The organism is Arcticibacter pallidicorallinus (genome assembly GCF_003002875.1).
GTDB classification, from domain to species: Bacteria; Bacteroidota; Bacteroidia; order Sphingobacteriales; family Sphingobacteriaceae; genus Arcticibacter; species Arcticibacter pallidicorallinus.
In genome coordinates, this window is sequence record NZ_PVTH01000001.1 from 634,385 (window position 1) to 737,506 (window position 103,122).

At 45.5% G+C, this 103,122-nt stretch carries 55 protein-coding genes and 2 tRNA genes (1 of these 57 running past the window's edge); 39 read left to right on the forward strand and 18 right to left on the reverse strand.

Annotated elements, in window-relative coordinates:
* A protein-coding gene (locus B0I27_RS02605; RefSeq protein ID WP_106291071.1) for a bile acid:sodium symporter family protein crosses the window boundary here: on the forward strand, positions 1 to 750 show its 3' portion. The gene continues 378 nt to the left of window position 1, outside the view; only the last 750 of its 1,128 coding nucleotides appear in the window; its start codon lies off the left edge, out of view; its stop codon occupies positions 748 to 750.
* 52 nt (positions 751 to 802) lie between these two features.
* Here the strand turns inward: B0I27_RS02605 and B0I27_RS17765 are convergent, their stop codons facing one another.
* Positions 803 to 937, reverse strand: a complete 135-nt coding sequence (locus B0I27_RS17765; RefSeq protein WP_281260330.1) for a hypothetical protein — start codon at positions 935 to 937, stop codon at positions 803 to 805.
* Positions 938 to 1,015: 78 nt separating this feature from the next.
* On the opposite strand from B0I27_RS17765, the gene B0I27_RS02610 reads away from it, so the two are divergent.
* The 6 genes from B0I27_RS02610 to B0I27_RS02635 all read left to right on the forward strand — a co-directional run bounded on the left by B0I27_RS02610 (position 1,016) and on the right by B0I27_RS02635 (position 16,536).
* The gene (locus tag B0I27_RS02610) at positions 1,016 to 5,344 is read left to right on the forward strand and encodes a PAS domain S-box protein (RefSeq protein WP_106291251.1); all 4,329 of its coding nucleotides are present in this window, start codon (positions 1,016 to 1,018) and stop codon (positions 5,342 to 5,344) included.
* Positions 5,345 to 5,413: 69 nt separating this feature from the next.
* Entirely contained in the window at positions 5,414 to 6,748 is a 1,335-nt protein-coding gene (locus tag B0I27_RS02615) for a glycoside hydrolase family 88/105 protein (protein ID WP_106291073.1), read from the forward strand.
* A gap of 39 nt (positions 6,749 to 6,787) precedes the next feature.
* On the forward strand, positions 6,788 to 7,342 hold the full coding sequence (locus B0I27_RS02620) for a DNA-3-methyladenine glycosylase I (protein ID WP_106291075.1): 555 nt from the start codon (positions 6,788 to 6,790) through the stop codon (positions 7,340 to 7,342).
* A gap of 127 nt (positions 7,343 to 7,469) precedes the next feature.
* Positions 7,470 to 11,543, forward strand: a complete 4,074-nt coding sequence (locus B0I27_RS02625; protein ID WP_106291077.1) for a hybrid sensor histidine kinase/response regulator transcription factor — start codon at positions 7,470 to 7,472, stop codon at positions 11,541 to 11,543.
* Positions 11,544 to 11,701: 158 nt separating this feature from the next.
* The gene (locus B0I27_RS02630) at positions 11,702 to 14,842 is read left to right on the forward strand and encodes a SusC/RagA family TonB-linked outer membrane protein (RefSeq protein WP_106291079.1); all 3,141 of its coding nucleotides are present in this window, start codon (positions 11,702 to 11,704) and stop codon (positions 14,840 to 14,842) included.
* Positions 14,843 to 14,850: 8 nt separating this feature from the next.
* A complete protein-coding gene (locus tag B0I27_RS02635) occupies positions 14,851 to 16,536 on the forward strand; it encodes a RagB/SusD family nutrient uptake outer membrane protein (protein ID WP_106291081.1) in 1,686 nt (561 codons plus the stop codon).
* Positions 16,537 to 16,582: 46 nt separating this feature from the next.
* Here B0I27_RS02635 and B0I27_RS02640 read toward each other — a convergent pair whose 3' ends face one another.
* Positions 16,583 to 17,692 (reverse strand): MBL fold metallo-hydrolase, encoded by a 1,110-nt coding sequence (locus B0I27_RS02640; RefSeq protein ID WP_245925409.1) that lies wholly within the window; start codon positions 17,690 to 17,692, stop codon positions 16,583 to 16,585.
* 216 nt (positions 17,693 to 17,908) lie between these two features.
* Between B0I27_RS02640 and B0I27_RS02645 the strand changes: the two genes are divergently transcribed.
* On the forward strand, positions 17,909 to 18,340 hold the full coding sequence (locus B0I27_RS02645) for a DUF1810 domain-containing protein (protein WP_106291083.1): 432 nt from the start codon (positions 17,909 to 17,911) through the stop codon (positions 18,338 to 18,340).
* Positions 18,341 to 18,437: 97 nt separating this feature from the next.
* Here B0I27_RS02645 and B0I27_RS02650 read toward each other — a convergent pair.
* Together B0I27_RS02650 and B0I27_RS02655 are read right to left on the reverse strand one after the other, a co-directional pair.
* Positions 18,438 to 18,521 (reverse strand) — tRNA-Leu (locus B0I27_RS02650).
* Positions 18,522 to 18,537: 16 nt separating this feature from the next.
* Positions 18,538 to 18,621, reverse strand: a tRNA-Leu gene (locus tag B0I27_RS02655).
* A 298-nt stretch (positions 18,622 to 18,919) separates the two neighbouring features.
* On the opposite strand from B0I27_RS02655, the gene B0I27_RS02660 reads away from it, so the two are divergent.
* The 8 genes from B0I27_RS02660 to B0I27_RS02695 all read left to right on the forward strand — a co-directional run bounded on the left by B0I27_RS02660 (position 18,920) and on the right by B0I27_RS02695 (position 35,447).
* Positions 18,920 to 20,026, forward strand: coding sequence for a fatty acid desaturase family protein (locus B0I27_RS02660; RefSeq protein WP_106291085.1), 1,107 nt, complete (start codon positions 18,920 to 18,922; stop codon positions 20,024 to 20,026).
* Positions 20,027 to 20,201: 175 nt separating this feature from the next.
* Positions 20,202 to 22,964: an alpha-d-galacturonidase gene (locus tag B0I27_RS02665; protein WP_106291087.1), complete on the forward strand. Its 2,763-nt coding sequence runs from the start codon at positions 20,202 to 20,204 to the stop codon at positions 22,962 to 22,964.
* Between the two features lie 83 nt (positions 22,965 to 23,047).
* Positions 23,048 to 24,568, forward strand: coding sequence for an MGH1-like glycoside hydrolase domain-containing protein (locus B0I27_RS02670; protein ID WP_245925410.1), 1,521 nt, complete (start codon positions 23,048 to 23,050; stop codon positions 24,566 to 24,568).
* Between the two features lies 1 nt (position 24,569).
* Complete coding sequence (locus B0I27_RS02675) at positions 24,570 to 26,138, forward strand: glycoside hydrolase family 28 protein (protein ID WP_106291089.1); 1,569 nt, start codon at positions 24,570 to 24,572, stop codon at positions 26,136 to 26,138.
* 11 nt (positions 26,139 to 26,149) lie between these two features.
* Complete coding sequence (locus B0I27_RS02680; protein WP_106291258.1) at positions 26,150 to 28,957, forward strand: glycoside hydrolase family 95 protein; 2,808 nt, start codon at positions 26,150 to 26,152, stop codon at positions 28,955 to 28,957.
* 2 nt (positions 28,958 to 28,959) lie between these two features.
* Entirely contained in the window at positions 28,960 to 32,466 is a 3,507-nt protein-coding gene (locus B0I27_RS02685; protein ID WP_106291091.1) for a malectin domain-containing carbohydrate-binding protein, read from the forward strand.
* 472 nt (positions 32,467 to 32,938) lie between these two features.
* A complete protein-coding gene (locus B0I27_RS02690; RefSeq protein WP_106291093.1) occupies positions 32,939 to 34,498 on the forward strand; it encodes a sodium:solute symporter family protein in 1,560 nt (519 codons plus the stop codon).
* A 16-nt stretch (positions 34,499 to 34,514) separates the two neighbouring features.
* Positions 34,515 to 35,447 (forward strand): dihydrodipicolinate synthase family protein, encoded by a 933-nt coding sequence (locus tag B0I27_RS02695; RefSeq protein ID WP_106291095.1) that lies wholly within the window; start codon positions 34,515 to 34,517, stop codon positions 35,445 to 35,447.
* Positions 35,448 to 35,516: 69 nt separating this feature from the next.
* Here B0I27_RS02695 and B0I27_RS02700 read toward each other — a convergent pair whose 3' ends face one another.
* Positions 35,517 to 36,392: an AraC family transcriptional regulator gene (locus B0I27_RS02700; RefSeq protein ID WP_106291097.1), complete on the reverse strand. Its 876-nt coding sequence runs from the start codon at positions 36,390 to 36,392 to the stop codon at positions 35,517 to 35,519.
* 254 nt (positions 36,393 to 36,646) lie between these two features.
* On the opposite strand from B0I27_RS02700, the gene B0I27_RS02705 reads away from it, so the two are divergent.
* The 23 genes from B0I27_RS02705 to B0I27_RS02815 all read left to right on the forward strand — a co-directional run bounded on the left by B0I27_RS02705 (position 36,647) and on the right by B0I27_RS02815 (position 82,979).
* Positions 36,647 to 38,275, forward strand: a complete 1,629-nt coding sequence (locus tag B0I27_RS02705; protein ID WP_106291099.1) for a fucose isomerase — start codon at positions 36,647 to 36,649, stop codon at positions 38,273 to 38,275.
* Between the two features lie 5 nt (positions 38,276 to 38,280).
* Entirely contained in the window at positions 38,281 to 38,949 is a 669-nt protein-coding gene (locus B0I27_RS02710; RefSeq protein ID WP_181276656.1) for a DUF3826 domain-containing protein, read from the forward strand.
* 291 nt (positions 38,950 to 39,240) lie between these two features.
* The gene (locus B0I27_RS02715) at positions 39,241 to 42,513 is read left to right on the forward strand and encodes a SusC/RagA family TonB-linked outer membrane protein (protein WP_106291103.1); all 3,273 of its coding nucleotides are present in this window, start codon (positions 39,241 to 39,243) and stop codon (positions 42,511 to 42,513) included.
* A gap of 36 nt (positions 42,514 to 42,549) precedes the next feature.
* Positions 42,550 to 44,580 carry a RagB/SusD family nutrient uptake outer membrane protein gene (locus B0I27_RS02720; RefSeq protein WP_106291105.1) on the forward strand — a complete coding sequence of 677 codons (2,031 nt, stop codon included), beginning with the start codon at positions 42,550 to 42,552 and terminating at the stop codon, positions 44,578 to 44,580.
* Positions 44,581 to 44,957: 377 nt separating this feature from the next.
* Positions 44,958 to 48,089 (forward strand): DUF6298 domain-containing protein, encoded by a 3,132-nt coding sequence (locus B0I27_RS02725; protein ID WP_106291107.1) that lies wholly within the window; start codon positions 44,958 to 44,960, stop codon positions 48,087 to 48,089.
* A 22-nt stretch (positions 48,090 to 48,111) separates the two neighbouring features.
* Positions 48,112 to 49,509, forward strand: a complete 1,398-nt coding sequence (locus B0I27_RS02730) for a glycoside hydrolase family 140 protein (protein WP_106291109.1) — start codon at positions 48,112 to 48,114, stop codon at positions 49,507 to 49,509.
* 2 nt (positions 49,510 to 49,511) lie between these two features.
* The gene (locus B0I27_RS02735) at positions 49,512 to 50,438 is read left to right on the forward strand and encodes a glycoside hydrolase family 43 protein (protein ID WP_106291111.1); all 927 of its coding nucleotides are present in this window, start codon (positions 49,512 to 49,514) and stop codon (positions 50,436 to 50,438) included.
* A 14-nt stretch (positions 50,439 to 50,452) separates the two neighbouring features.
* A complete protein-coding gene (locus B0I27_RS02740) occupies positions 50,453 to 52,312 on the forward strand; it encodes an exo-alpha-sialidase (protein WP_245925411.1) in 1,860 nt (619 codons plus the stop codon).
* Positions 52,309 to 53,733, forward strand: a complete 1,425-nt coding sequence (locus B0I27_RS02745; RefSeq protein WP_106291113.1) for a sialate O-acetylesterase — start codon at positions 52,309 to 52,311, stop codon at positions 53,731 to 53,733. The genes B0I27_RS02740 and B0I27_RS02745 overlap by 4 nt, the downstream gene beginning before the upstream one ends.
* A 5-nt stretch (positions 53,734 to 53,738) precedes the next feature.
* A complete protein-coding gene (locus tag B0I27_RS02750; RefSeq protein WP_106291115.1) occupies positions 53,739 to 56,519 on the forward strand; it encodes a glycoside hydrolase family 2 protein in 2,781 nt (926 codons plus the stop codon).
* A gap of 1 nt (position 56,520) precedes the next feature.
* Positions 56,521 to 59,292 carry an alpha-L-rhamnosidase gene (locus B0I27_RS02755; RefSeq protein WP_245925412.1) on the forward strand — a complete coding sequence of 924 codons (2,772 nt, stop codon included), beginning with the start codon at positions 56,521 to 56,523 and terminating at the stop codon, positions 59,290 to 59,292.
* Between the two features lie 2 nt (positions 59,293 to 59,294).
* Entirely contained in the window at positions 59,295 to 60,437 is a 1,143-nt protein-coding gene (locus B0I27_RS02760) for a sialidase family protein (RefSeq protein WP_106291119.1), read from the forward strand.
* 6 nt (positions 60,438 to 60,443) lie between these two features.
* Entirely contained in the window at positions 60,444 to 61,838 is a 1,395-nt protein-coding gene (locus B0I27_RS02765; protein ID WP_106291121.1) for an alpha/beta hydrolase, read from the forward strand.
* 22 nt (positions 61,839 to 61,860) lie between these two features.
* Positions 61,861 to 62,790, forward strand: a complete 930-nt coding sequence (locus B0I27_RS02770) for a sugar phosphate isomerase/epimerase family protein (RefSeq protein ID WP_106291123.1) — start codon at positions 61,861 to 61,863, stop codon at positions 62,788 to 62,790.
* 113 nt (positions 62,791 to 62,903) lie between these two features.
* Positions 62,904 to 65,675, forward strand: coding sequence for a family 78 glycoside hydrolase catalytic domain (locus B0I27_RS02775; RefSeq protein WP_106291125.1), 2,772 nt, complete (start codon positions 62,904 to 62,906; stop codon positions 65,673 to 65,675).
* A gap of 14 nt (positions 65,676 to 65,689) precedes the next feature.
* Entirely contained in the window at positions 65,690 to 66,805 is a 1,116-nt protein-coding gene (locus tag B0I27_RS02780) for a glycoside hydrolase family protein (protein WP_106291127.1), read from the forward strand.
* Between the two features lie 86 nt (positions 66,806 to 66,891).
* The gene (locus B0I27_RS02785) at positions 66,892 to 69,072 is read left to right on the forward strand and encodes an alpha-L-rhamnosidase-related protein (protein WP_106291129.1); all 2,181 of its coding nucleotides are present in this window, start codon (positions 66,892 to 66,894) and stop codon (positions 69,070 to 69,072) included.
* A 1-nt stretch (position 69,073) separates the two neighbouring features.
* The gene (locus B0I27_RS02790; protein WP_245925413.1) at positions 69,074 to 72,373 is read left to right on the forward strand and encodes a glycoside hydrolase family 2 TIM barrel-domain containing protein; all 3,300 of its coding nucleotides are present in this window, start codon (positions 69,074 to 69,076) and stop codon (positions 72,371 to 72,373) included.
* 13 nt (positions 72,374 to 72,386) lie between these two features.
* Complete coding sequence (locus B0I27_RS02795; protein ID WP_106291131.1) at positions 72,387 to 75,818, forward strand: glycosyl hydrolase; 3,432 nt, start codon at positions 72,387 to 72,389, stop codon at positions 75,816 to 75,818.
* Positions 75,819 to 75,829: 11 nt separating this feature from the next.
* Positions 75,830 to 77,866 (forward strand): aceric acid hydrolase, encoded by a 2,037-nt coding sequence (locus tag B0I27_RS02800; RefSeq protein WP_106291133.1) that lies wholly within the window; start codon positions 75,830 to 75,832, stop codon positions 77,864 to 77,866.
* Between the two features lie 7 nt (positions 77,867 to 77,873).
* On the forward strand, positions 77,874 to 79,295 hold the full coding sequence (locus B0I27_RS02805) for a sialate O-acetylesterase (RefSeq protein ID WP_106291135.1): 1,422 nt from the start codon (positions 77,874 to 77,876) through the stop codon (positions 79,293 to 79,295).
* A 2-nt stretch (positions 79,296 to 79,297) separates the two neighbouring features.
* The gene (locus tag B0I27_RS02810) at positions 79,298 to 81,616 is read left to right on the forward strand and encodes a DUF5703 domain-containing protein (RefSeq protein WP_106291137.1); all 2,319 of its coding nucleotides are present in this window, start codon (positions 79,298 to 79,300) and stop codon (positions 81,614 to 81,616) included.
* Positions 81,617 to 81,854: 238 nt separating this feature from the next.
* Positions 81,855 to 82,979, forward strand: a complete 1,125-nt coding sequence (locus B0I27_RS02815) for an acyltransferase family protein (RefSeq protein WP_181276657.1) — start codon at positions 81,855 to 81,857, stop codon at positions 82,977 to 82,979.
* A gap of 3 nt (positions 82,980 to 82,982) precedes the next feature.
* On the opposite strand, the gene B0I27_RS02820 is transcribed toward B0I27_RS02815, so the two are convergent.
* From B0I27_RS02820 to B0I27_RS02880, 13 genes are all read right to left on the reverse strand, one after another.
* Positions 82,983 to 83,465: an ankyrin repeat domain-containing protein gene (locus B0I27_RS02820; RefSeq protein WP_106291141.1), complete on the reverse strand. Its 483-nt coding sequence runs from the start codon at positions 83,463 to 83,465 to the stop codon at positions 82,983 to 82,985.
* A 68-nt stretch (positions 83,466 to 83,533) separates the two neighbouring features.
* Entirely contained in the window at positions 83,534 to 85,132 is a 1,599-nt protein-coding gene (locus tag B0I27_RS02825) for a catalase (protein WP_106291143.1), read from the reverse strand.
* Positions 85,133 to 85,198: 66 nt separating this feature from the next.
* Positions 85,199 to 86,914 carry a hypothetical protein gene (locus tag B0I27_RS02830; protein ID WP_219904965.1) on the reverse strand — a complete coding sequence of 572 codons (1,716 nt, stop codon included), beginning with the start codon at positions 86,912 to 86,914 and terminating at the stop codon, positions 85,199 to 85,201.
* Positions 86,907 to 88,172, reverse strand: coding sequence for an MFS transporter (locus B0I27_RS02835; RefSeq protein ID WP_106291145.1), 1,266 nt, complete (start codon positions 88,170 to 88,172; stop codon positions 86,907 to 86,909). Before B0I27_RS02835 ends, B0I27_RS02830 begins: the two co-directional genes overlap by 8 nt.
* Positions 88,162 to 89,220: a glycoside hydrolase family 130 protein gene (locus B0I27_RS02840; RefSeq protein WP_106291147.1), complete on the reverse strand. Its 1,059-nt coding sequence runs from the start codon at positions 89,218 to 89,220 to the stop codon at positions 88,162 to 88,164. The genes B0I27_RS02835 and B0I27_RS02840 overlap by 11 nt, the downstream gene beginning before the upstream one ends.
* A gap of 30 nt (positions 89,221 to 89,250) precedes the next feature.
* The gene (locus tag B0I27_RS02845) at positions 89,251 to 90,738 is read right to left on the reverse strand and encodes a RagB/SusD family nutrient uptake outer membrane protein (protein WP_106291266.1); all 1,488 of its coding nucleotides are present in this window, start codon (positions 90,736 to 90,738) and stop codon (positions 89,251 to 89,253) included.
* 10 nt (positions 90,739 to 90,748) lie between these two features.
* Complete coding sequence (locus B0I27_RS02850) at positions 90,749 to 93,829, reverse strand: SusC/RagA family TonB-linked outer membrane protein (RefSeq protein WP_106291149.1); 3,081 nt, start codon at positions 93,827 to 93,829, stop codon at positions 90,749 to 90,751.
* 96 nt (positions 93,830 to 93,925) lie between these two features.
* The gene (locus B0I27_RS02855) at positions 93,926 to 98,023 is read right to left on the reverse strand and encodes a two-component regulator propeller domain-containing protein (RefSeq protein WP_106291151.1); all 4,098 of its coding nucleotides are present in this window, start codon (positions 98,021 to 98,023) and stop codon (positions 93,926 to 93,928) included.
* Between the two features lie 100 nt (positions 98,024 to 98,123).
* Positions 98,124 to 99,503 carry an aspartate kinase gene (locus B0I27_RS02860; RefSeq protein ID WP_106291153.1) on the reverse strand — a complete coding sequence of 460 codons (1,380 nt, stop codon included), beginning with the start codon at positions 99,501 to 99,503 and terminating at the stop codon, positions 98,124 to 98,126.
* Positions 99,504 to 99,668: 165 nt separating this feature from the next.
* Positions 99,669 to 99,809, reverse strand: a complete 141-nt coding sequence (locus B0I27_RS17885) for a PLDc N-terminal domain-containing protein (protein ID WP_425428104.1) — start codon at positions 99,807 to 99,809, stop codon at positions 99,669 to 99,671.
* Positions 99,810 to 99,986: 177 nt separating this feature from the next.
* On the reverse strand, positions 99,987 to 100,448 hold the full coding sequence (locus tag B0I27_RS02870) for a hypothetical protein (protein WP_106291157.1): 462 nt from the start codon (positions 100,446 to 100,448) through the stop codon (positions 99,987 to 99,989).
* Between the two features lie 149 nt (positions 100,449 to 100,597).
* Entirely contained in the window at positions 100,598 to 101,581 is a 984-nt protein-coding gene (locus B0I27_RS02875; RefSeq protein ID WP_219904966.1) for an SMP-30/gluconolactonase/LRE family protein, read from the reverse strand.
* 27 nt (positions 101,582 to 101,608) lie between these two features.
* Positions 101,609 to 102,760 carry a Gfo/Idh/MocA family protein gene (locus B0I27_RS02880; RefSeq protein ID WP_106291159.1) on the reverse strand — a complete coding sequence of 384 codons (1,152 nt, stop codon included), beginning with the start codon at positions 102,758 to 102,760 and terminating at the stop codon, positions 101,609 to 101,611.
* Positions 102,761 to 103,122 lie beyond the last annotated feature (362 nt).

Consider the following 103,122-nt stretch of genomic DNA (forward strand, 5'->3'; position numbering starts at 1 on the left):
TTTATTATTATGCCCTTGTTGGGCTTCTGTTTAGCCAATGTGGGAATGAATTTCTTTGGTTTCAGTCCTGAAATTGCTGCTGGAATTATCCTGATTGGTTGCTCGCCCAATGGGATGGCGTCTAATGTAATATCTTATCTGGCTAAAGCAAACCTGGCATTATCAATCACGATTACTGCTATTTCCACCATGTTGGCACCTCTGGTAACACCCTTGTTAATGAAGTTATTAGCGGGTCAGTTTGTGGAGATCAACGTGCTGCACATGATGTGGGATATTCTCAAAATGGTGATCATACCTATAGGTGCGGGATTACTCTTCAATAAACTTTTCAGTGGGAAAATGAAATGGTTCGATGCTGCTATGCCGTTCCTTTCTATGTTCGGGATTATCGGTATCATCGTGATCATCACAGCAGCCGGAAGAGACAGCTTGTTAAACGTGGGCCTTATTCTCGTCGTGCTTGTACTTATACATAATGTATGTGGTTACTTGCTCGGATACTGGTCTGGCAGGTTGTTCAGAATGAATGAGCGCGATTGCCGTACGATTGCTATAGAAGTCGGCATGCAGAATGGTGGACTGGCTTCAGGGCTGGCAAAGGGGATGGGCAAGATCGCGACCGTAGGCCTGGCTCCGGTGATCTTTTCATCGTTCATGAATATTACGGGATCGCTGCTTGCCTCATATTGGCACCGAAAGCCTGTCAAAGACGAGGAAACAGAAAATGTATCCGACATATTGGTGTGATGGTTATCCTCTGATTATTCACTTGTGGCCTGCGGGTGCACCCTCTACGTGGTCAGCAGCACCACCTGCATATCTCCCGGCTGTATCGGGACGCCTGCAGGCCGCCCGGACTTAAAAGGGGTTGACCGGGGACGACCTTGCCTTCAGCCATACAGCTTGCCCGTGCGGTAGAAGAAGACTGATCCATGTATTTAATTCCAATGGTAGTTGTAAATTCATGATATTCGTATATACAACGATTTATCCATTGAAAAAAGTACAAGACATGAAGGAGGAAAAGGACCGGGTTGATGCGCTTCGTAACTATGAAATACTTGATTCTGTAAGTGAGGAGGAGTTTGATCGGATAACTGAATTGGCATCGATTATCTGCGAGGTGCCAATCTCACTCATCTCGCTGGTAGACGACAAACGGCAGTGGTTCAAATCAAAGGTTGGTCTTTCTATTAGCGAATCGGATATTAAAATCGCTTTCTGCGATCATGCGATCCGCGAGCACGACCTCCTTGAAGTAAGTGACGCTTCCAAAGATGTCAGGTTCCAGGATAATCCCTTCGTAACGGGAGAAACCCAGATTCGTTTTTACGCAGGTCAACCGCTTATCGATCCCCGTGGATTTGCACTTGGAACGCTATGTGTCCTGGATAACAAACCCCGGACATTGACCGAAAGTCAGAAGCGTGCCCTGCACTTGCTGGCTACGGAGGTGATGACTTTAATTGTTGAGCGGCGGCAAAAAGCAGAACTAAGAAATTTTGAAAGCTTGTTCCGGCTATCCAATGATCTTATATGTGTGGCAGGAATAAATGGTTTTTTTAAAAAGGTAAATCCAGCCTTTGAGAATGTGCTTGGTTGGGATAAAGAAGCTTTGCTTAATACATCTTTCTTTGATCTTGTTCATCCTGATGATCTTGACATCACCCGTGAACAAATAGATCGCCTGGCAGCTGGTCTGAGCACCATAAATTTCAATCATCGTTTCAGGAATAAGCACGGCGAGTATAAAACGTTACAATGGGTGGCAACACCCGAGCCCTTGACCGGCAACCTTTTTGCCATTGCCCGCGATGTCTCCGAAGAAAAGGACAAAGAGCGTGTATTGATTCTCAGCGAAGAACGAGCCCGGGTCTTTTTCGAAAACTCACAGGGCTTTATGTGCACCCATGACCTGAATGGCAAGTTCCTATCAGTTAACAGCGCCGGTGCAGCCATTCTGGGATATACACGCGAGGAAATGTTAACGATGAGCCTGTTTGATATCATCCCGGCCCCCCGCCATAATAATCTGCGGGAATATTTGTCGAGAGTCGTTATGGAGGGCCAGGATCAAGGACAAATGGTGACATACCGAAAGACAGGAGATTATCGTATCTGGATGTATAACAACATACTTGAGCGGGATTCAGCGGGCCAGGTATATGTCATCGGCAATGCAGTGGATATCACAGAACGGCATCTTCTGGAGCAGGATCTTATGGAAACAAAAGAGATCCTGGAACGTACCAACCGCGTTGCCCGCGTTGGGGGCTGGGAAATGGATGTTGTGAATAAAACGATTTCATGGACCGCTATAACAAGAGAAATTCATGGTGCAGAGGCCTCTTACGAGCCTGTCCTCGAATCAGCGATACGTTTTTACAAGGAAGGCGAAAGCAGAGATACAATAATTTCTGCGGTGACCAAAGCAATAGATCATGGAGAGCCCTGGGATCTGGAGTTGCAGATTGTAAATCAGAAAGGGACTGAAATTTGGGTTCGCTCGCTGGGATATTCTGAGATTGAGGACGGTGTATGTAAGCGTATCTTCGGCACATTTCAGGACATAGATAAAACTAAAAGAGCGGAGCTTGAACTTTTTAGTTCGCAAAAGCTGCTGAATGACGTTTTGCAATCCGCGTCTGAAATCAGTATCATAGCTTTAAATGTTAACGGAGAGATTACGGTCTTTAACAAAGGTGCCGAGAAGATGCTTGGCTATACTGCAGAAGAGATGCTTGGTAAGCAACCCATGCTTATTCATTCTGAGCAAGAGCTAGGCAAGCGAAGCGAAGAACTAAGTCAAGATCTTGGCTATCCCGTTACGGGCTTTCGGTCAATTGTAGGGATGGCGGAAACCGAGGGCCTTGAACAACGTGAATGGACGTATTACTGCAAGGACGGCGGGGCGAGAACGGTCATGCTTGTGGTCACACCGATCAGGGACATAAACGAGCAAATTGAAGGCTTTTTATGTATCGGGACTGACGTCACGGAAAGACGTTTGATTGAACTCGCGTTGATAACCGAAAAAGCAAGGCTTACCTCTTTTGTTGAACATGCTCCGGCGGCAGTTGCCATGTTGGACAAAGATATGCGCTATATCGCAGTAAGTAACCGCTGGTTAGAGGATTACCAAATGAATGGCAGAAAAATAATAGGCTTATCTCATGATGATGTTTTTCCGGGTTTAGATGAGGTAAGACGTCAAAGGCATCAGAGAGTGCTTAATGGAGCCATCGAACGGAAGGAAGAAGATGTTTATTACGTGGCAGGGGACCTGGAGCCGCAGTACATTACCTGGGAAATGCGCCCGTGGTACCAATACGACGGCAAAATTGGTGGCATGATGATGTTCACGCAAAATATTACCTCCATCATATCGCAGCGCAATGAGCTGGAGATTGCTAAGCGTCATGCCGAGCAGGCAAGTGTAGCAAAGTCAGAATTCCTGGCCAATATGAGTCACGAGATACGTACGCCGCTTAACGGCGTGATCGGATTCACTGACCTCGTACTTAAGACCACGCTAAACGAAACTCAGCGGCAGTATCTCAGCATTGTAAATCAATCGGCAAATGCTTTGCTCTCTATTATTAACGACATTCTTGATTTTTCGAAGATTGAGGCCGGGAAGCTGGAACTCGAGATCGAGAGATGCGACCTGTATCAACTGAGCGGTGAGGCCACTGATATTATAAGCTACCAGGTACAGGCTAAGGGACTGGAAATGTTGTTGAATATTTCGCCCGATCTGCCCCGCTTTATCTACGCTGACTCGGTGCGACTTAAGCAGGTGCTGATCAACCTTCTCGGTAACGCATCCAAGTTTACTGATAAGGGTGAAATTGAACTTAAGATTGAATCTCTGGCATTGCATGAGAACCATACGACCATCCGCTTCTCTGTGAGGGATACAGGTATCGGCATTAAGCCTGAAAAACAGGCTAAAATATTTGAAGCCTTTTCGCAGGAAGATGGATCGACTACAAAAAAGTACGGAGGCACAGGCCTGGGTCTTACTATAACCAACAGACTGCTGGACATGATGGGCAGTACGCTTCATCTGGACAGCACCCCTGGCATAGGAAGCTGTTTCTATTTTGACATAACTTTTGATTCTGAACAGGGTGAAGCAATCCTTTGGAACAATCTGGAGAAAATCAAAAGCGCGCTAATCGTGGATGATAATGAGAATAACCGGATTATTCTGTCGCAAACCTTAAGGTTGAAGAATGTCAGGGCAACCGAAGCGAAGAACGGGTTTGAGGCTTTACAGCTCCTGGCGGATGGTGGCATGTATGACGTCATTCTGATGGATTACCAAATGCCATATATGGACGGTCTGGAAACCATAAAGAAGATACGCGAAAGCTTTTCATCATCAGCTCATGAATTGCCTATCATCTTGTTACATAGTTCTTCCGATGATGGTATGATGATTAAGGCTTGCGAAGAGCTCCAGGTAAGTCAGAGGGTAGTCAAGCCTATCAAGATGCAGGAAATTTATCATGCTCTTTCACGCTTGCATCAAGAGAACGTTGATCTGCCGTCCGAGGAGCGTTCCGATTCCGAAATTACGAGGGGGCACCTGACAGTCCTGATCGCCGAAGATAACGCAGTAAATATGCTGCTGGCTCGTACCATAGTCAACAACATAGCACCCGGGTTCAATCTGTTGGAGGCGTCGAACGGTCGGCAAGCGCTGGAAATATGCAAGTTCCAGCGACCGGACCTGATTCTTATGGACGTTCAAATGCCCGAGATGAACGGTTATGAAGCCACTAAAGCCATCCGGGCGTTGGATCATAACCCCGGGATCCCCATTATTGCTCTTACAGCAGGCAACGTTAAGGGTGAGCGGGAAAAATGTCTGGCTGCCGGGATGGACGACTTTCTGGTTAAACCCATTGTGGAAGCAGATATTTCTGCCGCTTTGTCCAAATGGCTGGAACTGGGCGATCAACGGCCGGCGTTGGAAGATCCGCTGCACTATCACACGACATTACGGCATTTTGATATCAGCGTGTTAAAAAATTATGTAGGTGAAGACGAATCTCTTATCGGGGAGGTGTTGCAGCTGGTGGAAAGCGAATTGCTATCTTCTGTAAAGGTGATCAAACAAGGCGTCGCCGAAGGTAATCTTGAAGACCTGAATAGTGCAGGACATAAGTTGTACGGAACCGCGGCATCTTCGGGCATGTACCAGCTCTCAATTCTCGCCCATGAGCTTGAGCGGTTCATGGAAATGGATGAAAAGAGGTTAATAGAACTTACAGAGTCCATCGCAAAAGAAGTTAGCCAGATCCTGGAACTGATAGCGAAAGGCTTCAGGTGAGTATAACTTTTCTGTTGCGGATTTTATTGCTTGAAAGGATTGTCTAAAAAATCGTTATTTTGCCCGGATATGAAACAGTATTTATATATTCTTCTCAGTGCATCTATCTTGTCGTCTTGCTCGGGAGCTTTGAAGGGCGTTAAAAGCAAGTCTTCCTATTCTCAGAAAATGGTTGAGAACCGGGCGATGAAAACCTTTAATACAAACCGAAATGAGCAGCAACTGGCCAAGGCGCATTGGGACTATGTGCCGGGCTTAGTGGCGTATAGTATCTTAAAAGCCTGGGAGCAATACCCTGAGAAAGAAGAGTATTACAATATCGTTAAGACGTATGCCGATCATTGCCTGAAAGGTCTGGATACTGTTCATGTCAAAGAAAGTAATATCGATGATCTGGCTGCAGGGAAAATCCTTTTCGCCTTGGCTAAAGAGGAAGAAAGAAAAGGAAATACAGCAGATGCAAAACGCTATAAAGACTGCGCAACTTTTTTAAGAAATAAGCTGAAGTTTCAGCACAGTCGTATCGGGAATTCCCTGCCGGGAGCCGGCGGATTCTTTCATAAAGGAATTTACCCGAATCAAATGTGGTTAGACGGTTTATATATGGGTCCCGCACTTTACGCCGGATGGCAGGATGCGTATGGTAAAGAAGAAGGAGATGATGCGAACCTCAAATCCTGGGATGATATAGCTCATCAATTTAAAACGATTCATCGTTTTACCTATGATCAGGACAAACAGCTTAATTATCATGCCTGGAGTGCAGATCCTTCTGATGAAAACTCGTTTTGGGCTAGTAAGACCGGACCCTTCAAAGGTTGCTCTCCAGAATTCTGGGGAAGAGGAATGGGATGGTATTTCGCGGCGCTGGTCGATGTTCTTGAGGTGATGCCTAAGGATCATGCTGATTATAAAAACCTGAGCAATATCGTTAATCAGGTGGCTGCGGGACTTGCGAAATATCAGGATAAAAGCGGTTCCTGGTATCAGTTGCTGCAATACGATGCTTCAAAGAAGGCCGACGGCAAGGGCGATGAAGTAGCTGGTGACATCTATAATAAATGTGATAACGCAAACTATCTGGAATCATCTGCGTCCGCCATGTTTACCTATGCTTATTTCAAAGGAATCCGCCTCGGAGTTTTAGATGGAAGTACCTATCTTCCTGTCGCTGATAAAGCGTACAACGGGCTGCTTAGCAACTTTATTCGTGAGGGAGAAAATGGAGAGATCAATATCCTGCAATCATGCGCTTCCGCTGGTTTGGGTCCGTTGAAAGATATCTCGAGAACAGGAACGGCTAATTATTATCTCTGCGGTAAAGACGTTACCGTTACCCAGAATGAAGGCAAAGCGATAGGGCCGTTTATCTTGGCTAGTTTAGAGTTCGAGAGAAGAAAGTAGTTATTAGAATGATCGGTTTGCTGTTATAAAAAAGCTATCATGTCTTACTGCAATGCCATAAGATCTATGCCTGAAGACAGGCAGGCTATTCATAAAGCCTATCATGATCTTCAATACGGATTTCCCATCCATAATGATGATGAACTGTTTTGCAGGCTCATTCTTGAAATTAATCAAGCGGGACTTAGCTGGGAGACTATACTGAAAAAACAGGAGTCTTTTAGAAAAGCTTACGACAACTTCAACATTAGCAAGGTCGCCGCCTATACAGAAGCAGACAGAGGACGCTTGCTTTCTGATCCTGGAATTATTCGAAACCGGCTGAAGGTCAATGCTGCAATTGAAAATGCAAAGTCTGTCCTGATTCTGCAACGAGAACATGGTTCATTTCAGAACTGGTTGCTAGGTCATCATCCTAAATCCAAAGAGGAATGGGTAAAGCTTTTTAAAAAGACTTTTAAGTTCACAGGAGGAGAGATCGTAAACGAGTTTTTACTCAGTATCGGTATTCTAAAGGGTGCGCATTCCGAAGACTGTCCGGTCTACAAGGATGTGCTCCGGACGAATCCGCCCTGGTTCAACCAACCCGTATAAACTTCTTCTTCACAGTTGCAACAGAATAAAAAACGAGTACGATATACCCCAAAATTTCAGCTATGTTTGTTTTTCCCTACCTGTCAATAGACAGGTAGGGAAAATACATACTGCCAATTAGGAAACCATGAAGGCTTGGGGATTTACGGTTGTTTTTATATTTATTTTTTATCAAATAAAGGCCCAGGCGCCTTTTTCACACCTTAGCATAGAAAAGGGGCTGTCTAACAACTCCGTCAACGCTGTTTACAAGGATCGCTATGGATTTATGTGGTTCGGTACAGATGATGGCCTCAACCGCTACGATGGGTTTTCCTTTAATGTTTTCAAGAGTAATATTAAAGATCCGGAAAGCTTGATCCATAACCGGATAGCTGATCTTGCCGGAGACAACGAAGGCGCGTTATGGATTGGTACGAGCAGAGGCCTCTCTGTATTTGATCATTACACATCCAGATTCTCCACACCTGTGTTTTCTTATGAGGGCAAGAGCTACAGGGCTACTGACCCGGTCTATACCGTTAAGGCAGACGATAAGGGCAGTGTCTTTGTCGGCGTTCAGCGCAAGGGCTTGTTAGTTCGTAGAGCTGGTCAGCCACTGAAACAGATCAGCTTCCACGACCGAGAAGGAAAAGCCCTTGAATACAACGTTTATGCCATCGCCTTCAGGCCTGACCAAGCCTGGATGGTTACGAACATGGGATTATGTGTTTACACTATCTCCACTGACCGGATGCGGCTTGTAAGCCGATCTGTACGCAGGGCAAACCGCATGATCGCAAAGGACAATACATTGTGGATTGCTACCGATAATGGACTGCTTAAGTATGATGTCCATTCCAAAGATCGCGACCATATTATCCGCGAGCAGGCGGATTTGTCTGCTCCGAGAGTGATGGACCTTCGGTTTCAGGGCGAACAGCTTTGGATAGCAACTGACGGAGCCGGTGTTGGGGTTCTCAATACTAAGACCGGCGGACTGAGGAAAATAGTTAGTGCTCCAGACGGAAGTGCGCTAAGCAGTAATGCCGTCACGTCCATATATAGTGATGACGAAGACCGCATCTGGTTAGGTACACTCAGGGGAGGAGTCAACCTGTTAGATCAAAAGAAAAACAAGTTTAAGAAGGTTTCCCATCTTCCTAATAGTCCAAATAGCCTGATAAGTGATTTCGTGCTTTCTTTTTGCGAAGATAAGAACGGTAGTGTGTGGGTGGGAACAGACGGAGCCGGTATCTCGGTGTGGAACAGGAAGACGAATACCTTTCACAATCATACGCATAGCGAGAATCAGCCATCCTCTATCAGCAATGATAATATTACCAGTATCGTTCGGGATGACGATGACGTCATTTGGGTGGCCACTTTCGGTGGAGGGATCAATAGGTATGACAGAAAGAGCGGCTCTTTCACCCGGTTTGCGTGTATCAATAACGGACAGGAAGACAGGAACGTCTGGAAGTTATTTAAGGATTCAAAGAATAATATCTGGGCCGGAACATCTTTCGGCAGCGATGCTACATACAAGTTAAATCGAAAGACACAGAGCTTCCAGCCCATTGACTCCAGGTTTAAATATGTGACCAGCTTCGGCGAGGATCATGAGGGAAACGTCTGGCTCGGAACGGAGTATGGTCAGCTTGTTAAAATTGACGAAAAGTCAGGGAAACACCGCATCTATAATCTTAAAAATCAGATTAGATCGATAGTTTGCGGTAAGGATGGGAATCTATGGGTCGGGGTGCAATATACCGGTTTGGTTAAGTTTGATTATAGGAAAAGCGGAACATTCTCCGTCATGACAGAGGGGGAGGGGCTTTGCAATAACAGTGTTCTCAATATTCAGGAGGATGCATCCGGTAACTTGTGGATGAGCACCTTCAACGGGCTTTCCAAGTGGGACCAGAAGAATAAACGATTCATTAATTTTTACGAAGAAGACGGCTTACAGAGCAATCAGTTTTCCTTCAATGCATCTTTGAAGCTCCAGTCAGGCGAAATCTTGTTTGGAGGCATCAAGGGGTTTAATATTTTTTCTCCAAGTGAAGTACGCCGCGAATCCAACCCTTCAAAGGTGCTTATCGCGGGAATCCGCATCAACAATATTCCTATTCAGCAAGATCAAAGCTTTGAAAAGCAAGCCAGTATATACTCGATATCAGAGCTGGTGTTGCCCTATGATAAAGCTGTGCTTTCCATTGATTACACTACTCCGGAGTATTCGGGAACGGACCGGATCTTATACAAGTACATTCTAGAAGGTTGGGATAATATCTGGAATTATTCAGGAAAAGCCCGCACAGCCAATTATTCTCAGCTATGGGAAGGTAATTACCTGTTGAGAATTCAGTCGACCAATGAAGACGGCTTATGGACCGGTGGTGAAACGGTTTTGAGTATTAAAGTTTTGCCTCCCTGGTATAGGTCTTGGTGGGCATACACGCTATACGTTCTCGCTGTTTTCAGCTTGATCTATTTTTATATCAGCTACCATTTACGGCAGTCACAGCTACGTTATGAGATTCAGTCGGCTAACCTCAATACCCAAAAGGAACGGGAGCTGAACGAGAAGAAAATCTCCTTTTTTACCCATATCGCTCACGAATTCAGAACACCGCTGACCTTAATTATGAATCCGGTTAAGGAGCTTCTAAGTTCGGAAGGAAAGAGGGTGAATATGGATGATATGGCGGGAGTCTTCCGCAACGCCAAGCGGCTATTGAGGTTGGTAGACCAGCTTTTGCTCTTCGGGAAAGCGGAGGGCGAAGACGATAAACTTACAATATCCAGCTTCAATATTCATGACCTTTGTTATGAGGTGTTCCTCTGTTTTAATAGCCAGGCAAGCTCCAAAAAGATCCATTATTCTTTCCATTGTGATAGCCGGGATCTTGAAATCTATGGCGACAGGCAGAAAGTGGAGATAGCTGTTTTTAATCTGGTATCCAACGCTTTTAAATACACTCCCCAAGGCGGTAGTATATCTCTTTCTCTTACTGACCAAGCCGGTGACGTGCTGATCGAAGTGAGTGACACGGGGAAAGGGATATCGGAGGACGTCGGCGATCAGATCTTCGAGCGCTTTTATCAGGTTACAAATCCCGAAAAGGGATACAAGAACGGCTTTGGTATAGGCCTTTATCTGGTCAAAACATTTATTTCTACGCATAAGGGTTCTGTAAACTATGTCAGCGAAATAGCAAAGGGTTCTACTTTCAGCATTACATTGTTGAAGGGTTTGTCACACTTTGACAACCTGGATCTCAGTTCAATACAGGAAAGTCAATCGGAAACGAATGCGGTACTTGATGAAACTGCCGTCGACGACCAAACGTCAGACCGCCCGGATGCAGTGGAATTGACAGATATTGAGCTTCAGGTATCTGATCGTTTATCGCTTCTTATCGTCGATGACAATGCGGAGATTCGCAATTATATCAGGAAGACCTTTATTCAATCGTACAACGTCCTGGAAGCCAGCGACGGCCTTGAAGGCTTGCGCATGGCCGAACGCTATTCGCCTGACATCATAATCAGCGATATTTCCATGCCTCAAATGACGGGGATTGAGCTTTGCCAGAAGATCAAGGAAAGCGCTGCGCTTAATCATATCCCAGTAATCCTTCTTACCTCTGCTACTTCGGATGAAGTGAAGTTAAAAGGGATAGAGACAGGTGCTGCCGATTATATTACTAAACCGTTCGAGCGCGAAATGCTCGTGGCAAGAGTCGTTAATCTGTTGAAAAGTCGTAATAATCTTCAGCAGTACTTCTACAATCATATCACGCTTCAATCAGATAACCTTAAGATATCTCCTGAATACCGGGAGTTCCTTAACAGGTGCATATCGGTTATTGAGGCACATTTGCAGGATCCCTCGTTCACTGCGAGGAGCTTTGCTGAGGAATTGGGTATGAGTCATTCCAACCTATACAAGCGGGTGAAGTCAGTTTCAGGCAAGTCGGTGAGCGAATTTATACGCTACGTGCGTCTTCGGAAAGCTGCGGAGCTGATGATCAACTCTGATTGCAATGTAAGTCAGGCTTCTTTCGAGGCTGGATTTAATGATATCAAATATTTCAGGGAGCAGTTTACGAAGCTTTTCGGTATGAAACCCTCTGAGTACATAAAAAAGTATAGAAAGTCTTTTCACGAATCTTACAAGCTGAACAGGATGTCGATAGAAATTCAAGAATCATAGCTCTATTACTGATTTTCCCTGCTTTATTACGAATTTACCCCTCCTGAATAGGGGCTTACCGTGATTAACTTTGGTTAGTTGAAACTAATCTACCCCACAGGTTATGCATCTGCGGGCATTACTATCTATCGGAATAAACATTTTATAAGCCAATTAATATGAAACGACAACTACCTGACGTCCTCTTTCTTTATGGAAAAAGGGGAAAGATCTTATTTTCTTTAATTTTCCTATTGTTAACAGGCGGACTGTTTGCAAGGGAGGCTAAAAACTCCATAGCCTTAATGGAGCAGGGAATCCCTGTGAGTGGTAAAGTAACCGATGAGCAGGGTGCTCCTTTGCCTGGAGTCAGCGTATTGGTTAAAGGTACCACCACCGGCGCTTCCACGAACGCCGACGGAGTTTACAAGCTCAATGTACCCTCAGGATCCAGCGTCTTAACGTTCAGCTTTATTGGCTATGTAATGCGGGAAGTGAGGGTGAACAACCAGACCGTCATCAACCTGAGCCTGCAACCTGAATCTAAATCGCTGAATGAAGTGGTTGTGGTGGGGTATGGTACCCAGACCCGGGCAACGCTTACCGGCTCCGTCTCAGAGGTAAAAGGTGCCGAACTGGTCAAGAGTCCTCAACCCAATCTTTCCAACTCCCTGGCGGGAAGATTCTCAGGGGTAATAGCTACTAACCGTGGTGGCGAGCCCGGATACGATAATTCGGAAATCCGTATCAGAGGGATATCCACAACCGGAAACAAGGATGTGCTGGTCGTTGTGGATGGCGTACCCGGTCAGCTAGGTGGATTCGAGCGGCTAGACCCTAACGACATAGAGAGCGTTACAGTCCTGAAGGACGCTTCTGCAGCGGTCTACGGAAGCAGAGCTGCTAATGGCGTCATCCTGGTAACGACAAAGAGAGGAACGACCGGAAAACCCTCCATCTCTTACAGCTTCAACCAGGGATTTTCATCACCAACCCGCCTGCCTGAAATGGCTGACGCTGCTAGCTATGCTTCTATCGTAAATGAGATTAACTATTACAACAATCCTGCGGGGGGCATGAATCAGTTTTACACGAACGAGCAAATTGCGAAATTTAAGGATGGTTCCGATCCTGTCAACTACCCCAACACCGATTGGATCGAGACCACATTGAGAGGATCAGCGCCTCAAAGTCAGCATAACCTTTCCGTTAATGGTGGAACGGAATTTACAAAATACTTCATCTCTCTCGGAACTCTTGATCAGGATGGTATCTACAAAGATGGCGCTACCAAATACAAGCAGTATAATTTGCGCTCCAATATCGAAGCCAATATTACGAAAGACTTCAAAATAGGGCTTTCGCTCGCGGGAAGGCAGGAGAACAGGCAGTTTCCTGTCGCTGGGGCAGGAGATATCTTCAGATCTGTTTATCGCGCCTATCCAACAGTGGTCGCTACCTACCCCAACGGTTATCCTTCTACGGGTATTGAGAACAACAATCCTGTAATGATGGTAACGGATGCGGGTGGCCTGACGAAAAACCCGAGGTTATACTTCAATGGTATCTTAAGAGCGAGTTACGCACTCCCTTTTGTCAGCGGACTTTCTATAGACGGCTTCTATGCTCTTGATAAGGGACAGTTTTCTCAAAGGAATTTCGTAACACCCTATCTGGTTTACGCCTATAATACTAACACTGATGCCTATACCTCCAGAACGGTCGGAGAGCCGAAAGCTTCATTGAATCAGATGCAGGAGAATACATCACTCATGACCGCGAACCTGAAGCTCAATTACCAAAAGACATTTGGTGGTCATAGTATCAATAGCTTTGTTGCTTACGAGCAAAGTGAGCAGACTGTAGAACATTTTGAAGCCGGAAGAAGAAACTTTCCCACCACGCTGACGCCTGAGCTATCACAAGGAGGAACGGATCCAACCGATCGTACCAATTCAGGATTTAGCTGGAGAGAAAGCCGTGTCAGCTTCATCGGTAGGGCAAATTATAACTACCAGCAAAAATACCTGGCGGAAGTTCAGCTGCGTGTAGACGGTTCCTCCATCTTCCCGGAGGACAACAGATTTGGTTACTTTCCCGGTGTATCCGCAGGTTGGAGGATATCAGAAGAGAGTTGGTTTAAAGACGGTATAAGGTTCGTCAATGATCTGAAATTAAGAGCTTCTTACGGTCAGTTAGGTGGCGACAGAGTGGCGAGAAATCAGTTTGCCAACAATTACTCTTTCAATAATCAATATACCTTGGGAAGCGGGGTTTACCCGGGACTGGATCTGGTTAAACTGGCTAACCCTGCAATAACCTGGGAAAAATCCATCAAGACCGACCTGGGCTTAAACGCCACCCTGTTCAGGGATATAAGCCTCGAATTTATCTACTTCAACGAAAAAAGAACAGATATTCTGCTTTCCAGAAATGCCTCTGTTCCCGGCGTAACCGGTATTGTGAATCCATTCCCCTCTGATTCGTCAGAACCTCTGGTTCCTTCGGAGAATATCGGACGTGTCGACAACAAAGGGCTGGAAGCAACTCTGGGATATAACCACCGTGGCGACTTTAGCTACGGGATTTCTGGAAATATTACTTATGCTAAAAGCAACGTGAAGTTTAAAGATGAGTCGCCGGCTGTGCTTGATCACCAACGCGAAACAGGTCGACCGCTTAGTACGTATCTCCTTTATGAATCAATTGGTATCTTCAGAACGCAGGAAGAGTTAAACGCCTATCCTCATGTGCCCGGTACACAAATTGGCGACCTGAAATACCTGGATTTCAACAATGATGGAAAGATCACAGCCGACGATCAGATACGAACAGATTTCGGTAATATCCCTCAGATCACTTACGGTATAAATTTGAACGCAGCGTATAAAAACTTCGATCTGTCGGCGGTTTTCTCCGGACAATCACGGGTCAGGCAGTATGTCCTCACCGAGGCCGGAACTGTCGGGAACTTTTATCAGACCTGGGCTGACAACCGCTGGAGTCCTTCTAACCTGGAGGGAAGCTACCCCCGCGTTCCCGAAAGAGCATCTACGGCAATCAGTGGCGGCCTCTACCGCAACGACTTTTGGCTCTTTAACACGGCCTTCTTCAGGCTGAAAAATATTGAGTTGGGTTATAGTCTGCCTAAAGAAACGCTGGACAAGATAAAGATGCAGGGAATCCGCATCTATGCGAGCGCTTTCAACGTGTTTACGGTTACCAAAGTGAAAGATTTTGATCCCGAAGGCAGCCATGAGGGTGGCCAGTTCTACCCTCAGCAAAGAATTATCAACCTGGGCGTTAATGTTAAGTTTTAATCACTACTATGAAATCATCTAAAGGAATAATTTCCTCCCTGTATATATCCTTGCTGGCCATATCGCTGGCCTCCTGCAAGAAGGACTTTTTAGATGTCACACCAACGGATCGTGTGACCGACGCCGCTATTATCGGTGACTCTACGTTATTTGAATCGTTCGTTATTAACAGGTATCTGGGAACACGAATGACAGATAAAGAAGCGGAAGGAACGCTGCCTGGATTCGGACGTGGATTCGAGTACGCCATGTGGAGCTCTTTAACAGACGAATCACTCTACAATAATGATGACAATACCTGGCTGATACAAAGAGGTCAGCTATCTCCGGAAAATACGGGTATAGCGGGAGCCATCTGGTCCAGAAGTTATAGAAGCATCCGCGAGGTAAATTATGCTCTCGCTAATGTTGATAAGGTGCCGATGAGCACCGGTCACAAAAATCTCCTGATAGCAGAACTCAAGTTTATCCGGGCATTTCGCTATCAGGATCTGATCAGAAACTATGGGGGAGTACCCCTGCTGGGAGATAAAGTATATAATTTAGGTGACGATTTTTCAGACCCGGAGTTGTTTAAACGGGCCACCATTGCTGAATGCATCAATTATGCAGTAGCACAATTGGATGAAGCTGCAGCCGGCTTACCTTTATCAAACAGCTCGACCTGGTTAGCCGGCAGAGCAACAAAAGGAGCTGCACTCGCACTTAAATCGCGTCTGTTGCTATATGCAGCGAGTCCGCTTTACAACGCCGGATCCTGGGAGCAAGCAGCTGCTGCAGCAAAGGCGGTAATGGACTTAAACATCTATGGCTTGCATGCTAATTATCAGAACTTGTTTATCAATCCGGGCAATAGCAACGAGATTATTTTCGCCAGGTACTATACTATCGGGTCCAGGCACGTGCCGATGGAAATCGCGAACGGACCTAACGGCTACGACGGCTGGGGTGGAAATCTCCCGATGCAGAATATGGTTGATGCGTATGAAACTACAACAGGGTTTCCGATTACAGATCCTGCCTCGGGATATGACCCGCAAAACCCATATGCTAATCGCGATCCGAGACTAACGGCTACCGTGCTATACAACGGTGCTCCATATCGCGGACGTAATGTGGAAACTTTTGTGCCGGGAGGCCTCGACAGCAAAGACGGGCCCTCTAACTGGAATACTTCCAAAACGGGCTATTACCTCAGGAAATTCGTCGATGAGAGTATGCCGATAAATAATCCATGGAATGTTGCCGGACTCCAGCCCTGGATATACTTCAGATACGCGGAGATTCTGCTGAATTATGCGGAAGCGCAGAATGAAGCTGTCGGTCCCGATCAATCCGTCTACGCTGCGCTCAATGCTGTTCGTGGCAGGACAGGAGTAGGCATGCCAGCTATACCTGCGGGCCTAAGTCGCGAGCAGATGCGCGAGCGTATCGTCCGCGAAAGAAGGGTTGAACTCGCCTTCGAAGAGCATCGCTATTATGACGTTCGCCGTTGGAAAATTGCCGACGTGACCGAGAACGTGCCCGTTTATGGAATCAACATTACTAAACAGAATAACGGCACTTTAAGATATGAACGGAAAGTAGCGCTGGAAGGAAAAGCCTTTATGCCACAGCATTACTGGCTGCCTATCCCAAGGGCGGAGATTCAGGCATCTAATAATCAGCTGGCCCAAAACCCCGACTATCAATAGTATTTCGGATATGGAGAAGGCGGTTCCCAAACAAGGAGCCGCTTTCTCATTTTAACCCCAGCCACCAATGTTTGAATACCTGATCCTCATCGTCAATGTTTACCACTTCGCCGATCATCGGTGTAATGAGCACCTGACCCGCAGCTTTATTGAGTTCGCTAAGTCTGGATAGAGGTTCATGCCAGGAATGAGCCGCTAACGCGAACTTCCCCGAGTGAACAGGCAATATCCTTTTGGCCCGGAGATCTTTGCCCGCCCGAAGTACATCCTCCGGCAACGCATGAATGTACTTCCAGGCCACATTATATTGTCCGTTTTCCAGTATGGCCAGATCAAAGCCACCGAATCGCCTGCCTATCTCCTCGAAGTGATTATCATAGCCGCTATCACCACCAAGAAATATTTTTCTCGAGGCTGTTTCCAGTACGTACGACGTCCACAGCGTATTATTCGAAAAGATGCTTCTTCCTGAGAAGTGTCGGGCAGGAGTGAGGTGCAGGCTGATGTGCTCATCCAGGATAATTTTATCGCCCCAGTCCTTTTCGATCAACTGCGATGGCTGGTATCCCCATTTCTCGAAATGAGCGCCTACGCCCAGCGCACATATCACTTTTCCGACTCTGCCTTTCAGGTTCTTAATCGTATGGTAGTCGAGATGATCGTAATGATCATGTGTGATCACCAGATAGTCAACATCCGGAAGATCATCGGTTGTGTACGACGCTGCGCCTTTGAAAGCCTTGTTCATTCCTTTGAAAGGTGCGGCATGGTCATTGAGTACCGGATCTACCAGTACGGTCTTTCCCTCGATCTGCATCCAGTAAGAGGAGTGACCGAACCAAATGAGGGCATTTACTTCCTTCGGTATACTTTTTAAGTTAGTCCACACATAGGGGATGCTATCCTCAGGTATTACATGATCTTTTTTGCCAAACAGGAAATTGTACATCACCCCGGGGTAACTATGCCCTTCCGTCAGCGAAGGGGTAGGATTGAGATTCTGGAACTTTCCGTCCCTGTAGTTTTTGGATTTTTTAATAAGTTCCAAACGTGCGCCCGAGGGCCGGGCACCAAAGATTTCTTTGCTCAAGATAACAGCAGCGAGGATAGCTATAGCTATCAGAACGAAAAATATGATCAGCATTGTTTTCTTCATTATTGAAAATGCATTACGAAGACATCGTGAAACGCGGCTGCAAAAATGCTTCAAATTTTTTTTCCGGAGTGCTCTGCAAAAGAAAAAGACTTTAGCCTGTCAATTCGTGGAAAGCAAAAGAGTGAATTGTCATTCTTAAATCTGTTTTTATTTCCCCAAACACCGCTTTGTATAAGTTGTTGTCATGGTGATTTATAGTTTCTTATAATTACTAATATGGCTCAAGAATACGACCTTGAAAGATTTGTCAGCGCTCAGGACGATGATTATGAAACGGCCTTTGCCGAAATAGCCAATGGCCGAAAACGGAGCCACTGGATGTGGTATATATTTCCGCAAATTCAAGGTTTGGGGTCTACGGAGACCTCGAAATATTATGCCCTGAAGGACCTGCGCGAGGCGGAGACGTTTTTTGCCCACGAGCTGTTAGGAAGCAGGTTGATGAAAATCACGAATCAGTTGCTCCAGTTAGAGGAGAGTAACGCCAACAAGATCTTCGGATCTCCTGATGACCTTAAGTTAAAGTCCTGTATGACGCTGTTTTGCTCATTGGATGAAGCTGACCCCGTCTTTGAGGCTGTATTGGACAAATTCTTCAAGGGCAGCAAAGATGAAAGGACTTTAAAGATTATTGGTAAAACAGAGTAGGGGCCTGCTCCATGTACTGGGGCGGGGAGAGCAAGCAGGGAGGCAGTAAGTTGCTAAAATAAAAAAGGAAAGATCGCTTTCGCGTCTTTCCTTTTCGTGTCCGAGATGAGATTCGAACTCACACACCCGTACAGGCGCCACCCCCTCAAGGTGGTGCGTCTACCAATTTCGCCACCCGGACTTTTCTTAATGCTAGGTGCCCGAGGAGAGACTCGAACTCTCAAGGGACAATTCCCAACGGCTTCTGAGACCGCAACGTTTACCAATTTCGCCACCCGGGCATTAAGGAGAGCAAATATAGGATGTTGGATTAAAAGTGCAATGTTTTTATGCAAAAAGATTGTTTCAGGGTAGCTGATTGCTTGTCTGATAGGCTGATAATTTTTGTTCTGCGTTAAATACTTCCTTATTTCAAACATCGAAGCGTATTTTTACAACAAAGAATGGTGTTTGGCGTTAAAGAGTTATACAAAGAAATTAATAATAAATATCCCACCTCCGTAAATAGTCAAGACTTATTTCAATACCCGATATTCAAAACATTTGGATTGTAAAATAGTAGTGTCTCACATCAATCCAATGAGTAAAATACGATTTAAAAACACAAGCAATTCGCTTTTTCTTGCAACGACCCGCAAAAGGGTGGACGCCTATTTTAAAGAGGGCAAGATTTCCCGGAACGCTAACACAGCCATGTGGGCAAAGACTATTTTCTTCCTCTCTGGATTCATTGGCTTGTATATTCTTATCATATCGAATGCGATGTCTGTAGGGGGGATGCTTGTCCTGTGCATTCTGCTCGGGATGTTCTGTGCGTTTGTGGGCTTTAATATATGCCATGATGCCATTCATGGTTCCTTTTCCTCTGATAGGCGCGTAAACAAACTATTTAGCTATGTTTTCAATTTTATCGGAGCAAACCCTTATGTGTGGAGCATTACACACAACGTGGTGCATCATACGTACACCAATATTCCCGGACACGACGAAGACATTGAAGTGGCGCCTGGGCTCATACGCATCTCCGAAGAGGAACCCGTAAACCGCATCCAGCGCTACCAGCATTGGTATGCTTTTCCACTTTACGGTCTGGCATCTTTATCCTGGGTGTTTCGAAAAGACTATAAAAAGTTCTTTCAGGCCAAAATCGGTGAACAGGAGATGAATCATCCCGGGAGGGAGTACTTCAACCTCTTCTTCTATAAAGCGGTATATTATTTTCTCTATATAATCTTGCCGTTGATGGTCCTCGATATAACTTGGTGGCAGTTTCTGATCGGCTTTCTTGTTTTGCACCTGGCTCAGGGGCTCACGATGGGACTTATCTTTCAGCTGGCGCATGTCGTTGAAGGAACTGATTTTCCTTCACCTAATTCACAGGGAAATATCGAAGAAGCCTGGGCGGAGCACCAAATGCGTACGACTGCAAATTTCGCGACAAATAGCAAGTTAGCTGCGTTCTTCCTTGGCGGACTAAATCGTCAGATAGAACATCACCTCTTTCCCAATATCTGCCATATACACTATGGCCCTATCAGCAGGATCGTAAAACAGACGGCTCAGGAGTTTAATATACCCTATATTGAAAGCCCCACTTTTGCCTCTGCGCTGAAGTCGCATCTGGTGATGTTGCGCAGGTTTGGAAAGGAAGCGGGAGTACATGCCGATACCCGGATACCCGGATAAAACCCAGAAAGCGCCAGGCGTATCTGTCACAGCTTTGTTAACGCCTAGGATAACATGCTATAGTATGTTGGGAATTTTGTACAAGAAACAACCGATGCTTGCTTTTAATTTTGAAGACTGATAATTGTAACCTAAAAGATCAGTTAACCTAATTAGAAACAAGATCGAATTATAGATGAGGTATTTTATTTATTTATGTTGTACGGTATTGGCATTTTATGGAGGATCGGCCTCAGCAGACTCTTCTTCTGACAAAAAGAGTAATATAGCCATTGTGATATCCAAGGATGCGCATCAGCGCATTCAGTTCGGTGCAGAGAAACTTGCCGAGGCACTCAATAAGGCTGGTTACAAAGCCAGGGTTCAGCAACAAAACAAGTTCCCGTCTCGAAATAATACTATATTGATTACGGAGAAGAGCCAAGCACAGGCCGGACAGCTTCTTAAGCAATCCGGAATCGCAGTTGCCAACCTTGATCATAAAGAAGGTTTTTCCATAAGCACCTCCTCAAATAACAGGGCGACCATTGTCGGATCTGATGTTACAGGAGCACTCTATGGATGCCTTGAGCTGGTGGATCAGGTTAACGCAACAGGTAAGCTTCCTCAAAATCTCACGTTAAACGATCATCCTGAAATGGTGCTGCGGGGTACCGCTATCGGTCTGCAGAAGCCAACTGAGCTTCCCGGCAGAGGAATGTACGAATATCCGTATACACCCGAAGACTTTCCCTGGTTTTATGACAAGGAACTCTGGATTCAATATCTGGATATGTTAGTCGAGAACAGATACAATTCCTTGTATTTGTGGAATGGACACCCTTTTTCTTCGCTCGTGAAGGTTAAGGAATATCCTTATGCGCTTGAAGTAAGTGAAGAAACGTTCAAAAAGAACGAGGAGGTCTTCCGCTTTCTTACTGCCGAAGCGGATAAGAGAGGAATTTGGGTTATTCAGATGTTCTATAATATTATCATTCCTAAGCCTTTCGCCGAGAAGCACGGTCTAGCTACTCAGGACAGAAACCGTCCAATCATTCCCATCATAGCTGATTATACGCAAAAGTCTATAGCTGCGTTTGTAGAGAAGTATCCGAATGTCGGCTTGCTGGTTACTCTGGGAGAGGCGATGGAAGGTAGAGGTCAGGATGATGTCGATTGGTTCACCAAAACAATCATTCCCGGCGTAAAAGATGGCTTGAAAGCATTAGGCACAGACATCCAGCCGCCTATCGTACTAAGAGCGCATGATACAGACGCTGATATCGTGATGAAAGAATCATTGCCTATATATAAGAATCTGTATACGATGGCGAAGTTCAACGGAGAGGCCTTAACTACTTATACACCGCGTGGCTCATGGGCGGAGCTTCACCGTGAACTGAGCAGAATCGGCACTGTTCACGTACAGAACGTACATATCCTGGCTAACCTGGAACCATTCCGATACGGCTCTGCTGACTTCATTCAGAAATCGGTTCAGGCTATGCATGAGATATATGAGTCTAATGCCATTCACGTTTATCCACAGGCTTCTTACTGGGACTGGCCTTATGCCGCTGATAAAGCAAAAAATCGTCTGCTTCAGGTAGAAAGAGACGCTATATGGTACAAGGCCTGGGCACGTTATGCCTGGAATAGTCGCCGCGACAGATCAAAAGAAGTTACCTACTGGTCTGACCAGTTAGCCGGAACTTTTGGTGCCACTCCACAGGCTGCTGAGAATATTCTTAAAGCGTATGAAGAAACTGGTGAAATAGCACCCAAGCTGTTACGTCGTTATGGAATAACCGATGGAAACCGTCAGACGCTAACACTGGGTATGACGATGACGCAACTGATCAACCCATTCCGCTACAATCTGTTTACCATGCTTTACGAGTCTGAAGCTCCTGAAGGTGAGATGATCATTGAATACGCCGAGAAAGAGTGGAATAAGCAAAAGCATATTGGCGAAACTCCTGTCATCGTAGCGGAAGAAGTTCTTGTTCACGGAAGAAAAGCAATAGAGGCTATAGAAGCAGCGTCTGCTGGTGTGAGTAAGAATAAAGATGAGTTTGAAAGATTGAAAAATGATGTATACAGCTATAATGAGCTTGCTGCCTTCTTTTCCGCTAAGGTAGAGGCGGCTCTTTCGATCCTTCGATATAAATACTCAGACGATATTTCTGACCTGGAGCGTGCTCTGCCGCTGTTGGAAAAAAGTGTAGTGCATTACCGCAAGCTTGCCGACCTGACGAAAGATACGTATCTGTACGCGAACAGCTTGCAAACCAAGCATCGTAAGATTCCAATGCGAGGCGTAGATGCCACCTATAAGCACTGGGTGGAAGTATTGCCTGTTTATGAGAAGGAGCTTGAGCATTTCCGCAGAAGTATCGATTCACTCAAAAATCCCTCAAATAACAAAGCTACCGCTAAGGTGATAAGATACAGAAACGTGCCGGTTACGGTTTTGAATAAGCGTCCGGAATATTTCACTGTAGAAAAAAACGCGAAAGTCTATTCAGACACTACTTTGAAGATCGAAGAGTTCGCTTCTGAGATTGCTGGACTGAAGGGGTTGAAACTATCTAAACGCGATCAGATCAAAAACGGAACAACCATAGAGTTTACTTCGGCTCAGCCTGTTAAAGTACTGGTCGGCTTCTTCAATGAGAAGAATCCGGGTTTGTTAACGCCGCCGGATCTGGAGCATGACGTTAGTGCGAACGACTTCGGACAGTCAGAAATTAAGATTGCCAATGCGTTGCTGGCGAGCTCTTTTGCTCCTGTGAATATCCATTCGTACTCGTTTCCTAAAGGCCGCAATAAGCTTACTCTGGCCAAAGGAGCATGCGTGATTGTCGGATTTGTTGATGCCAATGACCAGGTGCGGTTATATGATGCAGGAATAGGGGTTAAGGGTTATAAAAAAGATATAGACTGGTTGTTTGAATAACAGAGTCAACGTAATTAGAAAATACCACACACACATATATGAACACGACGATGCACAAAATGCTTAAATGTTTCGGTTTTGCGATGCTGGCAGTCTTATTTGGGAAAGACGTATCAGCACAGAGCAAGGCACGCGTCTTAAGCACGGATCAACTCCGGGAGTATACCAACTATTTTAATTCGTTAGACAGCGAAGATGTTAAGAACTATGTGCCCAATGCACAAACGTTCGACTGGCTGTCTAAGAACGTTCCATTATTTGAATGTCCGGATTCGGCCATGCAGAAAGTGTACTATTACAGATGGTGGTCTTTCAGAAAACATTTGAAAGAAACTCCCGCGGGCTTCATCTTTACAGAATTCATAACTCCTGTAAAGCATGCCGGAAAGTACAATGCCATCAGCAGCGCGTTGGGTCACCAGGTTTACGAAGGAAGATGGATTCATAATTCAGAATATATCAATCAGTATCTGGACTTCTGGCTGTTGAAGGATAAAACCTTCGCCGCTCCAAAGTTTCATGGGTTTAGTAGCTGGGTAGATGATGCCGTTTACAATCTTTATCTGGTTAATCAGAACAAGAACTATGTAAAACATATCCTGCCTGCTTTAACAGAAGATTACGGTATCTGGGAGCAGGAGAGGCAGGCAGAAAGTGGTTTGTTTTGGCAGTACGATGTTAAAGACGCGATGGAGGAATCTGTCAGCGGAGGCCGCAGGGTGAAGAACAGACGTCCTTCCATCAATAGCTATATGTATGGTAATGCCGTGGCTATTGCAAAGATGGCCGACTTGTTCGGTCAGGACAGCCTGAAAAACGTTTACAACAGCAAGGCAAGCTCCATCAAAAAGCTGGTACTCGACAGCCTTTGGGATAAGAACAGAAAATTCTTCGCTGCCAAACTAGAAGTAGATGGCTCCCTGGCGCCTCGTGAGGCTATAGGTTTTATTCCCTGGTACTTCAACCTGGTACCCGATAAAAAGGAGTATTCTAAAGCCTGGTTGCAGATAACGGATACCGCTGGTTTCGACGCTCCCTGGGGTTTAACTACCGCAGAGCGCAGAGAACCAACATTCCGTACACGTGGGTCTGGTCACGGATGTGAGTGGGACGGAGCCATCTGGCCGTTTGCCACTACACAAACACTTAAAGGTTTGTCTAATTTCCTAAACAACTACAAAAAAAATAGCACCAGCTCACCCGCAGTATTTTTCGATGAACTGAAGCAATACGCTGTATCGCATACCTTTAACGGTGAAATCTACCTGGGAGAGTATCAGGACGAAAAAACGGGTTACTGGTTAAAGGGTGATAACCCTAGAAGCCGTTTCTACAACCACTCAGGTTACTGTGATCTGATCATTAATGATCTTGTTGGCTTAAAGCCTTCAGACGATAATATTCTGCACATCCAACCTCTTATTCCGCAGGATCAATGGGACTGGTTCTGTTTGGATAACGTCTTGTACCACGGAAAGATAATCACTGTTCTCTGGGATAAAACAGGCGAGAAGTACGGTAAAGGAAAAGGATTCCGCGTATTCGCAGACGGGAAACAGGTGATGTATTCAGCAAAGTTAAAAGAAGTTAAAGCTAAATTATAAAATGAAAAGGTACACTAAGTTGGGTTTGATCCTGACCATCATCGTAACGTGTTTTTATGTTACAACCGCTTCGGCGCAGGGTCATTATAATGTATTAAAATATGGTGCAAAGAACGATAGCAGTAAGCTTGCTACCGAATCAATAAAAAAGGCAATCGCGGCAGCGTCAAAAGCTGGTGGCGGTACGGTTTACTTCCCGGCAGGTAAATATCTTACGGGACCTATTCATTTGAAAAGTAATATTACCATATATATTGAGGCCGGTGCTGAGATACATTTCAGTGATAATTTCGATCATTATTTGCCGATGGTGAAAAGCCGTTGGGAAGGTACTGATGTAATGAATTTCTCGCCGCTGTTCTACGCAATTAATGCGGAGAATATCGCTATTAAAGGACGGGGGCTGATCGACGGTCATGGCAAGAAATGGTGGGCTTATTCTGAGGTTCACGTGAAAAAGATCCCTACTTCCCGCTGGCAGGAAGAGTTCAAGCGTCTGAATAAAGACGTGCTTGCACCAGACCTTCCCGGTTGGATCGAGCGCGGTTTCCTTCGTCCTCCTTTCATCCAGACCATGGATTGCAAAAATGTACTGATAGAAGGGATCACTATCACGAATTCACCTTTCTGGACCATCAATCCTCAATACTGTGATAACGTTACAATTTCTAAAGTGACGATCAATAACCCTGATTCGCCGAACTCGGATGGTATAAACCCTGAGTCATGCCGTAATGTGCATATCTCAGATTGCCATATCAGCACGGGTGACGACTGTATTACGATTAAATCTGGTAAAGACCGCTCAGGAAGAAAGGCCAACGTCCCTGCAGAAAATTATACGATCACCAATTGTACCATGTTATCAGGTCACGGGGGTGTGGTAATCGGAAGTGAGATGTCCGCTGGCGTTAGAAGAGTGACCATTTCGAATTGCGTTTTTGACGGAACAGACCGTGGTTTACGTATTAAATCAGCACGTGGACGTGGTGGTGTCGTTGAGGATATCCGTGTAAATAACGTGATCATGAGAAATATCCGCGATCAGGCTATCGTTTTGGATCTGCAGTATGCTACCACAACAGTAGAGCCTGTATCAGAACGTACACCGGCTTTCCGTAATATCCACTTCAGCAATATCACTGCTCACGGAAACCGTGCGGGATACCTGAACGGTTTAGAAGAAATGCCTATCGAGAATGTTTCGTTCAACAACATGAATATGGATATGCAGACTGGCTTCCGGATCAAGAATTCCAAGGATATCGAGTTCCACAATGTTCGTGTGAACAACAAAAAGGGTCCTGTAGTTGAGGCAGAAAATGTAGTCGGACTTCAGATAGATGATGTTAGGTCTCAGAAGCCAGTTGCAGGCGAAGCGATTATTGAGCTAACGAACGTAGAAGGCGCGATTATTCAAAACGCCTTCCCTGCTAAAGGAACTGAGGTCTATCTGAAGGCTAAAGGTGCTAAAACAAGCGATATCGTAGGTAAAGCAAATCACTTCGGAAATGTAAAGACAGTTGTCATTCAGGAAGCTGATGTGAAGGAAAAAATAAAGTTAGATTAATGATAAAAAACATGCGTTTAACGCTTGGTCTTGTGTTTGCAGGCTTCCTCAGCGGATCCCTGCAGGCACAGGACCTTAAGTTATGGTATAACCAGCCTGCTGAGCAGTGGACCGATGCCCTTCCTCTTGGGAATGGCAGAATAGGTGCTATGGTTTTCGGAGGAGTTAATCGGGAGCATATTCAGTTCAACGAGGAAACGCTCTGGACAGACTCTCCGAGAGATTACAATATGCCCGATGGCGCAAAATATCTCAACGATATACGCCAGTTGCTTTTTGCAGGTAAGCAAAAAGAAGCGGAAGCTCTGGCTGCGAAGCACTTTATGGGCCTAAAGTCCAAAGAAGAGGAGAGAGCTCCATGGGTAGAAAAGGTCAGAGACCTCGCCAGTTTGAAAAGCAATCCTTCTGCTGCAAAATACAACGACAGCAAATGGAAGACCATACAGTTGCCAGCGATTAACGGATGGGAAACGGTTGGCTTAGAAGGTCTTGACGGTGCGGTGTGGCTCAGGAATTCCTTTGTGCTTCCTGATGACTGGGCCGGAAAAGATCTGGTCTTTGATCTGGGCAAGATCCGTGATCATGATTTTACCTATGTCAACGGTCACCTGGCAGGCACAACCGCCAATGCTTCCGACGGTAGAATGTACGTCGTATCGGCAGATAAACTAAAGAAAGGCGTAAATCACATCTCCATACAAGTTTTAAACTATTTCGATAAAGGCGGACTTGTTGGTTACAAGGATACTTCGCGTCCAATGCGAGTATATCCTAAAGGCGCTTCAGAACAGCAGGCGGTTATTCTAAGCAGATCGTGGAAGTACATGATCCAGGATGATGATCCGCCTCTGGTGGGTACCTATCAGGCTAGCTACCAGCCGTTCGGCGATCTACTATTAACGTTTCCTGATGCCTCCAAAGGTGTGTCAGATTACAAACGTGAGCTGGACCTGACGACTGCTATTTCCAAAACGACCTACGTATCCAAAGGGGTGCGTTATACGAGAGAATACTTTGTGAGTCAGCCAGACCAATGTTTGGTGGTGCGCATAACTTCCGACAAAAAACAGTCTATCAACTTTCAGGCGGGATTAAGAAGTTCTCACAAGCAATCCGCAGTACGGGTGATCGACCCAACTACTCTTGGCCTTTCTTTGCAGGTGAAAGACGGCGCTCTCAAAGGCGAAAGCATTTTGAAGGTGAACGCTATCGGCGGAAAGACGAGAGTGAAAAACGGACAGATCCATGTCAGTGGTGCCAATGAAGTAGTGCTGTATCTTACTGCCGCCACCAACTATAAGAATTTTAAAGATGTATCTGGCGATGCAGCTGCCCTTGCCAAAGCGGATATGGAAAAGCTGGCACAGCAAAGCTACGGCAGTCTGCTGAACAAACATTTGAATGAATATCAGCAGTATTTCAACAGGCTGTCTTTATCTTTTGGTAGTTCTTCTGAAAGCACGCTTCCCACCGATCAGCGTATCGAGCAATTTGCTAAGAATAACGATCCTGCATTCGCTGCGCTGTACTTACAATACGGAAGATATCTCCTGATTTCAAGCTCGCGTCCCGGTACCCGGCCCGCAAACTTGCAGGGTATTTGGAACGACCTGCTCACACCATCATGGGGAAGCAAGTACACCACGAATATCAACCTGGAGATGAACTACTGGCCGGCCGAAAGCCTCAACTTGTCGGAGATGCACGAGCCTCTTTTTGACATGATTGAAGAATTAAGCCAAACCGGTGCGGAAACTGCCCGGAAATACTATAATGCTCCTGGTTTTGTCGTACACCACAATACAGATATCTGGAGAGGAACAGCACCTATCAATAACTCCAACCACGGCATCTGGGTTTCCGGAGGAGCGTGGTTAAGCACACACCTGTGGGAGCGTTACAACTATACCCAGGATAAAGAGTTCCTACGCAACAGAGCGTATCCGCTGATGCGTAAAGTGGCCTTGTTTTTCAATTCATACCTCGTAAAGGATCCTGCTACAGGTTTGCTGGTCAGCGGCCCTACTAACTCGCCTGAGCAGGGTGGACTGGTGATGGGAGCGGCGATGGACCATCAGATCATCCGGGACCTGTACAGTGCATGTATCAAGGCTTCAGAGATCCTGAATACTGATGGTGAATTACGAAAAATAATGAAAAGTAACCGCGATCGCCTGACACCAAATAAGATTGGCCGCTTCGGACAATTGCAGGAGTGGACGGTTGATATTGACGACACAACCAATAAGCACAGACACGTTTCCCACCTTTGGGGGGTGCATCCCGGCGCGGACATCACCTGGGATAAAGATCCGGAGATGATGAAGGCAGCCAGACAATCTCTGATCTACAGGGGAGATGAAGGTACGGGATGGAGCCTGGCCTGGAAGATTAACTTCTGGTCGCGCTTCAAAGATGGTGATCACGCCTGGAAGATGGTTCACATGCTGATCAGTCCCGCAGCGAAAGGCGGAGGATCATACGTCAACCTATTCGACGCCCATCCACCTTTCCAGATCGACGGAAACTTCGGAGGAGCCGCCGGAATTGCGGAGATGCTGCTTCAAAGCCACTCAGGATATCTCGATATCCTTCCCTCACTGCCGTCAGCACTGAAAGATGGCGAGATCAAAGGACTCTGCGCACGCGGAGGCTTTGAGCTGGAGATGAAATGGAAAGACGGAAAACTGTCTGACCTTAGCGTGCTATCGAAAGCGGGTAATACCTGTACGGTGAAATATGCGGGCAAAGAATTAAAGTTCGCGACTGAACGTGGAAAGCGGTATCCAATTGATTCCGCCTTACAATTAATAAAATAATTATGTACTACTTAGGAAGGTTTTTGCTGGTTTTTGTCGCAGGCCTTTTCCTGAACTTCCATTCAGAAGCTCAGGTACGCCGTGAGATATCTTTGAATGAGGGTTGGAAAACCGTCGCTCATGATACTGACCAGAATTTATATAATGGCTTCGAGGCTGAGGGCTTCAGAGATGCCGACTGGACGCAGGTAGATGTTCCGCATAACTGGGACGTGTATCACGGCTACAGACGGCTGCTTAAGGGTAACCGCCATGGCTATGCCTGGTACCGTAAGAATTTTGAGGTGAAAGCCAAAGGAAAGAACGAACGTTACTTCCTGTTCTTCGAAGGGGTAGGGTCATATGCTACAGTTTGGCTCAACGGTAAGAAAGTCGGTTATCATGCCGGCGGCAGAACTACCTTTACTCTGGACGTTACCTCAGCAATCCGACTGAAAGGCAATAACACTCTGGCTGTGCGTGCCGACCATCCGGATGAGATCCGTGACCTGCCATGGGTAGACGGAGGCGGTTCAGAAGAAAGGGGCTTTTCCGAAGGTTCTCAGCCTATGGGGATTTTCAGACCGGTACATCTTGTGGTCACCAATCCGGTCCGCATCGAACCTTTCGGCGTGCATGCCTGGAACGATAATAAGATCTCTGCGGAGTCAGCCAAAATTAACTTTTCTGTAGAAGTAAAAAACTACGGAAATACGCCTAAGCAATTACGTGTGGTAAACCGACTGGAAAATCGCGAACGTAAAAAAGTATTTGAAGTCAGCAAGCAGAAGATGCTGCAGCCGGGATCTCTGGAAACGATTAGCGACGTGAGTCCCGAAATCATAAAGCCGCATCTTTGGTCTATTGAAGATCCCTATCTTTATACGATCGTCACAGAAGTAATCGATAACGGTAAGGTGATCGACAGGCTTGAAACGCCATACGGTATCCGCTGGATCAGCTGGCCAATCGGACGTGCATCGAATGATAAGCGCTTCTTCCTGAACGGAAAGCCGGTATTTATCAACGGCATTGCCGAGTATGAACACCTGCTTGGTGGAAGCCATGCTTTCAGCGCTGAGCAGGTACGCTCCCGCGTAATGCAAATGAAAGCTGCAGGCTATAACTCCTTCCGGGATGCCCATCAGCCCCATAATCTGAGATACCAGGAACACTGGGACAAGATGGGAGTACTGTTGTGGACGCAGATGGCCGCTCATATCTGGTTTGATAATCCTGAGTTCAAGAAAAACTTTAAAACCCTGATGAGGGATTGGGTAAAAGAGCGGAGAAATAGTCCTTCTGTCGTGTTATGGGGTCTGGAAAATGAAAGTACTCTCCCTGAAGATTTCGCAAGAGAGTGTACAGAAATCATCAGAGAGATGGATCCTACTGCTTCATCTCAACGCCTTGTAACCACTTGTAATGGTGGCAAGGGTACAGACTGGGATGTGCCGCAGAACTGGACAGGTACCTATGGTGGCGATCCCAAGTTATATGGGGAAGATGTAAAACGTCAGGTGCTCATCGGTGAGTACGGTGCATGGCGTACCCTTGATCTGCATACCGAAGGTCCATACGATCAGAACGGTATATTTAGCGAAGACCGCATGACCCAGCTGATGGAGATGAAGGTTCGTCTGGCAGATTCTGTCAAGAACGAAACCTCGGGACATTATTTCTGGCTGTTTACGTCACATGACAATCCGGGACGTGTGCAAGGCGGCGAAGGACTTCGCGAACTCGACAGAATCGGTCCCGTTAACTATAAAGGTTTGCTAACTCCATGGGAAGAGCCCCTGGACGTATATTATATGTTCAGATCCAATTATGCGCCCAAGGAAACCGACCCGATGGTCTATATCGTATCACATACCTGGGCAAATCGCTGGAAATCTCCCGGACTAAAAGATCGTATTACGGTATATTCCAATTGCGATGAGGTGGAGCTCTTTAACGATGTCGACAATGTATCGCTTGGCAAAAGAACAAGGGGTGGTGTAGGAACCCATTTCTCCTGGTCGAAATCCGATATCCGCTACAATGTCTTGTACGCTGTAGGATACGTGGATGGCAAGCCAGTTGCTAAAGACTATATTGTTTTGAATCACCTTCCTGAGTCGCCAAATTTTGAGGCCTTCTACCAGGATGCTCAGAACCTCACTGCTCCGAAGAAGAAACTCAACTATCTGTACCGCGTGAATCTGGGTGGACCCGATTATACGGATATCAATGGAAACGTTTGGAAGGCCGACAGACAGCAGACATCTGCTGATACCTGGGGATCCAATTCCTGGACGAAGGACTTTCCGGGTACGCCCGATTTCTTTGCCAGTCAGCGTAAAACTCACGATCCTATAAAGGGAACCAAAGACTGGCCCCTATTCCAGACTTTCCGGTACGGAAGAGAAAAGCTAAACTTTGACTTCCCTGTTCCTGATGGTGAATATACCGTTGAACTGTACTTCAATGAGCCTTGGTTAGGAACCGGAGGAGGACTGGATGCTACAGGTTTCAGACTGTTCGACGTAGCGGTCAACGGTAAAACCTATATCAAAAACCTGGATATATGGAAAGAAGCAGGACATGACCAGGCGCTGAAAAAGACCCTTAAAGTGAAAGTCACCGGAGGTAAGCTGAATATATCTTTCCCTAAAGTACTTTCAGGTCAAGCTGTGATCTCCGCAATCGCTATTGCATCCGCAGATAAGAATGTAAAGCCGGCCGCGGGAGCGAAAAGCTTGATTCAAGATTTCAACGCAGCATCAGACTGGTCGTTGGAGACCTGGATGGATGCCGGAGATCGTCAATTTAATAACGCCCAGGAACCTAAATTTACGGCCTTACCTCCCGTGTTATATGGAGCAGACTGGATCAGGACTCCTGCCAGCGGCGGGCAAGCAAGCTTTACACTTGCGGAAGAAGCAGACGTATTTGTTGCTCTGCCTGAAGGTCAGCAAGTGCCGGCATGGTTGAAAGATTACGAAAACACAAAGTCTTCCCTGGAGAACAGCCGCGAACAGAACTTTAAATTTAATGTGTATCGTAAACGGTTTGAGAAGGGCGCGTCCGTTCAAATTCCGTCAGCATTAACTACTGCGGTTTTACCGGCGACTACGTTGCAGCCAGCCTTTGATTTGAAAAAATCAGAGACGTATAAATCACATATCGCTAAATTTAGCAGTAATATCAAGGCTACCACTGTTAACGAAAAGGACGCAGTGACCTTCTATAAAGCTTCTGGAGATGTTCTCGAGTTCACCTTCTCCGTAGGTGTAGCCGATACGTACTCGTTGACACTAAGGTACGCCAATACCTTGCCGAAGGTGATGAAAGCGAAGCTGCAATTGGTGATGGCAGACGGTACGCTCTTAAAAGAAGAGATCGTCGAGCTTACAACCAGCAAACCAGGTAAGTGGAATTACCTGAACGGAACTTCCGGATCTATGATTAATGCCGGAACCTACAAGTACAGGGTTATCGCTATTGACGCCGAGGGACTCAGCGTCTCAGCACTTGATGTGCAATAGCTGGTTAACCATTAAATCAAACACAAAGAGGTTGTATCATAAGTCATGATACAGCCTCTTTTTATTTTAAAGGAGATCTCGAAGGGGAGGTGTGGTCAGCTTATGGATTGCCAGTGCTCTGATAGTGGGTGACGCCGCGATGAGGCCAGAGTGAGGCCACGGTGAGGCCACCTTTCTGCGTAAAAACGTGGCCTCACTCTGGCCTCACTCTGGCTGCAAGGTGGCTACACCTACCGGCTGGCCACCAGCTGGTGGCCAGCCGGCAAAAATCAAGTAAAACTTAAAATCAGGCAGTACGCAAGTAAAAATCAGCTCCAAGGTGTATCTTGATAATATCGTATAATACTCAGAAAAAATGGTACAGTAAAGGCAAGTTATTGGGGGCTAGATTTGTGGTATTGAAAGGGGTTTCCTCTGATTATACCAAACGAACTTAACCCAGTCAAATAATATTAGTTATTTGGCCTTTGATATGAAGAACCTACCATTATTTGATTTAGCTGTTATAGCAATTTATCTTCTGGGAATGATTCTGGTTGGCTTTTATTTTTCGAGGAAAAATAAAAGTTCTGATCATTTCACCAAAGCTTCCGGTACGATTCCCGGATGGGCGATTGGAATGTCCATTTACGCCACCTTCCTGAGTAGTAATACGTTTTTGGGCGTTCCCGGCAAGGCCTTCGGGGACAACTGGAATGCTTTTGTATTTAGTCTTTCTATGCCGCTCGCGGCTTGGGTAGCTTCTAAGTACTTCGTTCCTTTTTATCGCAATACGGGCGAAATATCCGCTTATACCAATCTGGAAAAGCGATTTGGTGCCTGGGCAAGAACTTACGCAGTTGTATGTTTTTTACTTACCCAGCTCGCGAGAATGGGGTCGATCTTTTTTGGTATCGCCCTTAGCCTTCAGGCGCTGACCGGCTATTCCATGTCCATGATTATGATCGTCATGGGTATATGTATTATCATTTACACGGTATTGGGTGGTATTGAGGCCGTTATCTGGACAGAAGTTGTTCAGGGAGTAATCAAGACGCTGGGTGCTGTACTGATATTATACCTGATCGTAGCCGACATGCCGGGAGGCGTTTCTTCTATTATGGAGATCGGCAAAGCCAACGATAAGTTTAGTCTCGGAACACTAGACTTCAATTTTATAGAATCGTCCTTCTGGGTGGTCCTCCTATATGGTTTTTTTATCAACCTGAACAACTTTGGGATGGATCAGAACTATGTTCAGCGCTACCATACGGCTCCGAACTCGAAGGAAGCGTCTAAGTCTTTGTGGCTTTGTGTATTCCTTTACGTACCTGCGTCGCTGTTGTTCTTCATCATAGGATCTGCTTTATTTGCCTATTATAGTGTTAATCCGGAGTTTACCGAGGTGCTTAGGCAGCAGGTAGCTGTCGAAAGGCTTCCTATCGGTTCTTCAGCGGCTCAGATTAGTCAGATGGCGGCGACGCTCCAGCCGGCCGATTACGGAGATAAGGTAATGCCGCATTTTATGGTTACGAAGATCCCCGCTGGATTGGTTGGATTAATCGTATCGGCGATTTTATCTGCGGCAATGTCTACCATCAGCTCCGGTATGAACGCCTCTGCCACCGTTTTTTCGGTCGACATATACAAACGTTATTTCAAACAGGACATCAACGAGAAGCAGACCATGTTCGTGCTTCATACTTCGACTGTTGTTTTCGGCTTGCTTGGTATGGCGGCAGGAATAGCCATGATAGGAGTGAAGAGTATCCTGGATGTGTGGTGGCAGCTGTCGGGGATTTTCGCAGCAGGTATGCTGGGCTTGTTCCTTCTGGGCTTGATCAGCAAGCAAAGCAAGAACCACGAGGCAATCATCGCAACGATTATCGGTATTCTGGTCATTATCTGGATGACATTCTCACCCTTGCTTCCTGTTGAATACGATTATTTACGTAACACACTTCATTATAACATGATCATTGTTGTCGGTACCCTCACCATCTTCTTAGTGGGTGTGCTGCTGACAAGGCTCAGACGACGCTCATCAATATAAAAGACTAATTTAATATATGGACAATTCGAAAAAGGGCTTCATCCCGGTGATGCTCACTCCGTTTAAAGACAATGGAGATATTGATTATAACACATTAACCAGACTGACAGAGGTTTACCTGGAGGCGGGAGCTGCAGGCCTGTTCGCAAACTGTCTGTCGAGCGAGATGTTCGAACTTTCAGATGTTGAGCGGATAGATGCCATCAAACATATCATCAAAACCGTGAACGGCGCTGTACCGGTGATAGCAACAGGTACATTTGGAGGTGCTATCGACAAGCAGGCAGACTTCGTGAAGCGAGTAAACGATACCGGTACAGAAGCGGTTATCGTGATCACCAGTCTGCTTGCGGAAGAGTCAGATTCGGACGAGTATTTTAACTCGCGCGTTTTTGATCTGATCGATCAGACACCGGGAGTGCCTTTGGGCTTCTACGAGTGTCCGGTTCCTTACAAGCGACTGCTTTCGGCTGAACAGTTGAAAGGCTTTGTTGATACCAAAAGGGTTATCTATCATAAAGACACCTGCCTGGATATTGAGCAGGTAAGGGCGAAATTGAAAGCAACGGAAGGCGCTCAATTTGGCTTGTATGATGCCTATATGGTGCATGCGGTCGAGTCGCTGAAGGCGGGTTCATCTGGTTTGTCGTGTATCCAGGGGAATTATTTTCCTGAACTGATTGTATGGTTATGTGATAACTACAACAATGCGGCTATGGCCGGCGAAGTGGAGAAAGTACAGCAGTTCCTGAACGCCAACATGGACGTGATGCACAATGTATATCCTATCGTTTCTAAATATTTCCTTCAGAAGAGAGGTCTCAACATCTCGACATTTACAAGACGGAAAGTTGGGGAGTTTACCAGTTCGATAACGAATGAGATCGAAACGCTCTTTAAAGACTATAACTACCTTCAGCGGGAGTTAGAGCTTGATATTCACATATAACGAGGTGAGGGGTTGAGTGCGAAGGCATATTTTGGATGTTTCGCTTTTACATTCAGCCCCTCATTTTGATTATATCTTTTGAAGATACTGTCTTTTATAGTCCAGCGGTGTTAATCCGGTTACCTTCTTGAAGTGCCGGTAAAAGTTAGATACATTATTGAATCCGCAGTCAAAGCAAATGACCTCCGTAGGAAGTTTGTCATCAATAAGCGCGCGACATGCGTGACTTATTCGAATCTCAATTAAAAAGTCGTAATACGTTTTCTTGGTCATCAGCTTAAAGTACCTGCAGAACGAGGTGACGCTCAGGTTGCTGATCTCGGAGATCTCTTCCAGGCTGATTTCCTTCTTGTAATGAGTCAGGGTGTAGTTATATACCTTGTTCAGTCGGATCGTGTCCGATTCGGTAGACTTGTTTACCGTGTGCTGACCGGTGACGATGGTTTTATAGTCTTCGGTTTCCGCTAGAATTTTCAGGATAGAGAGCAGGATGATGATCTTGTCCAGACCAGATGCATCTATTGCCGAGAACATAAGTGCAGAAAGTTTTTCTTTCGCCTCTCCGTTAATGATCATACCCCGTTTGGCCTTTTCGAGCAGCTTCGGTATAAGATAAGCCTCGGGGAGGTTGAGAATGTCTTTTCCTAAGCAGTCGGGCAGGAAGTGAATGACTATCGCCTCCACTTCGAGTGTGGAGTTTGCGGCGAAGTATTCGTCTTTGCAGCGAAAAGTATGAGGCAGATTCTCTCCAAGCAAGACCAGTTCACCCGATGAAAAGTTACTGATATTATCTCCGATGAACCTTACACCTTCGCCCCTTACAGTGAGGTGTAATTCCAGTTCAGGGTGATAATGCCAGATGGTATCAAACCGCGGTTTGATATCGTGTCTTATACTGAAAGAGCTCTGGAGTTTCGTGGGAACTTTGTGAAATAAGGGCTTCATCTCTCTGGATTTATCTCGTTGCTGACTGGAAGCAAGTATACATTAATTTTTCTATTTAGGATGCTAAGATCCTATAAAAACTGGATAACAAGCTGCAACAATGCTATTACAGCCTGGTGCATATTTGTAGTACTCGGCTCCAGCTTTACGGCAGAATTTGAACATAAGTCGGAATCAAAAAGAGTCATTTAGAGTTTGTTAACAGACTGATTTTATTATTGATAAATTCATAAAGAACCTATAAAAATTATACAATGTTGGAAGGAAAGAAGGAAGTTTTATTAGTTGCAAGTGGGGACTTGCGTATCGCTGCAAATCAGAATTGCTGGGCTACCCAAAACGAAATGGAGCAGCTCCTGGCCAAGGCGATCGAAAAGCTGGGCTGGACGGTAAAACGCGCTCATCATTATAACGAAGCAAAAAAACACGGTTTCATCGATTCTCAGAAAATGGGGATGGAGATATTTCGCAATCTTGATCCAGAACAACCCATCATTGTAGCGGAGAGTGTTTGGCAATACAGCCATCATGTGCTTTCCGGATTGACAACACATAAAGGGCCGATACTTACGGTAGCAAATTGGAGCGGACAATGGCCAGGCCTTGTAGGTATGCTGAACCTGAATGGTTCTTTGAGCAAGGCAGGTGTAGAGTACAGCTCACTTTGGAGTGAAACTTTTGAAGACAGCTTCTTTACAAACTCGTTAAAGGAGTGGTTTGAAACCGGAATGATCAAGCACGATCAGAGCCATGTAAAAGATTATAGTCTGGTGAAGATTCCGCAGGCTGAAGAGCAACTGGGTAAGGACTTCGCGAAAGCCTTCAAAAACCGCAAAGGGATTATGGGGATTTTTGATGAAGGCTGTATGGGCATGTACAACGCGATCGTTCCGGATGATCTTTTGCACCGCACAGGATTCTTCAAGGAGCGTCTGAGCCAGTCAGCCTTATTCGCCGCAATGCGGAAAGTGAGTGTGGATGAGGCAGAAGAAGCCCTGAACTGGCTTCTTGAGCAGGGGATGACCTTCGAGTGGGGAGAGAATCCTGAAACTGAGCTGACCAGAGAGCAAACTTTGGAACAGTTGAAGATGTACATCGCATCGCTTCGTATCGCAGAGGAATTCGGTTGTGATACCATCGGTATCCAGTATCAGCAGGGACTAAAAGATCTTACTGCAGCAAGTGATTTGACAGAAGGACTTTTGAATAATAAACTGCGTCCACCGGTTCTTTCTGAATCAGGAGAAGAGATTTACGCAGGACATGCTCTTCCTCACTTCAATGAAGTAGACGAGTGTGCCGGTATAGACGGATATGTTACCTATCATTTATGGGAGCAGCTGGGATTAGACGGATCCAACACGCTTCACGACCTGCGCTGGGGTAAGCAACGGAATGTGAACGGCGTTGATGAATTTGTATGGTTGTTCATGATATCCGGAGCAGCCCCTGCATCGCACTTTACAGATGGATATAAAGGCGCATCAAGTGTTCGTCAACCATCTATGTTCTTCCCTTTCGGAGGCGGAACGTTGAAAGGAATCAGTAAGCCGGGAAGTATCGTATGGAGCCGGGTATTTGTAATGGACAATAAGCTTCATTGCGATCTGGGTGTAGGTGAGGCTGTGTCACTTCCATTAGAAGAAAGTCAGAAGATCTGGTCAGAAACTAACCCTGAGTGGCCGCTTATGCATGCGGTGCTAAAAGGAGTAACGCGCGATCAGATGATGGCACGTCATAAAGCAAACCATATTCAGGTAGCGTATGCTCCTGATGCGGCGAAAGCACAGGAAATTTGCCGCATTAAGGCCGCCGCGATGACAGGACTGGGTATTGAAGTGCACTTCTGTGGAGACCTTGATTTTAACGGTTCCCAAAATTAATGATTATGAGAAAATTGACATTGTTTGCTTTAGCGTTCTGTTGTTTCGTATCCGCTGGCTTTGCCCAGCAAGGTACAGAGGCGGAAAGAGATGCTTATAGAAAGGTAATTACCGGAAGAGCTGATAAGATCGCTGTGACCCTGGGGATTCAGGATACCGGAAAGAAAAATGTGGTTCGCGATATTATCGCGGACCAATATATTGCTTTGAATGATATCCACTCTCCGAGGGATGAGAAAATTAAGTCGCTAAAGGCTGATAAGAGTCTCGACAAGGATGTCCGGGCCGCTAGAATCAGCCAGATAGAGGCGGAGGCAGGTGCGAAGCTGGCTCGTTTGCATAATGATTATATGATAAAGCTTGGCAAGCAGCTAAGTAAAGATCAGATTGAGAAAGTAAAGGACGGAATGACTTACTCGGTTCTTCCGATTACTTACAAAGGCTATATGGAAATGTTGCCTGATTTGAAGGTATCTCAGAGAGAGCAAATTCTTGCCTATTTGACCGAGGCGAGGGAATATGCAGTAAGTGCAGGATCTTCTGATAAGAAACACGGCTGGTTTGGAAAGTATAAAGGAAAGATTAACAATTACTTATCCGCTGAGGGAGTAGAGACGAAAAAGGCCCGGGAAGAGTGGGAAAGGAAGTTGAAAGAAAGGGAACAAAGTAAGTAATCTTACGTATAAAAAGGGGAATGGTAATATGGTACAAATTCATGAGAAAATACTACAGGATATGCCTGACCCCTTGTTATATATTTGTTCGAAACCAAACCTAACTTATCAAAAAATAAATACACTAAGTAGTGATCGCTGTTAGTTTAGCTGCTTAGCAATTAAACCGTTGTACTTAAATTATTTGATATGAGATAAAGCCTTACTTCCTATAGCCAGGTAACGAGATCGCTGGTTACAACACATCATTGAATTATTGAAACTAATAACTAACATTAATCTAAATATTTTATGGACTTAATTTTACAATCAAGCTTTCAGCGAACTAAGGTTCCTGCGATGATCTTGATCTGTCTGTTTGTATTACAAAGTACTTCTTTTGCTACAAATACAGCACGGATGATCACAGCTGAAAGGTCGCTGAACGCACGTGTTAACGTTACGGGAACAGTGAAGGACACTAAGGGAGAAGTCCTTCCTGGTGTAACGGTCAGAATTAAAGGAACAACTACAGGCACCAGTACTGACATTAACGGTGTATTCCGGCTGAACTTGCCTGTTGGTAATGAAACACTTGTCTTTACCTATATTGGTTTTCAGACTAAAGAGATCGTAGCGTCAGGTACGAGATTGGACGTACAGCTAATTGAATCTGCCAATGACTTACAAGAGGTGGTAGTAGTTGGGTACGGCATCCAGAAAAGAGAGCACTTGACCGGTGCAGTAGAATCGGTTAAGCTAGATGAGGTGGCGGATCTTCCGGTAGGAAACATGGGAGCTGCTTTGTCAGGTCGTATTCTTGGTCTTGGCGTTAGCGGCGGAACTTCTCGTCCAGGATCTACAGCAACTCTGACAATTAGAAATCCTGTTACATTGGCAAAAGATGGAGGTAACTTAGAACCTCTATATGTAATTGACGATATTATTCAAATCGGAGCGGATGGTCGTAACAGCAATGCACTGTTCAATAACCTTGATCCCTCAGAAATTGAGAGCATATCGATATTGAAGGACGGTTCAGCGGCTGTATACGGTTCAAGAGCTGCAAATGGTGTGATTTTGGTTCGCACAAAAAGAGGAAAGAATGGTGATCCAAAGTTCAGCTACAGTGGATCCTATGCAGTGAACGACGAGGCTTACAGAACTAAAATGATGAGTGCCTATGAATTTGGACAATATTTCAATATCATGAACGGTCCAAACGGAGCAAATGCACTGCCTAATTCTACCACATATAAAGATCGTGTCTTTACTCAAGATGAGCTCGATCACTTCAAAAACATCAATTATGACTGGTTGGATCAGGCATGGTCGTCTGCATCAAACATGCGTCATACGCTGAATGTTAGTGGAGGTACTGATAAAGCGACTTATTTTGCGGGTATATCTTACTTTACACAAGATGGTAACTTAAGCAGCTTAGATTACGATCGCTGGAACTTCAGAGCAGGAACAGATGTAAAGGTTGGTAAAAATATCAAAACAGGACTTCAAGTTTCTGGTAATTATTCCAACTTGACAAAGACCTTTAACAAGATTGGTGGCGAGAATGACGAAAATGACTATATCAACTTGTTAAGAGCACCACGTTACATCCCGATGTATGTTGATGGGTATCCTGTGAAATTGCCTTCTTCGAACGATGCTTTTTCGCGGTATCATTTCTATGAGATCGAAAAGCTCGGCAACCTTGCTGCAACGAAAGACAGAACTATGACTGTGAATCTTTTTGCGGAATATGAGGTGCCATTTATTCAGGGGCTGAAAGCAAGAGCATCTTACGGCCGGAACATGGGTTCAAATAATGGATCTCAGGTAGGAACGCTCTTGAGATTATATGAGTTCAACCGTACCGGTGGTCACCAGCATATCTATGATCAGGGTGCTACTGTGAATTCTTACAGAGACTGGGAAAACGGAAACCGTCTGTATTACTCCAACGGCAACTCTAACTCGTATCAGTTGAACTTTACTGCAAGTTATGCGAGAGATTTTGGAAAGCATAGCGTTGGTGGATTGTTCTCTGTTGAAAGAGCTGAAGCGGAATCCTCACAAGAGGATGTTTGGAAAGGATCACCGTTGTTGTCAACTAATGGTCAGTTCGGAAGTGCCTTTGGTGCAATTGACGGAAGAACATCTGCTGCTGAATCAGGATCACTTTCTTATGTAGGTAGAGTTAATTACGCCTATGATGACAAGTACCTGGCTGAATTTTTATTCCGTACTGATGCATCTACTAAGTTTGCACCTGAAAATTACTGGGGCAAATTCTACTCTGCATCAGCCGGATGGATTTTGTCAAAGGAAGATTTCTTTAACGTAGATGCAATTGACTTCTTGAAGCTGAGATACTCCATCGGTTTATTAGGAAAAGATGACACCAAAGCTTGGTTGTGGAGACAACGTTATACTTATCAGAATGGTAAGGGAGCTGTTTTCGGATCAGATAGTTCTCCATCCTCTACAGGTATGAAGATGGAAGCGTCGCCAAACAGAGACGCTACTTGGAGCGATGAGTTAAAGAATAACCTTGGACTTGATGCGCGATTCTTAAAGGACCGACTATCGGCTAATATTGAAGGTTTTTATAACAAGGGAACCGATATGTTGATCGAACGTACGGGAATTGTACCGATTACTATTGGGGGTTCTGTAGCTTCAGAGAACTATGCAGCTATGGATCTTTTTGGATACGAGATTGGTTTGGGATGGAGAGATAAGATTGGAAAGGATTTTAACTACGGTATCGACGCCCGTTTCAATTGGTATGATAATAAAGTGCATAAAGGGAATTTCAATGACACTGATATTATGTATCCGTGGAATGCTCAGCCAGGAAAATCGAGCGACAACGGAGTTTGGGGATACGACTACTTAGGTATGTTCAAGAATCAGGCTGACATTGATGCATATGTAACTCAAAATAATATCACTCAGGTGTTCGGTACTCCGGTTAACCAGCTGAGACCTGGAACTCTTTACTACAGAGACGTAAGAGGTCCGTTACAAGGTGATGGAAGCTTTGCTCCTGCTGACGGTATAATTGACGAGCATGACCAGATTAAGCTGGCAAACAGGGCTAATAATCATTATGGTATGGGACTTACCCTGAGAGCAAGTTACAAAGGCTTCAGTGCGGATGTAGTTATCTCCGGTTCTTTCGGTGGATGGTCTGAAATCGATGGCAGTACACGTAAGAAATTGAACAATGATATCACCAGAGGATTCCAGAGTCTTCCAGCGATATGGGGTAATATCTATGATCCGGAAATTAATCCTACCGGTACGATGCCTAACCCTAACTTCAGCAATATCAGTTTAGATCCTGTTTCGAATTTCTGGAAAGTCAATAGCTTTAGAATGCGCATGAGAAATTTCAATGTTGGCTATAGCATACCAAAGAAATATACTCAGGCAATCAATGTGAACAATGCACGTGTTTTTGTTACAGGAACTAATCCATTAAATTTCTACAATCCGTTTGATTTTAAAGATTCTGATGGCGCCTATGACTCATTCCCGATGTTAAGAACGTTCTCTTTTGGTGTAAACGTATCGTTATAATCTGAAGCGGATAATTGCATATTAATTAAAATAATCATGAAAAGAAATATAAAGCTTATATGCCTGTTCCTATCAGTTATGGTAGCTGTGACTAGCTGTAAAGATGATTTCCTTGCAGAGAAGGGCGACTTCGGGGGAATTAATGAGGAAGTTTTCAAAGATGCTCAGACGGCAAAGGCATATGTGGATTACATATATGGATTGATCCTTCCTGCAAACAATGCTACGACATTGATATCAACCAATAACGCCTCGGAAAATGGTCAGTATAATACCGTTTTTACTCAGACAACTGAGGAGCTTGCCGGAGAAACTGACTTCAATAAAGTTTGGGCTCAGATTTCCTATACCAACAATCACGCGAACAAATATTTCGGACAGCGTATGGGAACCGGGATCAGCAATAACACCTGGACTCGTATCAAGCAGATTAATATCTTTCTAACTGAGGTAGATAAGCACGGCTTGCCTGAGCAAACAAGGAATGAGCTAAAAGGACAGATGTACTTTTGGAGAGCCTGGCAGTATTTTGAACTGGTCAAACTATTCGGAGGAGTTCCATTGGTATTAGAACCTCAGAACCCTATTTTATCTGGAAGCACTGATGCAGAAGTTCCGAGAAGTTCGACTTCTGAATGTATTGAGCAGATTTGCGCCGATTTAGATTTAGCTACTTCTTTGCTTCCCGGAAAATGGGGTAATGACGATTGGGGCCGCATCACTAGCGGAGCAGCAGCAGCATTAAAGGGAAGAGTGTTGTTAACATGGGCAAGCCCTTTGTTTAATCCTGGAGATGATGTGGCTCGTTGGGAGAGATCCTACCAGGCGAACGCGGCAGCTAAAAGTCTTTTGGAAACTAGTGGATTCGGATTGTTTAAGACCGGAGGTACAGCAAATGCTACGGCATGGGAAAATATGTTTATAGCGGAAGTTGGAAATCCTGAAGCAGTTATCGTGTATAACTTCAACACTGTGAATTCTGATCAGGTAATGAAGTTCAATGGCTGGGAGCAGGCAATACGTCCGAAAGAAATCAGTGGCGGTGGTTCTGTTTCTCCTACGAAGCAGATGCTAGACGCATTTCCGATGAAAGACGGAAAGATGCCTGGAAACAGTGCAGATCCATCGAAGTACACCTACGATTTAAATAAGTTCTACAAAAACAGAGATCCTCGCTTTTATAAAACATTCGCGTACAACGGTTCGATCTGGCCTTATAAAGAGAGTCCGAACTTTAAAGTATGGAGCTATACCTGGAAGAAAAAAGCATCAGATACTAATCCAACGGCAACAACAGAGAGTCGTGGTGCTAATGCCAGTGGAGTTTACCTTCGTAAAGCATCCAATCCTGCTGCCTCCAATTCACTTGGTGATTTCAAGATCAGCGGGACGAACTTCATGGAAATGCGCTTTGCTGAAGTTGTCTTGAATCTGGCGGAAAGTGCTATCGGCGCCGGAAAGCTTGCTGAAGGTCTTGAAGGCATAAAATCTATCAGAGAAAGAGCTGGTGTTGAGAATGCGGATGGAAATTATGGACTATCTGCTGCTTCAGGCGATCGCGATAAGCTTTTTGCTGCGGTACTTAATGAAAGAAGAGTTGAGCTCGCTTACGAAGGAAAACGTTTCTTTGATCTTAGACGCTGGAAGTTGTTTGAAGAAAACTCTGCCACAGCTGCCAGACTAGGAGTTACACCATTAAACGGAACCCGCAGAACAGGTCTTTATATTGCTGTGAAGACGGCTAACGGAGCTGATTATGTACACGCTTCTCAAGATCCTTTGATCAAAGCCGCTAACGGAAGTGTGCCGGTTATTGATAGAGATGCTTATCCTGCTGGTATAACGACTCATGATCAGTATGTTGATTATCTATACGAAAATCATTTTAAAATTACAGTCAAAGATGATCTTGATAAAACGAATCCTGTTGACTGGAAATTCAAATGGTATCCTGAGTATTACTTCTTTGGACTTAATCAAACTGTGCTGAGCGGCAGTCCTTACCTGGAGCAGACTCAGGGATGGAACAGCCTAAATGGCATGGGAACTTTCGATCCATTGAAATAGTTAAATATACGTTACCAATCAGGGGATAATCATCGATCGGTGATTATCCCTTTTTTATTTGATGACAGTCTTCCTAAACGGAATATGCTGCTGACAGAAGGGATGCTGCGCGGGCTCGCCTGGCTTATTGTAACAATCTAAATGATATACAGGGATGCATTTCGCATTCCTTTTTTCGTTTTATAGCGGGCTATGGCTTTCAGGATAAGATGCTACATAAGATTGAGAAAATGCTATATAAAACTAAGCCCTCGTACGTATACATTTGTAATGAGATATACTTTCTAACCAAAGGTATTGCTAAATTATTTTGTTAAAACCTGGATTTCGAATGAATCTCGTTTTATCTTATTACATACATAGATAGATCTCGCTGAATGGACGATTTAATTCTTTGCCGTAAATATATAATTGCAAGTTTTATCGCTTGTATCATCTCTATGCCTTTTTCTTATGCACAGAAAAAGGCTAAGCCTGTGCCTCCAATCTCCTTCAAAGAGAACAGGCTAAGCTATGTGCCCGATTCATTGGGAAACCGCATTCCTGACTTTTCTTATGCAGGTTATAAAGCCGGGGCAAGCGCCATACCGGAAGCAGCAGTCAAGGTCGTAGTTCCTGTAAAAAAGGGAGATGCGACCAACCGGATCCAGTCGGCGATTGATTATGTATCATCTTTGCAAGCTGATAAAAGGGGAATCAGAGGAGCGGTACTGTTGGAGAAGGGGACTTACGAAGTTGAGGGATCATTGAAGATCAGTACTTCGGGGGTCGTTTTCCGGGGAAGCGGAATGGCTGAGAATGGTACGGTACTCTTGGGAACGGGAAAATCGAGAGAGACGCTTGTGGTAGTCGAGGGGTCTTCGGCCCGACAGAATACAGCGGCTGTTAAGCTCGCCGACATTTATCATCCGGTGAATACCAAAGAAATAACTTTAGCTGCTAAGCATGATTTTAAGGCCGGACAAACGGTTATAGTACACAGGCCGTCGACTCAAAACTGGATTGAAGTACTCGGCACAGAGCATTTCGGTGGCGGGGAGACAACTCTCGGATGGAAGCCGGGAGACAGGGATCTGGAATGGGACAGAACTATTGTGGCTGTCAACGGGAATAAGCTTACGCTCGATGCGCCGATAACGACCGCCCTGGATCCGCTATTTGGAGGAGGGACTGTTTTTGCATACAAATGGCCGGAGAGAATACGTGAAGCCGGTGTTGAGAATATGCTGATGCGTTCCACATACGATGCGGCAAATAAAAAGGATGAAGATCATCGCTGGATGGCGATAACGATGAATAATGTTGTTGATGCATGGGTGCGTCAGATAAAGTTTGAACACTTTGCAGGCTCAGCCGTGCAGCTGTTGCCTGCGGCTAAACGTGTGACGGTTGAGGATTGTATTTCGCTATCTCCGGTTTCGGAGATAGGAGGGCAGCGTCGGTATACATTTTACACTTTGGGACAGCAGACCTTGTTTCAAAGGTGTTATGCAGAAGATGGATACCATGATTTTGCTGTAGGGTTTTGTGCTACGGGCCCGAATGTATTTGTTCAATGCGAGTCCTCTCTGCCTCATAGCTTCAGTGGAGCAATCGACAGCTGGGCTTCGGGAGTGTTGTTTGATATTGTAAATGTAGACGGACAGGCGCTGAGCTACATGAACAGAAGTCAGGATGCGCAGGGAGCCGGTTGGTCTGCAGCAAACAGTGTTTTCTGGCAGTGTACCGCTGCGCTGATTAATAATTTTGCGCCTCCTACAGCCAATAACTGGGCATTCGGTAGCTGGGCTCAGTTTTCGGGCAATGGCTATTGGAATGCATCAAACGAACATATCAGCCCCAGAAGTTTGTATTACACTCAGCTTATTGAGCGGGTAGGCACTGAAGTGGGCCAGCGTACTTTTTTGATGGAAGTACCAACGGAAGCGTCCAGCAGTCCGAAAGTTGAAACAGCTGCCGCACTTACCGCTGCCGCACAGAAACCTGCCGAGCTATTAAAAGACTGGATTGCACAAGCCGGTTCGCGTACCCCTATTTCTATAGATGCAGGAGCCAGGACTATTGACCAGATTGGTGTTAAGCAGCCTGTCAGGAAAACAGCTGGAGTGACTCACATTAAAAACGGATGGCTTTTGAGAGCTGATGAGGTGCTTAAAGGTGCCAGGTACAATGTGCCCTGGTGGAGAGGTACCCTGGAGCCGGTAGATCTGAAAAAATCGCAACCTGCTATAACACGGTTCGTGCCGGGTAGAACCGGTCTGGGACTGACAGACAACCTGGAAGAGGTGACTGATAAAATGAAAAGCGAAAACGTTGTAGCCATCGATCATAATTACGGTCTGTGGTACGAGCGTCGCAGGGATGACCATGAGCGTATTCGCCGTATGGACGGAGAAGTTTGGGCTCCTTTCTATGATCAACCTTTTGCCAGAAGTGGTGAAGGTTTAGCATGGGACGGCTTGAGCAAGTATGATCTTACTAAATATAATGCCTGGTATTGGAGCCGCCTGCGGCAGTTCGCGGATCTTGCGGATGAAAAAGGGCTGATTTTGATTCATCAGAATTACTTTCAGCATAATATCATCGAAGCCGGTGCGCATTATTCGGATTCTCCCTGGAGAACAGCAAACAATGTAAACAATCCTGGTTTCCCTGAGCCTGTGCCTTATGCAGGTGATAAGCGGATTTTCATGGCTGAGCAGTTTTATGATGTTTCTCATCCGGAGAGAAGAGCGCTTCACCGGGCGTATATCCGCCAGTGTCTGGACAATTTCAGGGAAAATAGTGGCGTTATTCAGCTGATCAGCGCAGAGTATACTGGTCCGCTTCATTTTGTGGAGTTCTGGCTGGATGTGATCAAGGAATGGGAAGCTGAAAAAGGTAAGAAGGTTGTTATCGGACTGAGCACGACTAAGGATGTTCAGGACGCGATATTGGCAGATGCGGCAAGAGCTTCCGTTGTTAACCTTATCGACATTCGTTACTGGCATTATCAGGCTGACGGCAGCGAGTATGCTCCGAAGGGAGGCCAGAATCTGGCTCCCAGACAACATGCCAGACTGATGAAGCCAAAGAAAACGTCTTTTGAACAGGTCTATCGTGCAGTGAGCGAATACCGGAAGAAGTATCCGTCCAAAGCGGTGATGTACTCGGGTGACAACTACGACAGCTTTGGCTGGGCTGCTTTTATGGCTGGTGGATCATTGCCTCAGTTGCCTGCTTCAATTACCGGCGGACTGCTTGCTGCGGCTTCGCAGATGAGCCCGGCTGAAAATTCGGACGAGGGAAAGTATGTTCTGGAAGGGAAAAATGGAATAATCGTGTATTCACTTGCAGGAAGTAACCTCGAGCTGGATCTGCGCGCATTCAAAGGGTCCTGCAAGTTGACCTGGATAAATCCTAAAGACGGTCAAATTCTGAGAAAATCAAATATTGTTAAAGCGGGGGGAGTCCTGCAGGTTAATAAGCCATCATCCGGGGAATCGGTATTATGGGTTAGTCATATTTAGTTACACACTTAAATTGTTAATAATGCGTCGTATTTTTTATTTATCGCTTGTAGCTTTGTCTGTCTTAGTGGCATGTAATGCGGAGAAGGAAATTTTACAAAAAACCGGACCGCTGAAAGTGTCGGAAAACGGAAGGTATATTGTAAAAGAAAATGGAGATCCTTTCTTTTGGCTGGGTGATACCGGTTGGTTATTGTTTGGTAAACTTAGCCGCGAAGAAGCTGATAAATACTTGGAAGACAGGAAAGAAAAAGGCTTTAATGTTATCCAGGTAATGATGCTGCATACGCTTGCCGCTGAAAATTTCTATGGTGATTCAGCACTGGTAAATCAGGATGCGTCTAAACCATTGATCACAGAAGGTAATGATTCCGCTGACTCCTTACAGTACGATTACTGGGATCATATGGACTACATCATAGACAAAGCGGACGAAAAAGGCTTGTATATGGCGCTAGTTCCAATCTGGGGAACGAATGTCAAAAATGGTAATGTCAGTGTACAGCAAGCAGAGGCTTACACTAAATTTATTACCGACAGGTATAAGAACCGTCCGAACATTATCTGGCTGAACGGTGGTGATATCAAGGGTAGTGATTCTATCTCGGTTTGGCAGGCAATGGGGAAAGTATTGAGAGCAAATGACCCTAACCACTTGATCACTTTCCACCCGAGAGGACGTACGTCTTCAACCGAGTGGTTCCATAATGAAGAGTGGTTGGATTTCAATATGTACCAGTCAGGTCACCGTCGTTACGATCAGGATACCAGCTCAAATGAAACGCGTCATTATGGAGAAGATAACTGGAAACATTCCGAATATGACTACTCTTTAACTCCTGCTAAACCTACCATTGATGGAGAGCCATCTTACGAGGGCATTCCACAGGGATTACATGATACACTTCAGCCTCGCTGGACAGACAGCGATGTTCGCCGTTACGCTTACTGGTCTGTTTTTGCAGGTGCTTTCGGTTATACTTATGGTCAGAATTCGGTTATGCAGATGCATAATGCTAAAGATAAGGGCAGTGCTTACGGTTCTCATCAGTACTGGGATGACGCGCTGAATGAGCCTGGAGCCGGACAAATGGTTCATATCAGAGATCTGATGCTTTCACGTCCGTTCCTGGAGCGTGTGCCGGACCAGTCACTTATTGCGGAAAACGGAGAAAAGTATGATTATCTGGTTGCTACACGCGGTAAAGACTATGCGTTCATTTACACCTATACAGGCCGTAATATCAAAGTGAACATGGGCAAGATCGGTGGCGACAAGGTTAAGGCAAGCTGGTTTAATCCAAGAGACGGAAAAATTACAGAAATCGGGGAGTTCCCGAATACCGGTACTCATGAGTTTGACCCTCCTGCAGAAGTGAAGGCGGGAAATGACTGGGTTCTTATTTTAGATAAAGCCTAGGTATGAGAACTCGTGTGTTTATAGCCCTTATTTTGGCTGCGCTTTTTACATCTTCATGTTCTAAGAAAGCGTACATATTTACATCATTCAATGAGCCCGCAGACGCGGGCTTAAGAATGCTCTATAGTGAGGATGGTTACAAATGGAAGGATTTTGACCGGATTTTCTTAAAGCCTGAACTTGGGGATAAGATCATGCGTGATCCCTCGATGGTTCAGGGGCCGGACGGGACATTCCATTTGGTATGGACTACAGGCTGGAAGGGAACAAAGGGTTTTGGGTATTCAAGCTCGAAAGATCTGATCAACTGGACACCACAGCGTTCCATCGAGGCGATGAAGCACGAGCCTACTACGGTAAACGTGTGGGCACCTGAGATTTTTTATGATGACGTTGATAAGCAGTTTATCATCATCTGGGCTTCTACCATCCCTCACCGTTTTCCGAAGGGAGTGGAAGCTGAAAGTAACAATCACAGGATGTACTCCATCACGACGAAGGATTTTCAGACATTTAGCGAAACAAAGTTGTTCCTTGACCCTGGATTCAGTGTCATCGATGCTGTGATCGCTAAAATGGATAAAGGAAAATATGCGCTGGTCTTAAAAGATAACACCCGCCCGAACCGGTTTATGAGGATTGCGTATTCTGATAAAGCGATGGGCCCATACACCGGTGTTACGGAGCCGGTAACGGGTATCCTGACAGAAGGTCCAAGTGTAGTGAAGGTAAAGGACCAGTGGCTGATGTACTTCGATGCTTACGGGGAAAAGACGTATAGCGCCCTGGGTACTCAGGACTTTAAGAAATTTGAAGATGTAAGCAGCAGGCTTTCTATTCCGGAAGGACATAAGCATGGCACCATTGTTCCCGTGAAGCAGCGTCTTATTAAAAAGATATTGAAAGATTCAGCTCAGAGAGAAGATTGAAGGAGAAGATAAATATGATTTTAAGTAAATATAAATCCGGCCTGGCAGCATTCATGTTTGTTGCCGGCACTGGTATTTTTAATACATTACAAGCTCAGGATGTGGTACATTATACGGGTACCACGCTATCCAATATAGATTATCACCACGGACAGTTGAGTCCTGCGATTGGAGTTCATAACATCCAGATCATGCGGGCAAACAGGGAACAACCCAGTCAGGAAAACAGCTATGGATGGACGTACAACCATGCGACCAATATGGCTTACTGGAATAATACTTTCTTTCTGCATTATCTGAGTGATCCGGTGGGAGAGCATATTCCTCCAAGTCAGACGCTGTTAATGACTTCAAAGGATGGATATAACTGGACAAAGCCGGATATCATTTTCCCTCCTTATAAGGTACCTGACGGGTTTCGCAAAAGCGGAGTTGAAGGAGTGGCGAAGGATTTGTATGCGATCATGCACCAGCGTATGGGTTTCTTCGTATCAAAGAAGGATCGTTTGCTTGCCCTTGCGTATTACGGTATAGCGATGGATGCAAAGGATGATCCTAACGATGGTAAAGGAATCGGCCGCGTTGTGAGGGAGATATATAAAGACGGAACATACGGTCCTATTTATTTTATCCGCCATAACTCTACCTGGGATCAGAAAAAATCTGAGTACCCTATGTTCACGAAGAGCAAGGATAAAGGCTTTGTGGAAGCATGCCGCCAATTACTGTCAGATCCTTTGATGATGCAGCAGTGGGTTGAAGAGGCCGATCGTGACGATAAGCTGATTCCTCTGAAAAAGCAATACAAAGCACTTAGTTACTACACCCTTCCGGATGGACGGGTAGCGGGCTTATGGAAACATGCCGTAACTGCTATCAGTAACGACGGCGGAAAGACCTGGCCGGAAAATGCGGGCAGGGCTCCCGGTTTTGTCAACAGTAATGCGAAGATCTGGGGACAAAGGACTTCTGACGGAAAGTATGCAACAGTTTACAATCCTTCTGAATATCGTTGGCCATTAGCTCTGTCGGTTAGTGATGACGGCTTAAATTATAAGAACCTTCTTTTGGTGAACGGTGAGATATCGCCGATGCGTTATGGAGGAAATTATAAGTCATACGGACCGCAATACATACGCGGTATTCTTGAAAATAACGGTACGCCGCCTGATAACAATATGTGGTTGTCGTACAGTATGAACAAAGAAGATATCTGGGTGGCAAAAGTACCTGTTCCCGTCGTCGATAAGGCGGCTCAGCACGCAAATGATAACTTCAACGCCCTTCCTGCGAATGAAGAGCTGAAGTTGTGGAACGTTTACAGTCCGCTCTGGGCACCAGTAAAAGTCGAAAAAGCTACTGATGGGCTGAAATATCTGACCCTTACCGATAAAGACAGGTATGATTACGCGAAAGCGGAGCGTATTATACCGGCGACGAAAATTCTAGTGGCTGAATTTGACGTAACAGCTGCGCAGAATGACTTTGGAGTGCTGGATATTGAGTTTCAGGATGGCAAGGGAACTCCTTTTGCACGTCTTACCCTTGATTCGGTAGGCAACCTGAACTTCAAAGCAGGGTCACGTTATAAAGGTGTTCTGAAATATGAAGCAGGGAAAAAGTATACTATCAAGGCTACTCTGAACACAGAGACGCGGATGTGTACGATCAACGTGAACGGTGAAAAGAACTGGAACGGAATTGCTTTTTCTCCGGTAGCAGCGATAGAACGCGTGGTTTATCGTACAGGAAACGTTCGTCGTTTCCCACACATCGATACACCGGCAGATCAGACATACGACCTTCCGAATGCGGGTTCACCTGAACGTGAGGCGAAGTACACGATAGGACAACTGAAAACCTCGGCACAATGATAAAGAGGTTTCTCGTTTTGGCAATGTGTTTGACTGCTTCCGCTCGCTTGAGTGCGGAAGTGGTCCTGCCCAGAATTCTGGGGCACAACATGGTGCTTCAGCGGGAACAGCCTGTAACTATCTGGGGGCAGGCTTCGGTTGGGGAAAGAATTGAGGTATCTTTCTCGGGGCAGAAGAAAACCACTCAGACCAATACCGCTGGGAAGTGGAGCGTCGTTCTGGAGCCTATGAAAGCATCCGGAATTGCGCAGGACCTGTTCATAGCGGGAACGAATACAATTGTCTTAAAAAACATTCTTGTCGGGGAGGTATGGCTGTGTTCGGGACAATCGAACATGGAATACACCATGCGAAAGAACAGTAAGACAGCAAGGCCATATACGGGGCGGAACCCCGTGGATGAGCTGGAATATGCAAAAAATGACAGTATCCGGATATTCCTGGTGAACAGGAAGGAGCTTGTCAAGCCTCACCCACAGCATGCGGGCTGGAGTGTTGCCCGTGATTCGGCGCTACGCTCGTTCTCTGCTGCGGCTTACTTTTTCGCGAAGGAACTGAGTCAAAAGTTGGGAGTTCCCGTGGGTATGATCTCCTCTGCCATTCCGGGGAGTAGAATAGAGCCCTGGATACCGGCGGTGCTTATGCCTGATGGTGATGGAGATCCGGGGAAGTTTTATAAACCGATGATCGAACCATTGCAACCTTTCGCGATAAAAGGGTTCTTATGGTATCAGGGCGAAAGCAATTGTTTCCTGAATGAAAGGACTGAGTATACCGACAAAATGAAACTGCTTATCAACAGCTGGAGAACGGCATGGGGCGAAGCCGATATGCCTTTCTATTATGTTCAGCTTGCGCCTCACTACTATTCAAGGAGCGAGCAAAAGATTAAGCTGGGGGCGGAGTCATTGCCTGAATTCAGGGAGGCTCAGGAGCAGGCTCTGCAGATAGCCAATACAGGTATGATCGTTACTACAGACCTGGCTAGTAATGTCAATGATATTCATCCTCCCATGAAGTGGGAGATTGGAAGAAGGCTTGCACTCATGGCGCTAAGTGACACTTATGGCCTTAACCTTACAGCACACGGTCCGGTTTTCATGGCCATGCATACCAGGGGATCAGCTATTGAACTCGACTTTAAATACCTGGGTTCGGGACTTTACAGTAAGGATGGACAGCCACTAAGGTGTTTTACCATCGCGGGAAAGAACGGAAAGTTCGTTCCTGCGGCCGCAGTCATTCGAAATAATAAAGTCGTGGTTTCATCACCTGCTGTTAAGTCGCCTGTTAGCGTCCGCTTTGCATGGAACGAGGCAGATCAACCGAACTTTTTTAACAGAGAGGGACTGCCTGCAACACCTTTCCGTACTGACCGGGCAGCCGGACTAATAAATAATGAACGTTTATATACCAAATAATTAGCATGAAAGTACTTCACATACATTTCATTTTTTTCTTTTTTCTTTTCTCTCTTGGTGTTAACGCACAAACGACGCAGAAACAGATGCTCTCCGGTACAGGTAATGATGACACTGTAAACTGGGATTTTTACGTTACGGGCGGAATGCAAGCGGGTAAATGGTCTACCATTCCCGTTCCATCAAACTGGGAGCTTCAGGGCTTCGGCAAGTATGACTATGGGTTTTCGAAAGATAGTCTGAGAGGGAAAGAGGAAGGCTTTTACAAGCGCACTTTTAAAGTGTCCAATGACTGGAAGAATAAGAAGATTAACATCGTGTTTGAAGGTTCCATGACAGACACCGAGGTAAAGATCAACGGCAAGTTGGCCGGGCCGGTTCACCAGGGTGCGTTCTATGTATTCAGATACGATATTACGAAATTGCTGAAGTTTGGAGCCGATAATTTGCTGGAGGTGAAAGTATCGGAGAATTCTGCTAATAAGTCGGTGAATGCCGCTGAGCGCGAGGCCGACTTCTGGCTTTTTGGTGGAATATACCGTCCGGTTTATCTGGAGGGTCTTCCAAAAAATCATATAGAGAGGGTGTCTATTGATGCTAAGGCCGACGGCTCTTTCCGTGCCAATGTTATTGCTGCGGGATCTGCGACAGAAGTAGGCATTAAGCTATTTCATGCGGATGGCAAACCATTTGGTTCAGAGATCCGGTCTAACCTGAATAAGAAGTCGGGCTCTGTGTTGATGACTGGTGCTTTTCAATCGCCAAAGCTCTGGTCAGCTGAGTTTCCTAATTTATACAGCGCTGAATTTACGCTCTATCAAAACAAGCAGGCAGTACATAAAATAAATAAGAAGTTCGGCTTCCGTACTGTAGAGGTGAAACCTCGTGACGGTATGTATATCAACGGTGCGAAGATTAAGTTTAAGGGTGTAAATCGCCACTCTTTCTGGCCGAGCTCAGGACGCACTACCAGCAAAAGCTTAAGTATTAAAGATGTGCTTCTGATGAAAGAGATGAATATGAACGCGGTTCGTATGTCTCACTATCCACCGGATGGGCATTTCTTAGACGTTTGCGATTCTTTAGGCTTATATGTAATGGATGAACTTGCAGGATGGCACGGACACTATGATACACCTACAGGTACGAAATTGCTGAAAGAAATGATTGTTAACGATGAAAATCATCCATCGATCGTTTTCTGGGCAAATGGTAACGAAGGTGGACATAATATGGAGCTGGATACCATTTTCAGACAGTTGGACATTCAAAAAAGGCCGATCATTCATCCGTGGCAGTTGTTCGACGGTTTCGAAACACAGCATTATCGTGAGTACGATTATGGAATAGGAAATTACATGCACGGCCGCGAGATTGTGATGCCGACAGAGTTTCTTCATGGAATGTATGATGGCGGACATGGTGCGGGATTGGAGGATTACTGGAAAGCGATGTGGGATAGTCCATTATCAGCAGGTGGTTTTCTTTGGGATTTCGCAGATCAGGGAGTTGTCCGTACAGACAAGAACAATATCATCGATACGGATGGAAACCATGCCGCTGATGGTATCGTGGGTCCGCATCATGAGAAGGAAGGAAGCTTCTACGCCATTAAAGAAATTTGGAGCCCTGTTTTTATCGAGCGCAGGGAAATTGCGGAAGGATTCGATGGTGTATTCCATGTCGAAAACCGTTATTCTTTCACCAATCTTAATCAGATCGGCTTTTCATGGAAATTAGCGAAGCTTAAACAAATTAACGGTGTAGCAGGCGATTCTATCAAAGGACAAATCCAAAGTCCTGATCTGAAACCCCTTGAGAAAGGTGCTCTTAAGGTTGAGCTCCCATCGGATTGGAAATCATATGATGTATTGTACGTTACCGCTACAGGTACAGATAAAAGAGAGATATTCACCTGGAGCTATCCGATCGTTCGCCCTGCCCATGTCGCTTCACGGATTGTTAAGAAGGACGCTGCAAACGGCGTTAAAGTGAGCGAAACGGATTCTTTATTTCAAGTAACAGTTAATAACCTTCGCGTTTCTTTCAGCAAGCGCACAGGAATTTTACGTGAAGTAAAAAATGATAAAGGGGTTATTCCGTTTAATAATGGACCGATCTTGCAGGAGGGTGAAAACAACTTTGCAGGATTCAGCTACAGAATGGAAGGGAAAAATGTGGTGATTGAATCGAAGTTTGACAGAAAAACCAGTTATAATATGCTCCAGTGGACCGTTTATCCATCCGGTTGGGTGAAGATGAAGGTGAACTATTTCCCGGGGCAGTATTTTACTTCTGTTGTAGGCTTGAACTTTTCTTACCCGGAAAGCAATACAAAAGGTGTTGAGTATATGGGTGCGGGACCTTACAGAGTTTGGAAGAACAGGATGAAAGGGAATCAGATTGGCGTTTGGGATAAGGAGTACAATAATTCTGCTACGGGAGAGCCTCCTTTTCAATATCCGGAGTTCAAGGGTTACCATGCAAATATGTACTGGATGAATTTCCATGGCAAGGATCAGTCGTTCGCGGTTGTGACCGAGAACGAAGATCTCTACCTCCGGTTGTTCACGCCTAAGGTGTCTCATGATCCTTACAAGAATTACGTTCCGGTTTTCCCATCAGGTGATATATCGTTCATGCAGGGAATTTCGGGAATAGGAACGAAGACTCAGAAGACAGAGACAACAGGGCCTATGGGAATGAAGAATATTTTCTATGATTATGAAAAAGATCCATCTCGTGCAAAAGAGATTACTTTGTACTTTAACTTTTTAGGAAAATAGTATGCAATTAAAAGTCTATGAAAGTCTCACCCTAAAGGTGGGACTTTGCCTCATGTTGATGCTGACCTCGCTGGCTGGCCGCGCCGCCGGAATTCAGCTTCAGAATCTCCGCTGTGAAATGCTGACAGATCCTCTGGGGATAGACGTGCTTAACCCACGGCTAAGCTGGGAGATCACATCTCCGGCAAGGGGACTAAAGCAAAGTGCTTACCGGATTCTGGTAGCTTCACAGGCGGATAAGCTGGAAGAGGGAAAGGCTGACCTTTGGGATTCAGGCAAGAAGAACTCGGACGAATCGCAGCATGTCGTGTACAGCGGTAAGCAACTAAAAAGTAAGGATAAGGCTTACTGGAAGGTTATCGTTTGGACGAATGACGGCAGTACTTCCTCGAGCGGAATATCGAGATGGTCTATGGGCCTATTGAATCCGGTAGACTGGAGAGGTCGCTGGATTGGGTTGGACCGTGCTTTTAAGTGGGACGATGAAGGCCAGTGGTCTCGTCTTTCAGCCCGTTACTTCCGGAAGGAGTTTGATGCCAAAAAGACGATTAAGTCGGCCTCTGTTTACATTATGGGAATGGGGATGTATGAGTTGTATATCAACGGCGCCGCTATTGGCAACCAGGTATTGGCACCCGTTCCGACAGACTACACAAAAGGTGTAAAATACAACGTTTTTGATGTTACAGATTGCCTGAAAAGTGGGCTGAACACGATAGGTACCGTATTAGGTAACGGTCGTTTTTACACCATGAGGCAGAGTTATAAGCCCTATAAGATTAAGACCTTCGGATACCCGAAAATGCTTCTTAATCTGGAGCTGACCTACACTGATGGAACTACCGAAACGATCACCACTGACGATACCTGGAAGGTGACGGCTGATGGTCCGATTCGCTCCAATAACGAGTACGACGGCGAAGAGTATGACGCGACTAAGGAGATGCCGGGTTGGAACAGAACAGGTTTTGACGACACAAAATGGCTCAAAGCGGAATACGTTCAGGAGCCGGGCGGGATGTACGAGGCGCAGATGACCCCGAATATGCGGATTATGTCGACTCTGAAACCGGTAAGCATCAAATATCTGAAGCCAGGTGTTTATATCATGGACATGGGACAGAACATGGCTGGATGGATAAAAATGCGCGTGAAAGGTAAAAGAGGAACTGCTGTTTCGCTTCGCTTTGCGGAAACTTTGCAGAAAGATGGTGAGCTTTTCCTGGAGAACATGAGAGATGCGAAGGTGAATGACCTTTACATCCTCAAAGGCGAAGGTGTAGAGACCTGGCAACCTTCTTTCGTTTATCATGGCTTTCGTTACGTAGAAATAAAGGGATACCCGGGTACTCCGAAAGTGGAAGATTTTGAAGGTGAAGTGATCTATGATGAGATGAAGACGGTGGGGAGCTTTGAGACTTCGGATCGTACCATCAATCAGGTATATAACAACGCCTATTGGGGTATTTTAGGTAACTACAAGGGCATGCCTGTAGATTGCCCGCAGAGAAACGAGAGACAGCCCTGGTTGGGTGACAGAAAAACGGGCGCCTATGGCGAAAGTTTTATATTTAATAACGGCCGTTTGTATGCGAAGTGGTTGGACGATATTCAGCAGGCGCAAAAGGCGGATGGCAGTATCCCGGATGTAGCTCCGGCCTTCTGGAGGTACTATGGAGATAATACGACCTGGCCTGGGACGTACATTGCGGTCGCGGATATGCTGCTTCATCAGTATGGTGACGTCCGGTCTGTGGAACGTCACTATGAGTCCATGAAAAAGTGGATCGTTTACATGAGCGAAAGGTACATGGAGAAGGATCTGATGACTAAGGATAAGTATGGCGACTGGTGCGTTCCTCCTGAGTCAAAGGAAATGATTCATTCAAGAGATCCTAAGAGGCAAACGGATGGCGTTTTGATTGCAACCGCAACTTTCTATGATCTGCTGAGAAAGATGGAGAATTTTGCCTCAATCGTGAACCAAGCTGAAGACGCAAGCCGATACAAAGTGCTTGCAGAGAGACTTAAGGTGGCTTTCAATGATAAGTTCCTTGATAAGACCACTTTCCAGTATGGAAACAATACGGTTACCGCTAACCTTCTGCCGTTGTATTATGATATGGTTCCTGCAGATGTGAAAGCGAAGGTTTTCAACAATATCGAGGAGAAGATCCTTGTAGAAAACAAGGGACACATCAGCACTGGAGTTATAGGAACGCAAATGCTGATGAGAGGACTGACCGAGAACGGAAGATCTGATATTGCTTTTAAGATAGCGACTAACCGTGATTACCCGAGCTGGGGTTACATGGTAGAGAATGGTGCTACAACGATCTGGGAGCTATGGAATGGCAATACCGCGAGTCCGAAAATGAACTCACAGAACCACGTGATGTTGCTGGGAGACCTCGTCGTTTGGTATTATGAGAATCTTGCAGGGATAAAGTCGGCCGACAGATCGGCCTTTAAGCAGATGGTAATGAAGCCTACCTTGCCTGAAGGATTAAACTATGTTAAGAGCTCCTATTATTCTGCATACGGCAGGGTCGTTAGCAACTGGACCAGAAACGCGAAGTCTTTCAACTGGGACGTTGAGGTTCCCGTAAATACGACTGCCGTTATCTCTATTCCTGCGAAATCAGGAAAGGATGTGAAGGAGTCAGGAAAATCAGCTTCGGGCTCTAAGGGAGTGAAATTTATTAAAATGGAAGATGGTCGTGCTGTTTTCGAAATAGGATCAGGACAGTACAAGTTTACAAGCAACTTATAAAAATGAAGATTAAAAGAATAGGCACACTGGTATTTTTTCTATGTTCAGTATTGGTATTATCAGCCGATGCGCAAAGCCAGAAGTGGAGAAATGGAATTGTTAAGGATGAATTTATATATGAGAAAGCACCCTTTCCATCATGTCATTCGGCTACTATCGTAGAGACTCCGAAGGGATTGGTTTATGCTTTTTTTGGGGGTACTAAAGAACGTCATCCGGATGTTGAGATTTATGTATCAAGGCAAGTAGCCGGTAAATGGACTGCTCCAGCATCTGCTGCACACGGTATTCAGCCTGACGGTAAGCGCCTTCCTACATGGAATCCTGTATTATATCAGGTTGAAGGCGGTGACCTTTTGTTATTCTATAAAGTTGGTCCTAAACCATCGGAGTGGTGGGGGATGTTAAAAACGTCGAAGGACGGTGGTGCGACCTGGTCTGAAGCTCAGAAATTGCCTGAGGGATATTTAGGTCCGATTAAGAACAAACCTATCCTTTTAAGTAACGGAAATCTTTTCAGCCCTACGAGCACAGAAGGTAACGGCTGGAAGATACATTTTGAGGTGACACCTGACTTTGGTAAGACCTGGCGCAAAATCGGCCCTCTCGATTCCGGAAAAGACACGCTTGATGCGATTCAGCCAAGTATTTTAGATCATGGGAATGGAAAGTTACAGATTCTGGCACGAAGCAGAAACAGGGCACTGGTTGAAGCATGGTCTAACGACAACGGTGAAACATGGTCTCCACTGGCTAAAACAAGCTTGCCTAATAACAACTCCGGCACGGATGCTGTAACAACGAAAGAAGGAATGCATGTATTGGTGTATAACCATGTTCTGCCTCCGGGAAAGCTTGCTAAAGGGGCCAGAACACCTCTGAATGTGGCAGTATCTAAAGACGGAAAAAAATGGAAAGCTGCCCTGATTCTGGAGGATTCTCCAATCAGTCAGTATTCCTATCCTGCTGTGATCCAAACTTCTGATGGGTTGCTTCATTTTGCCTATACATGGAGAAGAGAGAAGATGAAGCACGTGGTGGTAGATCCGGCTAAGCTGAAAACTAAGAAGATTAAAAAAGGCAAATGGCCTGCACTGAAGGGTTATGTTGCCCCAGTAGGAGCTGAGGCTCACGAAGATTTGTAGAAGCATATGTCGGGCATCAAAACTTATATTTTATCGTTGTTACTGATTTGCCTGGGAGCTGCGGGTAAAGCGCAGAATACAGATGATCAGTACCGCAAGCCTCTGCAGATCGTGTTAGACGATATTCAGAAGCGTTTCAATGTTACTATCAAGGCAGATCAGTCGCTTGTAAAAGACAAGTGGGTGACCTATGCTGACTGGCGGATTCGCACAGATGTTGACGTAACTCTTAACAATGTATTGTCGCCCCTGGATTTGAAGGTCAATAAAGAGGGTCCGGGCAAGTACAAGCTGAAAAACTTCGAATATCACAAGTGGGAAGTGGATGATGGATGGAAGCGTCTGGACAAGATAGCTTCTTCCTATCATGATGTAGCGACCTGGGCACGGCGTAAAGTTCTGTTGAAGCAGGAATTGTATGCGGCGCTTGGCTTGGCGAACTTACCAGCAAGGCCTTTATCGAAACCTGTTGTTACACCTAAGCGGGTAATGAATGGCTATACGATACAGAATATAGCGATTGAGATCTTACCTGGTGTATTTGTGAACGGCTCGCTGTACAGCCCTGCAAAGTTTAAAGGTAAAATTCCCTTAGTGTTGAGTCCCGACGGCCACTGGGGCGGACATCGCTTCCGGAAAGACGCTCAGCTTCGCTGCGCAGCGATTGCTAAAATGGGAGCCATGGCGTTCAGTTATGATCTCTTTGCCTGGGGCGAGTCTCGCCTGCAGTTCGCGAGTGAAGATCACCGCAGGAGTCTTGCGGTTACGGTTCAGGCGTTAGGCGGAATACGCATTCTCGATTATTTGCTGAGTCTGAATGGCGTTGATAAAAAACGTGTAGGTATTAGCGGAGGTTCGGGCGGAGGCAGTCATACTACGCTGATGACAGCATTGGACGACAGAATTACGCTCGCAGCTCCCGTAGTGTCGCTATCTTCGTATCATTTTGGAGGCTGTCCGTGTGAGAGCGGGATGCCCATTCACCAAAGCGCAGGTGGAACAAACAACGTGGAAATAGCCGCTATGGCGGCGCCGAGGCCACAGCTTGTTGTGTCGGACGGAAAAGATTGGACGGACAGGATGCCAGAGCATGATTTCCCGTACCTGCAGAAGATTTATGGGTACTATGGCAAAGCAGAAAATGTGGAAAATGTGCACCTTCCGGACGAAGGACATGATTTCGGAATCTCAAAAAGGAAAGCACTATATGCCTTTCTGGCTAAGCACTTCGATTTGAATCTAAAAGCTGTTCAGATCGTTGATGGGCTGGAAAGCGGTATAACCATAGAGCCGGAACAGGCGCTTTATGTTTTTGGTGATAACGGAGAAAAACTGCCGGCACATGCGGTAAAGGGTTTTGAAAACCTGGAGAGGGTGTTTAACGCGGAGACAAAAAGATAGTTGGTCATTGGAGTGAATTAAAATGGAAAACAAAGTAGAGAAGATAGAACGGAGAAAGTTTTTGGCACAGGCCGGTCTAGCGCTTGCAGGAACTCTTTTATTGCCCAGGATGCTAAGGGCGGAAACCGGTATGGCTGAACTTTTTGCGGCGGGCCCTTCTCGCTATAAGGTAGCTGTTGTAGATCTTATGATCCTCAAGAGACAAAAGCTGAGCGCTATAGCGCTCGCTAAGGAGATCGGAGCTGATGGTCTTGAGATCGATATGGGAGGGCTTGGAAAGCGGGAAACGTTTGATAATAAATTGGCTGATCCCACCATGCGTAATGAGTTCCTTACACAGGCTAAAGCCATGAATATCGAGATATGCTCGCTGGCGATGACGGGTTTCTACGCCCAGTCGCTCGCTACCAGGCCGACTTACAAGCGGATGATCCAGGATTGTATCGACACGATGGTCGCCATGAAAGTTAAGGTTGGGTTTTTACCACTTGGCGTGCAAGGTGATCTGGTTAAGAATCCCGAATTGCGTCCGGCTATTGTAGAGCGCTTGAAGGTTGCCGGTAAAATGGCAAAGAAGGCGGGAGTTGTAATCGGTATTGAAACTGCACTTGATGCAAAGCAGGAACTTAAGCTATTAAAAGATATCGGTTCAAAGAATGTGAAATCCTATTTCAACTTTTCGAATGCTCTCAAGAATAACCGTGATCTAAGCACTGAACTCAGGATTCTGGGGAAGAAGAATATCTGCCAGATTCACTGTACAGATGACGACGGTGTATGGCTGGAGAACAATCCCAGGATAGATATGAAGCAGGTCAAGGCTACCCTTGATGATATGGGATGGAGTGGCTGGCTTGTTGTCGAGCGTTCAAGGGATGCCAGCGACGCCAGGAACGTCAAACGGAACTTCTCTGCTAATACTGCTTATGTGAAGTCGGTGTTCCAGAATTAGTCTGTAATATAATTGTTGAAGATAACATCATACAATATATAGCCAACTTCTTATAACAATAACCTGCACGCTTAGAGTATTTTTGTGTTCTGACCAGAATACTTAGATAAATTATGCACAAACTAGCAGTTGTTATTTGCCTGTTCTTTTTTTCAGCGCAGGTTATTGGAAAGGGTCTGGAAGCGGGTAATCTTCGTACTGAATACAAAACAAATCCTCGGGGTTTGGACATGAAGGCCCCGCGCTTTAGCTGGGAGCTTGTCTCTTCAGGAAGGAACGTCTTTCAAACTGCTTATCATATTTTAGTATCTGATAGTAAGTTGGCTCTTGAGAAAAATATCGGCAATATCTGGGACAGCAAACTCGTCAACTCCAGCGCCTCCATCCAGGTTGCCTATAACGGAAAACCGCTTGTTTCTGTACAAAGTTATTATTGGAAGGTTAGAATAGCCGATAATAAAGGCAATACCTCAGCCTGGAGTGAGCCTGCCATGTGGCAAATGGGATTACTTAATGCTGCTGACTGGATGAACGCCAAGTGGATAGCATACGATAAGATTCCCGACTCTCTTGCAAATCCGCTGGTGTCTGATGCCAAGAAAGACAAGACGAATGATAACAATATATTACCTTTATTAAGAAAGGATTTCCGTGTAAGGAAGCAGGTAAAAAAAGCAACTGCATTTATCTCCGGATTGGGTCATTTTGAACTAAGTCTGAACGGAAAGAAAGTTGGAGAGAACTTCCTTGATCCGGGCTGGACCAAATACGACAAGCAGGCGCTCTACGTCACCTTCGACCTAACCGAACAGCTAAAAAAAGGCGATAATGCAGTAGGGGTGATGCTAGGAAACGGTTTTTATTATGTTCCACCGGTTAGGAAGCGATTCAGGAAGCTGAAGTCAGCTTTTGGGTATCCTAAAATGATCTGTCGTATCGCCATCGAATATGCAGACGGTACGACTGAAAACGTGGTCAGCGACGCTACCTGGAAGGCAGCAAAGAGTCCTGTTGTTTTCACCAGTATCTATGGAGGCGAAGACTATGATGCCACCCTTGAGCAAAAAGGATGGGACTCGCCTGGTTTTAAAGCTAAATCATGGAAGCAAGTTGTCATTGTAGATGGCCCTCCGGTACTTGATCCGCAGATGGCTGAGCCAGTGAAGATCATGGAACGGTTCTCGCCTGTAAAAATAAGCAGTCCCGAGCCGGGCAAATGGGTTTATGACATGGGGCAAAACGCTTCTGCTGTCCCATATATCCAGGTAAGGGGTAAAAAAGGAGATACCCTGCGTATTTCGCCCGGGGAATTGTTAAAGCCTGATGGAACGGTTAATCAAAAAGCAACCGGTAGTCCGCATTACTACGAATATATTTTAAAAGGCGAAGGTTTAGAAACCTGGCATCCCCGCTTTACCTATTATGGCTTCCGTTACCTGGAAGTTAGTGGAGCAGTACCATCCGGTAAATCAAATGACTCAGGTAAGCCTAGTTTAGAAACCCTGCAAAGTCTTCATATTCGCAACTCCGCCCCAACGGTAGGAGCTTTCTCCTCATCTTCTGACCTGTTTAACAAGACCCATGCACTGATCGACTGGGCTATGAAGAGTAATATGATGAGCGTTTTAACAGACTGTCCGCATCGTGAAAAGCTCGGCTGGCTGGAGCAGGTTCATTTAATGGGGAGTTCGGTTATGTACAATTACGAGGTGCCTAACCTATACAAAAAAACGGCAGAAGATATTCGCTATTCGCAGACCGCCGACGGCTTGGTTCCTGAAATTGCACCTGAGTACGTAACCTTCTCATGGGGAGGGACGATGTTCAGAGACTCACCCGAATGGGGAAGTACGAGTATAATTGCACCTTGGTATGCCTATCACTGGTATGGTGACGAGCGTATTCTGGAAGATAATTATGATGTGATGAAGCGTTACATCAGCTATCTCAAAAGTCAGGCTAAGGGTCATATACTTTCTCAGGGGCTGGGCGACTGGTTTGACCTGGGTCCGAACAGGCCAGGCGTATCGCAGCTTACGCCAATGGGCGTTACCGGTACGGCGATATATTATTACGATCTGGGGATCATGAGTAAAATAGCACGCAAGATCGGAAAGTCTCAGGATGCTGCTGAATATGATGTATTGGCGGCATCGGTCAAAAAGGCTTTCAACGAGAAATTCTTCGATAAAAAAACGAAGCAATATGCCACAGCCAGCCAAACTGCAAACGCTATGGCTATCTATATGAATTTGGTGGATCCTCAAGATAAAGACGCTGTTCTGGCCAACCTCATCAAAGACATTAGGAACCGGAATAACGGTCTTACAGCTGGTGATATTGGGTACAGATATGTGCTCCGCGTACTGGAAGAAGCAGGCCGTTCAGACGTGATCTATGATATGAACAGCCGCTCAGACGTACCGGGTTACGGCTATCAGCTGGCTAAGGGTGCAACAGCTCTGACCGAGTCCTGGCAGGCCCTGGAAAATGTATCGAATAACCACTTCATGCTCGGCCATTTGATGGAATGGTTATATAGCGGTTTAGCAGGCATCCGCTCTTCTGAAGGAAGCATTGCTTATAAAGATATCGTGGTTCATCCTGAGCCGGTAGGTGATCTTACGAGCGCAAAAGGAGAGTTTGCTTCTCCATACGGTAAGATCGAAAGCTGTTGGGTAAAGAAAGACGGCACTTTTGAATTGAGCGTTCGTATCCCATCAAATACTTCTGCCACTATTTATTTGCCTGCATTATCAGGTAGTATTATAAAGGAAAACGGCAGGGATATTAAGGATAGTTCCGAGTTTGGTGTTAAAAAAATAGAAAAGAACAGAGTTGCGATTAGAGTGGGCTCAGGTTCATATTTGTTCAGTGTTCAATAATTTAAATAATATTCATGAATATTAGAAACGTATTGCTTGTTTCTCTCTGCGTAATAGGCCTTATAAGCGTTGTAAACGCACAGGAAGACAAGAAAGTCGTGTCAGATGAGCGGATGCGCGCAGTTTATAACGAAATTAAGACGCCCCATAAGTACGGCTTGGTAATGGTGCCGCCGGACGATTCGGAAAAGATGGATTGCCCAAGTGTATTCAGAAAAGGAAACAAGTGGTATATGACTTACTTAATCTACGGTGGACGCGGGTATGAAACCTGGCTCGCAGAAAGCAAGAATCTACTGGATTGGAAAGTGAAAGGGAGGATCATGTCTTTTTCTGATAGTACGGACTGGGATGTTAATCAGAAAGCAGGGTACGTGGCCTTGCAGGATCCAAAGTGGGGAGGCAATTATAAATGGAAATCATTTAAGGGCAAACATTGGATGTCTTACTTCGGTGGGAACTCAAAAGGGTATGAAGCAGGTGTGCTCTCTATAGGGATAGCACATACCAAGAAAGACCCTACCAGTGTTCATGAGTGGGAAAGACTGGATAAACCGGTTTTGACGCCGCATGATAAGGACGTTAGATGGTGGGAAAACAGCACGATGTATAAGACTTCGGTGTTATACGACAAATCCAAAAGTACAGGTGCTCCATTTGTCATGTACTACAATGCGAGGGGCGACAGCTTGAAACCTCATAGGGGAAGTGAGCGCATCGGAATGGCGCTGTCTGATGATATGGTCAACTGGAGGCGATTCCAAAAAGATCCGGTATTGGGTAAGTTCAACAAGGGTATCACCGGTGACGCCGTTGTTCAAAAGATGGATGATCTTTGGGTGATGTTTTATTTCGGAGCATTTTGGGAAGGAACCAAGGGGGCGTTTAATCGTTTTGCCTGTTCTTACGACCTGGTGAACTGGACGGACTGGAAGGGTGAGAACTTAATTGAGCCATCTACGCCATACGACGAGCTTTTTGCTCACAAATCGTTTGTTGTGAAACATAAAGGGGTGGTGTACCACTTCTATTGTGCGGTAAATAAGAAAGATCAGCGAGGTATAGCGGTAGCTACATCCGTAGACAAAGGTCTTAGCAAGTTAAATTTCATTCAGTCGACAAAAAAGTAAATGACTGGTACTACCACGGCAGGTTGTTAGTTGATCCATCGAAAAGAACAAACCATTAAATAACGCTTAAATTATTTGAATAGCTTATGAAAAAATACAGAAACATCAGCAAGGCATTTTTAGTCTTCTGTTTATTCTCGTTATTATCAACAGGGAGCTTTGCGCAAAACAAGGCGACCTGGATCTGGTATCCGGGAGACTTTGAAATATGGCTGAGTAACGATATGCAAAATCGCCGTACGGAGAGAGGAACGTTTTTCCCTCCTTTCTGGAGACAGGATAGCCATTACGTGCTTATTGACTTTCATAAGGTTTTCGACCTGAAAGAGGCGGAGGAAGTAGAGATCAGGGCAGAAGGGCAATATAATGTGAAACTCGACGGGAAGATGATCAGCGGTTACCCGAAGAAAATTACCATTCCTGCCGGTAAGCATAAGCTGAACCTGAAAGTTCATAACCAGCAGCAGGTGCCATCTATATATGTTAAGGGTAAAACTGTTGTTTCTGACTCGAGCTGGCTGGTGACGTTTGAAGACAAGGAATGGATAGATGAAACCGGTAAAGCTTCCGACCAGTCGGGCACCACCTGGTTACAGGCAGGCTCCTGGAACTTCGACAATTCAGAACTTCCTCCTTCTACATTTAAATTGAATACGCGGCCTCAATATGCGGTCTCAACGAAGAAGACCGGAAATAACCTCTTGGTCGATTTCGGGAAAGAGACGTTCGGCTTTGTAAAGCTGCATGGATTGAAGGGCAAGGGCAAAGCAAACCTTTATTACGGAGAGTCTAAAGAGGAGGCCCTGGCCACCGAGACTTGTGAAACAATGGACAATCTCGACATTAACAGATCCGTCGCGGGAGATTCTCTGATCAATCTTTCTAAGGCTTTTCGATTTGTGAATATCCAACTGGATCCGGGTGTCAGTATAGACTCCGCTTCTATGCTCTATGAGTATCTTCCTGTCGCAGATCGGGGCAAATTCAAATCATCGGATGCGCAGTTAAATAAAATCTGGGATATATCCAAATACACAATGGAGCTTACTACTCGTGAGTTCTTTATTGATGGCATTAAGCGCGACAGATGGATCTGGTCGGGAGATGCTTATCAAAGCTACCTGATGAACTATTATCTGGCGTTTGATTCGCGTTCGGTGACACGTACTACTCTTGCGCTAAGAGGCAAGGAGCCGGTAAGCAGTCATATCAATACGATCATGGACTATACGTTTTATTGGTTCCTGGGTGTGCATGACTATTATAAGTATACAGGCGATAAGGAGTTTGTGACTCAACTATATCCGCGCATGAAAAGCCTCATCGACTATTGTCTTTCACGCAGAAATGCTAATGGAATGATGGAAGGTCTTGCAGGTGACTGGGTGTTTATTGACTGGGCGGAGAAGCTTAGTAAGCAAGGCGAAGTAAGTTTTGAGCAACTGCTGTTCTGCAGAAGCCTGGAGACGATGGCGCTATGTGCCGATCTCGCTGATGATACCTCTGGCGCTGCTGACTATCGTAAGATGGCGGCGGACCTGAAGACAAAAATCTTTGCGGCTTACTGGAATGATGATAAGAAAGCACTCGTGCATAGCCGCGTAAATGGCGTTCAATCAGATAATGTGACGCGCTATGCGAACATGTTCGGGATCTTCTTTGACTACTTCAATGAAGAGCAGAAGCAGCAGGTGAAACAAAGCGTTCTCTTGAATGATAAGGTTCAGAAGATTGTAACACCTTACATGCGTTTCTATGAATTGGAAGCATTATGCGCAATGGGAGAGCAGGACTATGTATTGAAGGAAATTAAAGATTACTGGGGAGGGATGCTTGATCTGGGGGCTACCTCATTCTGGGAAGAATATAATCCTGATAAAAAAGGTGCGGAGCACTACGCTATGTACGGGCGTGAGTTTGGAAAAAGCTTATGTCATGCCTGGGGCGCCAGTCCAATTTACCTGATGGGGAAATATTACTTAGGCGTACAACCCTTAACTGCAGGTTATGAAACCTATTCTATCCAGCCCGTTCTGGGAGGGTTAAAATGGATGGAAGGATCAGTACCTACGCCGGGGGGCGACATCCAGATCTATTGCAGTACTAATGAGATAAGAGTGAGCTCTCCCGTTGGAACAGGAGTTCTGAAAATAAAAAGCCGTACCAAGCCTGTGTGTAAAAATGCAGCGGTAGTATCAAAAGGGAATGGACTTTATGAGGTAACCCTCAAAAAGGGCCAGAATTATAAAATCGCGTATAAACTTTAACATGGATATTAAGAGTCTTCGTTCATATTTTCTGACATTGGCATGTATGTTTGCCGGTGCCGCTTCTGCACAAACAGTAGACGGTTTGCCCGCAGTTGTTCCTCCTGTGCCGGGAATATTTAACCTGGAGCCCTGGGAAGATCAGACGGTAACCAGTATTAACAGGGAGCCTGCAAGAGCCACAGGGTATTCGTTCAAGTCGGAAAAGGAAGCTTTGATAGGTGACAGAGACAAGAGCGGCAGAATATTGATGCTGAACGGTGATTGGGATTTTTCGTTTGCGTTGAAACCGGATGATGCTCCTAAAGATTTCTATAAATCCAGAGTTTCCGGCTGGAAGAAGCTCGAAGTGCCATCGAACTGGGAAATGAAGGGATACGACATTCCAATCTACAAGAGCGCGGTTTATCCATTTCAGCCGGTCGATCCACCCCGTGTTCCGAAGGATTATAATGCAGTTGGATCTTTTCAGAAGGTATTTAGCTTACCTGTCGACTGGAAGAATATGAATGTTACCCTACACTTCGGAGGTGTAAGTTCCGGGTTCAAGGTATGGTTAAACGGTAAGTTCGTAGGTTACGGCGAAGACAGTTTTCTGCCATCTGAGTTTAATATCACCCCCTACCTACAGGCAGGGGAAAATATAGTATCTGTTCAGGTAATTCGCTGGAGTGACGGCACTTATCTGGAAGATCAGGATCATTGGCGAATGAGTGGTATCCAACGTGAGGTAATGTTGATGGCGGAGCCAAAAGTTCGGATAGCCGACTTTCACTGGCAGGCAAAGCTTGATAAGGAGTACAAGGACGCTGTATTTAGTATTCGTCCGCGTATCGACAATTACAGCGGCAAACCTATCCCTGGCTATAGCCTGAAAGCACAGTTGTACGACAAGCAGGGAAAGCCAGTTCTGAGCAAGCCTCTTGAGCGTTCTGCAGAATCAATTGTGAACGAGATCTATCCGAGACTGGATAACGTAAAGTTCGGCCTTCTGGAGACCACGATTAAGAATCCGGACAAATGGAGTGACGAAACTCCCAACCTTTATACTTTGGTGCTTACATTAACCGACTCATTGGGCAATGTACAAGAATCTAAGAGCTGTAAAGTTGGCTTCCGGTCAATTGAATTTTCGAAAGAAAATGGGAAGCTTCTTATTAATGGGAAAGTAACATACCTATATGGTGTAAATCGCCATGATCAGCATCCGTCTAAAGGGAAGGCGCTGTCGAGAGAAGATATTCGCAAAGATGTGGAGATGATCAAACAGTTCAATTTCAATTGTATTCGCACAAGCCACTATCCAAACGACCCGTATTTCTATGATCTATGTGACGAGTATGGCATACTGGTTATGAATGAAGCCAACCATGAAACACACGGGCTAGGTGGTAAGCTAAGCAATGATCCAACATGGACAAATGCTTTCATGGAACGTGTTACGAGAATGGCGATGCGGGATAAAAACCATCCAAGTGTGATTATCTGGAGTCTGGGGAACGAAGCAGGAAGAGGCCCGAATCATTCTGCGATGGCAGGATGGTTGCATGACTTTGATGTTACTCGTCCTATTCATTACGAACCGGCTCAGGGAAATCATCGTGCTGAGGGCTACATGGATCCATCTGATCCCCGCTATCTGAAGTCGAATGATCACTCGCACCGTATCGGTAACATGACAGACCAGCCATATGTGGATATGATCAGCCGGTTTTATCCCGGAGTATTTACTCCTAAGCTGTTGCTTGATCAGAAAAACAACGATAACAGACCTATAATATTCGTGGAGTACTCGCATGCTATGGGCAACTCGAATGGTAATATGAAGGAGTTTTGGGACATCTTCCGCTCCAATCCTCGTCTGATAGGTGGATGTATTTGGGAGTTTAGAGATCACGGACTGATCAAGAAAGATTCGACCGGCAGAGAGTTCTTTGCTTATGGAGGAGATTTTGGCGAGAAGCGCCACGACTCTAACTTCAGCATAGATGGAATGGTATCGTCAGACGGGCGTCCAAAAGCAGCAATGTATGAATGTAAGCGCGTTTATCAACCTGTGGAAACGACAATGAGAGCCGGCAATATCCTGCACATCGAAAACAGACACGCGGCGAAATCAACTAAGCATTATGAGGTGACGCTGATAATTCGTGAAGATGGGAAGCCTGTTATTACTAAGGTACTTCCCCGTATTGACCTGGCTGCAGGAAGAGATACAATAATAAATATCAGTCGCTATCTTCCTAGACTAACGGCAGGATCTGAATATCTGGCTGACATTCATTTTACGCTACCGCAAGACGAGCTATGGGCACCGAAAGGCCATGAAATTGCATCAAATCAGTTCGCGCTTACCGGGGTTGCGGGGAAAAGTAGTTCTGTTGGAAAATATGCGAATATTCAGTTAGATGAAACTTCAAACGCATTAAATCTAAGCGGACAGTCTTTCAAGGTAAGTATCAGCAAAGAAAATGGTGCTCTCATATCCTATGTAAATGCGGGAGAAGAGCAGGTATTTAGTCCGCTTTTGCCCCATTTTACCAGACCTCAGACCGATAATGACAGGAGAGGGTGGAAGCCGAACAGAAAGCTGAAAGAATGGTACGAAGCAAAGTTAACCCTGACTGATGTCAAGGCTGAAAAAGTCGGTACCGGACAGGTCCGTGTAAGCAGTAGCTACTCGCTTATAGAAGGTAAGGCAACAGCAAAAGTTGTATATACCTTAAATGGAGACGGTGTGCTGAAAGTCGACTACTCACTTAACCCTTCTACTGACCTGCCAAATATACCTAAGGTCGGTATGCAAATGGGGATCCGCAGAAATTATGAGCAGATATCCTGGTATGGTAGAGGCCCGGTTGAAAACTACCTTGATAAGCGTTATGGTTTCGATGCGGCGATCTATTCCCAGCCTATTCAAAGCTTCATGGAGCCTTATGTTTATCCTCAGGAAAACGGCAACCGTACTGATGTAAGATGGATGCAGCTGGCCGACGCAAAGAACGGCAAAGGTTTGATTGTAGCTGCAGATAGTCTGTTAAGCATGAGCGCATGGCCATATACCGAAGAGGAGATAGTAAGGGCTAAGCATTGGCACCTGTTGAAGGACGCAGGATATCTGACGCTGAATATTGACCTTATTCAAATGGGTATAGGAGGCAATGACACCTGGACGGATGTATCTGCTCCACTTGAGAAGTATCAAATTCCTTCTAAGCCATACCAATATACCTTTTACATGTTGCCGGTGAAATCTAAACAGAATAATCCGGGGGCTATTGCCAAGAAAATAAGATTTTAATCAGGAAGAGTAAATGATGATCAAGCGATATTTCATGCTGCTGACAGCACTACTATTTATTCTAACTAGCACCACAGCTCAGCCAGATAAAAATCTGGCTGAGCCTTCAAAGCCATGGGTTTTGTGGTATTGGATGCACTCCAGCTCTTCGAAGGAGGGAATTACAAAAGATCTGAAAGCGATGAAAGAAGCCGGCATTGCCGGTGCATATATTGCAACGATCAAAGGCACTACGAATCCGCCTTTGTTCCAACCTGTAACTGAACAGCTTTCCCCTGAATGGTGGGAGATGATCAGATTTGCGATAGAGGAGGCAGACCGTATGGGATTGAAAATCGGTCTATTGCCGGGAGACGGCTTTGCTACAGCAGCCGGACCGTGGATCACGCCTGAACTGTCCATGCAAAAAGTGGTTTGGAGCAAAACAGAGATCAAGGGAGGAAAGCTTTTTAATGATACGCTTAGTAGTCCTCCTTCCTACAAAGGGTATTATAAAGAACTTGCTGTCATGGCGTACCCAACGCCCGGTGGTCCCGTTCAGAACACCTATAACACCATTCCTAAAATAACAACAAGCATTCCGGAAAAGGATGCGTCCTTCCTTATCAAAAAAGGAAACAAGGTGAACTTTGCCAGTAACGATCCTTGCTGGATCCAATATGAATTTAGTAAGCCTTTTACCGCCCGCAATGTTACTATACACGTGAATAACTTCAATACCCAGTCGCAGCGCCTGACTGTAGAAGTGAGTGATAACGGCAAAGATTTTCGGCGAGTAACGCAAATGCAAGCCCCGCGTTCAGGATGGCTCGACTGGGATTCTGATGTGACGCATGCTATTCCGCCTGTTACAGCCCGCTATTTTCGGTTTGTATATAACCGCGAAGGTTCTGAACCGGGTGGAGAAGATCTGGATGGCGCGAAATGGAAGCAAAATCTGAAGATTGCCGGTATCGAGCTTTCTTCAGAGGCGAAGGTCCATCAGTTTGAAGGCAAGACGGGAGAGGTTTGGCGAGTTAGTCCGCGTACCACCAGGGAACAACTTGCTGATGAACTTTGTGTACCCCTTAATAAGATTCAGGATATAACCCGATATGTTGATTCAAACGGAAAATTGAAATGGAAACCGGCAGCTGGACATTGGACTGTTCTGCGGATCGGACATACTTCAACGGGCCATATGAACGAAACTGCCGGCGCGGGCAAAGGCCTCGAATCTGACAAGCTTAACCCTGAAGCTGTAACGCTCCAGTTTAACAGCTGGTTTGGCAAAGCGGTGCACACGGCAGGGCCTGAGCTCGCTAATCGTGCTTTGAAAGTTTTTTATATTGATAGCTGGGAATGCGGCAGTCAGAACTGGACTCCTGCATTTCAGAAGGAATTTAAAGTCCGCAGAGGATATGATATGAAACCGTATCTACTGGTTATGGCTGGTGTCCCCGTTCAGAGTGCCGATATATCGGAACGGTTCCTTTATGATGTCCGTCTTACACTTGCAGAATTATTAAATGACAATTTTTACAAAACAGCAAGAGACTTAGCTCATAAGAGCAATGCCCAATTTGGCTCCGAAACAACGGCACCGGTCATACTTTCCGACGGACTGCTGCACTACAAGGAGGTTGATATACCTATGGGCGAATTCTGGTTGAGGAGTCCTTCTCATGATAAGCCGAACGACATGGTTGACGCCATTAGCGGGGCCCACATATACGGAAAGCCAATCGTTCAGGCGGAGGCATTCACGCAATTAAGAATGGCCTGGGACGAGCATCCTGGTATGTTGAAAGCGCTACAAGATAGGAATTATGCCATGGGCGTTAATAGACTGGTTTACCACGTATTTACACATAACCCCTGGGTGGACAGAAAGCCAGGAATGACGTTGGATGGAGTTGGTTTGCTATTTCAGAGAGACCAGACCTGGTGGAAACCGGGCAAAGCCTGGGTTGAATACGCTGAAAGAGCTCAGGAGCAGTTACAGAAGGGTAGCTTCGTGGCGGATGTCGCAGTGTTTACAGGAGAAGAAATTCCACGGAGGGCAATTTTACCTGACCGTCTGATTAGTACCCTTCCAGGGATTTTTGGCAAAGAACGTGTTGCCAGCGAAAAAGCCCGGGTAGAAAATAAGGGCTTACCAATGAAGCAAATGCCCGAAGGTGTTAATGTTTCTGCTAATCTGTATGAGCCGGAAAATTGGAATGATCCCCTAAGAGGTTATGCTTACGATTCTTTCAATCCGGATGCTCTGCTACGTCTGGCTCGTGTTGAGAATGGAAGGGTGACCTTTCCTGGAGGCGCTAGCTATGGGGTACTTGTTTTCCCTGGCAAACATCAGATGCAGCCAAATAGCCGGATCATGTCTGTCGAAGTCGCCGAGAAAATCCTTCAATTAACGAAGGAGGGAGCAACTGTCATTCTTTCAGAAAGACCTTCAAATACCCCAGGACTTGCACAAGCTAATGAAAACGATCAGAAATTGAAAGCAATAGCTGAAGAACTCTGGGGCGGCACCTTTGAAAAGGTTCAGGATGGAGAGGACAGTTTCCAGATGAAGAATTTAGGAAAAGGAAAAGTGGTTTTAGGGCCATTCGATGCCTCTTCATTTGCCAAATTGGGGATAGCGAGGGATGTTGAGATATTTGATTCATCATCCAAAGCGGCATCCGGGTTCGTCTGGACACACAGAAAAAACAAAGATTCAGACGTTTATTTTATCGCCAATCAGGATTCCGTACAGAAAGAGGTTACCATCTCGTTAAGAGAAACCGGACGTATTCCAGAGCTTTACGACGCGGTAACAGGTGAAGGTTTTGTTGCCAGGAGCTATACTTTGGAAAATGGAACAACCAAATTAAGCTATCTCTTTGAACCGAATGCTTCTGTGTTTATCACCCTTACCAAACCTGCATCGGACGTGGTCAGGTCTGAAGGTAAGAATTGGATTGAAACGGAAGATATGCAAACCCTGTCAGAGCCCTGGCTCGTCAGGTTTGACAAGGATTTGGGCGGACCGGCTGAACCTGTTCGCTTTAAGGCGCTTAGTAGCTGGAGCTCTCATCCAGACACACTTATTAGCAACTACTCCGGTACGGCAAGCTATGCGAGCAACTTCAAGGTGAAAACACTAAAGGGTAGCAAGAAAATATACCTCGACCTCGGCGAGATAGCTAACATCGCTGAAGTGATCGTCAATGGTAAGAACTGCGGAGTTACCTGGACGGCACCGTATCGTGCTGATGTTACATCAGCTATCAAAAAAGGAACGAACTCAGTTGTAATACATGTTACCAATACCTGGGCGAATCGTCTGATGGCTGATCAGCGATTGCCTCATGATAAGCGTATCACTTACACTACCGCACCTTTCCGCCTTGGGGGAAAGCAGCGATTAAAAGGAGGCCTTCTTGGTCCGGTTAAACTAATAAAAGCGAAAAATAATTGAAAGGAACCCATATGAAAAAGATTTGTACAGGTCTTGCTGCAGCGGGATTGCTGCTTATAGCAAATGCCACTGGCTTCGCCCAGCAAAAGAGCTTGGTAAACACCTCGAACAGCCCCTACGCCAAATTGAAGGGCGTTGATATGAATGCAGTCAAATTAACCAACGGTTTCTGGGCAGACCGCTTTAAAGTATGCGAAGATGCAATGATTCCCTATATGTGGGAACTCTATAAAGATCCGAACAGAGCCCACGCCTTTACGAATTTTGAAATAGCTGCGGGCCTGCGCGAAGGAAAGCATACGGGGCCTCCGTTCCACGATGGAGACTTCTATAAGCTAATAGAAGCACTTGCTTCAGTATACGCGTCTAACAAAGATCCCAAGCTGGACAAGCTGATGGATGAAGTTATTCCGGTGATCGCGAAATGTCAGCGCGAAGATGGTTATATCCATACTCCGACGATGATTGAGGAAAGAAACCGCGCAGCAGGTGCTAAAGAATTCAAAGATCGTCTGCACTTCGAGACTTATAATTTGGGGCATTTGATGACTGCTGCTTGTGTGCACTATCGTGCTACGGGTAAAACTACTCTTTTGGAGATCGCGAAAAAAGCGACAGACTACCTGTATAATTTCCATGAAAAGGCTTCACCGGAATTAGCACGAAATGCAATCTGTCCCTCACATTATATGGGTGTGGTAGAAATGTACCGTACAACTAAAGATCCAAGATATCTGGAACTATCTAAGAATCTGATCGACATCCGCGGGCTCGTAGAGAATGGTACGGATGATAATCAGGATCGCATTCCGTTCAGAAAGCAAACTAAGGCGATGGGTCATGCTGTAAGAGCAAACTATCTTTATGCTGGTGTGGCTGACGTATACGCTGAGACTGGTGATACTTCACTTATATCACGTTTGAACCTCATGTGGAATGATGTTACCGAGCGGAAGATGTATATCACGGGTGCCTGCGGGGCATTATACGATGGAGTATCGCCCGACGGAACATCTTATGAGCCTTCTGATGTGCAGAAAACGCATCAATCTTATGGTCGTGACTACCAGCTTCCTAACCACACTGCTCATGGTGAGACATGTGCCAATATCGGTAATGTCCTTTGGAACTGGCGGATGCTGCAATTAACCGGCGACGCCCGATATACTGATGTGATGGAGTTGGCTCTGTACAATAGCGTACTCTCGGGTATTAGTTTGGACGGAAAGAATTTCCTCTACACTAATCCCTTAAGTGTATCTGATGATCTTCCTTTTCAGCAACGTTGGTCTAAAGATAGGGTAGGGTATATTGCATTATCAAACTGCTGCCCGCCCAATGTGGTGCGTACCGTTGCTGAGGTTGGTAGCTATCTGTATAACGTTTCAGAAAAAGGTCTTTGGTTCAATCTCTATGGAGGTAGCGACCTTGCAACCACGTTAGCAGACGGATCTAAAATAAAATTGAGTCAGGTAACCAGCTATCCTTGGGATGAAACGGTAAGTGTGAGTTTGAAAGAAGCACCTCGCAAAGCCTTTTCTATGTTCTTCAGAATACCCGGATGGTGTAAAGATGCAAAACTGACCGTCAATGGAAAGCCTGTTGATATGGAACTTACTGCCGGCAACTATGTAGAGTTGAACCGCAAATGGTTGAAGAACGATAAGATTGAATTGACACTCTCAATGCCTGCAACTTTGATGGAGTCGAATCCGCTTGTTGAAGAAACAAGAAATCAGATCGCAGTTAAAAGAGGACCGGTTGTTTACTGTCTGGAATCAACGGACCTTCCTAAGGGGCAAAATCTTTTTGATATTACTATCCCATCAAACATCGCTTTCACACCTGTGAAGACAACAATCGAGAACAGTCCTATAACAGTACTGGAAGGTAAAGCAATGAGCACCGGGAAAGGTAGCTGGAAGAACACGCTCTATAGGGAGATATCAAGTGAACAGAAGCCTGTGCAGGTACGCCTGGTTCCTTACTACGCATGGGGAAACCGCGGACATAACGAAATGTCAGTTTGGTTACCCTTAAGCCGATAATACATACATGAAACGTTTATTTTCAGTACTTTTTCTATTCGCATTCCATTTAGGCCTCCAGGCGGAGATCAGGATGGCCTCCATATTTACAGATAATATGGTTCTGCAGCAACAATCCCATACCCCGGTATGGGGTTGGGCAAAAGCAGGACAGACGGTGACAGTCGTGCCCTCCTGGGATAATAAAACATATTCAGTCAAAGCCGCTTCCTCAGGAAAGTGGAAGATTGACATTGCTACCCCGTCTGCCGGCGGACCTTATGAAATTACAGTAAGTGATGGAACTCCGTTGAAACTAAGCAACGTGCTCATCGGCGAGGTATGGCTATGTTCGGGACAATCCAACATGGAAATGCCTATGAAAGGTTTCAAGGCACAGCCTGTAATGGGTTCGAATGACGCGATCTTAAAATCAAGAAACAAGAATATCCGGATTTACACTGTGCCGAGATCTTCATTCACTGAACCGCAGGAGGATAGCAAACCTTCTGTCTGGAAACAGGCGGAACCCGAATCAGTATCCAATTTCAGTGCCACGGCTTACTATTTCGCCAGGCTCCTGAACGAGATGCTGGACGTGCCAGTTGGTGTAATCAACTCCAGCTACGGCGGATCATCCATAGAAGCCTGGATGAATCCTGAAACATTAAAACCTTTCAAGGATATCAAAGTTCCGGCAAAAAACGATCCCATAGTGCAGAAAAGCCGTACGCCGACGACCCTTTACAACGGGATGATCGATCCGATTATTGGCTACGGTATTAAAGGCTGCATCTGGTATCAGGGAGAGTCAAACTATGAACGCCCAGATCAGTACGAACAGCTATTTCCAGCTTTAGTAAGTCAGTGGCGTAAGCAGTGGAAGATAGGGGAATTTCCGTTTTATTATGCTCAAATAGCGCCATTCGCCTATACACAGCTTCCACCGTACCATATGGGAGGAAAGTATAACTCCGCTTATCTCCGAGATGCCCAGCGGAAAGCCGCGTCCGCTATTCCTAATTCGGGTATGGCGGTGTTACTGGATGTTGGTGAGGAGAATTGTATCCATCCGATGAATAAAGAAGTAGGTGCGAAAAGGCTTGCCCTACTGGCGCTTGCCAAAACCTATGGAATGAAAGGCTTTGGCTTTGCAAGCCCCGAGTATGTTTCTTCGGAAGTAAAGGGTAGTGTAATGGTACTCAAGTTCAACAATGCGTCTAATGGCTTTACATCTTACGGAAAGAAACTCAGCTTGTTCGAAGTGGCCGGTGAGGACAAGGTTTTCCATCCTGCAGAGGCAATGATCGGCGGGTCGAGCATATCCGTTTCCTCTCCTTACGTGAGTCAACCAGTACACGTACGTTATGCGTTTAAAGACTTTGTGATTGGCGACCTTTATAGTACTGAAGGACTACCGGTATCTTCATTTCGTTCAGACAATTGGTAAGCATGTTTAAAAGAGTATTCTTAAGTTTCGTGATAGGGTTCACTGCATTATATGCAAGTGCACAGACGGGTATCGAGCAGTATAATCTGGTTTGGGATAAGCAAAGCCTTAACTCCAGTGAGTCGATGCCTTGTGGAGGAGGAGATATAGGGCTCAATGTTTGGGTAGAAGGGGATGAATTGCTTTTCTACATGTCACGCAGCGGAACTTTTGATGAAAATAATACGCTTCTTAAGCTGGGGAGAGTCAGACTAAAACTTAGTCCGAACCCTTTTAGCCAGGACGACTTTAAACAAGCCTTAATATTGAAGGATGGACATGTGGATATCCGTACGAAGAAAGGCTCTGCGAATACGCATATGAGGGTATGGGTAGACGTTTTTCGCCCTGTTGTGCATGTCGACGTAAACAGTGAGACTCCCTTGAGTGCGGAAGCTTCTTATGAGAGTTGGAGACATATCGATCAATTTCCCAAAGGGAAAGAAAATAACGCAAACTCATATAAATGGGCTCCTCCAACGCCTGTAATCACTTTCAAAGATTCAGTCCGCTTTGACGGTAATCAGGTCATGTTCTATCACCAAAACAGAAACAGCACAGCTTTCGACGTGGTGGTCAAACAGCAGGGGATGGAAAGCGTGAAAGACCAGATGATGAATCCTATCGCGGGACTTTGTTTTGGAGGACTTATGCAAGGAGCAAATATGACTGCGGCAGGCACATATCTGGGTAGATACCATGATACTGATTTTAAGGGCTGGAAGTTGAAGAGCCGGAAACCCTCAAAAAGTCATCAGGTAACAGTCTATCTTCCTGTTGCCAAGGCAAACGAAGTCTGGACTTCTAAGTTGAAATCCCTCATTCAAGAAAATCAGAAGGCTGCGAAAATAGCGAAAAGGCAAACTCAAAACTGGTGGAAGAACTATTGGGAGCGGAGCTATATTTATCTCGATTCTGCCATTTCCAGTAAATCCTCAACTGCCTGGCAGGTCGGGCGTAATTACCAGCTGTTTCGTTATATGCTCGGCTGTAATGCCTACGGGGAGTATCCTACTAAGTTTAATGGAGGCCTGTTTACTGTAGATCCCTCGTTTACGGATGCCACACTGAAGTTTACTCCGGATTTCCGTAATTGGGGTGGAGGTACGCATACCGCTCAAAATCAAAGGCTTGTTTATTGGCCTATGCTGAGAAGTGGCGACATCGATATGATGAAGCCCCAATTTGACTTTTACAACAATATGCTGAGAAACGCCGAGCTGCGCTCTGAGTTTTATTGGAATCATAAGGGTGCGAGCTTTACTGAACAGATCGAGAATTTCGGATTACCTAATCCTGCAGAATACAACTGGAAGAGACCGGCCGACTACGACAAGGGAATGGAGCACAACGCCTGGTTGGAATATCAATGGGATACAGTTCTCGAGTTCTGCCAGATGATTATAGAAACGCATCGTTATCAAGGGAAAGATATCAAAGAGTATATACCGCTGATCGAGAGTTCTCTCACGTTCTTTAACGAACACTACCAGTATCTTGCGAAAAAGCGCGGAAGTAAGACATTCGATGCGAATGGACATTTGGTTCTTTACCCGGGGTCTTCTGCTGAAACCTACAAGATGGCCTATAATGCTACTTCTACCATCTCAGCACTTCAGGTGGTACTGCAAAGCTTGCTCGAGCTACCAGATGACTGTTTAACCGCAGAGAAGCGTGAAGCTTGGTCAACTATGCTAAAACATATTCCTCCGATCAGCTTCCGTGAACAAGGAGGACATCCAACGATATCTCCGGCCAAACTTTGGGAACGTATCAATAATACGGAAACGCCACAGCTTTATCCTGTATACCCCTGGGGAATCTACGGTATTGGCAGATCCGGATTGGACACTGCTATAAACACCTATAAGTACGATGCGGATGCTCTGAAATTCAGAAGTCATATTGGATGGAAACAGGACAATATCTTCGCAGCCCGCCTCGGTTTGAAAGACGAAGCTCAAAGGTTAACGACTCTTAAACTGAAAGATTCGGGCAGAAGATTTCCCGCTTTCTGGGGACCCGGCTTTGATTGGACTCCTGACCATAATTGGGGAGGCTCCGGAATGATTGGTTTACAAGAGATGCTCATGCAGACTGATGGCAGGAAGATTTATCTGCTGCCCGCCTGGCCGTCTGATTGGAACGCCAGCTTTAAACTACACGCACCTTACAAAACGACCATTGAGGCAATAGTGACTGATGGTAAAATCACCTCTTTGAAAGTCAGTCCGGAAAGCCGAAAGAAGGATGTAGAGGTTCTTAATACTCCCCATCTATAGTTAAGACCCAAAAAGAGTACATAAGTTCACAAAATCGAACATTAAAAAAAGGTTGGTTTATTACTCCTTGATTTTTGTTTTAGAACCTGAAATTATTGATAGCCAATAGTTTCAGGTTCTTTATTGTTTGCTTTATCGCTTCTCGCTTCTTCTCATTATCGAAGAATGACGTATTTGCTCACGCTAGTTATCACTAACAATTCTGTTATTTTCGGTTGTCACATATAACTGAGAGATAGTGGATTCGAAACAAGTATCACGCAATATAACTGGATTTTCTAGTGTCATTTTAGATTCCCTAAGAATCGTAGCCGCGTTAACCGTACTGGTTTACCATATGTATATGCATTGGTTGCCAACACATGGAACAACAGATATGCTGGCTAAATACGCTCATGGCGGCGTTGTGGTGTTTTTTGTCTTATCCGGTTATGTCATAGCGTATACAACCATACAGAGAAATCGTGGAGGACGGCAGTATATGCTGGCCCGATTTAGCAGACTCTATTCAATCGTTATCCCAGCCCTGGCGGTTACAGCATTCACTGAATTAGCGTTATTAATGACGGATCCCGAATTGTCGGCATCAATGACGCGGGGGGCGATAGTACCAAGATATATATTGTCAATGTTTCTTTCCAACGAAGTTTGGTTTCTTTCTGCAGCCCCACCTATAAATGGCCCCCTTTGGTCTCTGAGCTACGAGTTTTGGTACTATATAATCTTTGGTTTGTTCTTTTTTAGAAAGAAAAGCCTTAAGTGGCTACTAGCGGGTTTATTAGCTTGCGTTGTCGCCGGACCAAAAATTCTGTTAATGATGCCTATCTGGCTTTTTGGATACCTCTCTTACAAATTTTCCCCAGGCATCGAAAAGAAATCTTCATGGTTGTTGTTTCTGTCTTTTTTGGTGGCGGCTGGGGCTTCTTTTGTATTCTTGCCAGCTTGGCCCGGCAAGCTGGGGAATGCCCCTCTGTTCTTTTCGGGTCAATTTATAACGGATATTATCGAAGGGATATTTATTGCCCTGTCATTAACATTCATGCCGACAGGTGGTACAAGCGTTGCAAAACTTATTCGTCCCATAAGAAGAGCGGCAGATCTCACGTTCCCGATATATGTTCTGCATTTCCCTTTACTCATATTGTATGATTCCTTGTCAGATCAAGCAGTAGCCCATTCCCATCAGTTAATCGTACCTACGATTGCAGTCCTAATTGCTTGTATTATAATAGGACTCATACTGGAACGATACCGAAGAGTATGGGATACGGCGTTTCACACTCTGTTTGGTTTCGGGGCGCAGTTCTTGTCGCTTAGAAAAAGGGTTTACCCCAAGGCGGGGGAGAAGGCCCGTAACGCTTGAGTCTCAGCCCACATCTTCCAACATTCTGATCGCCTCCAAATTACCTTGCTGAACGGCCAGGTCAAGGGCACTGAGACCTCTTTTCTCACGTATTGTAGTGTCGGCTCCGTTTTTTAACATGATCTCTGCCAGATGGTTCCTTCCAAATAGAACGGCAAACATAAGGGCCGTACCACCGTTTCCGTGCTGTGTATTTAGATCGGCACCATTGGCGATAAGCAGTTCCGCAATATCGGGATAGCCCTTGAAGCAGACCCCCATCAGTGCGGTATTTCCCCCAAAATCGGGTTTGTTCACATCTGCGCCAGCTTCAATAAGCGATTTTGATGCCTCCAGCTGATCGTTGTAGCTGGCAATAATAAGTGGAGTATAGCCGCGTGAATCCTGTGCGTTAACGTCTGCACCCTGTTCAATTAACGACTTAATCAGCGCAACGTCATTGGTACGAGCGGTATTAATCAGAGTGTCATTTAGCGATTTTATCATAGAATTGTTGACCGTGATGTAAGTGGCCAGAAAGAAAGATTCTGGCCACTCTTAACAAATTTTAGCTATTAATAGGGCTTAGCATCTCTGCCTTCCTCCTCTGCTTGTTGTACAGCCTCATGAGAAGTCGTGGTGCCAATCGGTCCCTTATTACTTTTATCCACGTCAGTGTTGGCAAGTCCTTCTGCAACACGTCTGCCGTAGTCCTCATCGCACTGCCTGAAAAGTTCTACCATTTTATCTTGTATACTCTTGTTTGCAGTTGCGAGTGTATTAACCAGATTGAGAATCAATTCATCTTTTTCCCAGTCTTCAAAATTTCGATAAGTATCACCTGCTTGTCCGAAATTATTCTGTTTTTCTATTTTCTGACGTACCAGTGCGCCATGATACATGGGTGTATGGTCTTTGCCTGTTCTTGGCGCCTCTTTTGGTCCTCCCAAAGAAGAGGGCTCGTAGTTTACATGTGGATTGTTAACGATATCGCCGCCTTGATTATAAGCCATCTGCCCATCTCTTTGATTGGTTGAAACCTTGCATTTTGGAGCATTTATCGGAAGTTGCAGATAGTTAGTACCCACACGATAGCGCTGGGTATCCGAATAAGAGAACGTTCTTCCCTGCAGCATCTTATCGTCCGAGAAGTCTAGACCGTCAACAAGCACACCCGTTCCAAAAGCACTCTGCTCCACCTCTGCAAAGTAGTTCTCCGGATTCCGGTTTAAGGTCATCTTGCCAACCGGATGCCATGGGAACTGCTCCTTAGGCCATAATTTTGTATCATCCAGTGGATCGAAATCAAGCTCGGGATGTTCACCATCCTCCATAATCTGCACGCAAAGCTCCCACTCCGGGAAGTTCCCGCTTTCAATAGCTTCGTAAAGATCTTGCGTAGCATGATTAAAATTCATCCCCTGGATCTCTTGTGCCTGAGCTGTTGTCAGATTCTTTATCCCCTGAAGCGGTTCCCAATGATATTTTACAAGGACACCTACACCTTCTTTATTTACCCACTTGTAAGTATTAACACCCGAACCTTGCATCTGTCGGTAGTTGGCAGGAATACCCCATGGCGAAAATAAGAAGGTAATCATGTGAAGCGCTTCCGGTGTATGGCTGATGAAGTCGAATTGTCTTTCCCCATCCTGACGATTCGTTACAGGGTCTGGCTTGAAAGCATGGATGAAGTCAGGAAACTTCAAAGCATCCCTTATGAAAAAGATCTTCAGATTGTTTCCAACCAGGTCCCAGTTGCCGTCTTCCGTGTACATCTTCACGGCAAAGCCACGAGGATCACGTAGTGTCTCCGGTGAATGTCCTCCGTGAATCACTGTCGAAAAGCGAACAAAACATGCGGTCTGTTTACCTTTTTCCTGCAGGAACTTTGCTCTGGTGAAGTTGGAAATTGGTTCGTTTCCAACCATTCCGTAAGACTCAAATACCCCATGGGCTCCAGCTCCCCGGGCATGAACCACGCGCTCGGGAACACGTTCCCGGTCGAAGTGAGACATCTTCTCTAAGAACTGATAATTCTCCAGTGTTGCCGGCCCCCGGCTTCCAACAGTTCGCAGACTTTGGTTGTCGTAAACAGGGTGTCCGTTTCTTGTGGTCAAGGTTGGGTCTGCGCCGTTCTCGCTGGGCTTTCCGTTGGTTTCGTGCAATGCCATAGTCAATAATTTTATAGGTTTACTATAAAGTTACCGTATTAACACCAAAAGAATGTTAGAATTCAATTAATTTTTCCCTTTTTTGAAATCTACTATTATATTGTTTACAAGTACTTTACCGTCCGTGTACACAGGTTTTGAGGCGGGTGGAAGACACACCAGAACTACTGACTGATTAGCAGGAATATCCACATGGTGTGTCTTTTTTGATTGCGGCGAGACAATTTTCTGTGCTACCAGATCGTAGATCAGGCCTTTTTCCTTCAGCTCAAAACTAATCGTCTTCTTAGCGGGATACGGATTATAGCACAGATACGTGGGATATGCATCCCGGCGAAAAAAATCTGTGGCCAGTAGATCGAGTTTCAGGATACCCTCCACATTTGTCTGTTCCACCGTAGCTCCAAATAAGCCCACATGTGCACTTCCATAAACACTGAACTGAGACACTGGAGGGTTTTTACCGGGTACCCATTTCGGGCCGTCTCCTTGAGCCACCGGAGCTTTCAGGTCTTTGTAAAGCGTGTCGAATGACGAAGCCATAGCGATCCCTTCGTAAGCGATCACGCCTTTGGTCACTTCGGCTGAGTCAGGTAAAGTCTGATGCTCTCTGGGTATGTATTGAGGATAAAACAGACGGGAAGCATTTACTGCGTTCAACATCCACTTTCCGATAGCATTCGCATAGGCCGGATCGTATCTTACCAGAGGAAGCAGCGGCCAGGCGGCATCGAAGGTATTCATCAGAAAGCCGTAGCCTCCATGATCTACCGTGCTGCCTACTGTTCCGGAGATGTCATAGCCATTCCAGTTCCCTACCAGTACACCCCATCCCTCCCTGCATATCGCGGTCCCGTCGAATGTCCAGTCAAGCATCTTTCCCAAATCAAACCTGGTACCATGCTCCGCATTCAACACAGCAGCCATATAAGCACCAAAAGGCATCAGTAATTCGTAGGTCGGATTGATCGGATTACTTTGGAGCGCCTTGGTTGCGCTGAGCGCGCCTTTCAAGTATCGCTTGTCGCCAAACTTCTTATAGGCAGCATACAAAACCCATGCATGTCCTGCAGCAGCGTCCGGTTGCGCACATATATTATTCTTCATAGGCGTCATACGCCCATAGTCGAAATACGAGTAGTCATAATTTCCGTTGAGAATAGAGTCGGCAGCGTAAAATTTCTCTGCTATACTTCGGGCTATGCGCTCGAAGTCAGGTTCTGAGGGATATTGGTCGTATATGGCGTAAAACATAAGATTCGGATAAACATCATACCACCAGTCGCGACCATATCCTCCACCCAGTAATGCAACTTCAGGAGCAGTGTTGTTCATCATGATGTTCCAGCCTGTTTCCCTATTGAAATAGTTTTTCAGCATACCTACATAGTTCCTGTTTGCCTGATTGCTCTTGTCGATTCCCAGCAAACTGGCGCCCAGTACTGAGCCCATATTCGCCATCGCTTCATGAAACATGCCCTTATGGCTTTTTAACCCCTGTCTTACATCTCCAATTGCCGTGTACATCCCGAGTGTAGGCTGATCAAAGTTCTTTCCTGTGCTGTCCACCCAAACCATCGGCCAGTATTTTTCTTTCGCATCAAAATCATATACCAGTTTATCGAACCGTAACGCCATATCTCTCCAATCAATAATATTCAGCGGTTTCGGTAAGTTGGGCATCTTATCCACCCTTGAGATGGCTTTTTGTTGTACCTGACCATAGCTACAAAGAACGATGAACAGCGAGAGACAGCTAAAAAGTAGTTTTCTTTTATTCATGATGTATAACTTGATGGTGTAAGCTCTTCTCCATTTCGTCGCCCTGTCTGATGATTCCTTTTGCCACCCAAAAGGAGCTCAGTTGCAATACGGCTACTATCATGATAGCATAACGAAGCGCAACTTCATTCGAAAAATAATAAGCAAGCAGCAGAAATGTGCCAGCGCCCGTAAGCCGCCCAAGATAAAGACCTGCTTCATGGTTGAGTATGTAAGCGAACTCGCTTCTTTTTTCTTTTTTAGAGAGCAGGTCGATGACCCGGAACTGAATAGGGAAGTAGGCGAGATCCAGGAGAGGTTTAGCCAGTAATAAAAATAGCATAAACAAAACGACCCCGGTAGCATTGTAAAGGATCCCGTTAATGAGAGCAGCAACTGCAAATAGCAAAAGTCCGGTTCCAAAGACGTAGATCCGTTGCGAAGGCGATGTCTTTCTCCCGATGATATACATCAGAATGGCGGCGAAGACCGCGCCGATTGACTGAGCTGTACCAAGCGCTCCTTCCTGCCCCAGCAACAGCATAATAAGCATGGCCGGAGCAGTCACCAGAAAACCCTGCACCAAACCCTTTAAGCTTGCCAGGACGAGTAGTTTGTTCCAGAATGGATCAAATTTCAAATAGAAGAACTTTTTGTTTACCGGATTTATAAACTTCCCCTTGAAACACATTACCGAAGCCAAAACAGTAATTACAAATACAATTCCCGTTACAATCCGGTAGGCCAGCTTTGCGTCTCCGCCCCGTGCAGATAGCTCAATGAACCATCCTATGGCAACCGGAATCAGCACGGCTATAATAGTGTAAAAGAAGGTTTCCAGCCCGTAGTAATAGTTCCGGTTGTTGTTGTCAGTTGTCGATAGTGCTAAAAAGTCTCGGTTGGCCCAATAGAAACCGAAGGACATACCCATAACAATACCTGCAACGGCAATTCCTGTGATATCCAAGGTGTTTAGAGACATCATAATGGCCATCGAGACCCCGCTGAGCACCATTCCTAGCGAGAACAATAATTTAATCGGAAATCGGTTCAGCAGCCACCCATTGATTAGGAAGGTTATAGGAATTCCTGTATAAATGGTTAGCTGGTAAACTACCACTTTTGTCGGATCATTCGAATTTCGCATGACGTAGGCTGCTACAAAAATGTCGATAACCGGAAGAACGATGCTGTAAATCAGGTTGGTAAGCGTCAATACCTTGAAGTTGTGCGACTGGCTCTTGAAGTGCCCTATCTCCAGTTTGAGTTTATTCAGCATGGCCGTAGATTAAAGAAGCCAGAATTTCCCTGATCGAAAAGGTAGCACCACAAACATGCTCATCTGCGGCTCCATAGTATACCGTTAGCTCATCTCCCCGGACAACATGTCCGTTCGTAAATACAACATGCCCGAAAAAGCCGCTGACTTCATAAGGTTCAGTAGGAACCATGATTGGCTCTTCAGTGCGTGCAAGAACCACGGAGGGATTCTCTAAATCCATCAGGAAGGCGCCCAGACAGTATCGATGTTCGGTATTTGCACCATGGTAGATTTCCAGCCAACCTTCTCCCGTGCGTATAGGAGAGGCTCCCGCACCCACACGAGCATTATCCCACTTGTCCGCCCTTGTCCGAACAATACATTGATGTTTTCCCCAATGAATTCCGTCAGGTGATTCAGCCAGCCATATATAGTTACCACCCAGGTCAACGCTGCTGGGCCGATGCAAAGCATAATACTTTCCGTTAATTTTCTCATCAAAAATCGCACAGTCTTTATTGTGTGGGGGAATGATAATTCCTTCATCTTCAAAAATCTTCCAATCTTTGGTAGTTCGCAGTCCTACTGCCACTCCGTTTTCCGAAACAGCCGTAAACGTCAAATAATACCGGTCATCCAGATACGTGACCCGGCAATCTTCAATTCCAAATGTCTGATGTCTTCCTATGCCGGTCAGTAATTTGAAACCCTCCGGTTCATCAAACTTAATCCCATCATCGCTGCAAAGGAGTCTCAGATGAGACAGCGTTGTCAGGTAGTCAGCGCCCTTATAACGAATTACTCTGGGGTCATCCTTATTCAGCTCCGGATCGTCAGAAGCGATTCCAATGATATCGATTCCTTCTTCATTTAATACGGGGAAAGTTATCCTGCCGCTCTCCTGTGCAGGCCTTTCAGCCACCCGTACAAGAATCCAGGTCTTGCCTTCGAAGATGAACACTCCGGGATTTAACAGGCAGGTGATCTCCAGTCCGTTTCTGCTGGGACGCAGGTCCTCTGGAGAGAGCAGCGGATTCTCTCTAAATCGCTTGGCTATATCAGTCATAAAATTTGCTTTGTACTGTCCGAAACGTTGTTAATATCCCTGATTCTGGGTGATCGTTCCCCCGGATTTATCTACCTCGCCTTGTGGTATCGGGTATAGATAGTTTCTGTCCTGAAAGTTCTTTCCGGCAGCGGTCAGAACTGCTTTCGCATGGTTCCATCTCTTCAGGTCATTAAAACGCTGGTTCTCAAATCCAAGCTCAACGCGCCGCTCCTGGATGAGCCAATTCTTGATTTCTTCTTTATTGGCAGATGTAGGGTTACGGTCAGCAAGTGTTCCGGCAGGTACGGGAGCTCCATCTATTGTGGGAGTGGTTCTTGCTCTTTGTCGCACAGAATTGATTATGGCTATAGCCTCTCCAAACGCATTGGATTCGAGATAGGCTTCTGCTTTCCAGAGCAATACGTCGGCCAAGCGGATATAGATCTTATTTGTCGGAGCATCATCATTACCTTTGTTGCTTCCGTCAGTCGACCCAAGAAGTTTATTTACGTTTTTTGCCGGAACATTCACGGTATACAACAAACGCGGGTCACTAGGTTCGAAGGCTGCAAGGAAGCTTGGGGTCGGAGCAATAAAACCCCAGTCGAGTAAAGCACACAGCCCATTTCCGTTGCGAGGAAGTCGCCCCGTCTGGTGGTCATAAGCAAATATCACTTCATTCTCCGCGAATTCTTTTGCTACACGGAAATTATCGAAATAATTGGCGTTCAAATTGTAAAATCCCATTCCCTGAAGCTCGGTCACCAGGCTGATCACCTCTGCCCATTTCTGGTTATATAGTGCCGACTTAGCCTGCAAAGCGATCACAGCGCCCTTTGAGACCCTCCATCTTTCCGTATCGCTAGAATACTTGCTGTTTGGCAGAAGCGGCTTGGCAGCAGCCAGATCAGCATTGATCTGCTCCCATACCTGAGCGGCCGGAACCTTTTTGGCTACTTCATACGCCTCATTGAAGCTTTCAAGCGGTTTAAGGATAACAGGAACGTCTCCGAAATTATTTACCAGATCGAAATAATAGAAGGCTCTTAGAAAATATGCTTCAGCCAGACTGCGGTTCTTCAGTGTTTCATCCATATTCAAGGTAGCCATTACTTCGGTATTGGTCAGATAGCTAATAGCTTGATTTGCTCTTGCAATACCTTCATAGTTAAAGCTCCAGATCCCATTGAATGCGCCGTTGTTAGAAGTGAAGCGGAAACCGGCTACTTCATCCATCCAGGGTTGGTCGCCATCCGGATTCCATTTCTTCTGAGCGTCATCAGAAGCAATGTCTTTCAAGACAAAATCCGGACGAATAACTGTTCCCTGATTCCAGGCCCATTCTCCAATCAGGTTAAGTGTATTAGAAAGCATTTGATAAGAGCCATCCACCGAAGAGGTAATGGTACCTACCGTTGGTGCAGAACTGATCTGATCGGGAGTGATAAGACCTATCGGATCCTTGTATAGTTCTTTCTCGCAACTCAGCATGAAAAACAATGCACTGAGAAAAATGGGTTTATATAGTAGTTTCATTTCGGTTGATTTAAAAATTAACATTTAGCCCAAAAAGGAAGGCTCGTGACTGCGGATACGTCCCCATGTCGACACTGCCGATCGTTTCTGGATCCAATCCCGTATATTTTGTACTGGTGTAAAGATTTTGTCCTGAAATGTACAAGCGGATGTTCTGAATCCCTGTCTTTTTTCCCTTCAGGAAGCTACCAAAGGAATAACCTATCTCCACATTTTTAATCCGGAAGTAGGAGGCGTCTTCTACAAATATGCTAGAGATCCTGCTGCTTCCATTGTCCGTAAAACTTACTCTCGGAACCGTATTGCTCGAACCTTCGCCGTTCCAGCTGTTCAGTGCAGCGGTGGTATAATTGAAGGGGCGGGTGTCGTAATCCAGGATCTTTTTTCCATCATTATATTTATCCACATCTTCCACGCCCTGCAAAAGGAAGGAGATGTCGAAGCCCTTGAAGCTTCCCGAAAAGTTGATACCGTAGTTGATCTTCGGAATAGCGTTGCCAATAAAATTCCTGTCACCGTCATCTAGAATTCCGTTTCCGTCCAGATCGCGGAACTTAACGTCCCCTGGTTTCTCTGAGGGACTATTCGTTCCAAATAGATGCGCTGTAATCTCGGCTGTATTCTGATAAATGCCTTCCATTTCATATCCGTAAAACGCTCCTAAAGGTCGCCCTACGGCGGTGCGTGTGTACGTATCGCTGATGTTGGGATAATTAGGGTGCAACGCCTTGACTTCGTTTTCCAGCGTAGCAAAGTTTCCGTTGATGCTGTATTTAAACTCGCCTATCGTATTCCTATAATTAATACCAACTTCCAAGCCCTTATTGCTCACTTCCGCGGCATTGACGTAAGTTGGATTCACATTGCCGACGAAGCCGGGAAGCTGAATAGGCAATAGGATGCCGCTGGTATTCTTGGTGAAATAGTCCAGCGTAAAATACAAGCTGTTTTTCGCAAAGCCGATATCCAGTCCAATGTTATTCTGCGTTGTGGTTTCCCATTTCAGGTCTGGATTCCCATAGCGATCCAGTACATACCGGTCGCCATCTTTCCTTAGCAGTGTCAGATAGGCATAGTTGGGAATTTGTTGATTGCCAAGCTTACCTGTGCTTGCTCTAACCTTCAGTTCGGAGAGCCAGCTGATATCTTTCATGAATGCTTCTTCTGAAACGGTCCATCCCGCAGAAACGGAAGGGAAGTAACCCCACTGGTTGTTTTCTCCGAAGCGGGATGATGCATCTGCGCGTAGGTTGGCTGTCAGCATATATTTGGAATTGTATACATACGTAGCTGAACCAAACAAAGAGAACAGCGCATATTCACTTCCATTCCCGCCATTCCACAGGTCCGTGCTGGTATTGCCAAAGTCGATATATTGGAACGTTCCTGAGGTATAATCGAAGCGCGCACGAGAGGCAGAGAGTCCGGCCGCATCATTTTTGATAAACTCTGTTCCTGCAAGGGCGTTGATTGCATGCTTGTCGAAAGACTTGATATAGTTCAAGGTATTCGTCCAGGTAACATTCAACTCCTGAGCACGTTCTTCGTTCAGTGAGTTCGGCCGGTTTTGTCTGCCGAGACCCTTGCCCTGGTCTATCGCCGAACCTCCGTTGTCGTCGTCGCCAAAGTTCTGCCGGAAGGCTTTGTTGTGCAAAAAGTTCAGATCGATCCCCACATTGGTACGCAGCTTCAGAGAGTTGTCTTTAAGGAATGCATACTCTCCGTAAAAATTGCCGAAGGTTTTATAGTTTATCCGCTTATCGTTGGCGTAAGAAGCCAGTGCGATCGGGTTAGATGTTTTTTCAAAATTTTCATCCCAGGCGCCCCGGTTTTCACTGTTAAGAAAGTAAAATGGCAGATCGGTAAAAGGATCATTCGCTTTATAGGTAGGGTCTGAGGGATCTTTATACACCGGGATCACGGGAGGTCTGAGAAGGGCGTGCCGGATAATTCCCGGGGCATCACCGCTGGAAGAAAGCCAGTCCTGGGTAGAGTGGGAGAGCTGAAGATTTGTCCCCACTTTAAGGCGCTCCGTAAGGTTAGCGTTCACATTTGCACGGAAGCTGAGACGCTGATACTTATCATTGTCGAAGACCACTATCCCATTTTGAGCGTAATACCCGCCCGAAAGTAAGTATTGAACCTTATCACTGCCACCGCTTGCAGTGAGCTGTGCGTTCTGAGACATCCCGCTCTCAAACAGTTCCCCGAGCCAGTCAGTATCAGCCAGATCTGTCCTCTGCTTAGCAGCGGTATAAGGGTTATCGGCGTAACCGGCATTGTTCCATGCCTGTTCCAGGGTATTCAAATACTGGGAGGTATTCATCATAGTCGGCAAATTCCTAACCTGCTGTACACCGTTAAAATAGTTAAGTTCTATAGATGACTTGCCAATAGCTCCCTGAGCAGTAGTGATTACCACCACTCCGTTTGCTGCCCGGGATCCGTAGATCGCTGCCGATGCAGCATCTTTCAAAACCGTCATCGTTCTGATGTCTGCAGGATTTAAAAAGGCGATGTCTTTCGTAGGGTTGCCGTCTACGATATAGAGCGGACTGTTGTCCCCAATCGTGCCCACCCCACGAATGCGCACATCTATCGGGTCACCGGGAGCACCGGTTCCCTGGGTAACCTGCACGCCGGCGACCTGTCCCTGGAGTACCTGCGAGACGCTTGGTACCCTGCGCGTTTCCACATCACCCATATTGACGGTGCTGACCGCACCCGTAATGGAACCCTTACGCTGACTGGTATAGCCAACAACAACTACCTCATCCAGATTGGAGGTGCTCGTTTTAAGCTGCACGTTTATAGTCGCATTTCCCGTGTACGCAACAGTTGCCGGGTTGAAGCCTACTGATGAGAATACAAGCGTTGAGGCCGCACCACCATTCAAGATTATGGAATAATTGCCCTCTATATCCGTTGGTACACGATTCTGCGTATTCGCCTGCTGTACCACAACACCGGGGAGGGGAAGACCACTGTCATCAGTAACTTTCCCGGTAATCCGGATTTGCGCTGACAGCGTGAAAGAGTATAGCAGGAAAGATGTTATAAAACCATAAAAAAGGTATTGATATCGTTTCATATAGGTATAATTGGTTGTATCAAATCTATCAGTGTTGTCTCGTAAAACAGTTCACTATGATATCATTTTAGTGCACAACCGGTATATAAGCTATATTTATGTGGTTTCATACTGCTTCGCCCGGTATTCGTTAGGCGCCAGCAGATATATTTTTTTAAACTCCCTGAAGAAATACGATTTGCTGTTAAAGCCTGTACGATAGATGATCTCAGAAACCGTGAATTGGGAAGTCAACAGCATATCTGCCGCATGCTTTAACCTGATCCGCTTGATGAACTCCGCAGGCGTCATTCCTGCCAAAGCTTTCAGTTTTCTGTACAGCTGCATCTTGCTGATGAATATGGCCTTCTCGATAGTCGTCGCGTTCAGCTCCGGATCATCCAGATGTTTCTCAATTACCTCCAGAATCGCCTCCAGGAAAACCTTGTCTGCATCCTCAATATCCGCATACATAAACTGACTGCTGATGTTTTGATCCTTGACCAGATGCTGCATACGGGTATGGTATTCAAGCAGTTTGCGAACCCTTAAAAGTAGGTAGGCTATATGAAAGGGTTTGGGAATATATGCATCTGCACCCACTTCATAGCCCTCATTTTTGTTTTCCTCGGTTCCTCTGGCCGAGAGCATAATAAACGGAATCTGAGCAGTAGCGGGAGTGTTTTTAACCTCCCTGCATAATTCCATACCGTCCATCTCAGGCATCGTAACATCAGATATGATCAAGCTAGGGTAACTTCTTTTCAATAGATGAAGGGCCTCCATTCCATTGCCTGCTTCATATACGATATACTGTTCCTGCAAAACCTGACGGACGAGGTAGCGAAGCTCTATATCATCTTCTACAATAAGGATACTATGGCGGGACTTCTGATGAAGAGCGTCGATTACGCTGCTCTTGTTCTCTTCTTCACTACTGGTCAATGGCGGCTGTTGCTGATATTTTATCAGCGATTTGTGTAGAAAAGAAGGTTCAGATGTAGCCACTTCATTCTCCATTTTGCTCGTAGAAGTCGAGGCTACAGGTAAAGAAATGGAAAAGCAGATGCGCTCATCCTGCAGATCGACCAGAATATCAGAGCCAAGAAGACTGGCCAGCTCAGCAGCAAACGATAATCCTATTCCGGTACTTGGTCTGTCGTTTGTACGTTTAGCATAGAACCTTTGAAACAAGGTTTTAATCTCCTCATGGTTTAATGTACAGCCCGTATTACTTACCGCGATCCGCAGCTTTCGCAATTGTGTATCATAATTCGCATCAAAGTAAACGCGATCTCCAGATCCCGAATGTTTGAAAGCGTTAGACAAGAGGTTAAAAAGAATCTTCTCCAGCTTATCCTTGTCCACAAAACCAGCTATTCCATCCTGGATCTTTCGGATATAAGGTTTTGTGCTTTTTTCACTCTCCGGTATAAACAACGCCGAAAGGCTAGTCAGCATTTTACTGATGTCAATGTAAACTTCATTCACCTGCAGGTACCCAGCCTCTGCCTTTCTGAATTCGAGCAGTTGCTGAACAAGGTAGGTAAGCCTTATGGAGTGCTGGTGAACAAGAGAAAGGAAGTAGCCTTCCTTATTTTTCCTTATAGCAGATTCACTCGTCCGGATATAATGCTCGATGGATCCCATAATCAGTGTTAACGGCGTTTGAATCTCATGAGCTATATTGGTAAAAAAGTTAAGTCTTTGCTGATGAATGCTCTCATCTTTCAAACGCAGATGATTTTCCATCTCGAGCTTATACCGCATTTCGATCTTGTTTTTCCTGTAGCGATGAAATGCATAGCCCGCACAAGCAAGTACCAGGATGTAGAACATAAGCGCAGGATAGCCGAGCCAGAAATAAGGTTTAACCCTCACTTCCATTACTTTAATGGGTTCGGTCCAGACTCCCTCATTACTCGCCCAACGTACCAGCAACTTATATTTTCCAGGGGGGACGTTATTATAAACGATGCTTCCGTTGGCGTCCGAGTAATTCCAGCTTTGATCATTCCCCTCCAACTTATAGGTAAATTCATGTTTAGCAGGGTCATTGAAGCGGAGTGGTTTCAGCGTCAGCCTGAAAAAGTTCATTTCCCGTTCTGTTTCGTACGTATAGAATTCGGCGGACCTGGCCTTTAAGACCTGAATTCTGTTTTCATTTACATTCTTACCACCAATCTGTACATGCGATACCAGCAGATTGGGAACATCTGCATTGCCTTTGAGTGCCGAAGGAAGGAAATAGTTAAAGCCGTAGATTCCGCCGAAAAAGAGCCTGTCGTCATTGCCCTTCCACACCGCTCCATCGCTGAATTCATTGCTTTGCAATCCATCTTTTTCATTATAGGTGATTATAATGCCCGACCCGGGTCGATGCCTTGCTAAGCCTTTATTTGTGCTTAGCCAGATCTCCCCGGTAGCAGACTGTTCGATGGCATGTATAGTATTATTGGGAAGACCGTTTTCCGTTGTAAACCTGGTGAACTCCGGTTGTCTTTTTAACGTTTCCGGATAGGGGAGATAGTTTAGTCCAAAACTTGTTCCTATCCATAGTCCCTTTGAGCGATCGCGGTACAAGGAAAGTACATCGTTATTGGATAGACTGTTTGGATAAGTGAATGCATTGAATGTTTTAAATCGCCCCGTCTTTCTATCCAATACACTTAAACCACCATATCGGCAGCCGATCCATAAATACCGATCATCTGTAGTTGCCAGAGAATAAATGATATCATTGGCAAGACCCTCCGTTCTATCGGAAAGGTATTGCCGAAATTTCTCTACGTAGAGCCCGCCTTCCGGACCTTTTGCAATCCGGAGATGGATTAAACCACTGCCGCTGGTACCTAGCCACAACGAACTGTCACGATCCTGCAGAACAGCGTAAATAGAGCGGAAGCGGGGCAGACGGGATGTACCCTGAATCTCTTTCCAGGGTATAATCCGCCGCTTTTCCAAATCGTACACTTGAAGGCCCTCTCCATCAGTGCCAATATACACCAGATCTTGAACTCCTTTTTTTAGTACGAACACCGAGTTGTCAGCAGGATCGTGTGAGACAGATATGAATCTGCGGTTATTTAAATCCAGATCTTTCGCTAACACATTACCTAGTTCGATGATACCCTTCCCCTTCGTTCCAATCCATAGCTTGCCGCCCACCTCAGCGAAGGCTCTTATTGGTTTGTTGATGCCGTATGGGTTCCCTTTTACCAGGCCGAAATTGTTTGTCTTGGGGTGAAGCTTTATCAGCCCGTTGCCATCTGTTCCTAACCAGAGAATACCATCTGCGGAAGAAGCAAGTGATGTAATTCGCAGGCCTGAGAACTTTTTTATAATCCCATCTATTCTGGCGTTCTTTCTGAATTTCAGATCATATACTTCTGCTCCCGTACTTTCTCTAAGAAGGATGTAGCCTCCCCGGAATCGGGATACGGCCCTAACCCCGGTAAAATTGCCAGGGATTCTTTTGAATGCAGACTTTTCAAAGCTTCCAAACATATTTCCTCCAGCTTCGAGTATAGCGGCTTGATTTACGAAAAAAAAGTTGTTGATACCCAGGGAGTGTCGGATGACACGTTTAATCCTTAAACCTTCGGCGTGTGGTTCAGTAAGTAGTAGATTGCCGTTCGCCTCAAGTACCCATAGCGATCCATCCCCATCAAGCTTCAGCTTCTTTATGAGCCTGTTTTTGGGGAATTCCCTGACGCCGGTAAAAGAGTTGCTCGAACTGTCAAACTTCATCAGTCCCTCATCGCGACTGTAAACGTAAACCTGTCCCCGCTTGTCAGCCGCAAGTTCATACTCCCTCTCGGTGATTCGGCGTTTGGACTTTGCGTCGTAGAAATACTGATGAATGGTTCCGCTGTTCTTCTCAATACGCGTTATGCCCCCGATAGTATTGACCCATATATTCCCCCCATAACCTTCACTTACTTCCTGAATAACATTGTTTCCTATGCTTCCAGAGCCATGATTGGTGTAGTTGAATACTTTAAACTCCGTTCCGTCGAACATGTTCAGTCCGTCCCAGGTGCCAACCCAAAGCAGGTTCTCACTATCCTGAAATATGGAGTTTATGGCACTGTTGGAAAGTCCGCTGCTATTATCCAGATACTGAGAGACGTATTGCTCATCGACAGGCTCCGCATGAAGACGTCCGGCAATGCATATAAAAGCAAGCAAAGATATTATCGAGAGGTACTTCATAATTGGTTAGATGCGGAACACAAGGTCCCGCATCTAACGTATAAAGTACGGAAAATATCTTTTTGTTGTATTAAAATCAGAAATTAGCCGTTTGTTGCAACTAGCTGTAAAGCACCTCGTTTAGAGAAATGATCGCCGGTTCAAAATGCTCTCTGTCTACAAGGAACTGGATGTTGACTTTCCTTAGTGAAAAGCCCGCACTCATGATATTGATTCCTTTTTTAGTAAGCGCATAAGCACTCTTTGCTAACAAGCCCGGCTCATCCATATTGGAACCAAGCAAACAAACCATAGCAGCCTTCTCCACGGTGATCTTTTCAAATTTCGCTTCCAGATCACTGATCAGTTTTTTCTCAAAATCCCTTTCCCAGATAACCAGCGAGATACAGTTGGCGCTGGTGGCTTTGAAGGTATAACTGATGTTGTTGTCATAGAAAATTTGCATGATCTGCAGGTCACTTCCCACATTGCCGACCATCAGCGGATCATAAACATCGATAATAAGCAGCTTATCTGTACCCGTGATCACCTCGACGCGCTTCTGCTCACTGATATACTCTCTGGTAATAAGAGTTCCCGGATGGGACGGGTCGAACGTGTTTTTCAGACGAAGGTTGATGCCATTAATCTCCAGAGGCTTGGTGGCCTTCGGATGTATAGCCTCCATACCCACGTCTGCAAGCTGATCAGCGATATCATAATTGGTATATCCAACTGGCATGCAGTTGTCAATACCTACAAGCGCAGGGTCAGCAGTTGAAAGGTGGTATTCTTTGTGTATGATAGCTTCCTCCGGCTTTAACAGCACGGCGATCTTGCTAAATGTAACTTCCGAATATCCGCGATCAAACTCGCGCATAATACCTTCTTTACCCTTGGTATAACCGGTTACTATACAGATCGTCTTTTCGAAATCAATATTCTTAAACGCCCGCTTTATACGTTGATCAATAGTATAAGCCTTAGGGTCATTAAATCCACTCAGATCAACAAGTGTAGTGTTAATGCCCATGTTCTGAAGAATATTGGTAAAGTTGAAAGCCGAGTGACTCTCGCCGATAGACGCCAGGATTTCACGTGCAGCCTGAAGTATTCCGGTTTTGCTTACATAGCCTGAGGCAAGAATATTTGCCAGGTTGTCCAGCATCGTCTGTGCTTCCAGAACGTGCTTTTCAATGAAATGATCCGCTTTTGCAAGATCCAGACCCAGCGGCTCATATTGCTTATTGATCCCTTTTAGCTTGATGATCAGGTTCTTAATAGGTTTATGAAAATCCTGAAGATTAACAATTTTATGGTAAACCCCCGGTTCTCCGGTTTTCTTGTTTTCTAATAACAAGTTGGTTACTCCTGAAAATGCGGAAACGACAAAGATCCTGTTGTAAAGTTGATCTCCCGTACGCTCAAATAAGATGATATTATTGATTACATCCTGTAAGGCACTCATGGAAGTGCCACCTATCTTTTCTACTGTTAACATGTTTGCTTTTATACCCCAATATGTTGTTGCCTTGCCCTTCTTCAGAACGCAAGGCTAACCTATAATCAAACCTACTAAAAAAAATGATAACAGATTAAGGGATATAATGCTCTATTGAAGCTATTAGGTGCAAGGAGCTTACAAAGCTCCTTGCTGTTTCCTATTTTAGGTCAAAGGCGATCTTAGTTTATAATTCCTGATTACACGTTTTCTTGCGAAGAAAAAATAAATAATTCCGGTAATCAGGTTGAAAAAGAGAAATCCTGTCGTCCACATGATCTTTTCGGTCGGTGTATATTTTTTGATCTATGTACTTCAATGAGTGCCATAACAATGAAAGCAACCATCAAAATAGCTCCGACGATCGCAGCCACATTATCGTACTTTACCGCAGTATACGTGATTTTTAACGCTGCAAACGCGAATAGAATGGAGTATCCAAAGTAAAATACGGAATTGGTAAGATTAGTATGAGTCATAATTTTAATACATTGAAGGTGTTTTTAAAACGTCGGAGACATCAAGCCCTGACATGGTCATCATTCCGACAAAAGCAACCAGATACCCAAAAATTACGATAATCAGTAGCACGCCCATATAGACGTAGTGAAGCTTCAGATACCTTAAAGCCGTAGCCAATGATTCCCCGCTGAAGGTATTCAAAGCAAGTTTCGAATGATAGGAAAACTTGCTAAGGAAATAAATGGGGAAAAAGTAAACTGCCCCCATCAAGACGAGGGGGACGATAGTCAACACTTGAAACCAATTCCCACCTCCAAAGAATTGAGTCAAAGCTACCAGGAAGAAAACTGCCATAAACACTAGGAACACGAAGCCAACAACAGACAAGAATCTAGTCCACTTACGCGTGACATCTAATTGTCTGAAACAGGAGTCATTGAAATTAATTGAACCAGGAGATTCGTTTGGAGAAAGATTTTCCATTATGTCAGGGTTTAGGTTTATACTTTAAAGTTAATAACTTATTCTCGACTTTAAATCAAGTCGTTATAATATTTATCCCACTACTCTGGCAATACTTCTCTAAGCAGAAATCTGGTACTACGGATGAACGAATTCGGTATCTTCTACAATCAATCCATTAGCTTCAGTCGTAGAATATTCATATCATTGGTGATGTACAGCGTCTTTTCATCTCCTGAGAATGTGCAGTTAGATGCCGGCGCAGAAAGTCCGCTCAGTTTTCCTATCAACTTACCGCTTCTGTTAAAGATCCAGATCCCTCCGGGAGCACTCGAAAATACATAACCATCTTTATTGATCTTGAGTCCGTCCGGTGCGCCTCTCAACCCTTTGCCCTCGCTTTTCGCACTATAAAAGATTCTGCCGTTGGTCAAACCTTCCTCAGTTACATCATAAATATACCAGTTCGGATTGGCTCCGTCTGAATTCGTTACCAGCAACTGTTTGCCCCCCGGAAAGAAAGCAATACCATTTGGACGGGTAAGCGAGTCAATCAGCAATACAACTTCGCCATTCTTCTTTACTTTGTAAACTCCCTGGACTTTCATTTCTTTTAGAGGGTCATTGTGCTGATGCTCCAAACCGTAAGGAGGATCTGTAAAATAGAGCTCGCCGGTAGGGGAGTAGGCAGCATCATTCGGACTGTCAAACTTCCGGCCCTCATAGTTGCCGGCGAGTGTGACGAATTTTGGCCTAGGAGCATTTAAAGGAGCATCCATTCTGGCCATCCGCCTGTCGCCGCACATGCAGAGTACCAGGTTGCCTTTGGGATCCAGTAGCAATCCGTTGGAACCCATTTCGCCCTTTCGCGGAACACTGCCCGTATATCCCGATGGAGTGAGGTATACCTCCTTGCCGCCTTTTTCAGTCCATTTCCAAACGGTATCCCTTGGGACGTCCGACCAAAGGAGCATTTTATGCTTTTCCACCCAAAGTGGTCCTTCACTCCAATCCATGCCCTCAGCGATAATTTCAGCTTTTGCGCCCTGCATAATAATCTTATCCAGTTCAGGGTCCAGACGCTCAATGTGTCCTATAAATTTAGGGGAGGGCTGTGTCATCCCTAAAGAGACTCCAGCAAAAAGAACTATCATAAGTCTTCTTATCATCTTCTAAAACACTTATTTCAACATTACTTTTTGTCCGCTACGCATTGCCTGATAGATCGCCTGAAGATAGGCCACATCACGTTTTCCCATTTCACCCGGGAGACGAACAGGGCGTTTCCGAATCAATGATAACGCAAAGTCGTCCATTTGCAAAGCTTGTTGGTTTACAGCAGGAAAACTAAGATTTCCGTCAGGGCCTTTTCCACGAATACCGCCATAATTGAATGCGGGCGTAAGCTCATACGCTCCCCGTTCAGCTTCGACTTTAAGCGTGTTGCGGCTATCCGCATAACTGGAAAATCCCTCAGCCTTGATTCCTCCCGGCATCTCAAATTGCCAGGTGAGTGATTGCTCCACCGTGGCAAAACGCTCCGGATCGGTTTTCGGTCCTTCCTTCGCCGTAACGGAAAGTGGAGTTTGCCCCGTAACATAGCAGAAAGCCTGCACGCAATAGATTCCAAGGTCCATTAACGGACCGCCACCGGCCATAGCCTTATCCAGCCGCCACTGCCCCTTATGCGCATTAAATGCGAAACCTGCCGACATACTTTTGATATTACCGTGGATCTTTTGCTGGCCAAGCCTCATCATTTCCAGATGGTAGGGGTCATAATGCAATCGATATCCTACGCCGAGTATACGGTCTGCCTTTTTACAGGCAGCAATCATCTTATCACAATCATCAACGGTGATAGCCATAGGTTTTTCGCAAATAACATGCTTTCCCGCTTGCGCCGCTCTGATCACATATTCAGCGTGCATGGAATTCGGAAGGACAACATATACGATGTCAATATCCGGGTTATTCTTTATCTGGTCGAAGTTCTTATAATCGTAAATGTTAGACGCAGGGATACCGTATTTTGTTTTCCATGTTTCAGCCTTCTCAGGTGTCCCTGTTACAATACCGGCAAGAAAGCAGTTCGATGTCTCTGACAAGGCCGGCGCAAGCTGTCCACCGGCGTAGCTGCCTAAACCTACCAGGGCGATGCCCAGTTTGCCCGATGCTTTTTCTTTCCTGATGCGTTCTTTACTGGAGTCTTCGTCGTGGCTCTTGAAACCAGAGAAGAGTGACAGAGTTGAGATCCCTATGGACGCTATCCCCAGATCATAAATGAATTTTCTTCTGGAGTGAAGCTTAAACGAACTTTCGATTAGTTTCATATTTTGGTTAGATTGAAAACAAAAATCATTCGAATTTGCGAGAAGTTAGAGCACCAATGTTCAGAGCTATAGCAGATATGTCAAAATAGCATTTTTCAGGAGTCTTCTTTTACTTTACTATTACCTTCATTTCTCTCAAGTTGTTTAGCAGTTTTCCAAGAATTGTTAGTTTTGCGCTAAACACACAAAATTCATGAACCATTGGTTAGTCAAATCCGAACCTTTTAAATACAGCTGGGATAAATTCAATCAGGATGGCCGTATCCACCCGACGAACTACAGCTTGCCAGCCTCAATTAGTTTCTTATAGTTCTGTGGATACAGGTCTCTGATGTTCTTATGATTGATGGACATGAGGTTTT

What these genes read in the sequence shown, in the direction of transcription:
- B0I27_RS17765 (WP_281260330.1), bottom strand. Translation starts at nt 937, where the DNA reads ATGGATCAGTCTTCTTCTACCGCACGGGCAAGCTGTATGGCTGAAGGC.
- B0I27_RS02610 (WP_106291251.1), top strand. Translation starts at nt 1,016, where the DNA reads ATGAAGGAGGAAAAGGACCGGGTTGATGCGCTTCGTAACTATGAAATA.
- B0I27_RS02615 (WP_106291073.1), top strand. Translation starts at nt 5,414, where the DNA reads ATGAAACAGTATTTATATATTCTTCTCAGTGCATCTATCTTGTCGTCT.
- B0I27_RS02620 (WP_106291075.1), top strand. Translation starts at nt 6,788, where the DNA reads ATGTCTTACTGCAATGCCATAAGATCTATGCCTGAAGACAGGCAGGCT.
- B0I27_RS02625 (WP_106291077.1), top strand. Translation starts at nt 7,470, where the DNA reads ATGAAGGCTTGGGGATTTACGGTTGTTTTTATATTTATTTTTTATCAA.
- B0I27_RS02630 (WP_106291079.1), top strand. Translation starts at nt 11,702, where the DNA reads ATGAAACGACAACTACCTGACGTCCTCTTTCTTTATGGAAAAAGGGGA.
- B0I27_RS02635 (WP_106291081.1), top strand. Translation starts at nt 14,851, where the DNA reads ATGAAATCATCTAAAGGAATAATTTCCTCCCTGTATATATCCTTGCTG.
- B0I27_RS02640 (WP_245925409.1), bottom strand. Translation starts at nt 17,692, where the DNA reads ATGAAGAAAACAATGCTGATCATATTTTTCGTTCTGATAGCTATAGCT.
- B0I27_RS02645 (WP_106291083.1), top strand. Translation starts at nt 17,909, where the DNA reads ATGGCTCAAGAATACGACCTTGAAAGATTTGTCAGCGCTCAGGACGAT.
- B0I27_RS02660 (WP_106291085.1), top strand. Translation starts at nt 18,920, where the DNA reads ATGAGTAAAATACGATTTAAAAACACAAGCAATTCGCTTTTTCTTGCA.
- B0I27_RS02665 (WP_106291087.1), top strand. Translation starts at nt 20,202, where the DNA reads ATGAGGTATTTTATTTATTTATGTTGTACGGTATTGGCATTTTATGGA.
- B0I27_RS02670 (WP_245925410.1), top strand. Translation starts at nt 23,048, where the DNA reads ATGCTGGCAGTCTTATTTGGGAAAGACGTATCAGCACAGAGCAAGGCA.
- B0I27_RS02675 (WP_106291089.1), top strand. Translation starts at nt 24,570, where the DNA reads ATGAAAAGGTACACTAAGTTGGGTTTGATCCTGACCATCATCGTAACG.
- B0I27_RS02680 (WP_106291258.1), top strand. Translation starts at nt 26,150, where the DNA reads ATGCGTTTAACGCTTGGTCTTGTGTTTGCAGGCTTCCTCAGCGGATCC.
- B0I27_RS02685 (WP_106291091.1), top strand. Translation starts at nt 28,960, where the DNA reads ATGTACTACTTAGGAAGGTTTTTGCTGGTTTTTGTCGCAGGCCTTTTC.
- B0I27_RS02690 (WP_106291093.1), top strand. Translation starts at nt 32,939, where the DNA reads ATGAAGAACCTACCATTATTTGATTTAGCTGTTATAGCAATTTATCTT.
- B0I27_RS02695 (WP_106291095.1), top strand. Translation starts at nt 34,515, where the DNA reads ATGGACAATTCGAAAAAGGGCTTCATCCCGGTGATGCTCACTCCGTTT.
- B0I27_RS02700 (WP_106291097.1), bottom strand. Translation starts at nt 36,392, where the DNA reads ATGAAGCCCTTATTTCACAAAGTTCCCACGAAACTCCAGAGCTCTTTC.
- B0I27_RS02705 (WP_106291099.1), top strand. Translation starts at nt 36,647, where the DNA reads ATGTTGGAAGGAAAGAAGGAAGTTTTATTAGTTGCAAGTGGGGACTTG.
- B0I27_RS02710 (WP_181276656.1), top strand. Translation starts at nt 38,281, where the DNA reads ATGAGAAAATTGACATTGTTTGCTTTAGCGTTCTGTTGTTTCGTATCC.
- B0I27_RS02715 (WP_106291103.1), top strand. Translation starts at nt 39,241, where the DNA reads ATGGACTTAATTTTACAATCAAGCTTTCAGCGAACTAAGGTTCCTGCG.
- B0I27_RS02720 (WP_106291105.1), top strand. Translation starts at nt 42,550, where the DNA reads ATGAAAAGAAATATAAAGCTTATATGCCTGTTCCTATCAGTTATGGTA.
- B0I27_RS02725 (WP_106291107.1), top strand. Translation starts at nt 44,958, where the DNA reads ATGGACGATTTAATTCTTTGCCGTAAATATATAATTGCAAGTTTTATC.
- B0I27_RS02730 (WP_106291109.1), top strand. Translation starts at nt 48,112, where the DNA reads ATGCGTCGTATTTTTTATTTATCGCTTGTAGCTTTGTCTGTCTTAGTG.
- B0I27_RS02735 (WP_106291111.1), top strand. Translation starts at nt 49,512, where the DNA reads ATGAGAACTCGTGTGTTTATAGCCCTTATTTTGGCTGCGCTTTTTACA.
- B0I27_RS02740 (WP_245925411.1), top strand. Translation starts at nt 50,453, where the DNA reads ATGATTTTAAGTAAATATAAATCCGGCCTGGCAGCATTCATGTTTGTT.
- B0I27_RS02745 (WP_106291113.1), top strand. Translation starts at nt 52,309, where the DNA reads ATGATAAAGAGGTTTCTCGTTTTGGCAATGTGTTTGACTGCTTCCGCT.
- B0I27_RS02750 (WP_106291115.1), top strand. Translation starts at nt 53,739, where the DNA reads ATGAAAGTACTTCACATACATTTCATTTTTTTCTTTTTTCTTTTCTCT.
- B0I27_RS02755 (WP_245925412.1), top strand. Translation starts at nt 56,521, where the DNA reads ATGCAATTAAAAGTCTATGAAAGTCTCACCCTAAAGGTGGGACTTTGC.
- B0I27_RS02760 (WP_106291119.1), top strand. Translation starts at nt 59,295, where the DNA reads ATGAAGATTAAAAGAATAGGCACACTGGTATTTTTTCTATGTTCAGTA.
- B0I27_RS02765 (WP_106291121.1), top strand. Translation starts at nt 60,444, where the DNA reads ATGTCGGGCATCAAAACTTATATTTTATCGTTGTTACTGATTTGCCTG.
- B0I27_RS02770 (WP_106291123.1), top strand. Translation starts at nt 61,861, where the DNA reads ATGGAAAACAAAGTAGAGAAGATAGAACGGAGAAAGTTTTTGGCACAG.
- B0I27_RS02775 (WP_106291125.1), top strand. Translation starts at nt 62,904, where the DNA reads ATGCACAAACTAGCAGTTGTTATTTGCCTGTTCTTTTTTTCAGCGCAG.
- B0I27_RS02780 (WP_106291127.1), top strand. Translation starts at nt 65,690, where the DNA reads ATGAATATTAGAAACGTATTGCTTGTTTCTCTCTGCGTAATAGGCCTT.
- B0I27_RS02785 (WP_106291129.1), top strand. Translation starts at nt 66,892, where the DNA reads ATGAAAAAATACAGAAACATCAGCAAGGCATTTTTAGTCTTCTGTTTA.
- B0I27_RS02790 (WP_245925413.1), top strand. Translation starts at nt 69,074, where the DNA reads ATGGATATTAAGAGTCTTCGTTCATATTTTCTGACATTGGCATGTATG.
- B0I27_RS02795 (WP_106291131.1), top strand. Translation starts at nt 72,387, where the DNA reads ATGATGATCAAGCGATATTTCATGCTGCTGACAGCACTACTATTTATT.
- B0I27_RS02800 (WP_106291133.1), top strand. Translation starts at nt 75,830, where the DNA reads ATGAAAAAGATTTGTACAGGTCTTGCTGCAGCGGGATTGCTGCTTATA.
- B0I27_RS02805 (WP_106291135.1), top strand. Translation starts at nt 77,874, where the DNA reads ATGAAACGTTTATTTTCAGTACTTTTTCTATTCGCATTCCATTTAGGC.
- B0I27_RS02810 (WP_106291137.1), top strand. Translation starts at nt 79,298, where the DNA reads ATGTTTAAAAGAGTATTCTTAAGTTTCGTGATAGGGTTCACTGCATTA.
- B0I27_RS02820 (WP_106291141.1), bottom strand. Translation starts at nt 83,465, where the DNA reads ATGATAAAATCGCTAAATGACACTCTGATTAATACCGCTCGTACCAAT.
- B0I27_RS02825 (WP_106291143.1), bottom strand. Translation starts at nt 85,132, where the DNA reads ATGGCATTGCACGAAACCAACGGAAAGCCCAGCGAGAACGGCGCAGAC.
- B0I27_RS02830 (WP_219904965.1), bottom strand. Translation starts at nt 86,914, where the DNA reads ATGAATAAAAGAAAACTACTTTTTAGCTGTCTCTCGCTGTTCATCGTT.
- B0I27_RS02835 (WP_106291145.1), bottom strand. Translation starts at nt 88,172, where the DNA reads ATGCTGAATAAACTCAAACTGGAGATAGGGCACTTCAAGAGCCAGTCG.
- B0I27_RS02840 (WP_106291147.1), bottom strand. Translation starts at nt 89,220, where the DNA reads ATGACTGATATAGCCAAGCGATTTAGAGAGAATCCGCTGCTCTCTCCA.
- B0I27_RS02845 (WP_106291266.1), bottom strand. Translation starts at nt 90,738, where the DNA reads ATGAAACTACTATATAAACCCATTTTTCTCAGTGCATTGTTTTTCATG.
- B0I27_RS02850 (WP_106291149.1), bottom strand. Translation starts at nt 93,829, where the DNA reads ATGAAACGATATCAATACCTTTTTTATGGTTTTATAACATCTTTCCTG.
- B0I27_RS02855 (WP_106291151.1), bottom strand. Translation starts at nt 98,023, where the DNA reads ATGAAGTACCTCTCGATAATATCTTTGCTTGCTTTTATATGCATTGCC.
- B0I27_RS02860 (WP_106291153.1), bottom strand. Translation starts at nt 99,503, where the DNA reads ATGTTAACAGTAGAAAAGATAGGTGGCACTTCCATGAGTGCCTTACAG.
- B0I27_RS02870 (WP_106291157.1), bottom strand. Translation starts at nt 100,448, where the DNA reads ATGGAAAATCTTTCTCCAAACGAATCTCCTGGTTCAATTAATTTCAAT.
- B0I27_RS02875 (WP_219904966.1), bottom strand. Translation starts at nt 101,581, where the DNA reads ATGATAGTTCTTTTTGCTGGAGTCTCTTTAGGGATGACACAGCCCTCC.
- B0I27_RS02880 (WP_106291159.1), bottom strand. Translation starts at nt 102,760, where the DNA reads ATGAAACTAATCGAAAGTTCGTTTAAGCTTCACTCCAGAAGAAAATTC.